Origin of the sequence: Kitasatospora cinereorecta (assembly GCF_024172095.1) — a bacterium.
GTDB classification, from domain to species: domain Bacteria; phylum Actinomycetota; class Actinomycetes; order Streptomycetales; family Streptomycetaceae; genus Kitasatospora; species Kitasatospora cinereorecta.
In genome coordinates, this window is record NZ_JAMZDX010000004.1 from 730,042 (window position 1) to 842,721 (window position 112,680).

The 112,680-nt window shown below is 72.8% G+C and carries 103 protein-coding genes and 4 pseudogenes (2 of these 107 cut by a window edge); 52 read left to right on the plus strand and 55 right to left on the minus strand.

The window, feature by feature from the left end:
- The 4 genes from FHR36_RS23530 to FHR36_RS23545 form a co-directional block, all read right to left on the minus strand.
- Window positions 1–829: the beginning of a beta propeller repeat protein gene (locus FHR36_RS23530; protein ID WP_253800703.1), read on the minus strand. 1,826 nt of this gene lie to the left of the window's left edge; the window shows 829 of its 2,655 coding nt (coding positions 1–829); its start codon is at window positions 827–829; the stop codon falls past the left edge of the window.
- A 175-nt stretch (window positions 830–1,004) separates the two neighbouring features.
- Window positions 1,005–1,418 carry a DUF3592 domain-containing protein gene (locus FHR36_RS23535; protein ID WP_253800153.1) on the minus strand — a complete coding sequence of 138 codons (414 nt, stop codon included), beginning with the start codon at window positions 1,416–1,418 and terminating at the stop codon, window positions 1,005–1,007.
- Window positions 1,415–2,206 (minus strand): hypothetical protein, encoded by a 792-nt coding sequence (locus FHR36_RS23540; protein WP_253800154.1) that lies wholly within the window; start codon window positions 2,204–2,206, stop codon window positions 1,415–1,417. Before FHR36_RS23540 ends, FHR36_RS23535 begins: the two co-directional genes overlap by 4 nt.
- Window positions 2,207–2,278: 72 nt before the next feature.
- A complete protein-coding gene (locus tag FHR36_RS23545; RefSeq protein ID WP_253800155.1) occupies window positions 2,279–3,211 on the minus strand; it encodes a DUF8832 domain-containing protein in 933 nt (310 codons plus the stop codon).
- Between the two features lie 169 nt (window positions 3,212–3,380).
- On the opposite strand from FHR36_RS23545, the gene FHR36_RS23550 reads away from it, so the two are divergent.
- The gene (locus FHR36_RS23550) at window positions 3,381–3,767 is read left to right on the plus strand and encodes a DUF4259 domain-containing protein (RefSeq protein ID WP_253800156.1); all 387 of its coding nucleotides are present in this window, start codon (window positions 3,381–3,383) and stop codon (window positions 3,765–3,767) included.
- A gap of 165 nt (window positions 3,768–3,932) precedes the next feature.
- On the opposite strand, the pseudogene FHR36_RS40360 reads toward FHR36_RS23550, so the two are convergent.
- Window positions 3,933–4,274, minus strand: a pseudogene (locus FHR36_RS40360) (DUF4328 domain-containing protein); the annotation flags it as partial.
- On the opposite strand from FHR36_RS40360, the pseudogene FHR36_RS23555 reads away from it, so the two are divergent.
- The 3 genes and pseudogenes from FHR36_RS23555 to FHR36_RS23565 all read left to right on the plus strand — a co-directional run.
- Window positions 4,216–5,037: pseudogene (locus FHR36_RS23555) on the plus strand (5-methyltetrahydropteroyltriglutamate--homocysteine S-methyltransferase); the annotation flags it as partial. The pseudogenes FHR36_RS40360 and FHR36_RS23555 sit on opposite strands and share 59 nt — an antisense overlap.
- The gene (locus tag FHR36_RS23560; RefSeq protein ID WP_253800157.1) at window positions 5,034–5,504 is read left to right on the plus strand and encodes an acyl-CoA thioesterase; all 471 of its coding nucleotides are present in this window, start codon (window positions 5,034–5,036) and stop codon (window positions 5,502–5,504) included. The pseudogene FHR36_RS23555 and the gene FHR36_RS23560, both read left to right, overlap by 4 nt.
- 87 nt (window positions 5,505–5,591) lie before the next feature.
- Window positions 5,592–6,236 (plus strand): endonuclease, encoded by a 645-nt coding sequence (locus tag FHR36_RS23565; RefSeq protein ID WP_253800158.1) that lies wholly within the window; start codon window positions 5,592–5,594, stop codon window positions 6,234–6,236.
- Window positions 6,237–6,254: 18 nt separating this feature from the next.
- On the opposite strand, the pseudogene FHR36_RS23570 reads toward FHR36_RS23565, so the two are convergent.
- A pseudogene (locus tag FHR36_RS23570) lies at window positions 6,255–6,896 on the minus strand (SCO6745 family protein); the annotation flags it as partial.
- A gap of 2 nt (window positions 6,897–6,898) precedes the next feature.
- On the opposite strand from FHR36_RS23570, the pseudogene FHR36_RS23575 reads away from it, so the two are divergent.
- Window positions 6,899–7,401 (plus strand): annotated as a pseudogene (locus FHR36_RS23575) (GntR family transcriptional regulator); the annotation flags it as partial.
- A 92-nt stretch (window positions 7,402–7,493) separates the two neighbouring features.
- On the opposite strand, the gene FHR36_RS23580 reads toward FHR36_RS23575, so the two are convergent.
- Entirely contained in the window at window positions 7,494–7,901 is a 408-nt protein-coding gene (locus FHR36_RS23580; RefSeq protein WP_253800705.1) for a winged helix-turn-helix transcriptional regulator, read from the minus strand.
- 93 nt (window positions 7,902–7,994) lie between these two features.
- Here FHR36_RS23580 and FHR36_RS23585 point away from each other — a divergent pair, with 93 nt between their 5' ends.
- Window positions 7,995–8,744 (plus strand): SDR family oxidoreductase, encoded by a 750-nt coding sequence (locus FHR36_RS23585; protein ID WP_253800159.1) that lies wholly within the window; start codon window positions 7,995–7,997, stop codon window positions 8,742–8,744.
- 93 nt (window positions 8,745–8,837) lie between these two features.
- On the opposite strand, the gene FHR36_RS23590 is transcribed toward FHR36_RS23585, so the two are convergent.
- Complete coding sequence (locus tag FHR36_RS23590; protein ID WP_253800160.1) at window positions 8,838–9,098, minus strand: hypothetical protein; 261 nt, start codon at window positions 9,096–9,098, stop codon at window positions 8,838–8,840.
- Window positions 9,099–9,227: 129 nt separating this feature from the next.
- Here FHR36_RS23590 and FHR36_RS23595 point away from each other — a divergent pair, with 129 nt between their 5' ends.
- The gene (locus FHR36_RS23595) at window positions 9,228–9,638 is read left to right on the plus strand and encodes a hypothetical protein (protein WP_253800161.1); all 411 of its coding nucleotides are present in this window, start codon (window positions 9,228–9,230) and stop codon (window positions 9,636–9,638) included.
- A gap of 106 nt (window positions 9,639–9,744) precedes the next feature.
- Here the strand turns inward: FHR36_RS23595 and FHR36_RS23600 are convergent, their stop codons facing one another.
- Window positions 9,745–10,761, minus strand: coding sequence for a hypothetical protein (locus tag FHR36_RS23600; protein ID WP_253800162.1), 1,017 nt, complete (start codon window positions 10,759–10,761; stop codon window positions 9,745–9,747).
- A gap of 197 nt (window positions 10,762–10,958) precedes the next feature.
- On the opposite strand from FHR36_RS23600, the gene FHR36_RS23605 reads away from it, so the two are divergent.
- On the plus strand, window positions 10,959–12,146 hold the full coding sequence (locus tag FHR36_RS23605; RefSeq protein WP_253800163.1) for a competence protein CoiA family protein: 1,188 nt from the start codon (window positions 10,959–10,961) through the stop codon (window positions 12,144–12,146).
- 438 nt (window positions 12,147–12,584) lie between these two features.
- On the opposite strand, the gene FHR36_RS23610 is transcribed toward FHR36_RS23605, so the two are convergent.
- The 4 genes from FHR36_RS23610 to FHR36_RS23625 all read right to left on the minus strand — a co-directional run bounded on the left by FHR36_RS23610 (window position 12,585) and on the right by FHR36_RS23625 (window position 16,917).
- Complete coding sequence (locus tag FHR36_RS23610) at window positions 12,585–13,211, minus strand: DUF3558 family protein (protein ID WP_253800164.1); 627 nt, start codon at window positions 13,209–13,211, stop codon at window positions 12,585–12,587.
- 1,019 nt (window positions 13,212–14,230) lie between these two features.
- Window positions 14,231–14,611, minus strand: coding sequence for a CBS domain-containing protein (locus FHR36_RS23615; RefSeq protein ID WP_253800165.1), 381 nt, complete (start codon window positions 14,609–14,611; stop codon window positions 14,231–14,233).
- 195 nt (window positions 14,612–14,806) lie between these two features.
- Window positions 14,807–16,339 carry a DEAD/DEAH box helicase gene (locus tag FHR36_RS23620; protein ID WP_253800166.1) on the minus strand — a complete coding sequence of 511 codons (1,533 nt, stop codon included), beginning with the start codon at window positions 16,337–16,339 and terminating at the stop codon, window positions 14,807–14,809.
- A gap of 374 nt (window positions 16,340–16,713) precedes the next feature.
- Complete coding sequence (locus FHR36_RS23625) at window positions 16,714–16,917, minus strand: cold-shock protein (protein WP_030918248.1); 204 nt, start codon at window positions 16,915–16,917, stop codon at window positions 16,714–16,716.
- A 1,359-nt stretch (window positions 16,918–18,276) separates the two neighbouring features.
- Here FHR36_RS23625 and FHR36_RS23630 point away from each other — a divergent pair.
- Window positions 18,277–18,441: a hypothetical protein gene (locus FHR36_RS23630; protein WP_253800167.1), complete on the plus strand. Its 165-nt coding sequence runs from the start codon at window positions 18,277–18,279 to the stop codon at window positions 18,439–18,441.
- 280 nt (window positions 18,442–18,721) lie between these two features.
- Here FHR36_RS23630 and FHR36_RS23635 read toward each other — a convergent pair whose 3' ends face one another.
- The 6 genes from FHR36_RS23635 to FHR36_RS23660 form a co-directional block, all read right to left on the minus strand.
- Entirely contained in the window at window positions 18,722–18,865 is a 144-nt protein-coding gene (locus tag FHR36_RS23635) for a hypothetical protein (protein WP_253800168.1), read from the minus strand.
- Window positions 18,866–18,910: 45 nt separating this feature from the next.
- Entirely contained in the window at window positions 18,911–19,897 is a 987-nt protein-coding gene (gene yjfF / locus FHR36_RS23640; RefSeq protein ID WP_253800169.1) for a galactofuranose ABC transporter, permease protein YjfF, read from the minus strand.
- On the minus strand, window positions 19,894–20,934 hold the full coding sequence (locus FHR36_RS23645) for an ABC transporter permease (protein WP_253800170.1): 1,041 nt from the start codon (window positions 20,932–20,934) through the stop codon (window positions 19,894–19,896). Before FHR36_RS23645 ends, yjfF begins: the two co-directional genes overlap by 4 nt.
- Window positions 20,931–22,466, minus strand: coding sequence for a sugar ABC transporter ATP-binding protein (locus tag FHR36_RS23650; protein WP_253800171.1), 1,536 nt, complete (start codon window positions 22,464–22,466; stop codon window positions 20,931–20,933). Before FHR36_RS23650 ends, FHR36_RS23645 begins: the two co-directional genes overlap by 4 nt.
- A gap of 74 nt (window positions 22,467–22,540) precedes the next feature.
- Window positions 22,541–23,521 (minus strand): ABC transporter substrate-binding protein, encoded by a 981-nt coding sequence (locus tag FHR36_RS23655; RefSeq protein ID WP_253800172.1) that lies wholly within the window; start codon window positions 23,519–23,521, stop codon window positions 22,541–22,543.
- Between the two features lie 243 nt (window positions 23,522–23,764).
- Window positions 23,765–24,385: a substrate-binding domain-containing protein gene (locus FHR36_RS23660; RefSeq protein WP_308199628.1), complete on the minus strand. Its 621-nt coding sequence runs from the start codon at window positions 24,383–24,385 to the stop codon at window positions 23,765–23,767.
- A gap of 84 nt (window positions 24,386–24,469) precedes the next feature.
- Here FHR36_RS23660 and FHR36_RS23665 point away from each other — a divergent pair, with 84 nt between their 5' ends.
- From FHR36_RS23665 to aspA, 4 genes are all read left to right on the plus strand, one after another.
- A complete protein-coding gene (locus FHR36_RS23665; protein ID WP_253800174.1) occupies window positions 24,470–25,147 on the plus strand; it encodes a FadR/GntR family transcriptional regulator in 678 nt (225 codons plus the stop codon).
- A complete protein-coding gene (locus FHR36_RS23670) occupies window positions 25,144–26,622 on the plus strand; it encodes an amino acid permease (RefSeq protein ID WP_253800175.1) in 1,479 nt (492 codons plus the stop codon). Before FHR36_RS23665 ends, FHR36_RS23670 begins: the two co-directional genes overlap by 4 nt.
- 107 nt (window positions 26,623–26,729) lie before the next feature.
- The gene (locus FHR36_RS23675; protein WP_253800176.1) at window positions 26,730–27,746 is read left to right on the plus strand and encodes an asparaginase; all 1,017 of its coding nucleotides are present in this window, start codon (window positions 26,730–26,732) and stop codon (window positions 27,744–27,746) included.
- Window positions 27,747–27,883: 137 nt separating this feature from the next.
- Window positions 27,884–29,293 (plus strand): aspartate ammonia-lyase, encoded by a 1,410-nt coding sequence (gene aspA, locus FHR36_RS23680; protein ID WP_253800177.1) that lies wholly within the window; start codon window positions 27,884–27,886, stop codon window positions 29,291–29,293.
- A gap of 134 nt (window positions 29,294–29,427) precedes the next feature.
- On the opposite strand, the gene FHR36_RS23685 is transcribed toward aspA, so the two are convergent.
- The 3 genes from FHR36_RS23685 to FHR36_RS23695 form a co-directional block, all read right to left on the minus strand.
- Entirely contained in the window at window positions 29,428–30,981 is a 1,554-nt protein-coding gene (locus tag FHR36_RS23685; protein WP_253800178.1) for an alpha-L-arabinofuranosidase B, read from the minus strand.
- A 572-nt stretch (window positions 30,982–31,553) separates the two neighbouring features.
- A complete protein-coding gene (locus FHR36_RS39485) occupies window positions 31,554–31,682 on the minus strand; it encodes a hypothetical protein (RefSeq protein ID WP_301330532.1) in 129 nt (42 codons plus the stop codon).
- Window positions 31,683–31,969: 287 nt separating this feature from the next.
- Window positions 31,970–32,827 (minus strand): alpha/beta fold hydrolase, encoded by an 858-nt coding sequence (locus FHR36_RS23695; protein WP_253800179.1) that lies wholly within the window; start codon window positions 32,825–32,827, stop codon window positions 31,970–31,972.
- A gap of 100 nt (window positions 32,828–32,927) precedes the next feature.
- On the opposite strand from FHR36_RS23695, the gene FHR36_RS23700 reads away from it, so the two are divergent.
- Both FHR36_RS23700 and FHR36_RS23705 read left to right on the plus strand, forming a co-directional pair.
- On the plus strand, window positions 32,928–33,338 hold the full coding sequence (locus FHR36_RS23700) for a winged helix-turn-helix transcriptional regulator (protein ID WP_253800180.1): 411 nt from the start codon (window positions 32,928–32,930) through the stop codon (window positions 33,336–33,338).
- 13 nt (window positions 33,339–33,351) lie between these two features.
- Window positions 33,352–33,525: a DUF2333 family protein gene (locus tag FHR36_RS23705; RefSeq protein WP_253800181.1), complete on the plus strand. Its 174-nt coding sequence runs from the start codon at window positions 33,352–33,354 to the stop codon at window positions 33,523–33,525.
- A 42-nt stretch (window positions 33,526–33,567) separates the two neighbouring features.
- On the opposite strand, the gene FHR36_RS23710 is transcribed toward FHR36_RS23705, so the two are convergent.
- The 12 genes from FHR36_RS23710 to FHR36_RS23765 form a co-directional block, all read right to left on the minus strand.
- A complete protein-coding gene (locus tag FHR36_RS23710; protein ID WP_253800182.1) occupies window positions 33,568–34,140 on the minus strand; it encodes a sigma-70 family RNA polymerase sigma factor in 573 nt (190 codons plus the stop codon).
- A 473-nt stretch (window positions 34,141–34,613) separates the two neighbouring features.
- Window positions 34,614–35,372 carry an anti-sigma factor family protein gene (locus FHR36_RS23715; RefSeq protein ID WP_253800183.1) on the minus strand — a complete coding sequence of 253 codons (759 nt, stop codon included), beginning with the start codon at window positions 35,370–35,372 and terminating at the stop codon, window positions 34,614–34,616.
- Entirely contained in the window at window positions 35,369–35,947 is a 579-nt protein-coding gene (locus FHR36_RS23720) for a sigma factor-like helix-turn-helix DNA-binding protein (protein WP_253800184.1), read from the minus strand. Before FHR36_RS23720 ends, FHR36_RS23715 begins: the two co-directional genes overlap by 4 nt.
- A gap of 279 nt (window positions 35,948–36,226) precedes the next feature.
- Window positions 36,227–37,513: a cation:proton antiporter domain-containing protein gene (locus FHR36_RS23725; RefSeq protein ID WP_253800185.1), complete on the minus strand. Its 1,287-nt coding sequence runs from the start codon at window positions 37,511–37,513 to the stop codon at window positions 36,227–36,229.
- A gap of 28 nt (window positions 37,514–37,541) precedes the next feature.
- The gene (ddaH, locus tag FHR36_RS23730) at window positions 37,542–38,396 is read right to left on the minus strand and encodes a dimethylargininase (RefSeq protein WP_344586027.1); all 855 of its coding nucleotides are present in this window, start codon (window positions 38,394–38,396) and stop codon (window positions 37,542–37,544) included.
- A 41-nt stretch (window positions 38,397–38,437) separates the two neighbouring features.
- Window positions 38,438–40,225 carry a hypothetical protein gene (locus tag FHR36_RS23735; RefSeq protein WP_253800187.1) on the minus strand — a complete coding sequence of 596 codons (1,788 nt, stop codon included), beginning with the start codon at window positions 40,223–40,225 and terminating at the stop codon, window positions 38,438–38,440.
- 35 nt (window positions 40,226–40,260) lie between these two features.
- Complete coding sequence (locus tag FHR36_RS23740; RefSeq protein WP_253800188.1) at window positions 40,261–40,665, minus strand: four-helix bundle copper-binding protein; 405 nt, start codon at window positions 40,663–40,665, stop codon at window positions 40,261–40,263.
- A gap of 23 nt (window positions 40,666–40,688) precedes the next feature.
- Window positions 40,689–42,245: a pyridoxal phosphate-dependent decarboxylase family protein gene (locus tag FHR36_RS23745; RefSeq protein ID WP_253800189.1), complete on the minus strand. Its 1,557-nt coding sequence runs from the start codon at window positions 42,243–42,245 to the stop codon at window positions 40,689–40,691.
- Window positions 42,246–42,273: 28 nt separating this feature from the next.
- Window positions 42,274–43,500, minus strand: a complete 1,227-nt coding sequence (gene gntD / locus FHR36_RS23750) for a guanitoxin biosynthesis L-enduracididine beta-hydroxylase GntD (protein WP_253800190.1) — start codon at window positions 43,498–43,500, stop codon at window positions 42,274–42,276.
- Window positions 43,501–43,666: 166 nt separating this feature from the next.
- Window positions 43,667–46,468 (minus strand): ATP-binding protein, encoded by a 2,802-nt coding sequence (locus FHR36_RS23755; protein ID WP_253800191.1) that lies wholly within the window; start codon window positions 46,466–46,468, stop codon window positions 43,667–43,669.
- 66 nt (window positions 46,469–46,534) lie between these two features.
- Window positions 46,535–49,339, minus strand: coding sequence for a LuxR family transcriptional regulator (locus tag FHR36_RS23760; protein ID WP_253800192.1), 2,805 nt, complete (start codon window positions 49,337–49,339; stop codon window positions 46,535–46,537).
- Window positions 49,340–49,617: 278 nt separating this feature from the next.
- Complete coding sequence (locus FHR36_RS23765) at window positions 49,618–51,579, minus strand: glycoside hydrolase family 9 protein (RefSeq protein WP_253800193.1); 1,962 nt, start codon at window positions 51,577–51,579, stop codon at window positions 49,618–49,620.
- A 153-nt stretch (window positions 51,580–51,732) separates the two neighbouring features.
- On the opposite strand from FHR36_RS23765, the gene FHR36_RS23770 reads away from it, so the two are divergent.
- The 4 genes from FHR36_RS23770 to FHR36_RS23785 all read left to right on the plus strand — a co-directional run bounded on the left by FHR36_RS23770 (window position 51,733) and on the right by FHR36_RS23785 (window position 57,553).
- On the plus strand, window positions 51,733–52,407 hold the full coding sequence (locus FHR36_RS23770; RefSeq protein ID WP_253800194.1) for a winged helix-turn-helix domain-containing protein: 675 nt from the start codon (window positions 51,733–51,735) through the stop codon (window positions 52,405–52,407).
- On the plus strand, window positions 52,404–53,657 hold the full coding sequence (locus tag FHR36_RS23775; protein ID WP_253800195.1) for a sensor histidine kinase: 1,254 nt from the start codon (window positions 52,404–52,406) through the stop codon (window positions 53,655–53,657). Before FHR36_RS23770 ends, FHR36_RS23775 begins: the two co-directional genes overlap by 4 nt.
- A 410-nt stretch (window positions 53,658–54,067) precedes the next feature.
- Window positions 54,068–55,720 carry an FAD-binding oxidoreductase gene (locus tag FHR36_RS23780; RefSeq protein WP_253800196.1) on the plus strand — a complete coding sequence of 551 codons (1,653 nt, stop codon included), beginning with the start codon at window positions 54,068–54,070 and terminating at the stop codon, window positions 55,718–55,720.
- Between the two features lie 288 nt (window positions 55,721–56,008).
- Entirely contained in the window at window positions 56,009–57,553 is a 1,545-nt protein-coding gene (locus FHR36_RS23785; protein ID WP_253800197.1) for an amino acid permease, read from the plus strand.
- A gap of 304 nt (window positions 57,554–57,857) precedes the next feature.
- On the opposite strand, the gene FHR36_RS23790 is transcribed toward FHR36_RS23785, so the two are convergent.
- A complete protein-coding gene (locus FHR36_RS23790) occupies window positions 57,858–58,517 on the minus strand; it encodes a hypothetical protein (RefSeq protein ID WP_253800198.1) in 660 nt (219 codons plus the stop codon).
- A 72-nt stretch (window positions 58,518–58,589) separates the two neighbouring features.
- On the minus strand, window positions 58,590–59,273 hold the full coding sequence (locus FHR36_RS23795; RefSeq protein ID WP_253800199.1) for a TetR/AcrR family transcriptional regulator: 684 nt from the start codon (window positions 59,271–59,273) through the stop codon (window positions 58,590–58,592).
- A 154-nt stretch (window positions 59,274–59,427) separates the two neighbouring features.
- On the opposite strand from FHR36_RS23795, the gene FHR36_RS23800 reads away from it, so the two are divergent.
- The 5 genes from FHR36_RS23800 to FHR36_RS40365 are packed head-to-tail and all read left to right on the plus strand — an operon-like array spanning window position 59,428 to window position 66,483.
- Window positions 59,428–60,270 carry an urea amidolyase associated protein UAAP1 gene (locus FHR36_RS23800; RefSeq protein WP_253800200.1) on the plus strand — a complete coding sequence of 281 codons (843 nt, stop codon included), beginning with the start codon at window positions 59,428–59,430 and terminating at the stop codon, window positions 60,268–60,270.
- Window positions 60,267–60,911: an urea amidolyase associated protein UAAP2 gene (locus tag FHR36_RS23805; RefSeq protein ID WP_253800201.1), complete on the plus strand. Its 645-nt coding sequence runs from the start codon at window positions 60,267–60,269 to the stop codon at window positions 60,909–60,911. Before FHR36_RS23800 ends, FHR36_RS23805 begins: the two co-directional genes overlap by 4 nt.
- A gap of 5 nt (window positions 60,912–60,916) precedes the next feature.
- The gene (gene uca / locus FHR36_RS23810; RefSeq protein WP_253800202.1) at window positions 60,917–64,594 is read left to right on the plus strand and encodes an urea carboxylase; all 3,678 of its coding nucleotides are present in this window, start codon (window positions 60,917–60,919) and stop codon (window positions 64,592–64,594) included.
- Window positions 64,591–66,288, plus strand: a complete 1,698-nt coding sequence (gene atzF, locus FHR36_RS23815; protein ID WP_253800203.1) for an allophanate hydrolase — start codon at window positions 64,591–64,593, stop codon at window positions 66,286–66,288. Before uca ends, atzF begins: the two co-directional genes overlap by 4 nt.
- 33 nt (window positions 66,289–66,321) lie before the next feature.
- Complete coding sequence (locus FHR36_RS40365; protein WP_407660859.1) at window positions 66,322–66,483, plus strand: NucA/NucB deoxyribonuclease domain-containing protein; 162 nt, start codon at window positions 66,322–66,324, stop codon at window positions 66,481–66,483.
- A 374-nt stretch (window positions 66,484–66,857) separates the two neighbouring features.
- Here the strand turns inward: FHR36_RS40365 and FHR36_RS23820 are convergent, their stop codons facing one another.
- The gene (locus tag FHR36_RS23820; protein WP_253800204.1) at window positions 66,858–67,109 is read right to left on the minus strand and encodes a hypothetical protein; all 252 of its coding nucleotides are present in this window, start codon (window positions 67,107–67,109) and stop codon (window positions 66,858–66,860) included.
- 637 nt (window positions 67,110–67,746) lie between these two features.
- Between FHR36_RS23820 and FHR36_RS23825 the strand changes: the two genes are divergently transcribed.
- Together FHR36_RS23825 and FHR36_RS23830 are read left to right on the plus strand one after the other, a co-directional pair.
- Complete coding sequence (locus tag FHR36_RS23825) at window positions 67,747–69,024, plus strand: alpha/beta hydrolase family protein (protein ID WP_253800205.1); 1,278 nt, start codon at window positions 67,747–67,749, stop codon at window positions 69,022–69,024.
- 935 nt (window positions 69,025–69,959) lie between these two features.
- Window positions 69,960–71,516, plus strand: a complete 1,557-nt coding sequence (locus FHR36_RS23830; RefSeq protein WP_253800206.1) for a S53 family peptidase — start codon at window positions 69,960–69,962, stop codon at window positions 71,514–71,516.
- Between the two features lie 808 nt (window positions 71,517–72,324).
- Here the strand turns inward: FHR36_RS23830 and FHR36_RS23835 are convergent.
- Window positions 72,325–75,627: a P-loop domain-containing protein gene (locus FHR36_RS23835; RefSeq protein ID WP_253800207.1), complete on the minus strand. Its 3,303-nt coding sequence runs from the start codon at window positions 75,625–75,627 to the stop codon at window positions 72,325–72,327.
- Between the two features lie 623 nt (window positions 75,628–76,250).
- Between FHR36_RS23835 and FHR36_RS23840 the strand changes: the two genes are divergently transcribed.
- A complete protein-coding gene (locus FHR36_RS23840; protein ID WP_253800208.1) occupies window positions 76,251–76,727 on the plus strand; it encodes a hypothetical protein in 477 nt (158 codons plus the stop codon).
- A 56-nt stretch (window positions 76,728–76,783) separates the two neighbouring features.
- Window positions 76,784–78,928: a tetratricopeptide repeat-containing protein gene (locus FHR36_RS23845; RefSeq protein ID WP_253800209.1), complete on the plus strand. Its 2,145-nt coding sequence runs from the start codon at window positions 76,784–76,786 to the stop codon at window positions 78,926–78,928.
- Between the two features lie 40 nt (window positions 78,929–78,968).
- Here FHR36_RS23845 and FHR36_RS39490 read toward each other — a convergent pair whose 3' ends face one another.
- Window positions 78,969–84,149, minus strand: a complete 5,181-nt coding sequence (locus FHR36_RS39490; protein ID WP_301330533.1) for a tetratricopeptide repeat protein — start codon at window positions 84,147–84,149, stop codon at window positions 78,969–78,971.
- A 329-nt stretch (window positions 84,150–84,478) separates the two neighbouring features.
- Window positions 84,479–85,567 (minus strand): carboxylate-amine ligase, encoded by a 1,089-nt coding sequence (locus tag FHR36_RS23865; RefSeq protein ID WP_253800210.1) that lies wholly within the window; start codon window positions 85,565–85,567, stop codon window positions 84,479–84,481.
- 221 nt (window positions 85,568–85,788) lie between these two features.
- Between FHR36_RS23865 and FHR36_RS23870 the strand changes: the two genes are divergently transcribed.
- From FHR36_RS23870 to FHR36_RS23910, 9 genes are all read left to right on the plus strand, one after another.
- Complete coding sequence (locus FHR36_RS23870) at window positions 85,789–86,745, plus strand: TIGR03557 family F420-dependent LLM class oxidoreductase (protein WP_253800211.1); 957 nt, start codon at window positions 85,789–85,791, stop codon at window positions 86,743–86,745.
- A 70-nt stretch (window positions 86,746–86,815) separates the two neighbouring features.
- Window positions 86,816–87,814 carry an SDR family oxidoreductase gene (locus FHR36_RS23875; protein ID WP_253800212.1) on the plus strand — a complete coding sequence of 333 codons (999 nt, stop codon included), beginning with the start codon at window positions 86,816–86,818 and terminating at the stop codon, window positions 87,812–87,814.
- Window positions 87,815–87,935: 121 nt separating this feature from the next.
- Complete coding sequence (locus FHR36_RS23880) at window positions 87,936–88,340, plus strand: ATP-binding protein (protein WP_253800213.1); 405 nt, start codon at window positions 87,936–87,938, stop codon at window positions 88,338–88,340.
- Window positions 88,341–88,437: 97 nt separating this feature from the next.
- On the plus strand, window positions 88,438–88,896 hold the full coding sequence (locus FHR36_RS23885; RefSeq protein WP_253800214.1) for an SRPBCC family protein: 459 nt from the start codon (window positions 88,438–88,440) through the stop codon (window positions 88,894–88,896).
- 24 nt (window positions 88,897–88,920) lie between these two features.
- Window positions 88,921–89,736 carry a dimethylargininase gene (ddaH, locus tag FHR36_RS23890; protein ID WP_253800215.1) on the plus strand — a complete coding sequence of 272 codons (816 nt, stop codon included), beginning with the start codon at window positions 88,921–88,923 and terminating at the stop codon, window positions 89,734–89,736.
- Window positions 89,737–89,754: 18 nt separating this feature from the next.
- Window positions 89,755–90,816, plus strand: a complete 1,062-nt coding sequence (locus tag FHR36_RS23895) for an iron-containing redox enzyme family protein (protein ID WP_253800216.1) — start codon at window positions 89,755–89,757, stop codon at window positions 90,814–90,816.
- Between the two features lie 23 nt (window positions 90,817–90,839).
- Complete coding sequence (locus FHR36_RS23900; RefSeq protein ID WP_253800217.1) at window positions 90,840–91,322, plus strand: flavin reductase family protein; 483 nt, start codon at window positions 90,840–90,842, stop codon at window positions 91,320–91,322.
- Between the two features lie 29 nt (window positions 91,323–91,351).
- A complete protein-coding gene (locus FHR36_RS23905; protein WP_253800218.1) occupies window positions 91,352–92,002 on the plus strand; it encodes a HemK2/MTQ2 family protein methyltransferase in 651 nt (216 codons plus the stop codon).
- Complete coding sequence (locus tag FHR36_RS23910; RefSeq protein WP_253800219.1) at window positions 91,989–92,186, plus strand: CDGSH iron-sulfur domain-containing protein; 198 nt, start codon at window positions 91,989–91,991, stop codon at window positions 92,184–92,186. Before FHR36_RS23905 ends, FHR36_RS23910 begins: the two co-directional genes overlap by 14 nt.
- Before the next feature lie 227 nt (window positions 92,187–92,413).
- On the opposite strand, the gene FHR36_RS23915 is transcribed toward FHR36_RS23910, so the two are convergent.
- From FHR36_RS23915 to FHR36_RS23925, 3 genes are all read right to left on the minus strand, one after another.
- A complete protein-coding gene (locus tag FHR36_RS23915; protein ID WP_253800220.1) occupies window positions 92,414–92,782 on the minus strand; it encodes a low affinity iron permease family protein in 369 nt (122 codons plus the stop codon).
- A gap of 110 nt (window positions 92,783–92,892) precedes the next feature.
- The gene (locus tag FHR36_RS23920) at window positions 92,893–93,780 is read right to left on the minus strand and encodes a SigB/SigF/SigG family RNA polymerase sigma factor (RefSeq protein ID WP_253800221.1); all 888 of its coding nucleotides are present in this window, start codon (window positions 93,778–93,780) and stop codon (window positions 92,893–92,895) included.
- Window positions 93,781–94,196: 416 nt separating this feature from the next.
- Window positions 94,197–94,646 (minus strand): DoxX family membrane protein, encoded by a 450-nt coding sequence (locus tag FHR36_RS23925; RefSeq protein ID WP_253800222.1) that lies wholly within the window; start codon window positions 94,644–94,646, stop codon window positions 94,197–94,199.
- Between the two features lie 341 nt (window positions 94,647–94,987).
- Between FHR36_RS23925 and FHR36_RS23930 the strand changes: the two genes are divergently transcribed.
- The gene (locus tag FHR36_RS23930; protein ID WP_253800223.1) at window positions 94,988–95,542 is read left to right on the plus strand and encodes a hemerythrin domain-containing protein; all 555 of its coding nucleotides are present in this window, start codon (window positions 94,988–94,990) and stop codon (window positions 95,540–95,542) included.
- A 48-nt stretch (window positions 95,543–95,590) separates the two neighbouring features.
- Here FHR36_RS23930 and FHR36_RS23935 read toward each other — a convergent pair whose 3' ends face one another.
- Together FHR36_RS23935 and FHR36_RS23940 are read right to left on the minus strand one after the other, a co-directional pair.
- Window positions 95,591–96,016 carry a hemerythrin domain-containing protein gene (locus tag FHR36_RS23935; RefSeq protein ID WP_253800224.1) on the minus strand — a complete coding sequence of 142 codons (426 nt, stop codon included), beginning with the start codon at window positions 96,014–96,016 and terminating at the stop codon, window positions 95,591–95,593.
- Window positions 96,017–96,021: 5 nt separating this feature from the next.
- Window positions 96,022–96,906, minus strand: a complete 885-nt coding sequence (locus tag FHR36_RS23940) for a Rieske (2Fe-2S) protein (RefSeq protein ID WP_253800225.1) — start codon at window positions 96,904–96,906, stop codon at window positions 96,022–96,024.
- A gap of 128 nt (window positions 96,907–97,034) precedes the next feature.
- Between FHR36_RS23940 and FHR36_RS23945 the strand changes: the two genes are divergently transcribed.
- The 3 genes from FHR36_RS23945 to FHR36_RS23955 all read left to right on the plus strand — a co-directional run bounded on the left by FHR36_RS23945 (window position 97,035) and on the right by FHR36_RS23955 (window position 98,199).
- Window positions 97,035–97,433 (plus strand): DUF6343 family protein, encoded by a 399-nt coding sequence (locus FHR36_RS23945; RefSeq protein ID WP_253800226.1) that lies wholly within the window; start codon window positions 97,035–97,037, stop codon window positions 97,431–97,433.
- Between the two features lie 171 nt (window positions 97,434–97,604).
- The gene (locus FHR36_RS23950; protein ID WP_253800227.1) at window positions 97,605–97,844 is read left to right on the plus strand and encodes a hypothetical protein; all 240 of its coding nucleotides are present in this window, start codon (window positions 97,605–97,607) and stop codon (window positions 97,842–97,844) included.
- Between the two features lie 10 nt (window positions 97,845–97,854).
- Window positions 97,855–98,199: a hypothetical protein gene (locus FHR36_RS23955; RefSeq protein ID WP_253800228.1), complete on the plus strand. Its 345-nt coding sequence runs from the start codon at window positions 97,855–97,857 to the stop codon at window positions 98,197–98,199.
- Between the two features lie 11 nt (window positions 98,200–98,210).
- Here FHR36_RS23955 and soxR read toward each other — a convergent pair whose 3' ends face one another.
- On the minus strand, window positions 98,211–98,675 hold the full coding sequence (gene soxR, locus FHR36_RS23960; RefSeq protein WP_253800229.1) for a redox-sensitive transcriptional activator SoxR: 465 nt from the start codon (window positions 98,673–98,675) through the stop codon (window positions 98,211–98,213).
- Between the two features lie 97 nt (window positions 98,676–98,772).
- Here soxR and fdxA point away from each other — a divergent pair, with 97 nt between their 5' ends.
- Window positions 98,773–99,096, plus strand: coding sequence for a ferredoxin (gene fdxA, locus FHR36_RS23965; protein WP_253800230.1), 324 nt, complete (start codon window positions 98,773–98,775; stop codon window positions 99,094–99,096).
- Between the two features lie 19 nt (window positions 99,097–99,115).
- On the opposite strand, the gene FHR36_RS23970 is transcribed toward fdxA, so the two are convergent.
- The 5 genes from FHR36_RS23970 to FHR36_RS23990 all read right to left on the minus strand — a co-directional run bounded on the left by FHR36_RS23970 (window position 99,116) and on the right by FHR36_RS23990 (window position 102,835).
- Entirely contained in the window at window positions 99,116–100,117 is a 1,002-nt protein-coding gene (locus FHR36_RS23970) for an NAD-dependent epimerase/dehydratase family protein (protein WP_253800231.1), read from the minus strand.
- A 103-nt stretch (window positions 100,118–100,220) separates the two neighbouring features.
- Window positions 100,221–100,850 carry an MBL fold metallo-hydrolase gene (locus tag FHR36_RS23975; protein ID WP_253800232.1) on the minus strand — a complete coding sequence of 210 codons (630 nt, stop codon included), beginning with the start codon at window positions 100,848–100,850 and terminating at the stop codon, window positions 100,221–100,223.
- A complete protein-coding gene (locus FHR36_RS23980; protein WP_253800233.1) occupies window positions 100,850–101,935 on the minus strand; it encodes an S-(hydroxymethyl)mycothiol dehydrogenase in 1,086 nt (361 codons plus the stop codon). Before FHR36_RS23980 ends, FHR36_RS23975 begins: the two co-directional genes overlap by 1 nt.
- A gap of 157 nt (window positions 101,936–102,092) precedes the next feature.
- The gene (locus FHR36_RS23985) at window positions 102,093–102,629 is read right to left on the minus strand and encodes a ferritin-like domain-containing protein (protein WP_253800234.1); all 537 of its coding nucleotides are present in this window, start codon (window positions 102,627–102,629) and stop codon (window positions 102,093–102,095) included.
- Between the two features lie 14 nt (window positions 102,630–102,643).
- Window positions 102,644–102,835: a hypothetical protein gene (locus FHR36_RS23990; RefSeq protein ID WP_253800235.1), complete on the minus strand. Its 192-nt coding sequence runs from the start codon at window positions 102,833–102,835 to the stop codon at window positions 102,644–102,646.
- 163 nt (window positions 102,836–102,998) lie between these two features.
- Here FHR36_RS23990 and FHR36_RS23995 point away from each other — a divergent pair, with 163 nt between their 5' ends.
- Window positions 102,999–103,208 carry a hypothetical protein gene (locus FHR36_RS23995; protein ID WP_253800236.1) on the plus strand — a complete coding sequence of 70 codons (210 nt, stop codon included), beginning with the start codon at window positions 102,999–103,001 and terminating at the stop codon, window positions 103,206–103,208.
- 21 nt (window positions 103,209–103,229) lie between these two features.
- Here the strand turns inward: FHR36_RS23995 and FHR36_RS24000 are convergent, their stop codons facing one another.
- Window positions 103,230–103,463, minus strand: coding sequence for a hypothetical protein (locus FHR36_RS24000; RefSeq protein WP_253800237.1), 234 nt, complete (start codon window positions 103,461–103,463; stop codon window positions 103,230–103,232).
- 233 nt (window positions 103,464–103,696) lie between these two features.
- On the opposite strand from FHR36_RS24000, the gene FHR36_RS24005 reads away from it, so the two are divergent.
- The 5 genes from FHR36_RS24005 to FHR36_RS24025 all read left to right on the plus strand — a co-directional run bounded on the left by FHR36_RS24005 (window position 103,697) and on the right by FHR36_RS24025 (window position 106,852).
- Window positions 103,697–103,912 (plus strand): hypothetical protein, encoded by a 216-nt coding sequence (locus FHR36_RS24005; RefSeq protein WP_253800238.1) that lies wholly within the window; start codon window positions 103,697–103,699, stop codon window positions 103,910–103,912.
- 7 nt (window positions 103,913–103,919) lie between these two features.
- Window positions 103,920–104,900, plus strand: coding sequence for a YihY/virulence factor BrkB family protein (locus FHR36_RS24010; protein WP_253800239.1), 981 nt, complete (start codon window positions 103,920–103,922; stop codon window positions 104,898–104,900).
- A gap of 87 nt (window positions 104,901–104,987) precedes the next feature.
- Complete coding sequence (locus tag FHR36_RS24015; protein WP_253800240.1) at window positions 104,988–105,161, plus strand: CsbD family protein; 174 nt, start codon at window positions 104,988–104,990, stop codon at window positions 105,159–105,161.
- A gap of 92 nt (window positions 105,162–105,253) precedes the next feature.
- Window positions 105,254–106,291 (plus strand): cation diffusion facilitator family transporter, encoded by a 1,038-nt coding sequence (locus FHR36_RS24020; protein ID WP_253800241.1) that lies wholly within the window; start codon window positions 105,254–105,256, stop codon window positions 106,289–106,291.
- Window positions 106,292–106,561: 270 nt separating this feature from the next.
- The gene (locus FHR36_RS24025; RefSeq protein WP_253800242.1) at window positions 106,562–106,852 is read left to right on the plus strand and encodes a WhiB family transcriptional regulator; all 291 of its coding nucleotides are present in this window, start codon (window positions 106,562–106,564) and stop codon (window positions 106,850–106,852) included.
- A gap of 93 nt (window positions 106,853–106,945) precedes the next feature.
- Here FHR36_RS24025 and FHR36_RS24030 read toward each other — a convergent pair whose 3' ends face one another.
- Both FHR36_RS24030 and FHR36_RS24035 read right to left on the minus strand, forming a co-directional pair.
- Window positions 106,946–107,596 (minus strand): GNAT family N-acetyltransferase, encoded by a 651-nt coding sequence (locus FHR36_RS24030; RefSeq protein WP_253800243.1) that lies wholly within the window; start codon window positions 107,594–107,596, stop codon window positions 106,946–106,948.
- 100 nt (window positions 107,597–107,696) lie between these two features.
- On the minus strand, window positions 107,697–108,944 hold the full coding sequence (locus FHR36_RS24035) for a carboxylate--amine ligase (protein ID WP_253800244.1): 1,248 nt from the start codon (window positions 108,942–108,944) through the stop codon (window positions 107,697–107,699).
- 840 nt (window positions 108,945–109,784) lie between these two features.
- Here FHR36_RS24035 and FHR36_RS24040 point away from each other — a divergent pair.
- Window positions 109,785–110,267: a DUF5709 domain-containing protein gene (locus FHR36_RS24040; RefSeq protein ID WP_253800245.1), complete on the plus strand. Its 483-nt coding sequence runs from the start codon at window positions 109,785–109,787 to the stop codon at window positions 110,265–110,267.
- A 7-nt stretch (window positions 110,268–110,274) separates the two neighbouring features.
- Here FHR36_RS24040 and FHR36_RS24045 read toward each other — a convergent pair whose 3' ends face one another.
- A complete protein-coding gene (locus tag FHR36_RS24045; RefSeq protein WP_253800246.1) occupies window positions 110,275–110,451 on the minus strand; it encodes a hypothetical protein in 177 nt (58 codons plus the stop codon).
- A gap of 142 nt (window positions 110,452–110,593) precedes the next feature.
- Here FHR36_RS24045 and FHR36_RS24050 point away from each other — a divergent pair, with 142 nt between their 5' ends.
- The 3 genes from FHR36_RS24050 to htpG form a co-directional block, all read left to right on the plus strand.
- The gene (locus FHR36_RS24050) at window positions 110,594–111,358 is read left to right on the plus strand and encodes a nucleotidyltransferase domain-containing protein (protein ID WP_253800247.1); all 765 of its coding nucleotides are present in this window, start codon (window positions 110,594–110,596) and stop codon (window positions 111,356–111,358) included.
- 53 nt (window positions 111,359–111,411) lie between these two features.
- On the plus strand, window positions 111,412–112,509 hold the full coding sequence (locus FHR36_RS24055) for a carboxylate-amine ligase (protein WP_253800248.1): 1,098 nt from the start codon (window positions 111,412–111,414) through the stop codon (window positions 112,507–112,509).
- A gap of 65 nt (window positions 112,510–112,574) precedes the next feature.
- Window positions 112,575–112,680, plus strand: partial view of a molecular chaperone HtpG gene (gene htpG, locus FHR36_RS24060; RefSeq protein WP_253800249.1) — the beginning only. It continues 1,820 nt past the right edge of the window; the window shows 106 of its 1,926 coding nt (coding positions 1–106); it begins with the start codon at window positions 112,575–112,577; the stop codon falls past the right edge of the window.

Genomic DNA, 112,680 nt, shown 5'->3' on the forward strand with positions numbered 1-112,680 from the left:
GCGCGAACTCCAGCGTCCACGGGCCGCTCAGGTCGGCGGTGGAGTGGCTCCACACGCCCCGGCTGGTGGCGGCCCACACCTTGCCGCCGGCGAAGCGCAGGGCGTGGATGGTGGTGGACTCCAGCTCGGCGCCGCCGACCCGGTTGCCGGGCTGGAACTCGCCGTGCTTCGGGTCGGCGAGGACGTACACGCCGGTGCCGACGTAGGAGGTGGCGCCGGTGTTGGACTCGCCGGTGGCGTACCAGAGCCGGCCCGAGCCGTCGAGGTCGAGCGCGCCGGTGGACAGCGACGGCAGCTTGTCCGAGATCGCCTGCCAGTGGCCGCCGCCGGTACGGGAGCGGAACACGCCGCCGTTGGCGCCGCCCGCGTACACGTAGCCGTCGTCGTCGGCGGCGATGCCGGTGATCCGGCCGGTCACCTGGCCGGCGCCGCCGCTGGAGTTGGAGTTGATGTCGCGGTAGCGCGGGTCGTCCGCGTTGTACGGCTTGCCGGTGACGTGGTCCCAGGAGCCGCCGGTGTGCGGCATCGACTGCAACTGGGCCCAGGCGGCGCCGTACGCGCCCGGGGCGACGACGCCGGGGGCGGTACGGGCCTCGGTGAACTGCTCGGTGGCCTCGGCGGAGTTCTCCGCCTCGTCGCTGTCGTCCTCACCGCCGCCCTCGGCCTTGGCGGCGGACAGGGAGGCGGCCTTGCCCGCCGCGGTCTTCTGGGCGTGCTGGTGGCCGATCTCGGCCAGGTGCTGCGCCTGCCAGGGGCGGGCGGCGGGGCCGGGTGCGGCGAGGGCCTGGCTGGTGGTCAGTCCGAGCGCGGTCAGCGTGACAGCGCACATGAGCAGTCGGCGTCGTTGCCTGTTGGGCACGTGCGGTTCCTCCCCAGGATGGCCGGGCGCCGGTCGCGCGCCGCGGCGGGCAGTGGCAGCCTTCCGGTCGGCACGGTCGGCGTGAAGGGAGCTGGCGGTAACGAATCCTCAAAATTGAAAACAGTGAAGAGAGTTGGAGGCGCCGTCAGTGCGAGGTGAGCCCGAGGTACAGGAGCCACGAGCCGAACCCGCCGAATGTGAGGGTGCAGAGGCCGTAGACCCACACATTGGCGATCGTGTCGAAGCCGAAGATGACGATGCTCTCCGGCCGGCTGGGGTGGTACGCGAGCTCCACCGGGTCTCCCGGATCGAGCGTGCAGGAACGCGGCATCCCGGTGGCGCTCTCGGCTTCCACCTCGGTGCCGTCCGGGAGTTCGAAGCGGACCACCGGGAAGTGCTGGAGGTCGCCGTCCCCGTCGGTGTCGGTGCGGACGTGGTCGACCCAGCCGGACGTACGGACGCCGCGGCTGCGGATCACGTGCACCCGATAGGTCTCCCGCGTCATCGGGATCGCCATCAGGCACATGAAGGACCCGAAGATCAGACCGACCGGACTCACCGGCGGGCGTCCTCGCAGCGGACCGAGCACCAGTCGACCAGCAGCAGGTCGAACTCCGCCATCACCGCGGCCAGTCCGGGCACCTCGTCCGTCGACGCCCGCCCGGCCGGGGTCACGCCCAGCACGGTGACCCGGTCGCCCGCGCAGCGGCCGTAGACCGCGACCGGCCCGACCTGGGCGGCGAAGGAGTCGGCCACCCGGCCCTGCCCGTCCCGCAGGGCCACGCCCGCGAACACCCGGTCGGAAGGGAGCAGTTCGAGCAGTCGCTGCCGGGTGAGGGCGCCGGTCAGCGGATCGGCCGGGCCCTGACGGAGGTGCAGGTTGTCGAAGACCCGAATGGCGGTGTCGCCCTCTCCCGCCGACGCGGAGTGGTGCTCGAAGATCTGTCGGATCTCGTGCAGTTCCGTCTCGACGGCAGCGAGTTGGGCCCGCTCCACCAGCTCGGCCTGCCGCCACTCGTCCTCGTGGATCACCAGGTCGTCCTGGGTGCCGTCCGGCGGCGTCAGCGGCGGCAGCTCGGCGCAGAGGGTCGGCAGGGTGTAGGCGATCTCCTGCGGGTCGACCGTCCGCAGGCGGCGGAGCGTCAGCACCAGCTGCCCGGCGGCCAGGTACGCGTCCCGCTCGGCCGGCTGCGCCGCCACGACCTCCCACCGGGAGTCGCCGAGGTCGAGCCGGGTGGCCGGTGCGAAGGACTCGGGAAGGAGCTCGGAGGGCATCTCGGAGCGGCCGAACGGTTGGCCGTCCTCCGCGTCGATCAGCAGGACGTCGATCACACCGTTGCCAGACATGCGCACATGCTAGCGAGCGGCCGCGACGGGCCGTCGGCATTTTTCCGGCCGTCCGAGGGGGACGGACCGGCGTCAGCCGACGTGCAGGGTGAGGGCCGCCGTGTGCAGCTGCCCGGCGGTCTGGAACTGGAGGTACACGCGCCAGTTCCCGGGCTTGCCGAGCAGCGCGTAGAAGGTCAGCGTCGGCCCGCCGTGGTCGCCGTCGAGCCGGGTGATCGGGTGGAGGTGGGCCAGCGCCAGGTCGTCCTGGTGGAAGGCGCTGAGGTGGGCGTAACTGTCCAGGTACGGCTGGAGATCGGTGACCGGTCGCCCGTCCCGGCTGACGGTCACGGTGAGCGGGCCGGCCGTGCCGGCGGTCAGGTCGCCCTGGACGGTGACCGTGTACCCGTCGACGGTGGCGCTGCCGGTGGCGGCGGGCAGCGGCTGCGCCGTGGCCGGGCCGGGGACGGTCACCGTCCGGCTGAGGACGAACTCGCGGTTGCGGCCGGGGCCGCCGCTCGGGGTGAACGAGGCGTACAGCCGCCAGTCGCCCGGCTCCAGGGCGGCCAGGTCGGCGGTCCAGGTGCCGTCGGCGGCCATCACGGGGTGGAGGTGCTGGTAGCCGGTGAGGTCGGATCGGATCGCGTAGAAGTGCAGCTTCCTGGTCTGGGCGTCGGCGAAGTCGGTGACCGGGCGTCCGTCCGGGCCGATGACGGTGAACGGGTAGCCGACCGCCTGCCCGGCGGGGAGGTCGCCGACGCGGGAGTCCAGGCGGTAGCCGTCCCGCTCGGCGGTGAGGCCGTCCCCGACCGCCATGCCGGCCATGCCCGGCATGCCGCCCGGCCCGGGGGACGCCACCCCGGGCGTGGCCGTCCCCCCGTGGTCCATGCCCGCCATGGCGGGCATGGTGTGCTCCGGGTCCGCCGACGAGCTCCGCGTCCCCAGTGCGAGCAGCGCGATCGCGCCGACCGCCACCACGAGCGAGCAGGCGAGCAGGAAGCGGTGCCCCATCCAGCGGTTGGTCACAGTGAGCCCTTTCGACCGTACGAGCGCGCGGAGCCGGTTCCGACCGCGCCACTCAGGAGATCCACCGGACCCGCCCGGATAACCGAAATCAGGGCGGACGCGGACAGCCGTGTCGTAGCGGCCTGGTTCCATGGCCCGTACGCACAGCACCACCGTCGGAGGAGATCCTGTGGGCACCTGGGGCAGCGGAAACTTCGAGAGCGACACGGCATTGGATCACCTGTCGATCGTCGTCGACCGGCTCGTCACCGAGGTCGCCGAGGCGATGGCGGGCGATCCCGTCGACCTCGAGCCCGACGAGTACTGGGGCGTTGCCGTGCCGTGCAACCTGGAGTTGCTGCACGTGCTGGTCCAGGCCGGCTACGGCGCCGAGAGCCTGCCGGAGGCCGGGGTGGTCAAGGAGTGGCAGCGGACGTTCATGGCCGTCTGGGAGCGGACCGTCGACGGTCTGGGTCCCTCGCCGCGCTTCAAGGAGGAACGGCGGTCGGTCCTGAACCGTACGTTCGACCAGCTGGCCGACGCCATCACCCGGCACCTGACGGCCGACCCGAACTGAGACCGCGACTCCGACGGGCCCGCTGGTCGTCATGCCCGCTGGGCGGTGACAGGTCGATCGCCGAGTTCGGAGACCGGGGGGGAGGTCCAGGGCCTCGGCCTGGGCGGCGGTGACCTGGCCGATCACCCGGACGAGGGCTGACGCCCGGACAAGGGTGAGGGCGCAGGCGACGAGGACGGCGCCCAGGTGGACGCCCCGGAACATCGAGGCCGCGCCGGCGAGGAAGGTGAGGACGCCCGCTCCCCACCACAGGTTCACAAGCCGTTCGTCCGTCAAGCCGCTCGCTCGCCCGATGTCCAGCATGATCCGGCGGGGCAGCCAGACGTTCACCAGCGGGACGAACCAGACAGCGCCGGCCCAGCCGCGTCCGCTGCGCTGGCTTCCCGGAGCGAGCACCTCGGCGTTGGTCCAGCACTTCCGGAACCACACGCTGCGCGCGATCCAGTAGGCCACAAGGCTCACCGGGTACCTGGCCACCCGGCACGGCTGGGTGCAGTCGTACGGCACCCGGTACGTGCGGCCGCCGGTCCTGGCCGGTGACGTGCACCGGCCGGCGCCGATGACGGTCGACGAGTACCGCTGCGCCCGGGACCTGACCGAGCGTCCGGTGAAGGGGATGCTCACCGGACCGGTCACCATGCTCGCCTGGTCCTTCGTCCGCGACGACCAGCCCCTCGCCGACACCGCCCGGCAGGTCGCCCTCGCGCTGCGCGACGAGGTCTGCGACCTGGAGGCGGCAGGCGCCGCCGTCGTCCAGGTCGACGAGCCAGCCCTGCGCGAGACCCTGCCGCTGCGCCGCGGCGCCCACGCCGCGTACCTCGCCTGGGCGACCGAGGCGTTCCGGCTGACCACCGGCGGGGTCCGCGCCGACACCCAGATCCACACCCACATGTGCTACGCCGAGTTCGGCGACATCCTCACCGCCATCGAGGAGTTGGACGCCGACGTGATCTCCCTGGAGGCCGCCCGCTCGCGGATGGCCGTCGCGGGCGAGCTCGCCGCCGCCGGGTATCCGCGCGCGGTCGGGCCGGGCGTGTACGACATCCACGCCCCGCAGGTGCCCGGCACCGACGAGATCGCCGAGCTGCTGCGCTCGGCGCTGGGCCGACTGCCGGCCGAACGGCTGTGGGTCAACCCCGACTGCGGGCTGAAGACCCGCCGCTGGGACGAAGTCCGGCCTGCCCTCGAACACCTCACCGCCGCCGCCCGCACCCTCCGCGCGGAGCTGAGCGCCGAACCGGACGCCCATCGACCGGACGCCGACCGGTGACCGCCCCCGCCGAACTCACCCGCACCCCGGCCGACTCCGCCGTCACGCTCGCCCACATCATGAGCGAGCACGACACCAACCTGTACGGCACCGTCCACGGCGGCGTGGTCATGAAGCTCATCGACGACGCGGCGGCGGCCGCGGCCGGCCGGCACGCCGGTGTACCGGCCGTCACGGTCTCGGTCGAGGAGATGACCTTCCTGGCCCCGGTCCGGGCCGGCGACCTGCTCACCGTCCGGGCCCGGGTCGACCACGCCGGGCGGACCTCGATGGACGTCGGTGTGGTCGTCACCGCGGAACGCTGGAACCTCACCGGCCCGGTCACCCGGGTCGCCACCGCCCACCTGGTGTTCGTCGCGGTCGACGCCGACGGGCAACCCCACCGCGTACCCGCCCTCGACCCGGCCACCCCGGCCGACCGGCGCCGGCAGCGCCGGTCCCGCACCGGCCGGCCGGACCGGCGGTAGGAACACCGGGCGGCCATCGGCGTGCACCCGCCGATTCCGGGCAAGTGCCACGTACGGGCCTGCACGCGGAAGCGAGGTGGTACGCCGATGGCCGCCGACACCGACACTCTCACGTCCCGGCTGCTCGCCGACCACGGCCGGACGTACGCCGACGAGGCCGGCATCACGCTGCGCGACCAGCCCGCGCCGCTGTACCGGCTGCTGGTACTCACCGTGCTGTGCTCGATCCGGATCAGGGCCGGGACGGCCACCGCGGCGGCCCGGGAACTGTTCGCGGCGGGGTACCGGACGCCGCGCGCGATGGCCGCCTCCGCCTGGCAGGACCGGGTGGACGCCCTCGGCCGGGCCCACTACGTCCGCTACGACGAGAGCACCGCGACCGCCCTCGGCGAGGGCGCGCAGCTGGTCCTCGACCGCTGGCACGGCGACCTGCGGGCGCTGCGCGAGGAGGCCGGCGGCGACGTGGACGCGCTGCGCGGGCTGCTGCGGGAGGTGCCGCGGATCGGCCCGGTCGGCGCGGGCATCTTCTGCCGCGAGGTCCAGGCGGTGTGGCCGGACCTGCGCCCGTACTTCGACGACCGGGCCCGGGCGACGGCGCAGGATCTCGGCCTGCCGCACACCTCCCGCGGCCTGGGCGAGCTGGTCGCGCCGGAGGACCACGCCCGGCTGGCCGCCGCCCTGGTCCGGGTCGGCCTCGCGCCCGACGCCCTGGAACGCCTCCGGGCCGCCTGAGCAGGCAGGATCGGACCGTCAACGAACAGCCTGAAGCGCCCCCGCTGCGGTGAACGCGTTGGTGATCGGCGCGATGAGCGAGGCGAAGCGCCGGGCACCTGAGGTGCCGATCGGCGCCCACAGCACGGCGCAGTGCTCGTCCGTTTCCACTTCGATGCGTTCGCGTGCCGCGCTGCCGGCGTCGGTGATCACACCGATGGCGTCGAGCCAGCCGCGCGCGACGAGGCGAGCCGTCGCCGCGTTCCACTCCTCGTCGTCCCACTGACGGGTCGCTCGCGCGAGAGCTGTCGGGAGGCGGCCGGTCGCGGCGTGCAGGACGAGGCAGTCGCACGGCCCGAGGCCGTTGTCGGCGAGTACGACGAGGTGGGCGTCACCGCGCCACTCGCGCACCACCGTGATCTGCTGCCAGAGTGCGACGAGCGGATCGGTGGGAAGCTCCACCGAGGCGTTCGCGGCGGCCAGCACCTTTCCGGCGAAGTCGGCATCGGCGACGACCCGGTCGATCAGCGAGCGCGCCTCGGCGCGGTCGTCGTCGGTGAGATGGACGTCGGCGCGCCGCATCGCCCGTCCGGCGGCCAGGAAGCGGGCGGCCTGCCACCGCTCGGGCGGCGCGGCTTCCCACACGCCCGCCATGGCCCGCACCGCCCGCGGGCTGAGGTTTCGGCGAGGGGCTCGCCGACCGGCTGCCCAACCGCGGTTTCGCGGTCCCGTCCTTCTCCGACCGCCGCTGGCAGGAGATCGCGGAGGCCCGCCGAACCATTAAACCGGTCGTACTATGCATGTCGATCGAGGGCGGCGACGTCGACTGGGAGGCCCGGGTGCGCGCCTCCCACCATCGCCTGGTTCGCACTCCGCCGTACGCGCCGGAGGAGGGCGAGCACTACACCGCCCCTGGGCCGAGGCCCACAGGACCTTCCACCGCACCTTGCTGGAGGGGTGCGACAACCGCGCACTGCTGGAGACCTTCGACCGGCTGTGGACCGCGAGTGAGCTGGCCCGCCGCTGGTCGGCGCAGCGCACTTTGGACCGGAACGGCGCCGAGGAACACCGCAGGCTGGAGGAGGCGGCGCTGGCCCGCGACGCCGACACCGCGGCCGAGATCCTGGTCCGGCACCTCACGTTGACCGCGGCCGCTCTGACCGACGATCCGGGTCGGCCCGCCTAGGGTTTTCGCCCCAACGGCGAGATCGGGCCGGGATTCCTGTCGGCCGCCGCCCCGGGCGAGGCGGCTCGGCTGCCGACGGCCGGGTCCGCCTCTTACGCGTGCGGTGACGCCTGCCGGCTGTCGTAGTGCGCCTGGGCGGCGAGGAGTTCGTCCCCGTGCCGGCCGAACCACTGGATGAGTTCGGTCAGCGGGCCGGCCAGGCCGGCACCGAGTTCCGTCAGGCTGTAGGTGACCTGGGGCGGGTTGGTGGGCGCGACGTGGCGGTCGACGAGCCCGGCCCGAACCAGTGCCTTGAGGTTCTGCGACAGCATCTTCTGACTGATGCCACCGACGCGTTGGTGCAGCTGCGCGAAGCGGTGCGGGCCGGCGATGAGGGCGGAGATGATCAGTGTCGCCCAACGGCTTGTCGTCTGGTCCATGATCGGCCTGAGCACGCACTTGCTGTCGAAAGTGTCGTGGGCCAGGAGCCGGGCGGCCGTCTCGACCTGCTGAGTTTCCATCACGGCAGGAGCTTACAAAAAAGTACGTACTTCCCCGGAGAAATGAGGTTTCTTACGGTAACTCCCGCAAGCACCAACGTTCGAGGAGTCACTGTGAGCAGCAGTCATGCACGTACGGCCATCGTCACGGGCGCGTCGAAGGGCCTGGGTGCGGGGATCGCCGCGGCACTGGCCGGGACCGGCGCGGCCGTCGTGGTGAATTACCGGGAGGATGCGGAAGGCGCCGAGCGGGTCGTCGCGGGCATCACCGCCAACGGTGGCCGGGCGATCGCGGTTCGGGCGGACGTCGCCCACGGGGACGACGTGCGCCGGCTGTTCGAGCGGGCGCGGGAGGAGTACGGACCCGTCGACGTGCTCGTGAACAACGCGGCCGTCGCCGCCTTCGCGCCGCTGTCGGGTATCACGGAAGAGGAGTTCCAGCGTGAGATGACCACGAACCTGCTGGGTACGATCCTCACGACGCAGGCCCTGGCCGCGCAGGACGACATCGGCGCCGCGTCGATCATCAACGTCTCGACGGCCGGCACGCTCACCCATCCGCCGTACGCCTCGCTCTATGTCGCGTCCAAGAGCGCTGTCAACGCGTTCACCGTCGTCGCGGCCAAGGAGCTGGGCCCGCGCGGCATCCGGGTCAACGCGATCATGCCGGGGCCGTCGGACACCGAGGGCACCAGGGCCATGGGATTCCCCGGCTCGGCCCAGGAGGCACAGGCGATCGCCGACACCCCGCTGGGCCGAACGGGCACCCCGGACGACTACGGCCCGCTGGTGGCCTTCCTGGCTTCCGACGACGCGCGTTGGATCACCGGGGATGTCATCCTCGCCTCCGGCGGACTGCGCTGACGCCCCGTCCGTTCGGGGGCGCCGGGGGGCAGGAGGTGGGCGGCGATCTCCTCGTGAGCGCATCCGGCGAGGACGGCGCGCGCCGCCGGTCGGTCAGTGCACCTGCTGGTCACCGGGCATCCGGGCGGGGTCGACCTCGGTCGCGGCCGTCGCGCGGTCCAGCCGCCAGCCTTCGTCGTACGCCGCGGCGAAGGCGTCCACGCCCAGTGCGTCCCGCCCGTTGCGGGTAAGGTCGCGCACCTGCGGGTCCGTGCGGTCGTGCGTACCGCGCAGTCGGGAGGCGGCGCCGAGGCGGAACGCGGCCTGGTGGCGCAGTGCGCGTGCGTCGGCGAGCGCGGCCGTGTGCACGGCCACCACGGCCAGGATGGGCAGGTCCCGAGTCCGTAGCGCCGCCGTGTGGGCCGCCGCCAGCGCCCTCCGCGCACCGGGCCGGTCGCCGGTCCGGAGACAGAACGAGGCCCGTGCGGTGCCTGGCTCGACTACGTGATCGACGGTCCGGGCGGCTACCACACCGAGGTGCGGGCGGGCGGCGGCGCGCAGAACTACCCGTACGCCTTCGACACCACGAACCTGACGAACGGCACCTACTCGATCAGCATCATCGCCAACGAGATCGACGGCCAGAACCACACGTACGGGGGCGGCTCGTTCACTGCCAACAACAACGCCGTCCTCGCGAAGAACAGCATCGGCCTCTACGGCTGGACGAAGGAGAGTGACCCGTTGGAGACCGCCCAGGCGACCGGTGGCGGCGTCCAGATGATCCTGGACGACGACGGCGTGGTGTTGGCCAAGAGCAGCATCGGCCTCTACGGCTGGACGAAGGAGAGCGACGCGGGCGTCAAGGCGATCGCGGTCGGCTCCGACGGCACCCAGATGATCCTCGGTCAGTGATCACCTCGGCCGCCCGCTGACGGCCCCCGCGCCCGGACAGCCGACCGCCCCAGCAGCCCCGACGAAGCCGCCACGACAGGCAGCCTCGCCGGGGCTGCGCGCGAGGCTATACGTCCAGTCGCCACTGATAAAGACCACTGGCATCGCCCGTTGCCCACGTGCCGGCGTGGACGGAATGAAATGCCGCGCAGCTGATGCCGGTTGGATACGTGACCTCTCCCAGGTATTCAAGACTGCGGGCATCGAAGACGAGATGGCGCGCGCAGTTCCATTTCCCGTCGACCGTCTCCAGCAGAACAGTTTCTCCGTCGAGATACCGGGCGTGGAGCGGCCACTCTCCACTTTCGAGAAATTCCCTGTTCGGCCGGTGCGCGATGACCGCCCTGCTGGAAAAGTCGTGGATCGTGAGCCCGTCCGAGTCGCGCGGGAGGGTCAGGTAGGCGGAACCGTCGGGATGAACGTCGGCCAGAGCACGCGATACGTCACCCGTGGTGGCCACGTGCAGGGAGCCTTCGTCGAGGCTGCCCCAGTAGATTCGTGAGCCGTCCTGCCCCTCGCCGACACTCAGGCCCATGTGCACCTGGTCCGGATGGCGCAGTGTCGCCGAGCCCGTGGCCTCGCACCCGAGCCACTTACGCCCGATGATCCTCCCGCTCGTGGCGTCCATCACCCACCACTGGTCGCCCCAGCCCTCGGGCGCGCTCCAGCCACCGCTGGACGCCGCAGCCACTTCGTCGTCCTCCCACAGTCCGTCCTCCTCGTCGGAGTCGAGTTCGGTTTCGGGGACAGTGGCCCAGATCGTTTTCCCGTCCGCCGAGAATTCGCAGGATCCCGAATAGGAGTACCCCGTTCCCCAGGGTGCGTGCTGTACGGACCAGAGGACGTTGCCGTGCTCGTCGACGAGGCGTATGTGGTCCTTCCCGCCGACGACGACGCGGGAGAGATCCGGGCTGACGGCGAAGGACGAGATATGCTCTCCGAGGTCGTACTGCCGGACCGGATCGAACTCCGGGTCGAGGATTTCGAGTACGCCTTGCACTTGCCGATACCATCCGCGACCGTTTTCGAGCCGGCTCGGCCCCGGCTGCGCGATCTCGACCTTCGTCACCATTTCCGCTCTCATGGGAGCAGTATTCAGGTCCGCTCAACGCTGGCGCAAAGTCTGCCCGGGCGCCCGCGCGGGAGGTTCGCGGGGCACTCGGTGGACTGCCACAGGATTCGGTGCACCTGCAGCGGGTGGCCGGCTATGCGGGTGGGAAGGTCTTTGCAGGTGAGAGGGAAGGCGGTTCGGGAGGTGTCCGGGCCGATGGGGGGAGAGAGATGGGCTTCACCGCGTTGCACGCCGAGCAGGGTCGGCTGGACGCCAGCCAGGACGATCTCGGGTGCGACTGGGAGTGGCCGGCGATCCACCGCGCACGGCCCCGGGTGCCGCTCGCCTGCCCGGAGTGCGGGCACGGCGTGCACCCGAAGGTCTCCTCCGGCGGGCTGCGGTTCTTCGCCCACGACGCCGGGGCTCCACGGTGTGCCCTGGCGCAGGAGAGCATGGAGCACCACCTGCTGAAACTGGAGCTCGCCCAGGCTGTACGTGCCGGCGGGTGGTTCGCCGAACTGGAGGTCCGTGCCCCGGACGGCGCCTGGCGGGCCGATGTGATGGCCGCCTCCCCGGACGGCGGCCGCCGCATGGCGTGGGAGGCGCAGCTGTCACCGATTACCCCGGACGACATACGGGCACGCACCGGCCGGTTCGCCGAGGACGGCGTGCGAGTGTGCTGGGTGGGGGTCCGCTCCCGGCCGTGGCTGGGTACCGTTCCCTCGGTCCTCGCGGCCCCTCCGGGCACCGATGGCACTCCATGGAAGGTCGTGGGCGGGCTGGCCCGCTTCGACCTGCCGAACTGGCTCCCGGCCAACGCCACGCTGCGGGACTTCGTGGCCTGGGTCCTGGCGGACCGCGTCGTCGGACACCGCTTCGGCCGCCCTCAGCGGCTCGACGGCCGCACGTTATGGCCGGCCGCCTGGACCGCCCCCCGCTACGCCGCGGACGCCGCCGAATGGGAGGGACTTCAGCGAAAACTCGACGGGCAGCGGGTCCAGGCGATGGTGCGCCAGCTCCGGCCGGGCGAGGGCTGGCGCGGCACGACGCAGGCATCGCGCCACCTGCTGCGCGACCCGCACCGGGTCATGGTCCGGTCCTGGCGACTGTCGGTGCCCGCGGACGAGCGCCGACGGATGCGGGAGGCGGCGAGCGCGTGGGTTCTCGCTTCGGGCACGAGGACTACGACCAGCGCTGGGCGGGAGGCATCCCGCTGTGCGCCGGCCACGCTGATGGGCCCGTGGTCGCGCTGCTGCGCCCCAAGCCCTCCCTTCTCCAGTGGGAGCAGCTGGCCGGGATCACCGTCCTGGCTGCGACCGAGTCCGACGGGGAGAAGTTGGCCGCCGGCGCGCCCCGCGGTGCGCGCGTCATCGGCTTGCCGACGCTGCGCTGACCGCTGCAGGCCGGATGGCTGCTGACAGCACCGACGCGGGGCGGACGCGAGAAACGCGCTTCGGACCACAGGCCGGCCAAAGCAGGCCCATCGCTCAACTACGTGACTGTCCCCGGCCCGTAACCCACAGCCGCTCTCGGCCGCCACTGTTCACGTAGCGCCGGACGGCTGGCAAGACTGTCGCCGGCCGCCGCCAACGGCAACCGCTTGTCCCGGGCGCCGGCCACGTCGGCCGGCGCCGTCAGGCTGGAGGTCGAAGGCCACCGGCAGAACGAGGTCACCCGCGCCGACCGCGAACGCATCGAATCCGCCCGAATGGACCGCGGCCTACCAGGCCGGCGTGAACGCCTTCACCCAGCACCCCGATTCCGAGTCCGTGACCTGCACGAACTCCTTGCCATGTCCCGCCTCCTGGGAAACGACCCGTGGCTGATGGTCCGTCGGACGGTTCGAAGCGGCTGCGTCACCCGTGCAGGTTCGCCGCGGCCAGGCGAGCCAGGGCCTGTTCGGCGGCGGACTCGGCCGGCGCGTTGACGGCGCCGGTCTCACTGCGGTCGGCGACGGCCTCGATGCCGTAGTGGGCGGTGCCGAGGGTGAACAGCAGTTCCGGTTGGCTGCCGTTCTCGGCGCGGGTGAGCAGGACGGCGCTGTCGCCGATGCCCGGGACGGGGGCGGCCCTGAGGACCGGATTCGTGGTGAGCTGGGCGAAGGACACGTCGTCGACCGAGCGAAGCGCCACGTAGGAGCGCCGCGAGCCCCAGGTGCAGGCCCAGGGTTGATCCTTCGACGGCCCCTCGGCGAGCAGTGGGGACGTGCCGCCCATCGCTGCCGAGACCTGGGCGTTCGTCAGTACCGAGCAAGGGTCGGTCGGGCGGGCCGCCGCCGCGGGCGCGGACGGGGCGGCGGTGACGGCGAGGGTGGCGGTGGCCGGGGTGGGCGAGGGAACCCGCACCGACGTGCCCACGCTCGGCGACGCGCCGTCCGCGCTCCCGCCGCCTGCGGACGAGCAGCCCGCCAGCGCCAGCACACCCAGTGCCGCCAGACCTGCCAGACCCGCCGTCCGGCTCCGTCGGCCGTCGAAGAACACCATCGCCCCTCCCCGAAATACCTGACGTCCATCGGTCGGCGCCAGCGTAGCCGTGCAGGCGGGCCGGGCGGCCGAGAACGGGGATTACGCTGTTCTGCGGCATAGTTGACGGAACACCAGCTCGCAGGGCCTGGCAGAGGCTGTCCGCCGGACAGGGGAGGACGCGTTCTGCTATCCGCTGCCGTCCGGGTCATCGACTGCCGCGACAGGGCGACAACCGGGCCTCGGGGGGCGGGACGACGACCCGTAGAGCGTGAAATGACCAGTGTCCTGGGATGGCCGTCCTGCAGCGAGTGCTCGCGACCGTCTACGAATGCGGAGCCGGCGGTGGCAGCGCGGCAGTCGAGCTCAGGCGGGCGGAGGACGCCCTCATCGGCCATCCGCTGGACACCCCATAGGCCGAAGCCGCTGCTCGGACCTGGCTCGGGGAGGCGCACCGCCAGCGCGCCCTGGAGCGAGCGCAGGAGACCGGCGCCGCCCCGGAGCAGACCCTGGAGGAGCTGGTGAACACGGACCTGCCCGATCGGCCCGGAGCAGGACGGCACCGCCCGCAGCGGGCCGGCCCACCGACTTTCTCCTGGCCACCGGACCGCGCCCGCGTAACCCGACGCAGCGGCGCCTGCCCGCCAGCTGCTGCGAGAGGGCCGAGTGCAGGGACTGAGCTGCGTGTCCCGGCCGGGCGAACCATGCCGTGGGCCCTGTGTGGTCCGCCGGGCCCACCGGGCGCTACCGCGGGGAGGACACCGGCACCGGGGCGTGCGGAGTGGGAAGTGGCCGTCCCCGCCCAGTCCGCCCCGCCCCCGCCCTCACCGTGCGGCCCAGGCCGGGACCGGACCACAACGTGCTCGACGCCGTGGGCGACCTCGACCAGAACACCGCGGAGAGGAGGAGCGGCTGCTGAAACACGGGTGGAGTGCCGCACTCCCGCGGGTCGCGCCCGACCTCGGTCTTCGCCCGGCCGCCGACGGTAGATGCTCTGCGGGGCGGGTGGGTATCGGCTCGTTGGTGCCTGCGGCCGGTTCCTAGAAGTCGAGGAGGCCGATGGCGTGGCCGTCGTGGTCCACCACCGGCCACGTGTTCAACCCGCGGGCGCGCATGGCGGCGAACGCGTCGGTGGCCGGCATGTCGGCGGTGGCGAACGGGGCGCGGTCGAGGGCGATGTCGCTGACCGGGGTGCGTTCGGTGTACCAGGACCGGGCCTGGAACGGCGCGAGGTGAAGACGGGTCAGCAGCCCGGCGCAGCGGCCGTCGTCGGCGCGGACCAGGACGTGGTCCATGCCGGAGCTGTGCAGGATGTCCATCGCGGTGTCGGCGGTGACGTCGTCGCTGATCTGCAGTTCCGGGTGTTTCATGAGGTCGCCGACCGTGGTGGTGGTCGCGGGGCGTTCGAGGCTGATGGTCATGGGCGTGGTCCTTCGGGTCATTGCCGCCGGTGGTGGCGGCGATCCGGGCACTGGTGGAGGCAGGCTGACGGCGTCCGCCGGGGCCGGCCGACACTGGCTCGCGGATTGCGGTGGGGCTGTGGTTGGTGGGAGCCGGGCGTCGGCGGCCGGGACGTTCGGGTGGGGACCGTGTCGCGGTCCGACCCCTTCGGTGTCCTACGCGGCGAGGGCAGTGCGCTCGGGCGCTGCGTTGCGGGAGCCGGCGACGGTCTGTGTGGCGCGGGCGGTGCGGGGGGCTCGGCGGCGCCGGTTGCGGCTCGTGGAGGGGCTGCGGCGCGGGCGTTCGACGACCGGGTCGGCGATCACGGTGGGGATGCCGGTGGGCACGCGGGCGCCGGTGATGCGGGCCAGGTCCTCGTCGCCGGCGCTGACGCGGGTGGTGACGGGGGTGATGGCGGCGGTGGTCATCATCCGGGCCATCTCGCGGCGCTGTTCGGGCAGGACCAGGGTGACGACCGTGCCGGACTCGCCGGCCCGGGCGGTGCGTCCGCCGCGGTGCAGGTAGTCCTTGTGGTCGGTGGGCGGGTCCAGGTTGACGACCAGGTCGAGGCCGTCGACGTGGATGCCGCGGGCGGCGACGTTGGTGGCGATCAGCGCGGTGACCTGGCCGGTACGGAACTGCTCCAGGGTGCGGGTGCGCTGCGGCTGGGACTTGCCGCCGTGCAGGGCCGCGGCCTTCACCCCGTTGGCGAGCAGGCCCCGTACCAGGCGGTCGGCGCCGGACTTGGTGTCGGTGAACATGATTACTCCGCCCTCGCGGGAGGCGATGTGCGCGATCGTGGCGGCCTTGTCGGAGCTCTGCACATACAGCACGTGGTGCTCCATCGTGCTGACCGCGCCCGCGGACGGGTCCACCGAGTGCGTGACCGGGTCCTTCAGGAAGCGGCGGACCAGGCGGTCGACGTTGCGGTCCAGGGTGGCGGAGAACAGCATCGTCTGGCAGCCTTCGGCGACCTGGTCGAGGAGTGCGATGACCTGCGGCAGGAAACCCACGTCGGCCATCTGGTCGGCCTCGTCCAGCACCGTGACGCCCACCCCGTCCAGCCTGCAGTCACCGCGCTGGACCAGGTCCGCGAGCCGTCCGGGGGTGGCGACCACGACCTCGACGCCGCGGTTCAGCGTCTGGGCCTGGCGGCCGATCGACATCCCGCCGACCACCGTGGCCAGGCGCAGGCGCACCGCGTGGGCGTACGGGGTGAGGGCGTCGGTGACCTGCTGGGCCAGTTCGCGGGTGGGGACCAGGACGAGCGCCAGCGGTCGGCCGGGCTCGGCCTTCCGGCCGACGGTGCGGGCCAGCACGGCGAGGCCGAACGCGAGGGTCTTGCCGGAGCCGGTGCGCCCCCGGCCCAGCACGTCTCGGCCGGCCAGCGAGTTCGGCAGCGTCGCGGCCTGGATCGGGAACGGCGAGGTGACACCCTGCCGGGTCAGGGTCGTCAGCAGCGCCTTCGGCATGTCCAGCTCGCCGAAGGACTCGACGGCCGGCAGCGCCGGGGTTGTGCTCACCGGCATCGCGAACTCGCCCTGCACGGAGGATCCCTGACGGGCGCGGCGGCCGGAGGAGCTCCGGCCGCCGACGGGCCGGTCACCGTAGAAGGAGCCGCCGCCGGAGCGGGAGCCGCCGCCGGAGCGGGAGCCCGCGGCGGAGCGGGAGTTGGAGCTCTGGAGCGCGAGGCGACTGGAGCGGTTCATGCGGGAAACCTTCCTCAGGGCGGCACGTCACGAGGAAGGCTCCGCAGCGCGGGGGCGCCGGGCGGAGACCGCAAGGGAACGGGCCGGAAGTGTGACAGGCGGGGCGTGGACGGTGGAACCGTGCGGCACGTCACCTGCGGTCGACGCTCACCGGCAAGGGGCGGAAGCGAAGAACCTCGAACCGTGGGATGTCACGGCAGGGCGGCGATCCGGACGCGGCGCCGGGCGTCTCGCGTGGGAATGGCCGCCGGTGGCGGAGCCAGGGGGCCTGAACGGCCGGGGACGTGCGTCGTGGCACAAGGCCGAGGGGCCCGCACCGAGCGTGTACGCGGTGCGGGCCCCTCGCTGCTGGGCGGGTGCCGTGGCAGCGGGAACTACAGCGGACGAATGTTCTCGGCCTGCGGGCCCTTCTGGCCCTGCGTGACGTCGAACTCGACCTTCTGGCCCTCGAGCAGCTCGCGGAAGCCGTTGGCGTTGATGTTCGAGTAGTGGGCGAAGACGTCGGGGCCGCCACCCTCCTGCTCGATGAAGCCGAAGCCCTTTTCCGCGTTGAACCACTTCACAGTGCCATTAGCCATAAGTAAATCTCCTTCAAGGGGCTGTCCGAAGCCCGGACCGTGCGGGCTTCGAGTGCCGCGATGATGACCCATTCGGGGAAGAGCCGGGAAGCAAAATGCGCCCGCGACACATCAGCAGGCGCACACAAAGTTCATGGGAACCACTACTGCAACTACGTGCAACTCTAGCAGGCCGATGCGTTCCGCGGCGGATATTTCCATCCCGCTTCCCGGAAACCTCGCCCTTCGCCCCGCCGCCCCGCAGGCGCCCCGCGGTCAACACGCCACCCCACCAGGCACATTGATGACATCGAGCAACACTCCGCGGTCAGCAACCGGCGCGACCCCTCGTCGGCTCGATATCCCTCGACCGGCCGCCGCGTCCACCCTGAAAGCTCCACTGGCAGATGCGATGCAGACGGAACCGGAGCGGCTGCGCACGGGCTCGCCCGCGGCAGCCCCGGTCGCTGGCTGGCGCGCCAACCGTATCCGGCACCGGCGCAGACGGCGAACAACGTCACTCCAATTCCGGCAGGTCGGAACACTGAGCTGCCCAGCGGACCCGCTCCGGCGGTCTTCGGGGCACGCTGCACGGAACGACGAAATCAGCGGCACTCCACCGCCCCGCCCATCAGCCCCTCAGAATCCGGGTACAGGAACCGCTCAAGTGGCGCGCCATGGGAAACCGAGTCATCCACCACCGCCGTGGCCGCCCGTCCCCAGGATCAGGACCGGCGCATGGTCTGGCTCGGTGGGCAGGGTGCGGAGGGCCGCGGGGACCGTGCGGGGCAGGACGCCTTGCACGGCGGCGAACGCGGCCTCAACCCGGGTCGGGTCGGGTCGGGTCGTACGGATGCCACAGCCGCCAGCCGGCAGTGGCAAGCGGCTGAACGGCCTGCCAACACGCACGGGTCTTGCTCGTCGAGGAGGACCCGACCAGGACCAGCATCGGGCTCTGACCTCCGGTCGCCTCGCGGACCGCATCGGCGAGGACGCGGTCGCGGGCGTGGGACACGTAGCCGGACAGCACCCGCCCGACCCGGCAGTGACGCCCCCGGCGGGATGGACCTCCAGAGGTGCGGGTCCCACTCGCGGATCGGCCTGCCCAGGCCTGGCTCCGGCACCACCAGCGGGCCGGGCACTGCGGTCCGCAGCAGCGCCACCAGCTCGTCCTCCGGCAGGCGCAGCGCGCGGGCCGGCTTCACGATCGTCGCGGCCGACGGAGGTGGCCCACTGTGCTGGAAGGCTGCCTGGACGCCGGCCCGGGACAGTCCCGTCCGGGCCGCGAGTTGGGTCTTGGTCAGCCCCTCGCGAGCCAGGGAGTCGGCCGGCCGCGGGAGATCACTGTGACCCATCGCCGCCGTCCTGCTCACCATCGGCGTGGTCGTAGTGTTGGCGCTCCTGGCCTCGGCGGCCGCGGGCGTGCTTGCCCGCCTCGACGGCGCCACCCACCCCGCGGCTCTCATGCGCGCCGCCACCACGTTCGCCGCCGTCCTTACCCTCACCGCCGCCGTCGCTGGCGCCTTGGCCCGGTACCTCTCGTAGGGTGCCTCCCGCGGCACCACGGCGGGTGTCCTCCCGCACGGCCGCGGGACGGCAGCCGCGAACCGCCACCGGCAGCGGGCCGGCCCGGGCTCCTGGCCGCGGACAGCAGCCAGGCCCGACCAGCCACACCGCGGCAGCGGGCTGTCCACCGCGCGGTCAGCCTGCCGGGCGGGTCGTCTTCCCGACCGCGGCCGGGCCGATGACGAAGATCAGAGTCGGCGCTGTGCTCTCAGACATCGCGCCAGAATAGGACCAGTACACGATCTTCGTCGACCACCCGTCAGCAGGGCTGCCACGTGCATCGCCTCTCGATGATCTGCTGCAGCGGCGGCCACACGTAGGTCACAGCGATCCGGTCCCGGGCCCGGGCGGCAGGGGTGCGCAGCAGTTGGGTGAGGTCGACGTGGGCGCCGTTGCCTGTCAAGACCAGCGGGAGCGCCCGAACCTTCAGTCTGCCGGGAGCGGCCCCTCACACCTTCCGGCGCCCGACGATCAGGCGCTGGAGCAGGATGAAGACGAACAGCAGGCCGCCGATCACGATCCTGGTCCACCAGGAGCTGAGGGTGCCCTGGAAGCTGATGAGGGTCTGGATCAGGCCCAGCACCAGCACTCCCAGCACGGTCCCCAGCAGGTAGCCGGAACCGCCCGTCAACAGCGTCCCGCCGATCACCACCGCGGCGATCGCGTCCAGTTCGAGGCCCACGGCGTGCAATCCGTAGCCCGAGAGCATGTAGAAGGTCAGCAGCACACCGCCGAGCGACGAGCAGAATCCGCTGACCGCGTAGACCGCGATCTTCGTCCGGGCGACGGGAAGCCCCATCAGCAGCGCGGACTGCTCACTGCCGCCGAGCGCGTAGACGTTCCGCCCGAGCCGGGTGTGGTGCAGCACCACGAAGGCGACCGCCACCACTCCCACCGCGACCAGCACGCTCGGCGAGACGAACAGGTCTCCGGGCAGCGGGATCCGCGTCTGCGCGAAGGCGGTGTAGGTCGGGTCGGTGATCGAGATCGAGTCGATGCTGATGGTGTAGCAGAGCCCCCGGGCCAGGAACATGCCGGCGAGCGTCACGATGAACGGCTGGATCTCGAAGGAGTGGATCACCCACCCCATCACGAAACCGGCCACCGTTCCGACCACCAGTACCAGCGGGATCACCAGCAACGGCGGCCAGCCGTGCCGCTCCACCAGCCAGGCCGAGAGCATGGTGGACAGTGCCACCACCGCGCCGACCGACAGGTCGATCCCCCCGGTCAGCACCACGAAGGTCATCCCGACCGCGACCACGAGCAGGAAGGCGTTGTCGATCAGCAGGTTGAGCAGCACCTGCCCGGAGAGGAAGCCGTCGTACTGGACCGAGCCGACGCTGAACATCAGGACCAGCAGGACCGACGTGACCAGCAGCGGGACGTACTGACGCCCGCGCCGGACGGCGCCGGCCATGGGGTTCGAGGTCATGCCTCCGCCTCCTCGGTCTTCAGCGGTCGGGGCCGCGCGGAGCGCGTGGCCGACGACCTACGGCGGACGGCCTTCGCGCGGAAGGCGGGCGACTGGATGAGGCACACCGTGATCACCACGAAGGCCTTGAAGACCAGGGTGGTCTCCGGCGGGATGCCGATGGTGTAGATGGTCGTGGACAGGGCCTGGATGATCAGCGCGCCGAGCACCGTACCGCCGAGCGAGAACCGCCCGCCGGTCAGCGAGGTGCCGCCGACCACCACCGCCAGGATGGCGTCCAGCTCGATCCAGAGCCCGGCGTTGTTGCCGTCCGCACTGGAGACGTTGGAGCTGATCATCAGCCCGGCGACGGCCGCGCAGAGCGCGCTGAAGACGTAGACCAGGGCGATCAGACCCGACGCGCGGATGCCGACCAGCCGACTGGCCACCGGGTTCCCGCCCACCGATTCCAACAGCAGCCCGAGGGCCGTCCGCCGGGTCAGCAGCGCGGTCAGCAGGACGACCACGACGGCGAGCAGGACCGCGAACGGCACGGCGAGCCAGTAACCGCCGCCGATCAGCCGGTACGGACCGCTCGTGACGGTGATGATCTGGCCGCCCGTCACCAGTTGGGCGACGCCCCGACCGGCCACCATGAGGATCAGGGTGGCGATGATCGGCTGGACGCCGACCCTGGCCACCAGCACGCCGTTGGCCACACCCAGCACCAGGGCCACGGCCAGCGCGATCGCGACCGAGGCGACGACGGTGCCCGGACTCGCCGGGTCCGCCGCCTCGCTGATGTGCAGGCAGGCCAGTGCGCCGGCGATGGCGACGGTCGAGCCGACCGACAGGTCGATGCCGCCGGTGGCGATCACCAGGGTCATGCCCAGGGCGACCAGGACGAGCGGCGCACCGAAGTGCAGGATGTCGATCAGGCTCCCGTACAGGTGCCCGTCCTTGATCCGGATCGCGAAGAAGTCCGGGGTGAACGCCAGGTTGGCCAGCAGGAGGACCGCGAGGACGACGGCCGGCCAGAAAAGGCGGTGCTTGGTCATGACTGGGCTCCGCTTGCGATCGTCGCCATGATGCTCTCGGGAGTGAGTGAGCCGTCGTTGGGCAGCTCGGCCACCAGCCGCCGGTCCCGAAGCACACCGACCCGGTGGCACAGCCGCAGCACCTCCTCCAGCTCGGCCGAGATGAACAGCACCGACATGCCGTCACCGGCCAGGTCGGCGACCAGCTTCTGGATCTCGGCCTTGGCACCGACATCGATGCCGCGGGTCGGCTCGTCCAGGATCAGCAGCTTGGGGTCGGTGATCAACCAGCGGGCCAGGAGCACCTTCTGCTGGTTTCCGCCGCTGAGGTTGCGCACCAGGGCCTCGGGATTGCCGGGACGGATGCCCAGGGCCCGGATCCAATGCAGGGCGATCTCGTCCTGCCGGGTACCGGAGAGCGGCCGTGTCCATCCCCGGGCGGCCTGGAGGGCGAGGACGATGTTCTCCCGCACCGTCAGCTCGCCGATCAGGCCCTCGGTCTTTCGGTCCTCCGGGCAGAAGGCGATACCGTGGGAGATCGCGGTCCGCGGGGTGCGCAGCGAAACCTCCGCGCCCTCGATCCGCACCGAACCCCGGGTGCTGTGGTCGGCGCCGAACAGCAGCCGGGCGGCTTCCGTCCGCCCCGACCCCAGCAGGCCGGCCAGTCCGACGACTTCGCCCGACCGGATGGTCAGGTCGTACGGCTCGATCGCGCCGCTGCGGGCCAGGCCGTCGGCGCGCAGGAACGGCGGGGCGTCGGCGCCTTCGGCGGGCTCGCGCCGGGCGCTGTCCGACGGCTCCCCCGGATCGGACGGTTCGCCGCCGATCATGCGGGCGACCAGGTCGACCTGGCGGAGTTCGCCGGTCAGGTACTCCCCCTCCAGGCGGCCGCCCAGCAGGACGGTCATCCGGTCGCAGATCTCGTAGACCTGGTCCAGGAAGTGCGAGACGAACAGGATCGCCACGCCCTGGTCCCGCAGGCGCCGCATCACGGCGAACAGCTGCCGCACCTCTTCCCGGTCCAGACTGGAGGTCGGCTCGTCCAGGATCAGCACCTTGGCCGATACCTCCACCGCCCGCACGATTGCGACCAGCTGCTGGACGGCGGTCGAGTAGCTGTCGAGCGGGGCCGAGACGTCGATGTCCAGGTCCAGGTCGGCCACCGACTCGGCCGCACGGCGCCGCAGTTCGGACCAGTGGACGAGACCGAACCGGCGCGGCTCGCGGCCGATGAGGATGTTCTCCGCGACCGACAGGTTCGGGCAGAGGTTCACCTCCTGGTAGACCGTGCTGATCCCGGCCAGCTGCGCCTGCAGCGGGCCGGCGATCCGCACGGGCCGTCCGTCCAGGACGACCTCGCCGCCGTCCGACGGGTGGACGCCGGTGAGGACCTTGATCAGGGTGGACTTCCCCGCGCCGTTCTCGCCCATCAGCGCGTGCACCTCACCGGGGAAGAGTCGGAAGTCGACTCCGTCCAGTGCCACCACGCCCGGGAACTCCTTGCGGATCCCGCGTACTTCCAGGACCGGTTGCTGTGCGCTCTGCGCCGGCATCCGCGCCTCCTCTCATGGTCGGCAGCCCGGGGCGCCCGGCTCGGGGAGCCCGGCGCCGCCGGTCACCGGTCCGGTCAGTACTGGCGGGTCGGCAGAGCGGCCGCGGCCTGGTCCTGGGTGAAGACACCCTCCTGGGTCTTGATCCGGCGCGGCACCTGCTCGCCGGCCTTGACCTTCTTGACCAGGTCCATCAGCTGGTCGCCGAGGAGCGGGTTGCACTCGACATCGACGTTGATCTTGCCCTGGCTCATCGCGGTGAAGGCGTCCTTGACCCCGTCCACCGAGATGATCTTGATGTCGACGCCCGGCTTCTTGCCCGCTTCCTCGATGGCCTGGATGGCACCGAGGGCCATGTCGTCATTGTGCGCGTAGAGCACGTCGATCTTCGGCTGCGACTTCAGGAACGCCTGCATGACCTCCTTGCCCTTGGCGCGGGTGAAGTCACCGGTCTGGGACGCCACGATCTTGAACTTGGCGTCCGCCTTGATGACGTCGGTGAACCCCGACTTGCGGTCGTTGGCCGGTGCGGACCCGGTCGTGCCCTGCAGTTCCACGATGTTCACGGGGTCGGTCCTGCCCTGGTACTCCTTCACCAGCCAGTCGCCGGCCCTCTTGCCCTCCTCGACGAAGTCCGAGCCCAGGAAGGAGACGTAGAGTGAGTCGTCCTTGGAGTCCACCGCGCGGTCGGTGAGGACCACCGGGATGTGGGCATCCTTGGCCTCCTTGAGGACGGTGTCCCAGCCGGACTCGACCACCGGCGAGAAGGCGATGACGTCCACCTTCTGCTGGATGAACGAGCGGATCGCCTTGATCTGGTTCTCCTGCTTCTGCTGGGCGTCGGAGAACTTCAGGGTGATGCCGGCCTTCTTCGCCGCGTCCTGCACGGACTTGGTGTTGGCGGTGCGCCAACCACTCTCCGCACCGACCTGCGAGAAACCCACGGTGAGCTTGTGACCGGAGTCCTTGCCGTCGGCCGAGCCGCCGCCGGAACCGCAGGCGGACAGGGCGACGACCATCGCGCCGGCGACCAGGGACGCCGCGACTCTCTTGGACATCTTGGGACTTCCTCTCGGGTGGGGGCGCCGTTCCGCGGGGCGGCAGCACCCGGTTCGGCGTGGTCCGGGGCGCCGCCGCCCGCATCGGACGGACGGGAGGTAGTGCCACCGCTTCGCTCTGGAGAGATTGTTAGCGCTCACAATTCGCCGGACAAGATGCCGGTTGCGCCGTTACCCAATCTTGATCTCCGGTGGCCGGCCCGTGGCCGCCGGAGCGAATCGCTTGGCAGCGCGCCGAGTTGACTACCGGCGGACGGACGGACCGGTGCTGCGGCGCAGCACCGTCTCCAGCGGGACCAGCCCCCGGCTACGGGCGTGGCCGACCCCGGCCGGCTCCTCCACCAGCAGCTCCGGGGCCCGGCGACCGAGCTCGCCGAAGTTCTGGCGCACCGTGGTCAGGGGCGGAGCGAAGTACGCGGCCTCGGGAATGTCGTCGAACCCGGCCACGCCGATGTCGCGCGGGATCGACCGGCCCGCCTCGTGGAGGACGCGCAGCAGCCCCGGCGCCATGTGGTCGTTGGCGCAGAACACGGCGGTGACGTCGCGGTCCTCGGCGATCCGCAGGCCCGCCTCGCATCCGGAGCGGGCGCTCCAGTCACCGCTCCGGACCTGGGACACCCGCGCGCCGTCCGCCTCCAGCGCCTTGCGCCGGCCCTGCTCGCGGGTCCTGGTCCCCAGCCGGCCCGACGGTCGGCCACATGGTGCACCGCGGCATGGACCCGACCGCCACCAGCGACACCGCGCTGGAGAGCGTATTTGTTCGCGATCACATGACAAGGCTCCGGTGGGGTCGGGCACGGCGCCGGCTCCGGGGCGGCGCGGTTTCCCGGCCTCCTGCCGTTCATCTCCCCGTGGTCTTGACACTACTCTCCGGTAGCCACCAGGATCACACTCGTGAACCTGTCAGACAGCCAGACAGGTGGCCCCGCTCCCCGGCGCGTCAGCGCCATGGAAGCGGTGTTCAGCCACCTCCGCGGCGCCATCGAGCGCGGCGAGTACGCCGTCGGCGACAAGCTCCCCTCCGAGGCCGAGCTGTGTCGCACCCTGGAGGTCAGCCGACCCGTCCTGCGCGAGGCCCTCCGGGCCCTGCAGACCATGGGCCTGACGGTCTCCAGGACCGGCAAGGGCACCTTCGTCCTCGCCTCCACCGTCGAGGATCCGACCTTCGGCGACTACGCGGCCAGCCACCTCCTGGAGGTGCGACGGCACATCGAGATCCCGGTTGCCGGGTACGCGGCCCTGCGCCGCACCCCGGAGGACCTCGACCACCTGGCCCACCTCCTCGACCGGATGGAACGGGAGACCGACACCACGGCGTGGGTCGCGATGGACTCTCTCTTCCACCTGACCCTGGCCGAGGCCGCCCAGAACCCGGTCTTCCGCCGGATCATCGAGGAGATCCGCGACGCGCTCGCCCGCCAGTCGACCTTCCTCAACGAACTCGGCGGCCGGCGCGAGCAGTCCAACTGCGAGCACCGCGCGATCCTCGAGGCCCTGGTGGACGGGTCCGAGCAGGACGCCATGGAGGCCATGTCCCACCACCTCCAGGTGGTCGAGACGACCCTCACCGACATCGTGCGCCCCAAGCGCACGGACACCCCCACGGAAGGCAGAGTCGAGGCGTGAGCGAACAGCTCCTCAAGGACGGGACGCACCAGCCGTCCCCCGGCCACACCGACGCCGGGGACGCGGGCTACAGCAAGTCGCTGAAGGCCCGGCACGTGAACATGATCGCCATCGGCGGCGCCATCGGCACCGGCCTCTTCCTCGGCGCCGGCGGCCGTCTCGCCGACGCCGGACCCTCACTTTTCGTGGCGTACGCCGTCTGCGGCGTCTTCGCGTTCCTGGTGGTTCGCGCGCTCGGTGAGCTCGTGCTGTACCGGCCCTCCTCCGGCGCCTTCGTGTCGTACGCCCGGGAGTTCCTGGGCGAGAAGGGCGCGTACACCGCGGGCTGGATGTACTTCCTCAACTGGGCCACCACCGGCATCGCCGACATCACCGCGGTGGCCACCTACACCCACTACTGGAGCATGTTCTCCCACGTCCCGCAGTGGGTGATCGCCCTGGTCGCCCTCGCGGTGGTGCTCACCGTCAACCTCATCTCGGTGCGGATCTTCGGCGAACTGGAGTTCTGGTTCGCCATCGTCAAGGTCGGTGCGCTGCTGGCCTTCATGGGCATCGGCGTCTTCCTGCTGGCCACCCGGCACCCGATCGACGGCGCCGTGCCCGGACCGTCCCTGATCACCGACAACGGCGGCGTCTTCCCCAACGGCCTGCTGCCGATGCTGCTGATCATCCAGGGCGTGGTCTTCGCCTACGCCTCCGTGGAGCTGGTCGGCGTCACGGCCGGTGAGACCGAGCACCCCGAGAAGGTCGTGCCCAAGGCGATCAACTCGATCATGTGGCGGGTGGGCCTGTTCTACGTCGGCTCGGTCGTCCTGCTGTCGATGCTGCTGCCGTGGAACCGGTACAGCGCGGGCCAGAGCCCGTTCGTGACGGTGCTGTCCCAGATCGGCGTTCCGGCGGCCGGCGACGTGATGAACCTGGTCGTCCTCACCGCCGCGATGTCCTCCCTCAACTCCGGCCTCTACGCGACCGGGCGCATCCTGCGCTCGATGGCCGTCAACGGCTCGGCGCCCCGGTTCACCGCCAGGATGAGCCGCACCCAGGTCCCGTACGGCGGCATCCTGCTCACCAGCGGCATCTGCGTCCTCGGCGTCGGCCTCAACTTCGTGGTCCCGGCCGACGCGTTCGAGATCGTGCTGAACTTCGCGGCGATCGGCATCCTCGCGACCTGGGGCATGATCATGGTCTGCCACCTGCTGTTCTGGCGCCGGACCCGCGCGGGCGAACTGACCCGGCCCTCCTACCGCCTGCCCGGCTCGCCCTGGACCGAACTGGTGACGCTGGCCTTCCTCGCCACCGTCCTGGTCCTCATGTACGCCGACGGCGGCGCCGGACGCACCACCGTGCTGTGCCTGCCGCTGATCGCCGGTGTGCTGGTCGCCGGCTGGTACGCGATCCGCGGCCGCCTGGCGCACGCCGCGGCTTCGCCCGTGGCCGACCCCGCCGCCGGCTCCGCGACCGAGTCCGACCGCTGAACCCGGCCGCGGCGGGCGGCACTTCGCCGGGTCGTGCGCCGTCCCCTCCGGACGGGCGGGGCACGACCGGCCGCCTCTCCCAGCGAGCCCTTACCGATCGAGGCAGTATGCGCAGCAGTCTCCTGGCGGACGCGCCCGCCGTCCGCGAACCCCTGCACTCCCCCGTCGCCCACGTGGTCCGCGAGGGACTGGTCGAGGGCGTCCACTACGGCTCCGCCGTCGTCCTCGGCGACGAGGGCGAGGTCCGGTTCCAGCTCGGCGACATCGAGGCGGCCTGCTACCCGCGCTCGGCCCTCAAGCCCGTTCAGGCCGTCGCCATGGTGCGGTGCGGACTGCCCCTCGACGGCGACCTGCTCTCCCTCGCCATGGGCAGCCACTCCGGCGAGGAACACCACCTCGCCGGGGCCCGCCGGATCCTGGAGTCGGCCGGCCTCACCGAGGACGACCTGCGCAACACCCCGGACCTGCCGTACGACCCGGCCGTCCGCGACACCTGGGTCCGTGCGGGCCGCCCGCCCTCCCGGCTCGCCCAGAACTGCTCCGGCAAGCACGCCGCGATGCTGTACCTGTGCGCGCTCAACAGCTGGCCGTTGCACACCTACCTCGACCCCGCGCACCCGCTCCAGGTCGCGATCGCCGAGACGGTCGAGGAGCTCACCGGCCAGCGGGTCGCCCGGACCACCGCGGACGGCTGCGGCGCCCCGCTGTTCGCCGTCTCCCTGCACGGCCTCGCCCGGGCCGCCGCCCGGATCGCCACCGGCGCGCCGGGCACGCCCGAGCGGCGGGTCGCCGAAGCGCTGCGCGGCCATCCGGAGATGGCTTCCGGCACGGGCCGCGACGTCGCCGCACTGATGCGTGCGGTGCCCGGCCTGATCGCCAAGGACGGCTTCGAAGGCGTCCAGACCGCCGCGCTGCCCGACGGGCGCGCCGTCGCCGTCAAGATCGCCGACGGCGCGAACCGCGCGCGCGTCCCGGTCGCGGCAGCCGCCCTGGCCCGGGCCGGTGTCGATCCCGTGCTGCTCGGCCCTTTCACGGGCGAGCCCGTCCTCGGCGGCGGCCGGCCCGTCGGGAGCATCCGACCGGTGGACGCGCTGGCCCGTCCGGCCGTTCTCCCCGCGGCCTGACGCGCCGCCGGCACCGCCCGTCCCCCACCGCCCCGTCGCCCGCACGTCCCGGCGCGGCACCGACCGTCCTGCCCCCTCCCAGCTGCCCGGGCCGCCGCAGCCCGGACCACCCCCGTCAGGAAGAGGACCCGCACACGATGACCACCGCCACCCGCAGCGAACACGACCTGCTCGGCGACCGGGACGTCCCCGCCGACGCCTACTGGGGCGTCCACACCCTGCGTGCCACCGAGAACTTCCCCATCACCGGCACGCCGATCTCCGCCTACCCGCACCTCATCGACGCCCTGGCCGCCGTCAAGGAGGCCGCCGCCCTCGCCAACGAGGAACTCGGCCTGCTGACCCCCGAGAAGGCGGCCGCGATCACCGCCGCCTGCCAGGAGATCCGATCCGGCCGACTGCACGAGCAGTTCGTGGTCGACGTCATCCAGGGCGGCGCCGGCACCTCGACCAACATGAACGCCAACGAGGTGATCGCCAACCGGGCGCTGGAGCTACTGGGCCACGCCAAGGGCGAGTACCGACACCTGCACCCCAACGAGGACGTCAACCTCGGTCAGTCCACCAACGACGTCTACCCGACCGCGGTCAGGGTCGCGACCGTCCTCGCGGTCCGCGGCCTGCTCGACGCAATGGCCGTCCTCCAGGAGGCCTTCGCCCGCAAGGCCGTCGAGTTCCGCGACGTGCTGAAGATGGGCCGCACCCAGCTGCAGGACGCCGTGCCGATGACGCTCGGCCAGGAGTTCTCCGCGTTCGCCGTCATGCTGGACGAGGACCGCAGCCGCCTCGCGGAGGCCGTCGAGCTGATCCACGAGATCAACCTCGGCGCGACCGCGATCGGCACCGGTCTCAACGCCCCCGCCGGATACGCCGAGTCCGCCCGTCGCCACCTCTCCGCCATCACCGGCCTGCCCCTGGTCACCGCCGCCAACCTGGTGGAGGCCACCCAGGACTGCGGCGCCTTCGTCCAGATGTCCGGCGTGCTCAAGCGGATCGCCGTCAAGCTGTCCAAGACCTGCAACGACCTGCGCCTGCTCTCCTCCGGGCCCCGGGCCGGTCTCGGAGAGATCAACCTGCCGCCGGTGCAGGCGGGTTCGAGCATCATGCCGGGCAAGGTCAACCCGGTGATCCCCGAAGTGGTCAACCAGGTCGCCTTCGAGGTGATCGGCAACGACATCGCCGTCACCATGGCCGCAGAGGCCGGGCAGCTCCAGCTCAACGCCTTCGAGCCGATCATCCTGCACTCCCTGTCGGAGTCGGTCACGCACCTTCGGGCGGCCTGCCTCACCCTCGCCGAACGCTGCGTGGCCGGCATCACCGCCAATACCGAGGTGCTGCGCGCCACAGTGGAGAACTCCATCGGCCTGGTGACCGCACTCAACCCGCACATCGGGTACACGGCCGCCACCGACATCGCCAAGGAGGCCCTGGTCAGCGGCCGCGGCGTGGCCGAACTGGTCCTGGAGCGCGGTCTGCTGCCGGCCGAGCGGCTCGCGGCGTTGCTGCGTCCCGAGGTCATTGCCGGCAGCGGCGTGCCGGTGGCCTGACGGCGCCGCGACGGGCCACCAGGACGGTGCCCCGCCGCGGGCCCGGAGCTTCACCGCCACCACCCGCGGTGGGGGCGGAACCCGCCGGTTCCGCCCCCACCTGCCTCATGGCCCGGGCTGCCGGACGGGTCGGGTCATCCCCAGGGCTGGGCCACCAGCCAGCTGCTGTCGGCAGCCCAACTCGTGCTGGTGTCCCAGGCGTTGGAGCCGCCGTTGGAGGCGATGTAGGTCCCGAAGTTGTAATGGCGCAGGTACTTCGAGGGGTAGTTGATCGACTGGAAGGAGGTGCCCGTCCCGCTGTTGCCGGCGGTCGGGCAGAAGGTGGCGTCCTGGGCGAACAGGCTTCCTCCGTCGTCCACGCCGAGGCGGAGCTCGAAGTTGTAGTGCCGGAGGAACCGGCCCGGCTTGTCGACTGATTCGAAGGTGAGGCAGGAGCTGTTCGCCAGCCCGGCGCGGACGGTCCAGGTGGCGTCGGCCTTGAGGGCTGACGGGCTGGAGGAGGTGACGGCCGAGATGCCGACCTTGTCGTCCGCGTCGTCGTGGGTGAGGTAGTCGCCGGTGCAGCAGGGGGTGGTGGCGCGCAGCGACACGTGCGAGCCCGGGGTCAGCGTGCCGGTGCCGGTGGCGGCGCTGCTGTAGCCGGCGGCGGCGATGTTGGCCTGGACGGCGTTCTCGGTGGCGTCCGAGGGGTAGCCGGACGTCATCACGCCCTCGTAGAACGTGCCCATGGCGCCCTTGCTGTTGTCGCCGCCGATGCCGAGGATGATCGCGCCCTCCTTGTGCATCGGGTTGTAGCCGGAGGCGTTGGGCCTGACGCCGTTGTAGTACGTCGACAGACCGTCCGCCTGGGCGTCGCCCGCGCGGATCGCCCACTGGTTCGGCGCGCCTTTGACGATCGCGGTCAGGAAGCGGTTGGAGACGCTCGGGTCGTTGGCGTTGTAGCCCGTGTTCACCCCGGAGAACAGGCCGTTCTCCAGGTCCGCCATCACCCACGGCCCGGGCCCGGAACCGTACCCCCAGACCTTGATGTTGCCGAAGTAGATGGCCTCCATGTGGCCGTTGCCGGTGTCGTTGCTGCTGGTCTCGGCGTTGCCGTAGTCAAAGCAGCAACCGCCGTTGTCGTGCGTGCCGTCCAGGACCGCGTACATGCCCTCGGGCTGGTCCCCGACGGCGATGCCGCTGGTGTGGTTGTTGCGGTAGCCGGTACCGGGGGCGATGTAGACCCCGTACGCCTTGTGGCCGCCCACGGTGACCGGGGCCTCGACCGCGTTGGCGAGGTTGTCGGGGCCGCCGGCCGCCCCGCCGGCGGGCGCCTGGGTGAGGTGGTTGCCCCTGCCCGACTGGTCGTAGATGACCGCGATCAGGCAGCTGGTGCCGGCACAGAAGGCGTCCTGCGCGGCGGCGTTGGCGTATCCGCCGGCGCCGAGGACGCCGATGTCCTTCACGGCGCCGTCCGTGGCGCGCTTGATCTGGTAGAGCGCGCCTGCGTAGGCGCCGTAGAGGGCGCGCGTAGTGCTGTGCGCAGCCACGCAGGGCGTGCCGCCCGAGGCGTAGATGTCGCACGGCCCCTGGGTGGCCGCCTGCGAGGTGGCGGCCGTACCGGTGAGTACACCGGCGGTGAGGGCGGCCGTCGTCCCGACCGCAAGAACGGTCCGCCGGGCACGGCGGATCAACCGATGGAAGGTCATGGAAGCTCCTGCACGGGTGGGGGAGAGAGCTATGTGAGCGCTAACAATCTGCGGAGCGAGCCTGGGCAGGGCAAGGCCTTGCGAGAGGCGACCAGCTCACGTCAACCGGCACTCACTATCGCCACTCCCCTGACGTGGCGTCAAGACGTCGGGATCCTCAACTACGGCCTGGCGTCAGGCCACTGGACACCCGCGAGGCGTCGGGTCCGGGACCGGACCTGGTGCAACCCGCGCTTCATCGAGGTCGACCGCCTGCTGCACGACTTCCGCGCGAACCACCGTGGGGACGACAACGCCACACCCAACCACCTCTGGCACGTCCTCTGCCCGGGTGGCCGACGGATCGCCCGCGCCGAAACTCCGAACTCGACGGCAACCTTTTCGCCCTCGGCGGCCACTGGGCACTCGGGCCGACAACGAGCTCGCACGGGGAGACCGGCCGAAGGCGGTCACGGCCTGGCACGAAGCGGAGACCATGCTCACCCGGCTGGGCCACCCGGACAAGGACCACGTGCGACGGCGTCTCGCCTCCGCCGAGACGGGGAACGACCGCTGACCATCACGCGACGCGTTCACCGGTGCTCCGGATTCTCGACGTCGAAGCGGCAGCCGGCGTCCCACTCGGAGCGCTGGTTGCCGTACGCCCGGATGCCGCCGGCGTCCTTGAGCATGCGCGCCGGGTGAAGCTGGTTCCAGGTCATGCCGATCGGTTCGGACGCCCCACTCGGCCGACATCGGCGCGCCTTACCAGGGCAGCGGCCCGCCAACCCGGAAGAAGCCTCCGGTGGAGCCGGAGTCCGGCAGTGTCGCGGCCCAGAGCACGTTGGCGGCGCCCGCCTCGACCGGTCCGCCGCCCGGGCGCCCATGTCGGTGGCGACCCACCCGCGGCAGACGGCGTTGACAACCTGGAGTTGTCCCGGGTCCTGGACAACTCACCGCTGGGACGAACGCCCGAACCGCCGACCGTGATTCTTCGACCCCCTTCCGGTCACTTCGGCAGATCGGCGGACAGGAAGGGAGCAAGGAGCGCGAACAATGCGTCGGGGCGGTCGAGGGGAATGATGTGGCCGCAGTCCTGGAGATGGTGTCCGACCAGGTCATCGGCGATGGGACGGAGTTGGCGTTCGAGCCCGGTGCCGACCGGGTGAGAGCCGACGGCCATGGTGGGCATGGTCAGCCGAGCCGTCGCGACGGCGTCCTGGATCTGCTGCGCGCTGGTGGGCAGGGCCCGGTAGTAGGAGAACGCGCAGCGAAGGGCCTCGCTCCCGGTGTACGCGTGAACGAAGGCCGCACGGACATCGTCGGGTACTCCTCGTCCGAGCGTCCCCGAGTCGAGAAACCAGTCGACGTACGGGGCCTCGTTGCCGGCCAGGACGGTCTCGGCGAGGCCGGGGACAGCATGGAAGCCGAACCACCACGGGGCGCCGCCCGCGACGACGTGTTCGACTCCGGACAGGCGGCCGAGCAGTGCCTCCATGACGACCAGGCGCCGCACGAAGCCGGGCCGGCGCAGCGCGAGCAGGACAGCGGGGGCGGTGCCCGCATCGATGCCGACCACCGCTGCCGAGGGCTCGCCGAGTGCGTCGAGCAGCCCTTCGGCGTCGGCGGCCAGAGTGCCTGCGTCGTAACCCTCGACGGCACGTGCACTGGCACCGAAGCCTCGCAGGTCAGGGGCGATGACCCGGTACCGTCCGGCCAGTCGGTCCATGAGGCCGCTCCAGAGTTGCCAGGTGTGCGGGAAGCCGTGCAGCAGGAGAACCGCGGGTCCGTCCCCGGCGATTGCGACGTTGAGTTCGACGCCGTTCGTCGCGATGCGGCGCAGTTGGTGTGCGGTGGTGACAGACATGACGGCTCCCCCGACTGGTTACCATTGGTGACCACAGAACGATAGGTAACTGTCCGATCGCTTCCTAGACGGCACTTTCAGGGAAGGTGGTGAGCCACAGGTGACCACCCGAGGAGCCCGGGCCGCCGGTCATGGGGCACGCGGCGATCTGTTCGATCCGCACTGCCCAACGCGGCAGTTGCTTGATCGCATCGGTACGAAGTGGACGTCCATGGCCGTCAAGACGCTCGCCGATGCCGCACCGGACGAGGTGCGCTTCGCAGAGCTGAGACGCCGGATGCCCGGCGTCTCGCAGAAGATGCTGTCCGTGACGCTGCGCAGCCTGACCCGCGACGGGCTGGTGTCGCGTCGGGTCGAACCGACCGTGCCGCCACGGGTCTTCTACCGACTCACCGGACTCGGGCTGTCCCTGGAAGCCGCGCTTGCAGGGCTGCGGACCTGGGCGGAGGAGCACATGGCCGAGATCGACCGCGCCAACGAAGCCATCGGCCAGGAGGTCGACGAGGGATAGGGAAGCCGGTTCCGTGCTCAGTACTGGTTGGCTTGGGTACTCGATGCAGCCGGCGCCGTACCGCGTCGCCCACCGCACCTTCGGCGAGCACTTCACCCCCCCCGACACACACGCCGCCATCACCGCCGCTCTGGCCCGCCATGCCTGCCACACCATCGAAACCCTGCTGGATGAACCCGGCACGTAGAGGGGATGCAGGTCTGGTCGATCTCTTTCGCGCTGCTCTCCGTCAGGGCAGCAGGCCGTGCTCGCTCAACGCCAGGCGCAGCGCCCGGATGGCGTAGAAGCAGCGGGACTTGGCGGTGCCCTCGGGCAGGCCGAGCACCTCGGCGGCCTCGGCGAGCGAACGGTGGTTGAAGTAGACCTCGGTGATCACCGTCCGGTGCGCGTCACTGAGTGAGGACAGTGCCTGGCGGACCGACCAGTTGTTCAGCAGACGGTCGATGTCGCTGCCGAGTTCCGACTCGCGGGCGAACACCGTCAGGTCCGTTGTGCCCACCTCGGCGGGGCGGCTGCTTCGCGCCCGCAGGTGGTCGATGAGCAGGTTCCGGGCCACCCGGTAGAGCCAAGGCAGCGGCGTGCCCTGCTTGGCGGCGAGGATCTCCGGGTGGTGCCAGGCCCGGACGAAGGCCTCCTGGGTGAGGTCCTCGGCCAGCTGGGGGTCGCCGAAGGTGCGCTTGGCGAGGTAGCCGTGCACGGCCCGGTGGTGCGCGGTGACCAGCCGGGTGAAGTCGGCCGTGGTCATTCGTGGCGTGGCCGCGGCCTCGGCCTGGCGAGTGGCATCAGGGGCGAGCTCGGTCATGGCGGTCCTTCGAACAGGGACTGGTCGCCCCGGTCGGGGCTCGACGATCCGAGGTTCGTGGCCCGCCACCGCGGGGACATCCGCCAACTGCCGCCGACGTTCCGGGCACCGGCGGTGCCCGGCCCGCGCCGCGCCGCTCGTCGTGGCATTCGTGGCCGCGAAGTCGACGGCGAACAGTCGAGCAGCCCGTCCGGTGCAGCTGCTCCGCCGTCCCGCTGGCACGCCGCTGACCTGCGATTCCGTGCCAGTTGGCGGAGGTGGGGGTCCGCCGAGCGGGCGCACTGATGCACCCGCCGTTCCCGGAGTTCAGTGGGCCGTGTGAGGCGAAGCACAGGCCTGGGTGGTGAACTGCGAGGCCGGCACGCTCGTCAAGCTCGTCGCCCGGGTCCCCGCCGAGCGGATCGAGGCGTCGGACCGTTGTGAGCGGCGACGGCGCAGGCCCACTCGGAATGACCGGGCCCGCTCCGGGACTCTCACCGGACGGGGATCGACAGCAGCTGCCGCCCGTTCGCCGTCCGCACCTCGAAGTGGTCGAGCTGCCCGTGGCTCCACGAGGTTCCGCCGTGCACCACGAGGGTGTCCGGGTGGCCGGGCACGCCGTAGCCGGAGGGAGGCACGGACCAGCTGGTCACCGTCTCCCGCCCGCCGTCCTTCGACACCGCGACCAGCGAGCAGGTGAGCGGGCCGCCGACCCCGCCCAGCCCGAGGGCGACATGCGTGCCCCAGGCCTTGTCCTCCAGCCCCACCGAACCGGAAACCCCTGTGGAGGGGTCGGCGGCCCGATGCAGCTCACCGGTCGTCATCAGCATCACTGCGGGACTCGGGGTGGAACCGGTCGCGGGCAAGGCTTCCACGCTGCCGGTTCCCGCGCGCAGTACGACCACCGGCAGTGCGAAGACCAACGCGGCAGTTGCGGCGATCACCGCCGCGACCCGCCAGGCGCGGCGGTGCCGCTCCCGGGCCAGGTCGGCCAGCAACTCGGTGAGCAGGTCATCGTCGGGGACCGCGGGCGATGCCGTGGGCAGGGCCGACGCGTCGTCGCGATCTTTCCCGGGCTCGACCGGCTGCCCGACCAGCGGGAGCAGCAGGTCCCGGACCTTCTTGAATGCGTCGGCCTCGCCCAGGCAGTAGTCGCAGGTCAGCAGGTGCTCCTCGAACCGGTCCGTCTCCGCGGCGTCCAGTCCGCCGAGCACGTAGACGCCGAGCTCGGCGCAGGCGGCATTCCGGTTCACGCCGACTCCTGTTCTTCGAGGGCGAGCACGAGACGGTGGAGCCCGTAGAAGACGCGGGTCTTCACCGCCTGCGGTGGCAGGCCGAGCAGCTCCGCGGCCTGGTGAGCGGTCCGGCCCCTCAGGAACGACTCGGTGATCGCCTCCCGGTGCTCCGCGGGCAACGCGGCCAGGGCCTCGGCGATGAGCTCCGGCCGCGGCGTTCGGGTGAGGGGCACGGTCGGCCCGGCGGCGAGACCCGGACGGGACGACGTCGACGCCGTGCGGCCGGTCTCGAGGGGTTCGGCCCGAGCGGCCGGGGCCGCGGGCGGGCGGCGCCGCCGCCGCCGCGGAAGCTTCCACCGCGAGTCGACGGCCGGGACCGCCAGCCGGCCGACCTCCGCGGCCAGCAGGTCGCCGACCTCGCGGTCCTGCGCCATCGCGGGGCGGCGGACGACCGCCAACAGCGCGCGGCGCAGCAGTTCCGCCGCCCGCGACGGGTCGCCGGCGGCCGCAGCCAGGGCATGTGGGTAGACGGTACCGGCGTGTCGGGCGTACAGCACCTGCGCCAGCCGGCGCTCGTTCGGACGGTTCGTCAATCTGCTGGTCCTCATGCTCGCGGGCCCGGCCGCCGTCGGCAGCGGCCGGGCACTGGTGCATGACGGACGAGGACGGCGGCCGGTTCATCGGCAGCCGGGGATTTCGGAGCGCTGTCAACGCCTCGATCATCGGTGCGCCGTCGTGGGAGCTGGTGCCGCGTCGATCAGGCCGGACGCGGCGTCGCAACCGCAGTGCGAGGCTCCGGTCGGCGGCGACCCGGCAAGGTCACTCCGTCCACCGGAGCCTCGGTGCGGCGGCAACGGGTCGGTCCCTCGGGATCACCGGGACCGCGACATCGCGCGCCGGCTGCTCGACGCCCTGCCCGGGATTCCGTCGACCCGTTTCGGCAGGAGCGGACCGGCCATCATGGTGGTGACCAGCGCCATCACCACCATGATCGTGAACATCCGGCCGTCCAGCACCTCGAGTTCCACGCCGACCTTGAGGATGACGAGTTCGGTGAGTCCGCGGGTATTCATCAGCACCCCCACCAGGCGCGCGTCCCGCCAGCCCAGGCCCGTCATCCGCGCCGGAACGGCCGCCCCGAACAGCTTGCCGACGCACGCCACGGAGACGACGGCCGACAGTTCCAGCAATCCTCCGGCGCCCAGGTGCCTGAGGTCCACCGACAGGCCGGTGACGACGAAGAAGACCGGCAACAGCAGCGAGCCGGCTCTCTCCAGCGGCTCCCGCAGCTGCCGCATCAGGTACTCCTGCGGCTGCCTGGGCGTGATGACCCCGAAGGCGAAGGCGCCGAAGATGGCGTCGACACCGACCCACGAGGTGGCCCAGCCGCTGAGCAGGATCCCCGCGCAGATGACGGCCGGCAGTGCGGGAGCCCGCCGACCGCCGGCGGTGCTGGACACCATCCACCGGTGCAGCAGCGGACGCGCCACCAGTCCCAGGAGGGCCAGGAAGACGGCGAACCCTCCCACCGCGGACAGCAGCTCCCGCGGCTCGCTCGTGGTGGCAACGGTCGTGACCACCGCGAGCATCGACCAGGCCAGAACATCGCCGACCGCCGCGCTGGTCATGGCCAGCAGGCCCGGGCCGGTGAACTGCAGCCGGTGCTCCACCAGGATGCGCGCCAACACCGGAAAAGCGGTGATGGACATCGCGGTCCCGATGAACAGCACGAAGGGCAGTCGGCCGACCTGATGCCCGTTCACCTGGCTGTGCCCGCCGTACAGGGCTGTCGCCAGGGCCGCACCCAGCAGGAACGGCACGGCCAGCGACGACAGCGACACCGCGGCGACCGAGGTGCGCCGGGACCGGAGCGAGGGGAGGTCCAGCTCCCAGCCGACCAGGAACATGAACAGCAGCAGGCCCACTTCGGCGATGGCCGACAGCAGCGGGCGACCCGGAGCGGGGAAGATCCGCTGCGGCAGGTCACCGGGCAACAGCCCGAGCACGCTCGGGCCGAGCGCGATCCCCGCCGTGATCTCCGCGACCACCGGCGGCTGGCGCAGGCGGCGCAGCGGCCGGGCCAGGATCAGCCCGGCCGCCAGGACGAGCGCGATGTCCGCCATGACGACGGCGAGGGAGAAGTCCGGTGCATGCCTCACTGTGGCGCTCCGTTCCTCCGAAGCGCCGTCAGCGCTGATCCCGCACGTCGAGCGTGCAGCACTTCACGCTGCCACCACCCTTGAGCAGCTCGGACAGGTCCACCCCGATCGGTTCGAATCCGCGCCGCCGCAGCTGGTCCGCCAGACCGACGGCGGCCTGCGGCAGCACCACGTTCCGGCCGTCGCTGACCGCGTTCAGGCCGAAGACCTCGGCATCGGCCGCGCTCGCGAGCACGGCGGTGGGGAAGAGCCGCTCCAGGACGGCCCGGCTGCCCGGCGAGAACGCCGCCGGGTTGTACATGACCTCGTTGTCGTCGAGCACGGCCAGGGCGGTGTCCAGGTGGTAGTACCGGGGATCGACCAACTCGAGGCCGATCACCGGGCGCCCGAAGAATTCCTGTGCCTCCGCGTGTCCTTGGGGACTGGTGCGGAACCCGGTGCCGGCCAGGATCCAGACGCCGGTGACCAGGAAGTCTCCTTCGCCCTCGTTGACATGGCGCGGGTCGAGAACGTCGGTGTAGCCGTGGGCACGGAACCACTCCTGGTAGGCGGGTCCCTCGGCGGCCCGCTCCTGGTTCCGGAATCGTGCTCCGAGGACCTTCCCGTCGATCACGGTGGCGCCGTTGGCCGCGTAGACCATGTCCGGCGTCCCCGGCAGCGGCTCGATCAGGTCCACCTGGTGGCCGAGGCCCAGGTACACCTCGCGCAGCCGCTCCCACTGGGCGACGGCGAGGTCGCGATCCACCGGTTTGGCGGGATCCATCCACGGGTTGATCCGGTAGCTGACTTCGAAGTACGTCGGGCGACACATGAGATACCGACGGGTACGCGCTTCACGGGCGGGCGTCCGGTACTGGACCGGGGCAGTGGCGGAATGGCTCACTTTGTCTCCGTTGCGGGTGGGAGGCGGGGCGGTGCGGGTTGTCAGACGGCGGTCTCACGCAGGGCGGGATGCATCGGCTGCAGCTTCGGCAGCGGCGCCGACAGCACCTTGCCGTTGCGCAGCGTGCGCTTGCGCCAGTCCGACGCGTCCAGCGGGAGGAGGGAGTGCCGCTTCCTCCGGGAGGCGTCGATGCCGTGGGCCCGATCGCTGATGTCGATGCCGCTCGCCGCGGTGATCTGCTGGATGCGTTCCGCGCCGAAGTTGATCGGCACGGCCTGGCTGTACTCCTGGGCGCTGACGTCCAGCCAGGCCTCGGTGTCCTCCTTGATGCGGTCCGCGAGCCACCGGATCGCATCGGTCCGGGAGGTACCGGCGTCGCGTGACTGCCAGTACTGCAGGATCCGGGCACTGTGGCCGATCATGCCGGTCATGGCGCCGCCGCTGGTCAGGAAGTGGCCGTTGCCGAAGGAGTCGCCGGCGACCACGCCGTTGGGCGCGATGAGTGCGTCGTCGCCGATCCGCTCGATCAGGCTGAAGAGCTTCGGCCCGTAGGCCATCTGCACCTTGGTCAGCTCCGACTTCGGGATCTCGAGGACCTCTGCGGCCTGCTCGACGTAGAAGTCGAAGATCAGGTGCTGGTAGGCGGCGAAGTACTCGGGCGACTCCGGGTCGGTCCCGGCCGGGATCAGTCCCGCCTCGACGGGATCGAACGACATGTAGTCGGGCACCTGGACCAGGACCCAGCCCACTTCCGGATCGTTCTCATGGCCCACCGCGATCTGCCGGACCCAGTACTCCCTTCCGTCGGCGTCGAACATCGAGGAGATCCGCCGGCGTAGTCGTCCGTCGATCAGCACCTCCATCAGCCCCGCCACGAAGTCCGCCTGGGCCACCACCGGCCCGCGGCCGTCCTGGTGGTCCACCTCCACGTCGTGCTGCCGGAATCCCAGGCGCTTCGCGTCGCTGCTGTGGAAGCCCTGGGCGATCACGAACAGCTCCGGGACGCCGATCTCGATGGTTTCGCTGCCCGGTTCGCGCACCCGGACGAACCTGCCCTTGAAGTCGTACTCCTGGAGCGGCTCGATGCGGATCCGCAGCCGGCCGTCCGGAAGGCGGAGGAACCCGTCGCCCTCCGTGGTGACCACCCGGTGCCGCGAGAAGATCCGGACCCGGGGTTCGCCGCCGTGGGCCAGGTCCTGCTCCTCGATCCGTTCCAGGTACCGGCGCATCAGGGTCAGCGTCGCCGCGGCCTCCGCCTGGAAGGTGGACGCACCGTTGAGCATGTCGGCGACGTCACCGCGGATCATGTTGCTGTCGGGCCGCTCCGGCGGCTGCGGGGGTGAGAGCACGGTGATCTCACGGTTCGGGAGGCCGCCCCGGAAGCGGTCGTCGATGAACTCGACGTGGTGGATGCTGCCGGAGATGTGCTGGTCCCTGTCGAAGCCGTCGATGATCTCGTCCGCGACGATGTCCCCGGCGCAGGTGTCGGCGCTGCGGAAGCACTCGGCGAGGCGGAACAGCCGGCCGTCGGCCCGGCGTGGCACACCCTCCGCCCCGTACCGCTCCAGCATCAACTGGTCGATCAGGCCGAACTGGTGGTACAGATCCTCGCGGATGTTCCAGTGCACGCCGAGGAACGGGTCGCCGCGCATCTCGACGCCCACCGCCCGCCGGCCCATGGCAACGCTCCACAGCATCGCCATCATGTTGGTGCCGCCGAGGCCGAGGGCCAGGAAGTCGGGGTCGAGGACGCCCGGCAGCTCGGCCTCGCTCTCGTGGGAGGGCGTGGTCACCGCGGCCTCCCGCGGGGTGTCAGGAGAGTGAAGCATGGTTGTTTCCTTCCGGGTTACGCGGGGAGAACCCGTCACGAGCTGAGCTCTCCGAGGAGACGGCGGCACGTCTCGATGCCGCGGACGGTCGCGTTCGAGCAGGTGCGGGCCTGCGGGTAGTCCTCGGCGTGGCTGCTGCACAGTTCGTGGCTCAGCCGCAGTGCCACCAGGCATGCCGCGAGCTGGGCGCGGAGCAGCTCCGGGTCGGGGTCGCTCCGGCGGGTCAGCACGCGTCGGGTCACCGCCAGGACGTCGGCGCAGTCCATGTCCCGACACACCTCCGACAGGAGCTCGATCGGCTCGGGCTCGTCGAAGACGGCGGAGGCGCATCCGGTCACGGCCTCCTCGCACTGCTGCAGGACGGCTGCGGCGGAGACGAGCGCGTCCCTGTCCGGTAGGACGAAGGCGGTGTGGCCGGGGATGTCGATGGTCTGGTTCACGACAGGTTTCTCCTCACGTGTGGTCAGTTGCTCCGGTTGTCCGTTGCGTTGGCGCACCGGGCCTCCTCCTCGGCCACCCCGGCCGCGATCACGGACGCGATCAGTCCGCGCACGTCGGCCTCCGTGGTCCTCGGGTTGAGGGTGGTGAACTTGAGACGGATCCCCCCTGCTTCACCGGTCAGGTCGGTACGGCCGATCACCGCGGTGCCACCGCGCAGGAGGCGGCGGCGCAGGCCGGCGTTGATCCGGTCCGAGGACACCGGGTCGTCCTGGGCCGGCCGGTAGCGGAAGACCACGGTGGACAGGGTCGGTTCGGCGACGAGTTCCAGTCGCGGCTCCGCCCGGACGCGGTCGGCGGCGTAGCGGGCGCGCTCGCAGCAGGTGTCGACCAGGGCGCCCAGCCCGGAGCGGCCCAGCGCCCGCAGGGTCACCGCGATCTTGAACACGTCGCCGCGGCGGGTGGTGAGCAGCGACCGGCCCAGGTTGCTGGTGTAGCCCGCCTCCTCGTCGTCCTCCGGGTTGAGGTAGGCCGCCCGGACCGCCAGCGGGTCGAAGGTCTCCGCCCGCCGGGCGAGGAACACCCCCGCGCCGACCGGCTGCCAACCGAACTTGTGCAGGTCCAGCGAGACGCTGTCGACGGCCTCGATGTGGTCCAGCAGGCCGGACAGCCGGTCGGAGAACAGCACACCACCGCCGTACGCGGCGTCCACGTGCACCGAGGCGCCCCAGGCGCGGGCGATCGGCACGATCTCGCGCAGCGGATCTATCGAGCCGAAGTCGGTGGTGCCCGCGGTGGCGACCACCAGGAGGGGCGCGTCGCCCGCGGCCGCGGCCCGCTCCATCGCCGCGTGCAGCGCCCGGGGGTCCATCCGGTAGTTCTCGTCCACGTCGACCGGCACCACGGCGGAGGTGCCGAGGCCGAGCAGCGCGGCGTTGCGTCGGACGGAGACGTGGGCCACCCGCGACGCGAAGATCCTCGGCCGTCCGCCGCCCGGACCGGGCGCGTCCGCCGCGCCGGGGTGTCGCGGTCGCACCGCGTCACGTGCCAGCAGCAGCCCCATGAAGTTGGACTCGGTACCGCCCGAGGTGACGACACCGGCCGCGGTGGCGGGGTCGAAGCCGACCAACTCGGCCAGGGCGGCGATGACCTCGCCTTCGAGCACGATCCCGGCCGGCGTCTGGTCCCAGGAGGCCAGATCGGCGTTGAGGGCCGTGGCCGCCACATCGGCGGCGACCGAGAGGGCCAGCGGCGGGCAGAGCAGGTGCGCCGACCAGGCTGGGTCGGCCAGGTCGGAGGCACCCCACGCGAACATCCGGGCCAGCGGTCCGAGCACGTCCGGCCCGGCGCCCTCCTCCGGCAGCACCTCGCCGAGCGAGGACAGCACCTCGCGCTTCAGCTCGGACGGATCGCCGGCCGGAAGCGGGCCGCCGCGCGCGGCGGCGCCGTCGACGAGTGAGGTCAGGACGATGTCGATGAGCCGGCGCAGCTCGGCCGGTCCGCCCGGCCCGCCGGCCAGCGGCGGCCCGGAGTACCGTTCGGAGGTGGTCGGCCGGGCGGCCCGTTCAACCGTGTCGGTCATGGGAATCCTGCCTTTCCTGTTCTGACGGTCAGTGGACGATTCGGTCGTCGGTCGAGACCCTGGCGTCACGCGATCGACGCAGGTCACGAGTGATGTTGACGCGCTTGAGCCAGCGGTCGCGGCCGTCGTAGTTGGCGGCGAACGGCTGCCGCCCGTGGACCGCACGGAAGTTGTCGACGAACAGCAGGTCGCCGGGTTCCAGGACGACGCCGTTCAACTGCTTGTCCACGGCTGCCGACAGCCGGTCGAGCGCCGCCATGGCGTCGAGGTCGTCGGTTCGTTCCACCTCGGCGGAGTCGAGCCTCAGACAGGGCGAGGCCGGATCGCCGAAGAGGATGGCGACCTTCTGCGGATGGCTCAGCATCTGTTCGATGCGGGCACGGCCGCGTGCGATCACCTCGGAGTGCCTCGCGCTCGTCGGCCGGTTGGGGTCGCCGTTCCTGGGCAGGTGGGCCTCGTCCGGGCGCAGGACGAACCGCGGCTCGAAGAGGATCTCGGCGGCCTCGCGATCGAGTTCGACGTCCTCGATGCACGCCACCGTGGTCTCGGCCCGCTGTGGGTTGCGCAGGCACATCAGTCCGACGTAGTCGGCCCGGTAAGGATGGAATGCGTCCTCCGTATGCCACAGCAGGGTCGAACTGCTCCCGGAGTTGATCTGCAGCCCTTCGTGTCCCGGGATCGGAACGACCTCGTGCACCACCCGGCCCGCCTGCTGGCTCGCCCAGCCGAACACGTCACCGAGCAACGAGGAGCACAGGACGAAGAAGAACTCCTCACGCAGGGTCGGTCCGGGCCGACCGGCGGTGTCGGCCCAGTGGCGCGGCGTCTCGCCGATCCGGTCGTCGCTCACCCGGAATCCGGATATTCGGCACGCGCCGGCCGGTTCCTCCAGTCGGAACGAGTTGAGCGACCTGCGAAGCCGTTGCGGAAGCTGCTGTGCGAAGACCGTGGATTCCCTGAGGAATTCGGGGTCGTCGGCCGATGGGTGGCGTCCGGCGACGGTGGAGACGAGTTCGTCGATCGCCTCGACATCGGACCGGGTGAGCTGGATGTGGAGCATGCTGAAATCGCCCTTCGAAGGCGGGAACCGGCGTGCACGACGGGGATCTGGGCGACGGGCATGACCCGGCGAGCGCCACACCCCGAGCGACGGCGATGTGGCGTCACAGCTGTGCGCCCAGGGAGCGAACGCGAAGGCCGGCCGGGTGCCACCGATCCGACGTGCTTCAGCGCGGCGGCGACCGACGTTCGACACTCATGACGGCGGCAGCACCGGTGGGTTTCAATCGACCATCCGACTGTGGCGCGCATCACATCTCGGGCCGCCGTCCGCCGGCTTGGCGGAGGGCGCGACCTCGCCGCGGCTCGCCCCCGGGCCACACCCGGTCGGCGCGTTCACCCCTCTTCGATCCCGTCGGCGCTCATGCGCCGCGGCGGGCCGCCTCCCGCGCGATGTCGACGCGCGAACGTACCGTCAACTTCGCCAGGATGTGCGAGACATGGGTCTGCACGGTGCGCGGGGACAGCAGCAGCTCGGCTGCGATGTCCGGATTCGAGAGGCCGGCGGCGACCCGCTCGGCCACCAGCAGCTCGGTGGGCGTCAGGCTCTCCCAGCCCGAGGTCACCCTCGCCCGAGGGCCGCGCACACCCTGACGAATCCCGCAGGCGCGCAGCCTGGTCTCCGCCCGCCGGATGTCCCACCGCGCCCCCAGCCGGGTGTACACCTCCACGGCCTGGTTCAGGCGACGTTTCGCCTGCGCCGACTCCCCCTGCCGGGCCAGGAGTTCGGCCGCGTCCTCGAGCGCCATCCCCTGGCGCAGCGGACGGCCCAGCGCGGCGTAGAACTCGGCGGCCGCCAGCACCGGCTCGGGGTCGGCTGCCAGCAGTCCGCGGCCGTAGGCGGCGGCCTGGCGCCACCGTTCGGTCGACTGCTCCTGCGGACCGGGCGGCCGGAAGCCGGCCGCCGCCTCGGCCGCGCCCCGGTCGTTGACGGCGAGCGCCAGGCGGACCACGACCGGCATCCACTCCGGGCCCTCGGTGACGTGGTCGGCGAGCTCGGGTATCAGCGCCTTCTGGAGGGCGGCGAGGGCCTCCTCCGTCCGTCCACCCTGTTCGGCGACGACGGCCCGGGCCATGAGGAGCCAGTCGGCCGCGCCGATGTCCACCACCTCGTCGAGCTTCTGGTCCCGGGTCGCCCGTAGATGCTCCTCGCAGCGGGCGCGATCATCCTGATGCGCCCTCACCAGGGCGGCCAACCCGTGCCAGGAGACCGCGATGACCTGGTAGGCGTCCTCGGACAGGAACTCGATCTCGGCCAGGGCGTCGTCCCAGTCCCCCGCCATGAAGCGGTGGTCCGCGATGGCGACGGAGGAGGACGCGTGGATGCCGGGCAGCCGGTCCCGGACCTGCTGGAGCCGCAGCACCTCCGCCTTCGCCTCGCCGGATCGGCCGAGGGACGTCAGCATCTTGAGCCGTTGGACGCGCAGATTCGCCTCGTCCCGGGTCCGCGCGCCATCGGCGCAGTGCTCGAGGCCCAGGTCGACAGCGGCCATGGCTCGGGTGTAGTCACCGAGGCTCCGGCTCATCTGGGCCGTCACCCAGCTGGCGGCCGCGACGGCGTGGTCGTCGCCCGTCCGCCCCCCGAGGGTCATGCCCGCCGCCGCGGCCGCGGCCGCCTCGTCCTCGTGTCCGGCCCAGTGCAGGTGGAAGGCGCTCTGCGCGGCCAGTCGGGCCGCGGCCCGCTCGCTGACTCCCTCCAATCCCATCGCAGCGCGCAGGACCTCGACGGACTCGGTGAACCCGTCGCTCAGCGACCGCGTGCGATTGAGTGCCTCGGCGAGCAGCCAGGACGCCTCGGCCACGGCGTCGGGGTCGGTGCCGAGTCCGCCGATGACGGCGCGGGCCGAGGTCTCGGCCTCCGGGCCGCGCCCCGAACCCAGCAGAGCCTCGATCAGCCGCAGGGTGAGCGCGGTCGGCGCCGGAGGTGCCGGAGCCCGTAGCGCCTGCTCCAGCAGCCGGGCCGCCACCTGCGGGGACCGGTCGACCAGCTCGCGGGCGTGGTCGGCGATCCAGGTGACCGCCCAGTCGTCCGCTTCCAGCCCGTCGGCCCGCATCAGCTGCGTGGCCACCTCGTCGTCCGCGGCGCCGACCCGGTCCAGCGTCCGGGCGACGTGTCGGTGCATGGCGCCGCGCAGCGCGCCGGGGATGGTCTCGGTGAGCGCCTCCCAGATGAGATGGTGCCGGAATGCCAGCCGGTCAGCCGTGGCCACCAGGATCTCCGCGGACGCAGCCTCCTCGATCAGCGGGAGCATGACGACGAGCGATCGGTCCAGGACCGCGGCGAGGTCGCCCGGCCGGAATTCCATTCCCAGGACGGTGGCCGCCCGCAGCACCTCGCGTGCCCCGGAGGACAACCGCTGCGTGCGGTCGGAGATCGCCGCCGCGGGCGCGATCACCTCATGGCCCGGCAGGAGGTCCACGCCGTCGGGCCCGACGCTCATGGCGTTCTTGCGACGCAGGAGGGCGAGCACCTCGGCGGCGTAGAGCGGGTTGCCCCCGGTCCGCGCGAGTTCCCGGCGCAGCGACGGCCCGGCCGGGGCGGCCAACAGGACGGCGGCGAGCGCGGCGAGGTCGCCCTCGTCCAGCGGCGGTAGCGGCAGCACGAGGCCGTCGCTGCGTTCGAGGACGTTCAGTACCGGTTCCAGCACGGCCCGGTCCGCGCCGGACCTGGCGGCCCCGGCCACCACGAGCGGGAGCTGTTCCGCGTGCCGGACCAGCCGGCCCCACAGGGCGGCTGATGCATCGTCCGCCCACTGCAGGTCGTCCATCACCAGCAGGACCGGCGTGGCGGCGCACCGCTGCTCGACGATCTGGAACAGTCGCTCGGCCGCCGCGTGGACCGGACTGGTCGCCCCACCACCGGTGGACCGCAGCAGGGACGTCACCGCGGCCCGGTCGTCCTCGGAAGTACCGAGGAGATCGAGGAAGGGCCAGAGCGGAAACTCCCGCTCCCATTCGTCGGCCGCTCCCCGCAGCACGGCGAAACCGCGCGCCCGGGCCTTGGCGGCGCAGTCGGCCAGCAGCGCCGACTTCCCGATCCCCGCCTCGCCCAGCAGCAGCACGCCCCGGCCGGTACCGGCGGCGGCCGCGGACAGGACGTCCTCGAGCATGCGGGTCTGCGCCTCCCGGCCGAGCAGAGGCGTGGACGCGTTGCGCTGTTCCATGGCCAGGAACCATACCGGCGGTGCCTCGCCCGGCCGTCGGAGTCGACACCGGCGCCGGGGCGGTCCTCAGCGGTCGGCCCGTTCCGCCGCGAGCACCGCCAGTTCCACACGTGACGATTTGTCGAGTTTGGCCAGGATTCTGGAGATGTGGGTCTGCACGGTCCTGCGGGCCAGCCGCATCCGGTCGGCGATCTCGGGGTTGGAGCATCCCTCGGCGACCATCGCGATGACCGTGTGCTCGGTCTCGGTCAGCGAGTCCCACCCGGTGGCGGTGCGCTTGGTCGACCGTCCACGAGGCGCTCTGACGCCTTCCGCCATCAGCCCTTCCGCGACGCGGCGGGCAGGCCATTCGGCGCCGAGCACGCGGTAGGCCTCGACCGCCCGGGTCAGTTCCTCGCGGGCCTCCCGGCGGCGGGCCGACCGCGCCAGCATCAATGCGGCGACCTCATGGGCGAGTGCCGCGAACAGCGGACGGGAGGCCGTGCGGTACAGCGCGGCAGCCTCGACCAACCGGCCCGGCTCGTGTTCGGCCAGCCCGGAGCAGAGCTCTGCGGTGGCCCGCAGGGTCGGCGTGGGCAGCGTGGCGGCAGCCTCGTGCGCCGTCGCCGCCAGGGCGATCAGCCGGTCGGTCCGTCCGAGGGTGAAGGCCAGCCGGGCCGTGTCCGGCACCATGAAGTCGGCGAGCGCGGAGCCGCCGGACTGCTCCGGACCCGGCCGACAGGACTCGACCAGCAGCCGCAGCGCCTGCTCCGGTTCCCCCTCGGACTCGCACAACAGGGCGTACCCCCACCGGTGGACGCCACCGACGGCGATGGGCTCCCGCGAGCCGGAACCGAGGCCGCGTACGAACCGGGTGTGCTCGCAGCGTCGGCCTCGCTGGACCTGGACGAGTGCGGCCACAGCATGCAGTTCCGGCTCGATCTGCCGGACGTCGGCTGACGCCAGACCGGTCCGTACCTCGGCGAGCGCGGCCTCCCACTCCCCACTCAGGAATCCCACTTTCCCCAAGGCGCAGCGGTACCGGGCGTGGAACCTGCCCTCCGGGTCGAACTCGACGCCGGCCCGGAATGCGTCGTACGCGTCCGCCGGGCGGTCGAGGACGAGCAGGCAGTGACCCCGGACGAGTTGCGGGGTCGTCGGGATGTCGAACCCGGTCCGGCGGTCTCCGAGGACGGCGAGCGCCTCGTCGGCCAGCGCGAGCGCTCCCTCGGCGCGCCGGCCGACCAACAGCACGGCTGCCTGTACGCACAGACCGTGGGCCGTCGCGTCGGCGTCGCCGACGTCCCGCCCGATCCCGACTGCGTGGGCAGCCTCCTGCTCGGCTGCGGCATGGTCGGCGCGCAGGTGGCGGCAGTGCGCCAGGAGCCCGTGGAAGCGCGCCGACTGACTTTCGGTCAGGGCGCCGCCGCGCAGAGCGGCACGACAGAGGTCCGTGCACTCGGACAGTCGTCCTTGGCGGAGGAGCGCCTGGGCAAGCCACCACTGTGTCGTCCCCTGCCACGGCGCCGGCAGCCCGCCCGACAGCAGCCGCCCGGCGGCCTGTTCGGCCTCGGTGAACCGACCCGCGCACACCAGTGCCCCGACCAGTTCGGCCTCCAGGTCGGGGGTTTCCGGTCCCATCGCCCGCCGCAACAGGTCCACCGCCAGTCCGGGTGCCCGAGCGATCAGGCGGTCGAGGGCGGACCGGAGCCACGGCAGGTCCGGTCCGCCCACATCCGGCGCCTTCAGCAGATGCTCGGCCACCCGGTCGGGTGGCACGTGCGAGTCGGCGAGCGACCGGCCGATCTGCTGGTGCAGGGCGGCCCGGATGGCCGGGGCGTGGCTCTCCTCCAGGACCCGCCGGACCAGGTCGTGGCGGAACGCCAGGCCGTCCGGGTGCTCCCGCAGCAGCCCTGCCGCGATCGCCTCGGACACCGGTTCCATCAGCTCGAAGGCCGACCGCTGCAGCACGGCTGTCATCTCGGCTGCGGTGAACGCCGGGCCCAGCAGCGCGAGCACGCGCAGCAGCTCACGGGTGGCACCGCTCAGCGCGTCGATCCGACGCAGGACCGTCCGCCTCAACGAGGCGGGGACCGGCGGCGGGTCGTCGACGAGCTCCGCCCCCGACTCGCGCACGCGAATCTGCCCGGCCTCGACCAGCGCGCGGACCAGCCCCTGGACGTAGTACGGGTTTCCGGCTGCGCCTGCCACCAGTTCCAGTAGCGCCTCGTCGGGCGCGCCGCCGACCTGCGCGGCCACGAGCCTCGCGACGTCCCGCCCACCCAGCGGCTGGATCTCCACCACCGGCACGCCGCGACCGGCCAGTGAGCGCAGCGCCCGGCCCGGCGCACCGCCGTCGCCGAACGGCCGACTGGTGAGCACGACGAGCAGCGGCAGGTGTTCGAGCGCCCTGCTGAGGCGGTGCAGGACGACCAGGCTCGCGGCGTCGGCCCAGTGCAGGTCATCCAGCAGCAGTGCCACCGGAGTGCTCGCGCACCAGTCCTCGAGCAGCACCAGCAGGGCTTCGGCGACCACCGAACCGGGCCCGGGCCCGCCGGCCGTCGGCACGGCGGGCTGCTCCGCCCGAAGCAGCTCACGAAGGCGCGCCACGTCCGGCCGTGCCGTCGGCTCACCCGTGGTGAGGCAGGCCAGCACGGCGGCAAAAGGCCGTCGCTCCTCGAGTTCGCTCGCGGCCCCGCGCAGGACGGTGATCCCCGCGTCACGGCACAGCTGCCCGGCCAGGTCCAGCACGGCGGTCTTCCCGATTCCCGGCTCGCCGGTGAACACCACCACCCCACCGCGCCCGTCGGCCACCTGCTGGACGAGCCCGCCGAGCCGCTCGCGCTCGCCCTCCCGACCGATCACCGCGCTCGACGTCGACGTCTCCGGCATTCACTCCCCTTCCGCCCCCACCACCTGCCGATCCACGGGCTGAGGAGCGACAACCGACCCAGGTGCCTCAATCGTCGGGAATCTCCCGGAAAGTCAACCACGGTCGACCGGCCGCCGTAAGCGCGGTCCTCAGCCGCGGGCACAGGCCGACCGCCGGGACGTCGACGAGCAGTACGGCCGCGCACCTCGTGTTCGCCTCGGCGGCGGGCCTGCCCCGCTTCCGGTCGGCTCCGCCCGCCTACGGACATACGACCGACTCGGCCAGGGCGTTTGTGTTGTCAGTTGGTGTTGGTGCCCGCGTCCTGGGGTGCGGTGGCGAGGGTGAAGGCGAGCAGCGCGGTGGCGGTGAAGTCGTCGGCGGATTCGACGGTCTGCCAGGCGCCGACGTGGTCCATGAAACCGGCGCCGCGGCCGTCGAAGGCGGCGAAGGGGTTGCCCTGGCCGGTCGGGCAGGTGCGCATGGTGGGGAAGGAGTTGAGGTCCTTGAGCTTGTCTGCCGCGTTGGGGCCGTTGACGACGCCGCCGAGGAGGATGTCGCCGTCCCCGTTGAGGTCGCCGGCCAGGTTGGCGGCCTGGTGTTCGGGGCAGTGCGGGAAGGTCGTTCCGGCGCCGATGACGAAGGAGGAACCCCACGCGTTGGCGCCCAGGGCCCAGTTGCGCTGCTGGGTGGCGAACGCGGCGTAGCGGGGGTCCCCGGTGGCCTGGTGGTAGAGCTGGGCGGTGGCGGCGAGGCCGAAGGTGTGGGGCACGGAGTCGAAGTCGGTGTAGACGGCGCCGGCCCCGAAGGGGTCGCGGGCCGCGCGGGCGCTGCCGTCGTCGAGCTGGCGCTTGAGGTCGGCGACGAGCTGTTCGCGTGTCACTTCGGTGCGGGTGGTGCCGTCGTCGAGCAGGTGGGCGAGGTCGGCGTGGGCGAGGGCACTGACGTCGCCGAGCCCGAGGGTGCCGAGGCTGTCCGAGGTGATGTACTGCTTGGCCCAGTGTCCGGCCTGCCTGGTCCAGTCGCTCGTGCGCTCGTCCCGCAGGGCCTTGGCGGCGAGGGCGAGCTCGGTGGCGCCGAATTCCATGTCGTCCTGCCAGGACGCCTCGGGGTAGAAGCCGTGGGGGAAGGCGGTGACCAGTCGGTCGCCAGGGTTGGTGTCTGCGAGGGCGTAGATGTGTGCGGCCTTTTCGAGTTCCCCGTGGGCCCGCTCGGGCTCCTCGGCGGCGTCGAGCTGGGCGGCCAGGGCGAAGGTGGCGGCAACGCGCCCCGCGAGGTTCGGGCTGATCGGCTTGCCGGGCGGTGCCGCGCGGAAGACCGGCCGGTGCTTGATCAGGTAGTCGGGGTCGCCGGGCTTGACGTCGAGGGCGTCGTCGGCCTCCGGCAGGCGCCACACGTCGTGGTCGGAGCGGATCTTGCCACTGCCGTCGTCGGTGTCGCCCTTGCCGAGCCCGACCTGGACGTAGAGGGTGCGCGACGTGTCGTCCCACATCTTGTCCAGCCAGTCCAGCCCGTGGCGTGCCTCGGCGGCGAGCTCCGGCCCCCCGACGGCGGCCGTGCGGTGCGCGAGCAGGAGACTCGCTGTGGAGTAGGAGGCGGTGTGGGTGAACTTGAGGAAGTCGCCGGCGTCGTTCCAGCCGCCCGAGACGTCGATCGGGCCCGCGACGCGCTTGAGGGGCGCGGTCAGCACCGTCTCGTCGTCGGCATAGGCGGGGGTGTCATAGACCGTGGCCTGGCGGTCCGCCAGATGGGACGGCTTGCGGCGAAGTTCCGTGGGGACCACGTCGGCGCCGTCGCGCTGGGCCTGGAAGAAACGGACGTTGTCCTGGATGAGCTTGCCGAAGAGGTCGTCCGCCGCGGCGATGCGGAACGTCGGGGAGACGGCGGCGACGGGCCCGGACACCTCGATCCGGTAGTCGCCCGGCTCGGTCAGCGGCGACAGGTCGAGCGTGTGGACGGCCTTGTACGTGCCGTTCCAGCCTCCGGTGGAGGAGCCGACCTTGCCCTTGAGGACCTCCTTCCCGGAGGAGTCGAGGACTCGGAAGGAGGCCTTGGACGCGGAGACGGAGGTCATCAGGTGGGCCTGCTTGGCCTCGCCGGGTGTGTAGCCGACCTGGTCGACGCGCACCACCGCCTGTGGAGCACCCGCAGCCCGGGAGTCCGCGCCCTGCGCGGACTGGACACAGTGGACCGCGGCAACGGTGGCTGCCAGGCCGGCAGCGGTCATGCCGATGACGCGCTTACGCATACGGATCTTTGCCATGCCCGCAGACTGTCAGCGGGTCCATGAAACGAACATGAGGCAGGTACGAAACCCCAGCGCTGCCTACGCGACGTCTCGCCACCGCACCCATACCGCGCCAATCACGACTACCCCGGCTTTCGCGCTCTTTTCGATCCGTTAGGCTCGCCCGCCATGCGCGTACTTGTCGTCGAGGACGACCCCGAACTCGGCCCCGTGATCACCCGCGGTCTACGTGAGACCGGCTTCGCCGTCGACTTCGCCACCGATCTCGCCGACGCCGACTTCAAACTCGCGGTCAACACCTACGACTGCCTGGTCGCCGACCGCACCCTGCCCGACGGGGACGCGCTCACCCTCGTGTCCGCCCAGCGCAAGGCCGGCTCCACCCTGCCGGTCCTCCTGCTCACCGCCCTCGACGCGGTCAGCGACCGCGTGGCCGGATTCGAGCACGGCGCCGACGACTACCTCGTCAAACCCTTCGCCTTCGCCGAACTCAACGCCCGCGTCCGCACCCTGTGCCGCCGCAGCCGGCCCGCACGGCTGCCGGAACTACGCGTAGGCACCCTGGAACTCGACCTGCCGCGCCGCAGGGTCCGGCGCGACGGCGTACTGCTCACCCTCACCGCGAAGGAGTTCTCGGTCCTCGAGGTCCTGATGCTGCGCGCCGACGAGGTGGTCACCCGCACCGAACTCATCGAACGCTGCTGGGACGAGCAGACCGAACCGCTCTCCAACGTCGTCGACGTCCTCATCGGCCAGCTGCGCCGCAAACTGGGCCCACCCGAGCTCATCTCGACCGTGCGCGGCGTCGGCTACCGGCTCGCCGACCCCGCCACTGATCGGTGATCCCGTCCAGTCCCGCCGTCGCACGCCTCCACCGGGTCCGGTGGGCGACGACCCTGCTCTTCGCCGCGACGACCGCTCTGTGTCTGCTGGTCCTCTCCGTCCTGGCCGTGCGCACCGATGACCGGTCCCGCACGAACGATCTCGACAACGGCGTCAGCCGGCGGGCCGACGGCCTCGCCCGCGCCCTCTACTACGACGCCGGAGTCCTCCACCTCGACGCCCTGGCGGAGGACGACCTCGCTCTGAGCGCGGAGCGGCTCGCCGTCATCCAGGCGCCCGCGCCCGGCCGGCCCCAGATCCGTCACGCGCCCACCGCGCCTGCCGCTCTTCCCGACCAGGCCGGGCTGGACGAGATCTGGAAACAGGTCGAGCACGACCAGGAGACCGTTTTCATCGCCCTGGAGGCCGGCGGCCGGGAGATCCGGTGGGCCGCCGCCCCCGTCTGGGACGGCGACCGGATCGGCGCCGCCGTGCTGGTCGGAGCCGACCCCGCCCAGAGCCGGGCCGCCCACGACCGCCTCGTCCGCCGGCTCGCCCTGGGCTGCGCCGCCCTGGTGCTGGCCGCCGCCGCCGTCGGGCACCTCCTGTCCGGACGGGCCATGCGGCCCGCGCTGCGCGGGCTCGACCAGCAGGAACAGTTTCTCGCGGAAGCCGCGCACGAACTCCGCACCCCGCTGGCCACCCTGCGCCTGGTGGTCGAAAGCGGCAGCGCCTCCCCCACCCGTGCGCCCGCCGCCCTCGACGAAGCGGTCCGTCTCGTCGACCGCCTGGGCCGGCTGGTCACCGGGCTCCTGGCCCGGGCCCGCGTCGAGGCCGGCACCCAGGAGGTCGAGCTCACCCCGCTGCGACTCGACCAGGTGGTCGAGCAGACCGTCGAGGAACTGCCGGACTGCAGCGGCGTCACCGTCACCACCGAAGCCGTCATCGTCAACGGCGACCCCGAACTGCTCGCCCAGGCCGTCCGCAACCTCGTCGAGAACGCGCTGCGACACGGCGGCGGAACCCCGGTCGAGGTGAGCGTCACCGCCGACCGCATCACAGTACGGGACCACGGCCCCGGCGTACCGGCCAAGGATCGGAAACGGGTCTTCGAACGCCACGTCACCGGAACCACCAGCAGCGGGACCGGAACCGGCCTCGCCATCGTCACATGGGTCGCCGAACTCCACGGCGGCACCGCTCGACTCCTCCCCGCCCCCGGCGGGGGCCTGCTCGCAGAACTTCTCCTCCCCCCACCCACCAGTGGCTGACACACCGCGGCAAGGCTCCTCGCCGGGTCGTCCCACACAACGCAAGCAGCATGCCGAGCTCCCTGAGGCAGATCAGCGGCCCGCGCACAGCGGAGGAAGAAACAGGAGCGGCGCCACCAGGAGTCCGCGCTCCTCGCCCTGACCGCCTCGGCATCGGCGGCGGCGAGCCGGGACGGCTTCCGGTCGGACTCCTTCGTTCTGGCAGGACGTGCACACCAGCTCGCCCCCACACGGGCTACCGCTGGGTGGTCTCAGCGATCACGGCTGGAGTGCGGCCCACACCCGGCCCGATGAACCGCAACCCACCACAGCGCCCCGGCCGCCGGCCAAGTCCCTGCACACGAGAATCGGTGAGGCTGGAGACAGCCCCCGATCCCACGGCACAGCGGACCGAGAAGCGGAGCACGACGATGGCCGACAGCACCACTCCCCCGCCGGCGACGCGCCCACCCACGCCGGACCGACGGGCCGTGCTGCGCCTGGCAGCAGGCGCAGCCGCAACAGCAGCCCTGGCGGCCTGCACCGGAACCGGCACCGGTAGGAACGCCCAGTCGATCAGCAGCCCGCCGGCGCCGTCCCCCTCCGGATCGGCAACCGGATCCCCTTCCCCGTCCGCCGCCTCGGCGAGCCCCGCCGACTGGACGGCCCTGACCAAGGACGTGCAGGGCACGGTCATCCTGCCCGGAGACGTCCGGTACACCCCGGCCAGTCGCCAGTACCAGCCGCAGTTCGACACGGTCCGGCCTGCCGGCGTCGTCTACGTGGCGAACGCCCAGGACGTCGTCACCTGCCTGGCATTCGCCCGCCGCTACGCCGTTACCGTGGCGCTGCGCAGCGGCGGCCACAGTTACGGGGGCTGGTCCGCGGGACCGGGACTGGTGCTGGACGTGGGGCGGCTGAACACCGTGACGGCATCCGGGGGCGGCGCCACGGTGGGGGCGGGGACACGACTGATCGATATGTACACAGACCTGTCCGGGCAGGGCGTCACCGTCCCGGCCGGCACCTGCCCGAGCGTCGGTGTGGCCGGTCTGACGATGGGTGGCGGGGTGGGGGTGACCTGCCGAGCGTACGGACTGACCTGCGACAACCTGACGGGCGCCCAGGTGGTGACCGCTGACGGGCGGACGCTTCGGGTGGATGCCGGGGCGGACCCGGACCTCTTCTGGGCCCTGCGCGGCGGGGGCGGGGGCAACTTCGGGGTGGTCACCTCGCTGGAATTCCGCACCCACCCGGCGGTGGACTGCGCGTACGCGACGCTGTCCTGGCCGTGGTCCTCGGCGGCGGCGGTGGTGCGGGCCTGGCAGGCCTGGGCACCGTCCGCCCCCGACCAGCTGTGGGCCAACCTGCACCTGGACGCCTGGCCGGACGGACGGACGGCGATCGGCAGCACCGTCAACTACCTCGGTTCGAAGAGTGAACTGGGCAAGCTGATCGACCGGTTGGACGTTCAGCCGTCCTCGGTGAGTCTCCACGCGAAGCCCTATCTGGACACCATGCAGGTGATGGGCGGGGTGTCGGGGTGGTCGCAGGCCGCCGCCCACCTGGCGGGCACGCTGCCGGGTCAGGACCCGCAGGGGCGGCTGACCCGCGTGTCGTACGCCTCCCGGTCCGACTTCTACACCCGCTCCATCAGCGACACCGGCATCGCGACGCTGGTCGCCGGGCTGGGGCGCTACGCGCGGACCGCACCGCAGGGCGGCAGCGCGACCGTGGCGTTCGACGCGCTCGGCGGAGCCGTCAACCGCATCCCACCCGGGGACACCGCCTTCGTGCACCGCAGCGCGCTGTTCCTGGCCCAGTACAGCGCCTACTTCCCGGAGGCGGGCCCGACGTACACCAGCGGGGTGGACCAGTCACGGGTGTGGCTGGACGACGTGTGGTCGGCGATGCGGCCGTACGCCGGCGGAGAGGCCTACCAGAACTACCTCGACCCGCAGTTGAGCACCTGGGAGCAGGCCTACTACGGAGCGAACGCGGCACGGCTGCGGCAGGTCAAGCGGAGCTACGATCCCACCGGACTCTTCCGGTTCCCCCAGGGAGTGCCGGTCGGAACCGATTGACGAGCCACCCCTCCACGTCACCCCCGCCCGAGCTGACCTCCGTCCTGCTCGTCGAACCAGCCGCTCCGAGAAGCGATCTCCGCGGCGGTAGCGCAGCCGGCCGACTCCTGCGGCACCGAGGAGCACCCGGCCTGAGACCCGCCACCGGGGAATCACGGCCGCTGCCGCCGAGAGAGGAGTCACTAACGGTCGGGACACGGCGGCGACATGCGGGGGAAACGGGCCATCCCTAATTTCTGTCGAACGACAGGAATAGGCGGTACCTCGCCTCTGCGACAGGGGAATGCCATGACCGTTGCCACCGACCGGACCCCGTCCGCCGCTCCTCCGCCCGGCAACGCCGCCGACGCCTCCCTCGCCGGGTTCGGCTACCGGCAGGAGCTGCGGCGACGGATGGGGCGGTACGCCTCCTTCGCTGCCGGATTCTCCTTCATCTCCGTGCTGACGACGGTGTTCCAGTTCTTCTCGCTCGGCTACTCCTTCGGGGGAGCGCTGTTCCTCTGGACCTGGCCGGCCGTCCTCGCCGGTCAGCTGCTGGTCGCCGCCTGCTTCGCCGAACTCGCCGCCCGCTACCCGATCTCCGGCGCGATCTACCAGTGGTCGACCCGGCTGAGCAGCCCGGCGTTCGGCTGGTTCACCGGCTGGATCATGGTGGTCGGCCAGGTGGTCGTGGTCGCCGCGGCGGCGCTCGCGCTGCAGGTCGTCCTGCCGACCGTCTGGTCCGGCTTCCAGCTGGTCGGCGGCGATCCCGCTCCCACCACCGTGACCGGCGCGGCCAACGCCGCCGTCCTCGCCCTCGTCCTGCTCGTCCTCACCACCCTCCTCAACGTCCTCGACAACCGCGTCCTGTCCGCCGTCAACCGGGTCGGGGTCACCGCCGAGATCGTCGGCGCGGTCCTGATCGTCCTGCTCCTGCTCACCCACGCCGAGCGCGGTCCCGCCGTCGTCCTGCGGACGGGCGGTCAGGGCGGGTCGTTCGCCGCGCTGCTGGTCGGCTCGTTCGCCGCCGCGTACGTCCTGATCGGCTTCGACAGCGCCGGCGAGATGAGCGAGGAGACCGTCGACCCGCGCCGCACCACGCCCAGGACCGTCGTCACCTCCCTCGCGGTCGCCGGTGTCCTCGCCGGGCTGCTGGTTCTCGGCGGACTGCTCGCCGCGCCGAGCCTCACCGACGGGCGCCTCGCCACCGAGGGACTCGGCTACGTCCTCACCAGCAGCCTTCCCGCCGGGGTCGGCAAGGCCCTGCTGGTGGATGTCGCGGTGGCGATCGCCGTGGCCACGCTCGCGATCCAGACGGCCGGCACCCGGATGCTGTTCTCGATGGCCCGCGACGGCGTACTCCCCTGGTCGGCGCGGCTGTCCACGGTCTCCCCGCGCACCGGGATGCCCTACGTTCCCGCGCTGGTGGTCGGCGCCCTGGCCGCGGCGCTCGTGCTGCTCGACCTGGCCTCTCCGGCGGCGATCCTGGCCATCGGCACCACCTGCATCGCGATGCTCTACCTCGCCTACGCGATGGTCACCGGGCCGATGCTGCTCCGACGCCTGCGCGGCACCTGGCCCGGCCCGGACGGCGGCGAGCGCGACGAACGCGGCGACCCGCTCTTCTCGCTCGGCCGCTGGGGGCTGCCGGTCAACGCCCTCGCCCTCTGCTACGGCCTCCTCATGACGGTCAACCTGGCCTGGCCCCGCGCCGTGGTGTACGACCCCGAGGGCGGCCACTGGTACTTCCAGTGGTTCACCGTCCTCTTCCTCGCCGCCACCCTCGCCGCCGGAGCCGTCTACCGCACGGTCGGCTCCCGCCGCCGGTCCGCGGCAGGTCTGCCCGGGAGTTGATCGCGGCGGGGGAGATTCGTTCCACGACGGAGGAGTGGCGGGAGGACCGGATCGGCAGTGCGCCGCGGGGTGCGAACCACGGTGCTGCGCAGGATCGATGCGGGGTTCGCCGTGATCGGGGACGTCAAGTTCCTTTCCGGATGCTCGGCGCTGCCGACCGACGAGCCCGCGGGTGGTGCGGCTGTCGGAGCTGCCCCGGTCGCGGCGGCCGGCGTCCCTCGCCGATGGACCGGCAACGGGACCGGCCGGCCCAGGAGATCGCGCAGCCGTCGAGCCGACGCGGGATCCCCGCCGACCCCGACCGTCAGGACTCGTCGATGCGGAACCCGATCCTGCGGGCCCGATCCGCGACGGTGGCGAAGTCCGCCGAGGCGGAGAGCGCCGCGACCGAGCGCCGGGTCAACGGGGTACCGGCCAGGACCGCCGCCACCGCGTCGCGGTCCACGGAGAGTTCGTAGTAGTCCGCGGCGTGGCGCAGGTACGCGTCCGGGCTCCGGTCGACGAGAAGGTCGAACAGCCAGTCGGAGCCGTCCGTCTCGCCGTCCTCGAACTCCACCGGACCGCTGCGCCATTCGCCGTCGCCGGTCTCCCGCCACAGGCACACCGTCGCGTCGAAGAAGTCCTCGCACTGGAACAGCGGCGCCGACGGGTACGCGGACAGCGCGGCCGGTAGGCCATCCAGCAGTCCGGGCCAGTGCACGCGGTCGTCCTCCCGCCAGGGCGTGGCGTCGCTCTCGTGGTCGAACCCGTAGAGGAACACCCCGGCCGGGTCGAACACCACCGCGTACTCGTCGCCCGAGCCGTTCACCATGCGGGCCAGATCCGCCCCCTCCCGCCAGTCGGGAACGAAGGTGTGCAGGGGGTCGCGCGGGTCGAGCACGGCGTCGAGCAGCGCGACCGCCCGGCAGTGGGCGCGCAGCGTGGTGGGGTCGGGCAGCGAGGACAGCAGTTCACGAACGGTCACGGTGCCCAGTCAACACGGCCGCACCGACACCGTCGGTCGCGGAACGGACCCGACGGTCGCGGCGGGACGCCGCTACGCCCGGGCGAGGAGTCCCCGCCCCTCGTCCGCGAACCGCGCCAGCTGCTGCGGCTCCACGCCCACGACCCGCAGGGCCGCGTCGGCCGTCGCCTCCGCCAGGGCTTGCGCGTCGCGGCCCGGATCGGCGCGGCGGATGAGGATGACACTCTCGGTGAGGCCGAAGAGCAGGTCGGTCCGGCACGACAGGTCGGCGGCGCCGAGGGCCGCACCCGGGCCGGTCGCGGCGAGCAGCTCGCCGTACGCGGACTTGAGCTGGTCGCGGACACGGTGGAACTCCGCGAACCGCTCCAGTCGCACCTCGGGCAGCAGGTAGAGCTCGCCGAGGTTGTGCGGACCACCGCACAGCAGGGCCACGTCGGAGCGGCACAGCGCCCACAGCCGGGCCTCCGGCGATGCGCCGGCCCGGGCGACCAGGCCTTGGGCGATGTCCAGGGACGGGCGGACGGTCCCTTCCAGGAGCGTGGCGAGGATCTCCTCCTTGCCGGCGAACCAGTGGTACAGGGACGCCTGCCGCAGCCCGGCGCGTTCGGCGACGGCTCGGGTGGAGGTCGCGGTGTAGCCGCCGGTCGTGAAGAGTTCGGCGGCCGCGGCGAGGACCTCCTCGCGGGGCTCCAGTCCACTGGTGGGCCGGGTCTGGGCGCGCGGGCGGCCGACGCGTCGGCTGGGGGGCGGGCTCACCCTGCGATCCTCGCACACGCCCGGCACCCTCCTGACGTTCCGGCGCGTCGGTGAGCGTCCGGTAACTGCACTGCAACGCAAGGGCAATGACGGTGACTCCGCCCCACCCTAATTTCTGTCGAGCGATAGAAATATGGACCCGGAGGTCGAATCCATGGCGACACTGTCAGCGACGGCATCGACGCGGGGCGCCCGCGACCACGCCCACGCCCAGGGGGGCAGGGCGGTCGACGCCATGCCGGTGCTGCCCGCCCGCGCGTGGCCCGCGCCGCCCGAGGGCGTCGCCCCCGAGGCCCTGGTGTGGGCGGAGACGGTGGCGGGCGGCAACTACACCCACCGGGTCCTCGCCCGGGGCACCGAACTGCGCCTGACCGACCTCGACGGCGACGCCTGCGCGCACCTCCTGCTGTTCTGCGCCGACCGGCCGTGGGAGCGGCTCAACACCGCCGACACCGTCAAGGTGCTCTGGAACGCCTACCTCGGCCCGGGCCACCTGCTGCTCTCCGACCAGGGCCGGGTGCTGGCGTCCGTCGTCGCCGACACCTCCGGCCGGCACGACGCCCTCACCGGCACCTCCACCCTGGCGCGCAACACCGCCCGGTACGGCGACGGCACCGCGCAGTCCCCCTCCCCCGCCGGACGCGAGCTGTTCAAGCTCGCCGCGCTCAAGAACGGCCTCTCACCGCGCGACCTGCCGCCGTCGGTCTCCTTCTTCCAGGGCGTACGGATCGCCCCGGACGGCAGCACCGTCTTCACCGGATCGGCGGGCCCCGGCGCGGGCGTGACGCTCCGCGCCGAACAGGACGTCACCGTCCTGCTGGCCAACGTCCCCCACCCGCTCGACCCGCGACCCGCCTACACCTGCGGACGCCTCGAGGTGCTCGCCCACCGCGCCGCGCCCACCGCCCCCGGCGACCCGCTCTGGGAGGCCACCCCGGAGGGCCGCCGCGCCTTCCTCAATACCGTCGACCACCTCACCGCCCGGGGAATCGCATGACCACCACCGCCGCCCGTGCCCGCGTCGTCCACGACGACACCGTCCCGGCCCGCGCCGCCTGGTCCGCCGTCGTCCGCGAGGGTCAGCTGCTGACCGTCACCGACCTGCACGGCAACCAGGCCGCCGACTTCCTGCTCTACGACGCGCACGACACCTCCGTGCGCTACAGCGCGCCCGACACCGTCCAGGCGCAGGGCAACATCTTCCTGACCACCGGCTCGGTGCTGCTCTCCAACGAGCACACCCCGCTGATGACCGTGGTCGAGGATACCTGCGGCCGGCACGACACCCTCGGCGGCGCCTGCTCCAAGGAGTCAAACACCCTCCGCTACGGGCACCACACCTGGTCGCAGCATGCCTGCGTGGAGAACTTCCTCGCCGAGGGCGCCCGGCACGGCCTCGGCAAGCGCGACCTGGTCTCCAACATCAACTGGTTCATGAACGTGCCGGTCGAACCGGACGGCGCCCTCGGCATCGTCGACGGCATCTCGGCGCCGGGCCTGAAGGTCGTGCTGCACGCCGAGACGGACCTCCTGGTCCTGCTGTCCAACTGCCCGCAGGTCAACAACCCCTGCAACGGCTTCGACCCGACGGCCGTCCGCATGACCGTCACCGAACCGCCCGAGAGCGACGAGGGCTGACCGCCATGACCTCAGACACCGTCCACACCTTCGACACCCTGCTGGTCGCCAACCGCGGCGAGATCGCGGCGCGCATCATCCGCACCGCCCGCCGCCTCGGCCTGCACACCGTCGCCGTCTACTCCGACCCCGACCGCGACACCGAACACGTCCGCCTCGCCGACACCGCGGTCCGGCTCGGCCCGGCGCCGGCCAAGGATTCCTACCTGGACCCCGACCTGGTGCTGAAGGCGGCCGAGAACACCGGTGCGGGCGCCGTCCACCCTGGGTACGGGTTCCTCTCCGAGGACGCCGCGTTTGCCCGCCGCTGCGCCGACGCCGGGATCGTCTTCGTCGGGCCCACCCCGGAGCAGCTGGAGCTGTTCGGCGCCAAGCACACCGCCCGCGCGGCCGCCGAGGCGGCCGGCGTGCCGCTCGCCCCCGGCACCGGCCTGCTGCCCGACCTGCCCGCGGCCCTCGCGGCGGCCGAGCGGATCGGCTACCCGGTGATGCTCAAGGCGACCGGCGGCGGTGGCGGCATCGGCATGCGTGCCTGCCGCTCCGCCGACGAACTCCTCGACGCCTGGGAGCGGGTACAGCGGGTGGCCGCCGCCTCCTTCTCCTCCGCCGGGGTGTTCCTGGAGCGCCTGGTGGAGCGGGCCCGCCACGTCGAGGTGCAGGTCTTCGGCGACGGGCAGGGCCGGGTGGTCACCCTCGGCGACCGCGACTGCTCCCTCCAGCGCCGCCATCAGAAGGTGCTGGAGGAGGCGCCCGCCCCCGGCCTGCCCGACCGCGTCCGCCGCCGGCTCGCCGGCTCCGCCCGCGACCTGTGCGCCTCGGTGGGCTACCGCTCCGCCGGCACCGTCGAGTTCGTCTACGACGCCGCCCGCGAGGAGGCGTACTTCCTGGAGGTCAACACCCGGCTCCAGGTGGAGCACCCGGTCACCGAGGCGGTCCACGGCATCGATCTGGTGGAGTGGATGCTGCGCCTCGCCCAGGGCGACACCGCCGTGGTCGCCGAGCCGCCCCCGCCCGTGGGCCACGCCGTCGAGGCGCGCCTCTACGCCGAGGACCCCTCCCACGACCACCGGCCCAGCGCGGGTCTGCTGACCCGGGTCGCCTTCCCCGAAGGCGTCCGGGTGGACACCTGGGTGGAGGCCGGCACCGAGGTCACCACCTCCTACGACCCCATGCTGGCCAAGGTGATCGCCCACGGCGCCGACCGCGCCGAGGCGCTCGACCGGCTGGACGCCGCGCTCGCGGCGACCCGCGTCGACGGCATCGAGACCAATCTCGGGCTGGTCCGGGCTGCCCTCCGCGACCCCGCCGTACGGGACGCGACGCACTCCACTGCTTCGCTGGCCGCCGTCACCGACCCGACCCCGCGGATCGAGGTCCTCGCGCCGGGCACCCTGACGACTGTTCAGGACTGGCCGGGCCGCACCGGCCACTGGCAGGTCGGCGTCCCGCCGTGCGGGCCGATGGACGACCTCTCCTTCCGGCTGGGCAACACAGCGCTCGGCAACGACCCGGGCGCGCCCGGCCTGGAGTGCACCCTGCACGGCCCGTCGCTGCGCTTCACCCACCCGACGACGGTCTGCGTCACCGGCGCTCCGGCGCCGGTGACCCTGGACGGCGCCGCCGTGCCGCAGTGGGAGCCGGTCACGGTCGGTGCCGGGCAGACCCTGGCCGTCGGAGCCCCCGAGGAGCACGGGCTGCGCACCTACGTGCTGGTCGCGGGCGGCCTGGACGTGCCGACCTTCCTGGGCAGCGCGGCCACCTTCACCCTCGGCCGGTTCGGCGGCCACGGCGGTCGCGCGCTGCGTACCGGGGACGTCCTGCACGGCGGCGAGGCCCGTAGCCGGACCGCGCCCGTGCCGAGTGGCGAGCGTCCGGCGTTCGGCGCCGAGTGGAGCATCGGCGCGGTCGAAGGGCCGCACGCGGCGCCGGAGTTCTTCACCGAGGACGACATCCGCGAGTTCTACGCAGCCGACTGGAAGGTGCACTTCAACTCGGCCCGCACCGGCGTCCGCCTGGTCGGCCCCAAACCGCGCTGGGCCCGACAGGACGGCGGCGAGGCAGGCCTGCACCCGTCCAACATCCACGACACCCCGTACTCGGTCGGCGCTGTCGACTACACCGGCGACATGCCGGTGCTGCTCGGCCCGGACGGCCCCTCCCTCGGAGGCTTCGTCTGCCCGGCGACCGTCGTCACCGGCCAGCGCTGGAAGCTCGGGCAGCTGCGGCCCGGCGACACCGTGCGCTTCGTACCCGTGACGGCGCGGGCCGCCCGCGAGCTGCGCCGCCGCCCGGCCGCTCCCGCGCAGGCCGACCGCGACGCGATCGTGGACGGCGGAGTCCTCACCCGCCTGGCGGAGACCGCCGACCGACCCTGCGTCACCTACCGGCGAAGCGGCGACGACAACCTGCTCGTCGAGTACGGGCCGATGCAACTCGACCTGGCGCTGCGGATGCGGGTGCACGCCCTGGCGGAGGCGCTCGCCGGACTCGAGCTCGACGGCGTCCTCGACCTGACCCCGGGCATCCGCTCGCTCCAGATCCGGATCGACCCGGACGTCCTCGCGCAGGACCGCCTGCTCGATGCCGTCCTGCGGCTGGAGGACGAACTGCCGGCCACCGACGACCTGGTGGTGCCCAGCCGGATGGTCCACCTGCCGCTGTCCTGGGACGACCCGGCCACCCGCGAGGCCATCGAGCGCTACATGGCGGGAGTCCGCGAGGACGCGCCGTGGTGCCCGTGGAACATCGAGTTCATCCGCCGGGTCAACGGCCTGGACACGGTCGAGGACGTGTACCGGACCGTCTTCGACGCCGAGTACCTGGTCCTGGGCCTCGGCGACGTGTACCTGGGCGCGCCGGTCGCCACCCCGCTGGACCCGCGCCACCGGCTGGTCACCACCAAGTACAACCCCGCTCGCACCTGGACCGCCGAGAACTCGGTCGGCATCGGCGGCGCGTACCTGTGCGTCTATGGCATGGAGGGCCCGGGCGGCTACCAGTTCGTCGGCCGCACCACCCAGGTGTGGTCGGGCTGGCAGCAGCGCGGCGCGTTCGAAGCCGGCCGGCCCTGGATGCTGCGCTTCTTCGACCGGATCAAGTGGTACCCGGTCGACGCCGAGGAACTGCTGGAGCTGCGTGCGGACCTCACCTCCGGCCGGTTCGCGCCGAGGATCGAGCCGGGCACCTTCTCGCTCGCCGAGTACCGGCATTTCCTCGACGCCGACGCCGACTCGATCGCCGCCTTCCGGGCCCGGCAGGGCGAGGCGTTCGCCGCCGAGCGCGCGGCCTGGGCGGAGGCGGGCGAGTTCGCCCGCGCGGAGGCCCAGGCCGAGGTCGCCCCGCCGGTCACCGACATCGCGGTGCCTGCCGGTGGCAGCCTGGTCGAGGCCGAGTTCACCGCCTGCGTCTGGCAGGTCAACGTCGAGCCCGGCGACCGGGTGACGGCCGGTCAGCAGCTGCTCGCGCTGGAGGCCATGAAGATGGAGTCACCTGTCCTCGCTCCCGCCGACGGCGTCGTCGAAGCCGTGCTGGCCGGCCCGGGCAGCCAGGTCGAGGCGGGTACCGCTCTGCTCGTCCTCGCTCCCGTCGAGACCGCCGCGCCCGCTCCCCGGACCGCCGCCGTCGCCGCACCTTGGACTGCCGCCGTCGCCGAACCCGCCGAGGTCGCCGAGGTCGCCGTATGAACCGATCGACTCCGCCTGCCGCTGTCGCCACCGCCGTCCACCGGGTGCGGGCCGCCTACGCGCGCATCGCGCAGGTCGACCGGCCCGAGGTGTGGATCGACCTGCGCCCGCAGGCCGAGGCGGAAGCCGACGCCGCCACCGTCGACGCCCGGCTCGCCGCCGGTGCCCGACTCCCCCTGGCGGGGACGGTGTTCGCCGTCAAGGGCAACATCGACGTGGCCCGCCTGCCCACCACCGCCGGCTGCCCCTCCTACGCCTACCACCCCGAGGCCGACGCCCCGGCTGTCGCCCGGCTGAAGGCCGCCGGCGCCGTGCTCCTGGGCACCACCAACATGGACCAGTTCGCCACCGGCCTGGTCGGCACCCGCAGCCCGTACGGCGCCGTCCGCAACGCGGTCGACCCGCGCTACGTCTCCGGCGGCTCCTCCTCCGGGTCGGCGGTCGCAGTCGCCCTCGGCATCGCGGACCTGGCGCTGGGCACCGACACCGCCGGCTCCGGCCGGGTGCCCGCCGCGTTCAACGGCATCGTCGGCCTCAAGCCCACGGTCGGGCTGGTCCCGACCGAGGGCGTCGTCCCGGCGTGCGCCTCGCTCGACTGCGTGACCGTGTTCGCCCGCACCCTCCCGGAGGCCGAACGGGCGCTCGCCCACCTGGTCTCCCCACCCGGCCGCGCACTGCCGTCCCTCCCCCAACGCCGCCCGGGCCCCTGGCGGATCGCCGTCCCCGATGCCGAGCAGCTCGGCGAGCTGGACCCGGGCTGGGCCGACGCTTTCGCCGCGGCCGCCACCCGGCTCGCCGACGCGGGTGCGCAGCTCCTGCCCGTCGACCCGACTCCGTTCGTCGAGGCGGCGGCGATGCTGTACGAGGGTGCGTTCGTCGCCGAGCGCTACGCCGCCGTCGGCGCATTCCTCGACGCGCACGCGGGCTCCGCCGACCTCGACCCCACCGTGGCCGGGATCATCGCCCGGGCCGGCGGCATCCCCGCCCACCGGCTCTTCGCCGACCGGGCGAGGCTCGACGCACTCCGCGCGAGAGCGCTCGCCTCCCTCGCCGACGCGGACGCCCTGCTGCTGCCCACCACCCCCGGCCACCCCACCCTCGCCGACGTCGCCGCCGACCCGCTGGGCGCCAACGCCCGACTCGGCCGCTTCACCAACTCCACCAACCTCTTCGACCTGGCGGCGGTCGCCGTCCCGGCGGGCGAGGTGAGGGGGTTGCCGTTCGGCGTGATGCTGATCGGCGCGGCCTTCACCGACCGGACGCTCGCCAGGATCGCGGCACTCCTCACCGCCCCACCGCTGCCCCTGGCGGTGGTCGGCGCCCACCTCACCGGTCAGCCGCTGAACGGCCAACTCCGCGCCCTCGGCGGCCGGTTCGTGCGCACCACCACGACGTCCGCCGCCTACCGCCTGTACGCGCTGGACACCGTGCCGCCGAAACCCGGCCTGGTCCGCACTCCCGACGGCGGCGCCGCGGTGGAGGCCGAGGTGTGGCAGCTCCCCGCTTCCGGCCTCGGCGCCCTGCTCGCCGCCCTTCCCCGCCCGATGGCGCTCGGACCCGTGGAACTCGCCGACGGCAGCCACGTCACCGGCTTCCTCTGCGAGCCGGCAGCGCTCCGGGGCGCCCGGGAGATCACCCGGTTCGGCGGCTGGCGGGCGTACCTCACCGCCGGTACCCCGACGACACGTTCGTGACGCCGCTCCACGGCCATCGGCACATGCGACGACATCTGGGGCGACTACGCCGGCGCCGGACCGGAGTGCGACGAATACCCCTTCTCGTCCACCTACGAGGGCGCGTCGCTCGGCGACAGGCGGTACTCCGCCCGCTTGATCGAGGCGGCCGACAACAAGGCCGAGGCACCGAGATCCAGGCGGTGTACACCGTAAACCGGATACGTCCACCACGCCCGCGCTCAGGTCCGGCCGAGGGTTCGGGTGACGCCTGCCGGGGCCGCGGTGGTGAGCGCCCAGCCGGTGACGACCAGGAGACAGCCGACCACCGGCAGGTGGACCGGGCTATTCGGTGCTGTTCGAGGAGCTGCGGGCCTGCTGCATGCGACCGGCGGGCAGGGCCGTGCGGAGCTGATCCTGCCGCCGCGGGCGCCGGAGCAACTGCCGGTGCTGGTGGAGTACGACCGGACGTTGTCCGGGATGTAGGCATCTGAGTCGTACACCTGGATGAGGCCGTGGTCGGACAACGACCCGTTCTACGTCAGGATTTGCTCAGTAACCCGGCCGGCACCAGGGAGCGTTGATGCAGGTCAGGGCCAGCCGGGTGGCTTCGCGGATGCGGTGGCCTCGGCGCGGGCGATCGCGTCGCAGGAGGCCCGGGCCTGGACGGCGGCCCAGCCGGACGGGAGTTGCGCCTCCGATGCAGCGGCCGTCGCACGCGAACGCAGGGCACGCAGGGCCTGTGCCTCCGCGGCAGAGAGGCCCATCTCCTGGTAGTCCCCGAGGTCGGTGCTGGCATCGCCGGCCAGGAAGCCCTGAAGGTAGAAGGTGAGCTGTCGCACGCACGGCTCCGTCGGATCGACTGAGCCCGACGGAGAGACGGCCGGAGCATCCGGTCGGGAGGCGGACGACGCCGACCGGTCCGCGGGTGCGGCGCACCCGGCCGTCACGGCGGCTGTCACGGCCAGCCCTGCCGCCCATCGCCTCAGCATCCGGTCATTCTGCCAGCCACGGGTCCGGATCGGCCAGAGTCCGGTGCCGCCCGGCAGTGGGCTGTCGAGGGTGCGGCGGGACGGGCCGGCGGGGCAGCGGCGTGGACGGCAGTGCCGGACGCGGCGGTGGCGGAGCTGGACGCTGCACCCGCCCCCCCGCAGGGGCCAACCACACCCGCGAAAGCCGCGCGGCGGGCAGGGCCGTGACGGCCCACCAGAACCTGGCCCCCACGCGTCCCACCCTTGGCCGGGGCCGGCAGCAACCGGCCCACCCCGAGCACACCGGCCCCCGGCCGAAGACGGCGGACCCAGGGGCCGGCAGGGCGCACCAGCGGGCAGCCGGGAAGAAGTAGCTGCAGCGCCGAACGCCGTCATACCGGGGTCCTACAGAGGACTTGGCACCCCGGTACGACGGTTTCCGTTTCCCCTTGCCCGTACCGTCGCCCGTGTCCGAGGCGAACACGGAACCGAACGAGGGGGAACGGCGATGAACAGGCGAGGACGGGCCGCGGTGGCGGCACTGCTGGCGGCGACGGCGACACTGGGCGTGATCGGCGCACCGGTCGCGGCGGCGGCGGCGGAGCCGAGACGGGGCACCGAGCAGCAGGCCAGGGCCTGGCTGCCGCAGCCCACCGGCCCGTACCCGATCGGCACGACGTCCCTGCAGCTCACCGACGACCACCGGGACGACCCCTGGACACCCGGGCAGCACCGCACGCTGATGGTCAGCCTCTGGTACCCGACCACCCGGCCCGCCACCGGCAATGACCGCGCGCCGTACATGCTTCCCGCCGCCGCCGACCACTTCGGCAGCGCCGACAGCGTCGCCCAGAGCGAGAACCGCTTCGAGCCCGGCCGCACCGACTGGGCAGGCATCCGCACCCACGCCCGCGCCGACGCGCCCGCCCTCCCCGGCGGCAGACGACCCGTCGTGCTGTACTCGGCGGGCTTCGGCGACCCCCGCACCTGGGGCACCGCCCTGGTGGAGGACCTCGCCTCGCGCGGCTACGTCGTCGTCACCGTCGACCACACCTACGACGCCTCCGAGGTCGCCTTCCCCGACGGGGACCTCGCCACCTCCGTCCTCCTCGCGCAGATGGCCCGGCCCGGCATCGACATGGGCGCCTTCCTGCGCAAGATCCTGCAGACCCGGGTCGACGACACCCGCTTCGTCCTGGACCGGCTCGCCGGGCTGCGCCACGACGCGCAACTGCCGGCCGGCCTCGCCGCCTCCCTCGACCTCGACCGGATCGGCATGGTCGGCCACTCCGGGGGCGGCTCCACGGCCCTGCAGACCATGCACGACGATCCGCGCCTCAAGGCCGGCGTCAACCTCGACGGCCAACTGCACTTCCCCGGCCCGGACGGCACCGGGGTCCACCTGTCCACCGTCGCCGAGGACGGCCTGACCCGGCCCTTCCTGCTCATGGGCACCCAGGAGTCCGACTCCGGCAGCTACCACCAACAGCCCGGCTGGGACGCCCTGTGGCAGCACAGCACCGGCTGGCACGCCGACGTCACCCTCGCCGGCTCCCGCCACGGCTCCTACACCGACGCCCAGTCCCTGCTGCCCCAGCTCGCCCACCAGGGCGCGATCAGCGGGGAAGCCCTGACCCGCGACGTCGGCGACGTCCGCCCCGACCGCGCGGTCCTGTCCACCCGCTCCTACGTCGCGTCGTTCCTCGACCGCTGGCTGCGCGGCCACGACGACCACCTCCTCGACGGCCCGTCGCCGCGCTTCCCCGAGATGGTCTACGAGCGGTAACGCGCAACGGGAGCCGTGTGCGCGCACCCGCTCGGCCAGCACCAGGGCCGCGGTGCGCACCTGCTCCACCAGCGATCTGGAGTGCCAGGACTGCAGTTCCTCGTTGGAGCGCTGTGCCAGCTCTCGCAGGTCCTCGTCCGTCACCAAAGGACATCGCCGGGTACCGAGAAGCCCCCGTGCGCCTCGCTACGGAGGCGGGTGGTCGGCACGGCGGCGGCGGACAGCGCCGTCGACAAAGGATCGATCACGATCAGTTAAGAATACCGATAAAAGTAGCTGCACGTAGTATTCGTATAGCGGCCCTGCACCCCCTTGAAGAAGCACCGTAGGGGTGCGAGACTGACGGCAAGGCAGATCGAATGCAATATACCGCCATCGCGCGCCATCGACCCGAGGAGTGATGTCATGGCGTACGCGAGTTGGATTCACGGGAACGCCGTCGCAGTGGAGTCGCCGGAGAGCCTCGCACGGGTGGGACACTTCGGGTGGCGTGCCGACATGTCCATCAACCCCGGGATGTCCAACTGCTTTCACATCACCGTCCCGACACCGGCGATCGCGTTCGAAGGGGAGCATTGAACCGGGTTTGACGGGCAGAACGAATTCGTTCCGGACCAGCCGCACGCAGCGGTCGCCGGCATCGGAATTTCTTTCCTCTGTGTCGCGGTGGGCGGCGACTTCACCGCCTGAAATATCTGAATGACCCGAACTGCCTCAATTGCCCCTGACGACCGCGCGCTGCCGGCTGTCGGTCACGTCCGACGTGCCATCCGGCGTCGGGCCGGACAGCAATCGACAGGACGGACAGCGGTCGCCGGTGCGAAGTCCGGAGGCGGCAGGGATCGGCGACACGCGGGACATCATCGAGTGGTCAAGGCCGGCCGTACGTGCGACGCCAGGGGCTGTCGAGTGCGGGTCGGCCCAAGGAGACGACGATGACTGAGCAACATGTGGTGCTGGAAGGAAGCAAGCGGCCCTCCATGGCCGATGCGACCCGAGTGGCGGACGCGGACGCCCAGGCTCCGGTGAGCGTGACCGTCACCCTTCGCGGGAAGGTGGTCATCGACGACCGGATCCCCACCGAGCGGCGCGAGGACGCCGAGAAGACCAAGGCCGTCCTGGAACGCTACGGCCTCACGGTCGACGAAGTCCGGCTCCAGCCGGGCAGTGTGGTGGCCAGCGGTCCGGTGAGCGCCATGAACGCCGCCTTCCAGACGGACCTCGGCATCTACCGCACTGCCGAGCAAGGCGAGCTCCGCGGCCGCGAGGGCCAGTTGAAGATCCCGTCCGAGCTGGCGGGGGTCGTGACCGGGGTCTTCGGTCTCGATGAGCGGCGGGTGGCGCGGCGGGCCGCCGCACAAGGCGCGGGCACGGGCGTCCACGGATCGTTCACGCCGGCAGACCTCGAGCGCCACTACGACTTCCCCGACGGCCTCGGGGAGGGCCAGAAGATCGGGATCGCCGAGTTCGCCCCGTGCGGGTACTTCGGCAGCGATCTGCAGGCCTTCTGTGCCAGCCACACACTCCCCACCCCGCACGTCGATGTCGTGCCCCTCGGCTTCCACCCGCCCCGAACCCTTCACGCAGCCCGGCAGCTGTCGCCGCAGGCCGAAGACGGCGCGGGCGAGGTGATGATGGACGTGGAGATCATTGCCGGTCTCTGCCCGGCGGCTCGGATCCCGGTCTACTTCGTCCCGTGGACCCAGAAGGGGTGGATCGATCTGATCGACCAGGCCATCGCGGACCGGCCGGTGGCTCTCTCGGTCAGCTACGGGCTTCCGGAGGAGGATCCCCAACTCTCCTCCGCCGCCCGTGACGAGGTCTACAAGCGCCTTGAGGGTGCGGCGGGCCTCGGGGTCACGGTCTGTGTCGCCTCCGGTGACGACGGAGCCGGGGCTCAGCTCGAAGACGGCGCCGCCCATGTCAGCTTCCCGTCCACCAGCGACTCCGTCCTCGCCGTCGGCGGCAGCGAGATCGCGTCCGCCGGCCAGGAAGTGTCCTGGTGGGAGGCGCCGGGGCGCCGAAACGCCGGCGGCGGCGCGAGCGGGGGCGGCGTCAGTGCCGTCGTCGACCGCCCGCAGTGGCAGGACAACATCGACGTCGACTCCCTGAACCCGGGCGCCCCCAAAGGGCGGGTCGTACCGGACGTGGCCGCGCTCGCCGGCGCCCCCGGCTACGACGTGACCTTCGAGGGTCAGCCCCAGGCCCTCGGCGGCACCAGCGCCGCCACCCCGGTGTGGGCCGCACTGATCGCCCGCGTCGACGCCGCACTGCCTGCAGGCAAACGGCAGCGCTTCCTCACTCCCCTGCTCTACAAGAGCATCAACGGGCAGACAGTCGGCCAAGCAGTCTGCCGCGACATCTCGACCGGCCACGACAACCGATCCAACCCCCCGTCGCCGGGCTACCCGGTCAATACCGGCTACGACGCCGTCACTGGCTGGGGCATCCCGGACGGCACCGCACTGGTGAAGGAACTCCAGGGCGTCTGACCCCACGTCAGGACACGCCCGTCGTGCCCCAGTGCCGCCCCGCTGCCGAAGGACGCGTTCTCGTCGACTCCTGGCAGCCCGCCAAGAAGACCCCCGCCGGCATTCGACGGGGGTCTTCGGCATGCCCTCCCCGGTCTTGCCGGCCACCCGGCGGCGGACCCGGCTGGGCCGTCGCGCCTCCTGCGACGATGCGCATTCGCCGCGAGATGCGTCCGCTCTCCGTGGGGACGAAGGTGGGCGGATGTACAGGACGCGGAGGGAGAAGGTCATGCGGTTCGACGACTCCGGCACGGAATCCGTCTGGGACTATCCCCGCCCGCCGGTGGCGGTGCCCTCCCGAATCCGCGGCCCGTTCAAAGGCGCACCCGGGACGGGCGGCTGGTGAAACAACCGGCAGAGCGTCGTGGCTCATCGCGTGGGGCCGGCGATGCCGGTTCGGGTAGCCGGGGAGGCGAGTGCTCGCATCGTGCCGGGGCCACCGATTCGGGGTGGCGGTGGTGCCGGCCGGCCCCGTCACCGTCGGCTCCGGGATCGTGCTGCTGGTCCTCCGCCTCGGCCGATCACTGCGAGCCGGAAGCGCCACCTGACCCGCTCGACTCCACCGGCTCCGACGAAGCCGCAGCCCAGGGCAGAACACCTGGTGAACGCCACCGGGTGAGCTCAACCGCCGGCTCCGTCACCGCCCGCAGCGGCGGCCTACCCGGGCGGTACGGTGCGGGCGCGGCGCCTGGCGTCGCTCCACGCCGGAGCGGGCAGCTGGGGTGCTGGACAGCCACGCGACGACGACCCGCCCCACCCGACGACCGCTTCATGCGTCGACGAGGCTGTCGAGCAGGTCTTCGGCGGCCGCGAGGAGCGCCTCGTGATCGACGATCGCGAGCGTGGGAACGGCGGCGGTCCACGGGCCGGCCGCCAGGAGCTGGGCCGCGAGATCGGCTGCCTGTTCGTGATCGCCGCGCGCAGCGAGGTCGTACGCCTGCTCGGCCAGAAGCCGGACCTGGGGACTGACGCCGACGAGAGCCGACTTCATGGGATCGGGCGCCGCGATCTTGGGCCGATTCGTCGGCCGCGCGAGGTGCGCGAGGGCGGCGCGTCGGCTCGGGAAGTGGCTGATCGCACGGGCGATGCTCGTGGCCTGGGTGGGGTGACCGACGTCGGCCAGGTCATCGGCGAGGGTCGTCAGCAGCTGGGCCTGCAAGTGATGCCATTGCTGGGCAGCGCGGGCCACCACGTAGGCCTGGTCGACCGCCTGATCGGCCAGACGCGCTGCGCGGCCGGGCGATCCCGCCGAGTTCAGCGCGCCGATCAGGGCGATGCTCGCCCTGGCCTGTTCCAACGGGTCGGCGATGCGCGCCGCCACCGCCTCAGCGTTCGCGATCACCCGCCCGGCCTGTTCCGGTCGCGCCGCCTCGGCGAGCAGCCGCGCCATCTCGACAAGGACCTGTACGCAGGGCTCCGGGTCGCCGACCGATTCGGCCATGACGGCGGTGAGTTCGACCGCCGCGGTGGCGGCGCGGTCGGCCCGCTCGTCGAATCCTGCGTCGGTGAGTGCCTGCGCCAACGCAACGACAGCGTAGGCCAGTTGGTCCGGGCGGCTGGCCGAACGGGCGGCGGTCCCCGCGAGTTCGGCTGCCTTCACCCCCCATCGGCGATCACCGGTGAGCACGTACGTCCAGGCCAGCGTGGTGAACGCCTGCGCCCGACGCGACAGGGGTGTCGCGTGATCGGCGGCGACCTCTGCCTCGGCTGCCACTCGGTGGGCGTCGCCCCGGCGGCCGGCGACGGCGAGTGCGTGTGCCAGGGTGGCCAGCGCGAGCGCCTGGGCGTTGTACGCGGTTGCTCGGGTCAGCTCCGCATCCTGGTCGGCCGCTCGGGCGGTCCGCCGAAGCTCGTCCGGCGGGCGCACCCGGTAGTGCGTCCGCGCCAGCAGCGAATCCACGACGTCGGCGTACGCGCGGCCCGGGGCCTCCAGGGCTTCGGCCGCCTCCCGCAGGGTGCCGGCGATGCGTACCGCCCGGTCGAGGTCGCCGGTCCTGGCGCAGACGTCGAGCACCAGGGCCAGGGCCTCCACGCGCTCATTCGCCGTGGCGATCGAGCCGGCCTCGGTTTCGACCTTGTCCATCAGGGCTTTCGTGGAGTCGCCGCTCCCGCGGGACGCCGGTCCGACTGCCTGGGCCGCCCACTGCCGCACCGGCTTCAAGGCGGCGCCCGACTCCTGGGCCAGTTCGGCCGCACGTGCCAGCTCGTCGGGCCATCGGCTGTCCGGGATGTGCTGGGAGAGGACGTCGCAGAGCGCGAACAGGGCCAGCGCGCGGTCATCCCGCGCGGGTACCGCGTCGGCCACCGGCTCCGGCCGTCCCGGCTTCCCGGACGGCTGCGGCGCGGCTGGTGACGGTCCCGATCCGCCGGGCGCGGCACCATCGGCCCGCTCCTGATCGCCCTCAGCGGCGAGAACCGCCTCCACCTCCGTCAGCGCCTGCGCCCTGCTGACCGGATCAGTGATGCTGTTCGCCATGGACTCCGCCCTGACCGTGTGACCCAGCGCCGCCCAGGCGGCCGGCAACCCGACCGGGACGTCCGGGTCCCGGTGCTCAAGGGCGGAGCGACAGACGGCGAGCCGGGCCAGCACCGGCAGATTGCGGCGGTTCTCCCGCCCGACCAGATCAAGGGCGGCCTGGACCTCGGCGAACGCGGCGGCAGCGCCACCCGTCAGCCCGAGCAGCCGGTCATGGCGTGCCCGGTCCATGGCCAACACCACCAGCCGAGGCCAGTCCGCGGTGGCGAACAGCAACTGCGGATACCCGCGCACCAGGTATCCGGGGGTGTGCTGCGGCCACCGCTGGTGCCGGTACAGGTCGGCCCACGTGTGGAAACGGTCGCGATACCGGTCCAGCACGAGGTCGCCGAATCGGTCGGTCGCCTCCGCCCGCAGCGTCTCGTGGGTGAACGTCACCACGCGTCGCGGCTCGACGGTGACATGGTCCGCCCGCTCGGCGACGGTTCGCCCCAACACGCTGTCCAGCGGTTGATCGATCTCGAACCTTGCGCGCCCGGTGAGTTCCTCCAGCTCGGTCAGGGTCAGGCCGCTCCCGGACGCAGTCAGCAGGCCGAGGAGTTCGCAGTGGACCGGATCACTGGCGAGCAACTGGTTGAGTTCGTTGCGTGCCAGGCGCTCCAGTTGGGTCGCGTACCGCGATACCGCCAGGTGCCGGACCCGGCAACGAAGCAGTGGATGGTCCTGGTCGAGATCCGCCGCGACCGCCGGAGCCGGCCGGCTGGTGACGATCACCTTCAGGCCGTCGATGGAGGTCTTCGGCAGCAGCGATGCGATGCTCGGTAGCCCTGACCCGGGCCGGGCCCCCTGATCCTCGTCCAGCCCGTCGACCACCAGGACCAGACGACGGCCGGCGGCCCGGCACCTCGCGGCGGAATCCCGCAGCAGTCGGCGGCGGTACGCGTCCCGGGCGCCGAGGCCGGGCGGCGCCGTGACCGCTTGGTCCGTGAAGGCGGCCAACTGCTCCAGCAGAGCATGGGTGAACGCACCCGCGTCGGCGGCGTGCGCCGCGAGGAAGAACCCGACCGTGTCCACGCCGGTCGGCGGATCCAGCACGAACGACGACAGCAGTGCGGACTTGCCCGCCCACGGGGGCGCCTGCCACCACACGTACGGCTCGTCACCCGCACAGAACTCGGCGAGCTCCGCCAGTTCCGTCTCCCGTCCCACCAGACCTCCGGCAGGAGCGATGTCCCGCACCTGCTCAAGCCAGCCCGACCTGCTCTGCCGACGCGCCGACTGCGTCGCGGCGGCCTCCTCGCTCCTGGCCGCAGTGGCCGGCGCGTACAGCCTTCGCGCGCGTACGACGTCCTCGTCTCCCCCGCCCAGAGCCCGGACGAGACTGTCGAGTTGGGGCTCGTCGGCCGGCAGGCCCGCGCCGCGCAGCAAGTGGCTGACCCTCGTCGGCGAGGACAGACCCATCCTCCGGGCAACAGTCCGCAGGCCCGTCATGCCGTTCTCGGCACGCACCTTGTCGAGGAGTTCCAGCAGCTTCCTGGTCGGACCCTCGTCGGGCCACGCCGACCGGTCGACCCGCTCGCCCCTGCCGGCTCCCATCGGCCCCCGCCTCTCCCCTCGGTGTCCACCCGCCGTCCCGTGTCCCGCGCGGTCCTGCTGACGATGCAACAGCTCACACGCCTCGGCTGTGCCGGATGACGCAGACAGCACACGACAGCACACAAATCGTACGCAGCCGGGAGGCAGTCTGGGCCTAGTCCAGAGCCAAGGAGCAGACATGGAAACCTGGTTGGTGCTCGCCGGCGATGTCCTGGCGTTCCTCGCCGCCGTCCTCGCACTCGTCACGGAGGTAGTACGCCGGATCCCTCGCCGCAGTCGGCCACACCCCGCAATCCTTCGACGCGAACCGCTCAGGCCGCGGCCCGAGGAATCGCGCTCGGACCAGCCGCCGGCGCCGATGCCGTAGCTGCGCGAGCTGCACCCATCGGCGTGCCGGGATTCGGTGCCCGTTGCTCTGTGTGCCGTACGCGCCCGCCCGCTCGGTCGGGGCCCTGGCGTTCTGCGCCTTCCGCCTCCCGCTGCCATCAGCGCTCAGGGTGACCACTCGGCCGACCGAGCTGACGAGGAGTCACATCATTTTGCCCGCAGGAATTTCCGCCTGCGCACGACGCCCGGCTCGCGGTACGGTCGGGGTCACGGTTGTCGACGAGGGGGGATCGCGCATGCTGTCCGAGGCGCTGACCGCGCTGGCCATGTCCGGTGGGACGGCGGTGATGACGGCGGCCGGGACCCAGGCCTGGGAGGGGTTCCGAGGCCGGGTGGCCGCCTGGTTCGGGCGAGGGAACTCCCAGCGTGAGAGTGCCGAGCTGGAGCGGCTGAGCCGCACTGCCACCGAGCTTGCGGCGGCCGAGGGCGGGCAGCTGGAGCGGCTCCGGATCCGCCAGGAGGCCTCCTGGCAGGCCCGGTTCGAGGCGTTCCTGGAGGACCTGCCGGAGGACGAGCGCGAGCGCGCCGGCGAGGCGCTGCGCGAGCTGCTGGCCGAGAGCGCGACCCAGGCCCGGGTGTCGGCCGGGGACGGCGGGATGGCGGTCGGCGGAAACGTGCACATCAGCGCCCAGGAAGGCTCGGTCGCCGCCGGTGTGATCCACGGGGGCGTGCAGATCGGCCACCCTCAGGCGCCGGATCCGTCCAAGGGCTGAACGGACCGGCCGAGCCAAGCCCGTCACAAACCTCGCCACCGCCGCCGCTCACAGGGGTGCGGGCGAGCAACCACAGCTTCGCCGTCGGCCACGCCGACCAGGTGGCCTATTACGCCGGCCGGCATGCCCCGGCCACCTGGCCGCACCAGGTCGGGGCGGTCCCGAACACCGCACACTGCTTCCAGCACCGGGCCGTTCTCGATACTCCCGACATTCCTGCGCGCTGCCGGATCCTGGTCGGCACCGCCGGCGCCGGCAAGACCCAGCTGGCCGCGAGCGAGGCCCGCACCGCCTGGCAGGCCGGGCAACTCGACCTGCTGGTCTGGATCACCGCCGACAGCCGCGCAGCGATCCTGACCGCCTACGCCCGGGCCATCACCGAGATCACCGGTCGTGACCTGGCCGATCCGGAGCAGGGCGCGCGGGAGTTCCTCGCCTGGCTCCGGCCGGGCGGGGCCGGGGAGACGGTTCGCCGGCTGATCGTCCTGGACGGCCTGGTCGACCCCGACGATCTGCGCGGACTCTGGCCGCCGGACCACCCCGTGGGGCGGACCCTGGTCACCACCTGGCGCCGGGACGCGGCTCGCGAGGGGCTTGGCCGACAGGTGGTCACCGTGCCGTCGTTCAGCTCCGCCGAGGCCTTCGGCTACCTCACAGCGGTGCTCGCCGCCTCCGGCCGAGTCGAGGCGCCCGAGCAACTGGAGGCGTTCGCCCGCGAGCTGGGACACCTGCCGCTCGCGCTCGCGCAGGCGGCCGCCTGCCTGGCCAGTACCGGTCTGAGCTGCGCCGACTACCTCCGCCTGCTCGGCGACGACAGTCGGCGGCTGACCGACCTCGTGCCGGACCCGGGCGGGCTGCCGGACGAGCAGAGCCTGCCGCTGCCATACGCCTGGGACCTCGCGCTGGAGCGCGCCGACGCCATGGAGCCGGTCGGGACGGCGCGGATGCTGCTGGAACTGACGGCGCCGTTGGCTTCCGACGGCATTCCGGCTGCGATGCTGATCGCTGCGGTCAGGTCCCTCGACTGGCAGCGGACCGACCGACCGGCAGAGGATGCGGAGCCGGACAAGCGCGCCGACGAGACGCTCGCGCTGCTGCACCGGTGGAGCCTGCTCGACTACGATCCGGCGGACCAGGACCGGTCGGTGCGGGTCCATCCGGTGGTGCAGCGAGCCATCCGCGAGGGCGTGTCCGCGAGCCGGGCCGCAGAGCTGGCCGACCTGGCCGCCAACCTGCTCTTCGTCGCGTCCCGGAAGTCGGCGGACGAGGCGAACTTGATGACGTTCTTCCTGGTTCACCCGCGGGATCAGGCGCCGCACCTGCGTTCGCGCACCCTCGATTTCCCTCCGAACGTGCTGCGCTCCAACGTCGAGGCGCTGACCCGCAATGCCCCGGCCATGATGCTGGGCTCCGGCGACCCCGGACTCCGGCACGGGTGGAGCACCGGCCATCAGCTGCACGACCTCGTGCTCCGGGTGGGCGACACGCTGGCGGACGACGGCCGGCCACAGGCCGCACTGGACTACTTCGAGACGCTGCTGCCGACGACGGCCGACCGGCTGGGAGCACGGCACGAGTCCGTGACGAAGCTGCGCGGCCGGATCGCCCGGCTGCGGGCCGAATCGGGTGACCCGGCCTCCGCGATCGCCGAGTACCGCTGCGTGATCGACGAGCACCTGGCGCTGCTGGGACCGGAGTACGGGCTGTACCCTTCCGAGCGGGTCCGTCTGGTCAAGGAGGTCAGCGAGCTGCGCTACCGCCTGGCCTACTGGCTCGAACAGGCCGGCGACCTGCCGGGCGTCGCACGCGTCTATCGCGATCTGCTCGCCGATGACGGCTACATCGCGGCCGTCGACGGACGGACGGGCCCGCCCGATTCCGAGCTGCGCCGCAAAGCCGCCGAGTGGCAGGGGAGGGCGGGAGACCCGGCCGGGGCAGTGGCGATTTATCGCCAGCTCGTCAACGAGCAGTTCCGCCCGTATGGGCGGCAGGACCCGGGCACCTTCGACACCCGTTTCCGCTTCGGCCACTGGCTGGGCGAGTCGGGCGACGCACGAGGCGCCGTGACCGTTCTGACCGATCTGTTGAACGAGCAACTGCGTGTCCTCCGCCCGGACCATCCCGACGTTGCCACCACCCGGCAGGCACTCACGTACTGGCAGGGACAATCCCGAGGCAGGAGGTGGCGACGAGGGAGGTAGCCCTTGGCCGGCACCAGCGGCCGCCGGCAGCACGGCCGAATCACCGGTATGGGGTCTGGGTCGGCTCCGGCGGCTCCCACCCGAGCGCCTGCAGGTACTCCGGGTGCCGCTCCCCGAGGGCCCCGGCCAGCGCCGCGCGCGCCTCGGCGACCCCCGATCCGGCAGCGACGGCGGCGAGGTGACGGAGCGTCAAGGTATCGGGGTGGTGCGGTCCGATGGTCTCCGGCGCGACGGCGAGCGCGGGCCCGGCGACCTCGGCCACCTGCTCGGGCCGCCCGCTCGCGAGGGCGACCCGGGCCAGCACGGTGGCTGCCTGGACAGCCCTCGGATGCCCCGGACTGCCCGCCGCCACGCCGGCGTCCCGGACAGCTCCGGCGAGTTCGGCCGCCTCGCCGGGATGTCCGTCGCCGAGCAGGGCGGCGGCGAGGCCGACGGTGACGGCCTCGGCGTCGGGGTGGGCGGCGCCATGGACGACGAGCGCGTCCTCGTGGGCACGCCGCAGGTGCCGGACGGCGTCGGCGAACCGGCCGGCCCGGCGGCAACTGGCGCCGAGGTTGCCACGGGCCCAGATGGTGGTGGGGTGGTGCGGCCCGCCGAGGCGTTCCAGCCGCGCCAGGACGTCCTCCTCCACCGGGATGGCCGATTCCGCCAGGCCCGCCCGCGAGCGCATGCCGGCGAGGTTCCCGGTGAGCATCAGCACCCGGGGATCGTTGGGTCCCAGCGCCGCGGCCCGTGCCGCCTGGACCGGCGCCAACAAGGCTGCGGCGTCGGCGAACCGGCCGGCCCGGTAGGTCGCCACGGCGAGTTCGGCGCGGGCGGCCTGGCTTTCGGGATGGTCGGGCCCCCACACCCGCTCGCGGATCTCCAGCAGTTCCTGTTGGAGGGCGAGCGCCTCGACGGTCCGGCCGAGCCGTCCGAGCATCGACGCGACGTTGGTGCGGGCGGTCAGGGTGCCCCGGGCCTCCGCTCCGAGCCGCTCCACGCGTTCGGCCGCGACCTGCCGCATCAGCGTCAGGGCCTCCTCGTCACGCCCGGCCTCGCCGAGGGTCAGGGCGAGGAAGAGCCGGAGGTCGGATCGCGGCGCCGCGTCCGCGACAGCCGCATCGGCCCGGGCCACCACGTCCTCGAGTTCGACCACCGCCTCGGCGTGCCGCCCGGCCGAGCTGAGTTCACGGGCGCGCGCGGAGCGGCTCGTCAGCGCGGACAGGTGGTTCGCGCCGAGCAGCTCGACAGCGAAGTCGGCATTGCTGCGGTGCAGTTCGGCCGCAGTCGCGTTGTCACCGAGGGCGGACAGGGTGTGCGCGAGGTTGTTGCGGATCATTCTGGTGTCCGGGTGCCCGGGGCCGAGCGCCGCCTCGCGCATCCGCAGCACGTGCCGCTCCAAGTCGATCGACTCGTCCACCAGGTCCGCGTCCCAGAGGTGGTTCGCGAGGCCGACCTCGGCATTGAGGGTGGCGGGATGCTCCGGTCCGAGCAGTTCGCGCCGCACGTCGACGACCTCGCGGCCGAGGGCGAGGGCCTCCTCGAACTCGCCCGCGGCGCGCAGTGCCGCCGCCAGGTTGGCCTGGGCGACGAGCGCGTCGGGGCTCCGCGGCCCGCCCAGCTGCTGGTAGCGGGCCAGCACCTCGCGGCCGTTCCCGATCGCCTCGGCGGTCCGGCCGAGCTCGGCCGACACGACCGTCAGGTTGTTGCGCGCGTTGAGCGTGGCGGGCGACAGCGGACCGTGGACCCGCTCGTGGGCCTCCGCGACCGCCGCGGTGACCGCGGCCGCCTGCTCGACGAGCCCGACCTGGTAGAGCGCCGCCCCGAGGTTGACGGCGGCCGTCAGGCTCTCCGGGTGGTCCTCCCCATAGCGCTCCACGGCCCCCAGCAGTGTGGTGCGGGCGAGTTCGACCGCCCGCTCCGGCTCGCCCGCGTCGACCAGCATGTTGCCCAGGTCGCTGCGTGCGATCAGCGTGGTGCGGTGGTCGGGGCCGAACGCCGACTCGGCGGCCGCGAGCGACTCCTCCTGCACCGCGACCGCCTCGGCCGCCCGGCCGGCCGCCTTCAGCGCACGGGCCAGCCCGGTGCGCAGCAGCGACATTGCGGGGTCGCCCGGCGCCGCCTGCTCCACCAGCGCCCGGGCCGATGCCACGGCCTCCTCGTGCCGACCGAGGTCGGACAGGCACGCCGCCAGGTTCGACCGGGCGGTCACGGAGGTCGGATGGCCCGCACCGAGGGTCTCGGCGGCGTCGGCCGCGACCCCGCGGAGCTCTTCCACCGCCTCGGCGACGTGTCCGCCGGCCTGGACGGCGTGGGCCGCGTTGAGGCGACTGAGCAAGGTGCCGGGATGGGCGAAGCCCAGCGTCCGGGCCTGGATCTCCACCACGGCGCGGTTCTCGTCGAGGCCGTCCTGCACCCGCCCGACGCTCGCCCAGGCGACGGCCAGGGACTGACGTGCCGTCATGGTGTGCGGATGCGCGGGGCCGAGCTGCTCCGCCCGCAGGCGGACGACCTCGGCCAGTTCGACCGCGGCTTCCGCGTCCCGGCCCTGGCCCGAGGCGATCTGCGCCAGATTGTGCCGGATGGTGAGGGAGTCCGGGTGCGTGGCACCCCGCTCCGCCACGTACACCTCGTACACCTCGCGCAGGATCTCCTCCGCCTCGGCCGAGCGGCCCACGAGGTTTCTGGCGGCGGCGAGTTCGGCCCGGGAGACCTGAGTGTCCAGGTGGCGCGGACCGAGGACGCGGGCCCGCAGCTCCGCGGTCCGCTCCAGGACCGGAAGGGCCTCGGCATGCCGACCGGCGGCGGTCAGGGCACCCGCCAGGACGGCTGCGCAGTGCAGCGCGATCGGGTGCTCCGCACCGAGGCCGACGGTGGCGGACGCCGCCAGCTCGGTCGCCGCGGTCACGGCCTCGGCCGGGCGTCCGAGTGCGACCAGGGCCGACGCGGCGACCATCCCGGCCGTGTGCACCACGTCGCTGCGGTCTCCGAGGGCGGCGGCCAACGCGGCGGCCGACGCCGCCCCCTGTTCCAGGGCCTCGGCCGACCGGCCGGCCCGCAGCGCGGCGAGGGCGACCGCGAGCCGCGCCGCCGAGGTCTCCGGATGGTCCGGGCCGTACAACTGGGTCCGCCGCTTCAGCAGGCCGACAGCCGCCTGGTGGGCGGCCCGGGCGTCGCCGGTGCGCAGGAAGCCGGTGATCAGCGCCGCTCCCTCCAGGTGGAGTTCGTCGCGCCGGGTGAGGAGACCCGAGAGGCTCAACCGGTCCAGGATCGCCTGCTCGTGCTCGGCCGCCGCCGTCAGCCGCCCGCACGCGCGTTCCGCATCGGCGGCGGCCATCCGGGCTGCCAGGGCCACCTCGTGGTCCGCACCCAGGGCGGAGGCGGTGTCCGCGACCAGGCCGCCCGCCAGCGCCGCGGCCTGCTCGTAGCGGCCCGCCGCGGTGTGGGCCTGGGCCAGCACCAGCCGGGCGGACAGGTACGACTCGGAGTCCGGACCCGAAATGCGCAGCGCCCGCGCGACGGCGTCCTCCGCGCAGAGCAACGCGGCCCGGTGGTCACCGGCCACGACCCGGCTCCCGGCCCGGCCGGTGAGGGCCGCCACGGTCTCCGGATCGTCCGGTCCCAGCAGCCGCTCGGCAGTCTCGGCGTGCCGCTCCCACAGGTCCGCCGCGTCGCGGAACAGTCCGGCGGAGCCGGTGCTGCGGGCGTGGCGGGTGAGCAGCCGGGGGCCGTCGGGGGCGTCGTACAGCCGGTCGCCGAGGTGGCGATGCAGGGCGCGCGTGTTGGCTCGCAGGACCTCCTCCAACTCGGCGTCGGCGTAGTCGGATTCGGGCCACAGGCCGAGCAGCGCGGTGGTCGCGCAGGCGGTCTGGGCGGCGAGCTCGGCGGGGAGCGTGAGGTCGCGGGCGGCGCGCGCGGTGAGCGCGTGCAGTTGGACGGCCCGGTGCCCGGCGCGCCGGTCGTGGGTGATCAGCCCGTACTCGTGCAGCGCCCGCAGCGCCGCGTCACCGAGGCGGTGCCGACGGGACGCGCGAGGCTCGACGACCCCGTGACGGATCAGCAGTTCCCCCACCTCCGACGCCTGCCACAGGCGATCGGGGTGCCCGGCCGGGTCGTAGCAGGCGGCGAGCCGCAGGGCCGGGTCTGCGGCGCCCTCAGGGTGGTGGCGGTTCGCCGCCTCCAGGGAGAGCCGGAGGGCGGCGGTGACACCGGGTCGGTCGGGCACCGGACTGGGGAGCACCTCGTCCAGACGCTCGGCGTACTCCCGCAGCTCGTCCAGGTACTCCTCGGCGGTCAGTTGGTCACGGGCCATCAGCGCCGAGGCGTAGCCCAGGGCCAGCGGAAGGTGCCCGAGTTCGTCGGCGAGCGCCGCCAGGTGGGCGGTGTGCTCGTCGTCGGCCAGGTACGCCGTCCGCTCTCGGGCGCGCAGGCGCCCGCGCAGGAAGGCGAGCGACTCTCCGGCCTCGAAGGTGCCGAGTTCCGTCACCGCGCCGAACACCCCGTCGGCATCGGCGGCGCGACGCCTCGAGGTGGCGACGACGTGCCGGTCCGCGGCGGCGCTGTGCGGCACCCGGTCGGCGTGGGCGGCCGGGTCGGCGAGGTCGTCGAGGACGACCAGGGCGGACGGGCCGGGCGTGCGGAACCACTCCAGGAAGGCGTCGGCCTGCCGGTCGCGATCATCGTCCTTCGGGTCGCACAGCTGCAGCTTCCGCGCGGCGTTCGCGTACGCGGTGGTGAGCGAGGCCCCGTCCGTCGCGTCCGCCCAGAGCACGAACCGACTGGCACCGCTGTCCAGCGCCCGCTGCGCGTACGCCGCGACCAACTGCGATTTGCCGACCCCGCCGGGGCCGCTGAGCAGCACGGTGCGGTGCGCCGTCAGCGCCTCCGCGAGTTCCCGCGCGGCGGCGGTGCGCGGCTGCGCGGCCGCGTCCGGAGCGGGGACCATGCCGACGGTGAGCGGCCAGGAGACGGGCGGGAGCGGCGCGGCCTGCACGGTGAGGTTCTGGACCGAGCCGACGGCGATGCCGCCGATGGCGGTGACCACGGTCGCCCCGTCGCCCCGCGGACCGTCGGCCACGGACAGCGGCCCGGCAGCCGCCGGAGCGGCGACCGCCGTCACCTCGTCCACGTGCAGCGCGGCGACCGAGCCGTCCGACGCCGTGACCGTGACGTCGCCGGTGACGACCACCCTCGCGCCCGGCCGGAGCTCCCCCGCCGGTTCCTCACCCTCGCCCGTCATCGGCCCCCCTCACAGCGATGTGACCATGCGTCAGACCCTAGACGAGTAGGTCCGAAGTCAGGGTGTCTTTGGTCGTTCGGCTCCGGACATGAAGGGAGACCACTTGCCCCGAACGCGCTGGTTGGGTCGCCCACCGCGGCTGACGGACTCCGAGCCGGTGTACCTGCCAAGGGCCATCCGTACACTCCGCGAGGCCGACCGGAGCCGTATGAACACGGCTACCTCGCCGCATTCACGCCGCCGGCCGAACCAACGAGATGCCGGCCTGCGGGGTGGCCGCCACTGTCCGTGAGATGCAGTCTGCCCGGGCACCGGCGCGGGGCCGCGGGTCAGGTGCCCACGGTCTGGTCGGCGATCATCCGGACCAGGGCGGTGCGCCCGTGGCGGCGCAGCGTGCGGCGCTGGCGCATGGCGCCGTTGCCGTGGTGGTGGAGGCGGTCGAGGAGGGTGGCGAGGCGGTCGCGTTCGCCGTTGGCGCGCAGTTCGGCGTCGACGTGGGTGAGCAGGCCGGCGGCGACCTCACGGGACGGGGCGAGGCGGCCGGTGCGGGGGTCGTGGAGAAGGCCGGAGGCGCCGTTGCGGGCGGCGTGCCAGGAGGCGGCCCGCAAGTATTCGGGCGGGTAGCCGCGCAGCGGTTCGCCGCCGTCGAGGGTGCGGGCGGCGAGGGCCCGGATCAGGCCGGTGAGCAGGACGGCCTCGTCGACCTGGAGCTGGACGTCCATGGCGCGGACCTCGACGGTGGGGAAGCGCTCGGAGAGGCGGGCGTGCCAGTAGAGCTGGCCGCGGTCGCCGATGAAGCCGGTGTCGACGAGGTCCTGGATGCGCTGGTCGTAGTCCTTGGCGCCGTCGAACTCGGGCGGGAGCCCGATCACGGGCAGCCCCTGGAAGACCAGGGTGCGCCAGCTGGCGAAGCCGGAGTCGCGGCCGCGCCACATCGGGGAGTTGGCGCCGAGGCCGGTGAGAACGGGCAGCCAGGGCCGCAGGGCGTTGAGGACCCGGACGCCGGCCTCCCGGTCGGGTACGCCGACGTGCACGTGCATGCCGTTGATCAGCAGTTCGTCGGCGACGCCGGGGGCGGAGCGGCGCAGCTTGCGGTAGCGGGGTTTGGTCGTGATGGGGACGGTCAGCCGGTCGGTGAAGGGCGCGGAGCCGGTGGCGGCGAGTCGGCAGCCGCTCGCCTCGGCGGCTTCGGCGAGGGCGTGCCGCATCCGCAGCAGGTGACCGCCGACCTCGTCGAGGCTCTCGCAGACGGGGGTGGCGACTTCCAGCTGGGCCTGCATGAGTTCGCGCTGCACCTCGCCCTCGGTGAGCGCGGCCTGGGCGTCGGCGAGGGCGTGCACCTTGCCGGCCCGGGCGGCCGGCACTCCGGTCACCGGGGCGAGGAGCAGGTACTCCTCCTCCACGCCGATCGTGAGCACATCTTCCCCGTACCCGCCGGGCCGCCCGGGTATCCGCGGATTCGGACCATTCGGGAAAAGCTGCTGCGGGCGTCGCGGCGGGTACGCGCGGGTTTCACCGGCGGTGGGGCGGTCAGCCGCCCGGTAGGACCGTGACCCTTCCGCTGCACAGGTGGGAGTCCGCCCCGGGCCGGAGCGCCCGGGTAGCCGCGCCGCGGGGCCGACCGAAGGAGATGAGATCCATGACCGAGTACGGCTACTTCCTGTCCTGCGAGGAGTTCACCCCGGCCGAGCTGCTCGACCAGGCGCGGCGCGCCGAACGGGCGGGCTTCACCCGGCTGGCGATCTCCGACCACTTCCACCCGTGGAACGACGCCCAGGGCAACAGTCCGTTCGTCTGGTCGATGATCGGTGCCCTCTCCCGCGCCGTCGACCTGCCCGTCACCACCCTGGTCACCTGTCCCACCATGCGCCTGCACCCGGCGGTCACCGCGCAGGCGGCGGCGACCTCCAGTGTGCTGCTGGGCGGCCGCTTCGCCCTCGGCGTGGGCACCGGCGAGGCGCTGAACGAGCACATCCTCGGCGACCGCTGGCCGTCCTACGAGGAACGCGCACAGATGCTGGAGGAGGCGGTGGCGGTGATGCGCGAGCTGTTCACCGGCCGCCTGGTCAGTCACCAGGGCGTGCACTACACGGTGGACAACGCCCGCCTGTACACGCCGCCGGACGGCCCGCTGCCGGTGTACGTCTCCGCCTTCGGCCCCAAGGCTGCCGAGGTGGCCGGCCGGATCGGCGACGGCTTCGTCACCATGAACCCCGACACCGACCTCGTCGGTGCCTTCCGGGAGGCGGGCGGCCCAGGGAAGCCGGTGATCGGCGGGGTCAAGGTCTGCTGGGGCGCCGACCGGGACAAGGCCGTCGACACCGTCCACCGCCGCTGGCCGACCGAACTGCTGCCGGGCGAGCTCGCCCAGCTGCTCCCCACGCCCGCCCACTTCGAGCAGGCGAGCGAGCTGGTCACCCGCGAGACGGTCGGCCGGGCGGTCACCTGCGGCGACGACGCCGAGCGCCACGTCGAGACGGTCCGGGCGTACGCCTCGGCCGGCTTCGACGAGGTGTACGTCGGCCAGATCGGACCCGACCAGGAGGAGTTCTTCGACGCGTACGCCTCCCGCGTGCTGCCCGCGCTGCGCGGCTGACCGGCTGCGCAGCTGACCGGCAGACCCGCGATCGGTTTGTCGATCGCGCGTTCGGGACAGACGCCGCGTCATGACGAACTCCCCCGCCGTCACCCGCACCGTGGTGGTCACCGGGGCGAGCGCCGGCATCGGACGGGCCGCCGCGCTGGCCTTCGCCGCCCGCGGCGACCGGCTGGCGCTGATCGCCCGCGGTCACGCAGGTCTGGCAGCCGCCGCCCGCGAGGCCGAGGACGCCGGCGCCGCCAAGGTGGTGACCTTCGAGGTGGACGTCTCCGACCCCGACGCGGTGGAGGCGACGGCGACCCGCGTCGAGGACGAGCTCGGCCCGATCGACGTGTGGGTCAACGACGCCTTCACCTCCGTCTTCGCCAGGTTCACCGAGATCAGCCCGACGGAGTTCCGGCGGGTCACCGAGGTCTCCTACCTCGGCTTCGTGTACGGCACCGGCGCGGCGCTGCGGCGGATGCTGCCGCGCGACCGCGGCGTTGTCGTCCAGGTCGGCTCGGCGATCGCCTACCGGGGCATCCCACTGCAGACCGCGTACAGCGGGGCCAAGCATGCCATCCAGGGCTTCCACGAGGCGCTGCGGTGCGAACTGCTCGCCTCCGGCACCGGGGTGCGGGTGACCATGGTGCAGATGCCGGCGGTCAACACACCGCAGTTCGGCTGGGTCCGCTCCCGGCTGCCCCGGCGGGCCCAGCCGGTGCCGCCGATCTACCAGCCGGGGGTGGCGGGGCGGGCCGTGCTGTACGCGGCCGACCACCCGAGGCGCCGCGAGTACTGGGTCGGGGCCAGCACGGCCGCCACCCTGATCGCCAACGCGGTGGTGCCCGGTCTGCTGGACCGCTACCTGGCCCGGACCGGCTTCGACTCCCAGCAGACCGACGAGCGGCAGCCCGCCGCCGAGCCGGACAACCTGGAGCGGCCGCTCGACGAGCGGCGGGACGTCGGCACCTGCGGGCGGTTCGACGAGAGGTCCCACGGCCGCAGCGCACAGCAGTGGGCCTCGCACCGGCTCGCCGACGCCTTGCGCGGCGTGGCCCGGCTGGCGACGCACTCGGCCGGCTGACGCCGGTGCGGGTCGCGGGACGAAACGGTCGCGAGGCCCGAAGGAAACGGCCGCCATCGGGTTGCCATGGCCGCATCCGGACAGGCGCATGGATACCGGGCGAGCCGAAGGGATTCGGGCCATGGCAGAGACCGCGCACCACTGGCACCTGCCGCTCGGCGTGGTCGACAGGCCCGACCCGCAGGACAGGAGGAAGCTCGTCCGCCGGCTGCTCGGGGAGACCGCGGACGCCGGCGGGATGGACCGGCGCCGGACCGAGGACCTGTTGCTGGTCACGGGCGAGCTGCTCGCCAACGCGTACGCACACACGCCCGGCCCGACCGCGATCGACGTCGACCTGCTGCCGGGGCGGATCGTGGTGGCGGTCACCGACAGCAGCGACCGGCCGCCGGCCGTCCTCCCCTACCGGCCGGCCCGCCCGCGCGGGCACGGCATGCACATCGTCGACCGCCTGGCGGTCCGCTGGGGCGTCACGCCCGCGCCCGATGGCAAGACCGTGTGGGCCGTACTGGTCGTCGCCCCGTGACCTCCGCCGGGGCTGACCGATCGCGGTGCCGGTGTCGGTGTGGGTCCGGCACCGCGGGGTAGGCGCGGCGCGCACCCGAGACGGAGGAGAGACCGCCATGAGCATGGTGCAGGAAAGTGTCGAGGTGGACGTGCCGCTGCACACCGCCTACAACCAGTGGACGCAGTTCGAGGAGTTCCCCCGCTTCATGGAGGGTGTGGAGGAGGTCACCCAGATCAGCGACCGGCACAACCACTGGCGGACGAAGGTCGGCGGGGTCGCCCGCGAGTTCGACACCGAGATCGTCGACCAGCTGCCGGACGAGCGGATCGCCTGGCGCACCATCGACGGCGACGTCCGGCAGATGGGCGTGGTGACGTTCGAGCGCATGGACCAGGACCACACCCGGATCCGGCTGGCGATGGACTTCGAGCCGGAGGGCGTCGCCGAGAAGGCCGCGGACATGATGGGGATGGTCGACCGGCGGGTCAAGGGCGACCTGCGGCGCTTCAAGGCCTACATCGAGGACAAGGGCCTCGAGTCGGGCAGCTGGCGCGGCCGGATCAGCCCGAGCTGACCGGGCCCCGGGCGTGAGCGCACGATGACGTCGCAAAACCCGAGCCGCCGCCGCTATCTGCTGTGCCCGCCGACCTACTTCTCGGTCGACTACGCCATCAACCCGTGGATGGACCCCGATCGGCCGGTCGACCGGCCGGCGGCACAGGCCCAGTGGCGCTTGCTGCGGGACACCCTGGCCCGGCTCGGCCACCGCACCGAGGTGATCGAGCCGGTGCCGGGGCTGCCCGACATGGTGTTCACCGCCAACGGAGCCACCGTGGTGGACGGCCGGGTCCTGGTGGCCCGGTTCCGCCACCCCGAACGGGCGGGCGAGTCCGGGCCGCACCGCCGCTGGTTCGCCGCCGCCGGCTTCCGGCCGGTGTTCGCCGCCGGCGCGGTCAACGAGGGCGAGGGCGACCTGCTGGTCGCGGGCCGCCGGATCCTCGCCGCGACCGGCTTCCGCACCAGCCGGGCGGCGCACCGCGAGGCCGCCCGGCTGCTCGGACGTCCCGTGATCACCCTGCACCTGGTCGATCCGCGCTTCTACCACCTGGACACCGCGCTGGCCGTGCTGGACGACGACCGGATCATGTACTACCCGCCTGCGTTCTCGCTCCCCAGCCGCCGCCTGCTGCACACGCTCTACCCCGACGCGATCCTCGCGGACGAGGCGGACGCCGCGGTGTTCGGTCTGAACGCCGTCAGCGACGGACGCCACGTCGTCCTCCCCGCCGCCGCCCGGTCCCTGGCCCACCGTCTGCACGCCGCCGGGTTCACCCCCGTACCGGTCGCCGTCCCCGAGCTGATGAAGGCCGGCGGCGGGCCCAAGTGCTGCACCCTCGAACTGCGTTCCCGCTGAGCCCCTGGACGAGCCGCCATGACCGCCACCGCCTCACCCGTGTCGCCCCTGCTCCCGCCGCACCTGCCGCCCACGCTGCCCCACCCCCGGGGCCCGCTCTCGGCCCACGTCCTGGACCGCCTGCACGGCCCGCCGGGGCAGCCACCCGCCGGCCCGCTGCCCGCGCCGGCCCCCGACCACGCCCCGCCGACCGCCTGGGACGACGACCTCCAACTCGCCCTCTACCTCTGCTACGAGCTGCACTACCGCGGCTTCGCCGGAGTCGACCCGGGCTGGGAGTGGGATCCTGACCTGCTCCGCCTGCGCGGCCACCTGGAGCGGTGCTTCCTCACCGAGCTGCGCCGCGTCACCGATCCGCTGCCGTTGCCGGACGAGGCGCTGGCCGGTCTGCTGGCCGCCGATCCGGGCGGCCCCGACAGCCCGTCCCACCACCTGCTCACCGCCGGCGAGCGCCGGCAGGCAGCCGAGTACCTGGTGCACCGCTCGCTCTACCACCTCAAGGAGGCCGACCCGCAGATGTGGGTGGTGCCGCGGCTGCCCCACCCGGCGAAGGCGGCGCTGGTGGCGGTGCAGTACGACGAGTACGGCTCCGGGCACCCCGAGCGCGCCCACGCCCTGCTGTTCGCCCGGATGATGGCCGACTTCGGCCTGGACCCGGCGTACGGGCGCTACCTGGACGCCGTCCCCGCCCCGGCGCTGGCCGTGGTCAACCTGATGTCGATGTTCGGCCTGCACCGGGCCCTGCGGGGCGCGCTGGTGGGCCAGTTCGCCGCGGTCGAGATCACCTCGCCGCCCGGGGCGGCCCGACTCGCCGAGGCGTTCGAGCGGCTCGGCGCCGGCCCGGACGGCACGCTGTTCTACCGCGAGCATGTGGTGGCCGACGCCGTCCACGAGCAGCAGGTCCGACTGACCGTCATCGACCCGCTGCTGGCCGAGGAGCCGGAGCTGGCCGGGGACGTCGCCTTCGGCATCGCCGCCACCGGAGCGGTCGAGGACCGCCTCGCCCGGCACCTGCTGACCGCCTGGCGGGCCGGGCGCAGTTCACTGCGGACCGCACCGCGGCCCGCAGCGGCCGCCTGACCCCGGATCGGAAGGAGCCCGCCGTGGACCCGGACGGCTTCGACGCCTTCACCGCGCTGCTGGACTACCCGGTGTACCTCGTCACCACCGCCTCGCACGGCGAACGGGCCGGCTGTCTGGTCGGCTTCGCCGGGCAGTGCTCGATCGACCCGCCGCGCTTCACCGCGTGGATCTCACGGACCAACCGCACCCACCGGATCGCCGCCGAGGCCGAGTTCGCCGCCGTCCACCTGGTCGCCGACCGCCGCCTGGCCGAGCTGTTCGGCGCCCGGACCGGCGACGAGGTCGACAAGTTCGCCGATGTGCCGTGGACCCCCGGCGCGGGCGGCGTACCCGTCCTCGGCGGGGCCCCGGCCTGGTTCGTCGGCCGGATCCTGGACCGCGCCGCCTGGGGCGACCACACCGCCCACCTGCTCGAGCCGACCGACGCCCACCGCTCCCCCGGCCGCCACCGGGTGCTGTCCCTCCGGGACGTCAGCACCCTGGACCCCGGACATCCGGCGTGAACCGCACCGGGACGGGCAGACGCGCGACCATGATGCTGCTCCGACCACCGGGCGTCTACCACGCCCAGGGCGACACCGGCCTCCTGGTCGAGGCCCTGCGCCGCGAACGCGTACCGGCCGGGGCGCGCTGCCTCGACCTCGGCACAGGCAGCGGCGCGGTCGCCCTGGCCGCCGCCGACCTGGGCGCCGAGGTGACCGCCGTGGACGTCTCCCGGCTCGCCCTCGCCACCGCCTGGCTCAATGCCCGACTGCACCGCCGCACCCTCCACCTGCGGCGCGGCGACCTCACCGCGCCGGTCGCGGGCGCGCGCTTCGACCTGATCGTCTCCAACCCGCCGTACGTGCCCGCCGAGGCCCCGGTGGCGCCCCGCCGCGGCCCGGCCCGGGCCTGGGACGCCGGGCCGAACGGACGCTGCCTGCTCGACCGGATCGGCCGGCAGGCACCGCGGCTGCTCGCCCCGCACGGCGTGCTGCTGATCGTCCAGTCGTCCCTGGCGGATCCCGCGGCCACCGTCGCCGCGCTGCGCCGGGCGGGTCTGCGGACCTCCGTCGCGGCCCGCCGCGCCCAGGAGTTCGGCCCGGTGATGTCCGGGCGTGCCGCCTGGTTCGAGCAGCAGGGGCTGATCCCGCCGGGCGTACGTGAGGAGGAGTTGGTGGTGGTCCGCGGTGTCCGCGACTGAGCCCCGAATACCCCGGGTCCGCCTCACCGAGCGCGGCCCGGTGCTGGTCGACGGGCCGGTGGAGGTGGTCCTGCCGGACGGTACCGCGATGCACTGCGACCGGCCCGTGGTGGCACTCTGCACCTGCCGCCGCAGCCGCCGCTTCCCGTTCTGCGACACCAGCCACCGACGGCGGCGGCCGTGACCGGTCGGCGCGGAGTGGTGCGCCGGGCCGCGAGGCGACCGACGGCCCGCGCCGGCCGCGCCAGGCGGTAGTAGAGCATCGTCGCCGGCGCGCGGGCCGGCAACCCGTCGGCGGCCCGCAGGTCCTCCTCGATCTCCGCGAGGATCCGACGCCCGCGACCGGAGAGGGTGGGCCCGTCCATCGCCGACACCTCCGACCTGGGGATACCTGGCGGCGCCCGAGGGGTGTCAGATCTCCTCGTCCATGCCGATGGCCGCCTCGAGGTCCTTGCGCGCGTCGCGGTCGTCGCCCTGCTTCTGTTCCAGCAGGGCGTTCGCGATGGCGTCCAGCTTGCGTTGGACGGCGTGCTCGGCGCGCCGCTCGGAGTTCTTCAGCAGCGCGATCAGCAGCAGGGTGACGGCCGTCATGGCGTCTCCCAGGGCCATCCGCCACGCCAGCGGCAGGCCCAGCGCCGAGACCGTCACGTACCCGGCCACCAGCAGCACGCACAGGGCGTAGAACAGCCCGGACGCGGTGAAGTTGGAGGCGGCCTCGGCGAGCCGCCCGAACCGGGCCCGGCCCGGTCCGCCGCGCTCCGACGGGTGCCTGATCCGCACGTGGGACTCAATTCCTCGTGGGGGCGCCCGGCGGCCGTTGAGGACCGTCGGGCGCCGTCGGTCGGTCGCGCGTATGACCGTTTGCCGCTGTCCGAAACCGTTCCTTGCGTTCAGTCGTCGCCGTCGCAGTCGGCGTCGACGTCGGCGTCCGCCTCTTCGCGCAGCCAGGTCAGGGTGGCGGACAGGATGCGCGAGACGTGCATCTGCGACACCCCGATCCGGCTCGCGATCTGGGACTGCGTCTGGTGTCCCCAGAAGCGCAGCAGCAGCACGCGGCGCTCCCGCTCCGGAAGCTTGCCCAGCAGCGGCCGGACGGCCTCGCGGAGGTCGACCAGCTCAAGCCGGGGATCACAACTGCCGATCCGGTCGAGCAGCGCCCCGCCCGGCTCGTCCGCGTCGCGGTCGCGCAGCGCGTCCAGCGAGTCAGCGCGGTACATCCGTCCGGCGCGCAGGCCGGCGGCGGCCTGCTCCTCGCTGAGGTCGAGTTCCTCGGCCAGCTCGACGGTGGTGGGCAGCCGGCCGAGGTCCTGCTCCAGCCGGTCGGAGGCCCGGGCGACCAGCAGGTAGAGCTCCTGGACGCTGCGCGGCACCCGGACCGGCCACGAGGTGTCGCGGAAGAACCGCTTGATCTCGCCGCTGATGGTGGGGATCGCGTAGGTGACGAACTCGACGTCGCGGTCCAGGTCGTAGCCGTCGACCGCCTTGATCAGGCCGACCGTGCCGACCTGGAGGATGTCCTCCAGCTCCTCGCTGCGGTGACGGAACCGGCCGGCCACGAAGCGGACCAGGGGCATGTTGAGTTCGATGATGGTTCCCCGCACGTAGCTGTACGTGCGGGTGCCGGGCTCCAGCCCGGCGAGGCGGCGGAACAGCGCGTCGCTCAGCGCCCGGGCCTCGGTCTTGCCCATCGTCCGCAGTTCCTGCGGGGTGGGCCGGTACATGGGGTCTACATCGGGCACGGCGAGGGCGAGGTCGACCTGATCGGTGGGGGCGGACACGGGGTCATCTCCCAGAGCGTTCCGGGGTGGCCGCACCGGCACGGTGGCACTCCAGGGTGCACCGCTGCGTCGGACGTGCGGGCCGTGGGACGCCGCTCCGCCCGGCTGCTTCAGACGACGGCTTCCCGGCACGGGGACCGTGCCGTGGCACGGGGGCTCGATGGCCTCCCGCGCCACGAAGCGGGATCAATCCCTCCGCTTCGTCCTGTGGTCCTACCCACCCTTGCGCAAATCAATCCTCCAACCAACACTCGAGTCCACCCCGGGGCGGATTGCCGCAGGTCGGCGCAGGTGACGGCAGCGAGTCGGGCGTCACCAGCCGGGTCGACCCCCTCACGTACGGTCATCGCAGGCCCACCCCCTGCGGTCGGTTCGACAGGGAGCCGCGTGGTCGGGGCACGGACCCGAGGCGTCGTTCACCCGGGAAGGTGGTCGCGCAGCTGAGCGAGGGCCACGGTTCCGCGGCGTGCGGGCCGGCGGGTCGGTTCGCCCGCCGCGATGAGCAGTCCGCCGAGCATGGAGAGGTTCTTCAGGAAGTGGATCCGCTGCTGGCGCCGGTCGTCGCCCTCGGCCTCCCAGAACCGGTGACCGGCCGCGGTGACCGGCACCAGGGTGGCGGCCAGCACGGCCGCCGCGAGGCGGGGCATTCGGCCGAACGCGAGCATCAGCGCCGCGACGGTCTGCACCCCGCCGTTGAGGCGGACCGCGGTGGCGACGCGATCGGGCACCACCGGAAGCTCGTCCAGCGACTCGACCACCGGGCGGGCCGCGGGCACCAGCGGTTCCGGATGCCGGACCGCGTCCGCTCCGCCGACCAGGAACATCGACGCCAGCAGGGGACGTGCACAGATTCTGACGATAGCCATGGCAGTCGCCTATCCGCTCGGGCGGCGCTGAATCACGAGGACGCGCGGTCGGTCCGGGCGTAGCGGGCCCGGTCCTGGGCGCAGAGCGGAGCCGGGTACCGTCGACGCCGTCCGAACGGGCCGAGCGGGGTCCGGCGGCCCGTCCGGTGGTGGGCGGGGCGGGGAACGACGGGGGTGGATCGACGCGGCCGCACGGTTCCTCCAGGGGCTCGGGGGTCGTGCCGGGCGGCTACCCCGGCGCCGCCGGAGCACACCGGTCCCCAGCCGGGCAGGGGCGGGTTTTCCGGTCGGGGCACCGGGCAGACGCGCGGGTGACTGCCCCCCGACGGGAGGTCGGAGCGATGACCACCCACGACGACCGCGACCTGCTGGAACAGCTGACGGCCGATCACACGGCCCTCCGGGCCCGCTTCGGCGAGCTGGCGGGAACCCCTCTCGACGATCACGCCCGGCGCCGGGAACGGGCCGACGCCGCCTCGGCCGCCCTGGTCGAGCACCTCGCCGCCGAGGAGGAGCACCTCTACCCGCTGGTCCGCCGCAGCCGCCCGCGCGGCGACACCGCGGTGGACGACGCGCTCGCCGCACACGCCGCCCTCCAGGCACTGGTGCGGGAGCTGTCGCGGGCCCGGGCGGGCTCCACCGACTTCGACCGCCTGCTGACGGTGCTGGCGAAGGAAGCGACCCGCCACTTCGCCCAGGAGGAGGCGCTGCTCTTCGAGGCGGTCCGCGGGGACCTCTCCGACCACACGCTGGACGCCCTGGGCGACAGCGCCCGCAGGACGGAGGCCGCGACGTCGTCGACTCCGCCCCGAAGCAGCCGGTCGGGCGCCCTTCCGCCGGACCGGCCGCTTCGGGACGGGATCCTCGGATCCGGGCCGTCGTCCCCCGGGACCTGACCCGGAGCAGCCGGTCCGGCCCGCCCCGGGCGGGCCACCGGTCTCGCGCTACCGGTCCCGCGCCAGCCCGTACAGCTCGCCGAGCGACGCCAGTCGCTCCGGGGCGAGCGCGCCGCGCAGGTGCGGCAGGACCTCCGCCTCCTCGAAGCGGACGTGCTCGGTGACCGCGTCGACCATCCGGTCGGCCACCGCCTCGTACTCCGACCCTGGCGCGGAGCGGGCGAGCCGGTCGAGCAGGGTCTCCATCCGGCGGTCGAGGGCCCGGGTCCGCTCGTCGACCGGCTGCCCGACCGCGAGTTCGCGGGTGACCAGCGGGTGCACGTGCCGTTCCACGGCCCGGACGTGCCCGCGCACCAGGGCGTCCAGCCGCATCCGAGCGGCGGCGCGGCGCTCCGGGTCGGCGCGCAGCCGGCCGCCGAGGCGCAGCATCTCCCGGTGGTCGCGGGTGATCCGGTCGATGACGTCCTCGGCCATCGTCCTCAGCCGCCCTGCGGCCGGACTTCCAGTCGATCGGTGAGCATCCGGGTCTCGAACCGCGGCTGCGGCGCGGTCGCCGGACCGTGCACCGGACGGCCGTCCGCCAGGCGGAACCGGGAGCCGTGCAGCGGGCAGCGGATGCAGCCGTCCGCCACCTCGCCCTCGGACAGCGAGCCCGCCATGTGGGTGCAGCGGTCCGCGAGCACGTCGAAGCGGTCGCCGGAGCGGATTACCACCACCGGGACCTCGCCGAGCATCCGCCGGACCGGGACGCCGACCGGGAACTCCGCCACCGCGCCGACCGAGTGCCACCCCGGCGGCGCCAGCCGCGGCGCCGCCTCGGCGTGCGCCGCACCGGCGGCCTGACGGTACGCCAGGTGGGCGCCGAGGGCCGCCACCGCGGACACCACGGCGGTGCCGCACAGGCCGTAGCGACGCCCGGCGGCCTGGTCGCCGCGCCGGCGGGCACGCAGCGAGAGGACGTGCAGGCCCGCGGCGGTCACCGCGCCGAGCGCGTGCACCAGGCCGGTTCGGCGGTGGGTCGGCGGCAGGTCGGCCCAGTCCACCCAGCCGGCCCAGAGCGTGGGCAGGACGGCGGCCAGTCCGGCCGCGGTCAGCCGGCCGGCGGCCTCCGGCGGTGCGCCGGCGAGGTCGAGCAGGCTCGCCGACAGCCAGCAGCCGATCGGGACCTGCGCCAGCGCCGGGTGCAGCGGGTGGCCGAGCGGCACGCCGTGCAGCACGTCGCGGGCCGGTCCGAGCGGCAGCCCGGCCACGGCGTGCTGGAGCGCGTCCGACACCGGGTCCAGGGCCTGCCATCGGGACGGCGCGTCCAGCCAGCTGGGCAGGTCGACGCCGCGGAGCGGGGTGTGGAGTGTGGATCCGTCCATGACCTGCGGCTTTCCGATCGGCCCGGGGCCAAACCGCGCGAGTGGGCAGGAGTGCGCCGTGTACCGGGCGGGTGGCGGGGTAGGTGCCGTACGAAGCCACTGCCCTCGATGCCGTGCGAGGAGTCGCCATGGCAGTCCACCGCAAACCCGGGTCCGAGCCGGGACCCGACGTCCGCCGGGCGGGCGAGCGGCACGACTTCCCGCACGCCCCGGAGGGCCCCGGGCGGACCATGCCCGAGCTGCGGCCCCAGGACGGCGTCCGCCGGGGCACCGAGCCGGTCACCGCCCGCAGCGACCTGGAGCTGCGCCGCCTGCTCGCGGCCGTCTTCCTCGCCCTCTTCCTGGTCGGAACTGTCGCCTTCGCCGTGCTCGCCGCCCTTTCCGGCACCGGCCCCACGCCCGACCGGACCACCTGGGCCGTCTTCGCGGCGGTCTGCGCGGGCTTCGCCGGGATCACCGCGGTCGACCTGCTGATCGTCCGCCGCCGCTTGGCGGCCGGCCAGGGACGCGACCGTACGCCCGACTGAGCCACCAGCGGACCGTCCACCACCGCCCGCACGAGCGGTCCGGGGTCGCGCATGTCCGGGTCGGTCTACGCCCGCGGCCCACCGGCCAGACGCCCCGGGCGGAGGGCCGGCGACCGCCCCCGCGCGGGCCGGCCGAGTTCCGGACCCCCGAAGCCCCGTAGGCCGGGACCGATGTCCGCCGCCGCCCTCGGCTCACCGCCGCCCAGCCTGTGGTTCGCGATCGTCCCGCTGCTCGCGGTCCTCCCCGCCGTCCTGTGCATGCTCGACATCTCGCACCACCCGCGTACCCGACGGTTCCCGCCCCTGACCTGGCCGGCCGTCTGCGTCTTCGGCAGCGTTCTCGGGCTGCTCGCCCACCTCGCCTACGGCTGCAGCGAGACCGCCGGCGGGCCGGGCCCGGTTCGGCCGTAGGGTCGGAGCCATGCACCGCACGCTGACCGAGCACGCCCGATGCCTCTACGGCGACGAGTTCCGGCCCACGCCGGAGTGCGACGAGCCGCACCACGAGCACCACTTCGTCCAGGAGCTGACGTTCGCCGACGCGGAGTCGATCATGGCGATGATCCACGAGTTGTGCCCGCCGCCGGTCAACGGGTACCTGCCGGTCTGGGTCCGCAACCTGGCGTACCGGCTGGTGCTCCTGCAGCGGCCGGACGAGCCGGCGCTGATGCGCGAGGCCGCCGAGAGCCTGTGGCTGTTCGGTCCGGACTGGGACGACATCGCGGACGACCTGATGCGGCGGGCGGACGCACTGGAGGCCGACTGAAGCCGGGCCCCTCACAGCCGCCGGGGGCCGACTCCGTCCTCGGCGAGGGCGTCGCCCGGGTTCAGCAGGGCGCAGGCCTTCATCGAGAGGCACCCGCAGCCGATGCATCCGGTGAGTTCGGCCTCCAGCCGCTCGATGGTCTGCCGGCGCTCCTCCAGCCGCCGCTTCCAGCCGCGCGAGGCGCGCTGCCACTCCTGGTGGCTCGGCGGCCGGTCGAGCGGTACGTCGGCGAACGCCTCCCGGAGGTCCTGCAGCGGGATGCCGATCCGTTTCGCCACCGAGATCAGGGCGATCCGGCGCAGCATGTGCCGCGGGTAGCGGCGCTGGTTGCGCTCGTCGCGTTCGGAGGCGATCAGGCCGAGTTCCTCGTAGAACCGGAGGGCGGACACCGCCGCGCCGGTCCGCGCGCTGACCTCGCCGATGCCCAGCCAGTCGTCCGGGGTGGCCCTGACCTCGCCGGATGGGTAGCTCGCCATGCGCCGCCTCCTGTTTGACCTCAAGCTTACTTGAGGCCGTACGGTCGGCTGCGTCGGAACAGCGAGTACGACCCGATCCGGAGAGGAGGGCGGTCCGTTGACCTTTGTCATCGCCATGCCCTGTGTGGACGTCAAGGACAAGGCCTGCCTGGACGAGTGCCCGGTCGACTGCATCTACGAGGGTGAGCGGATGCTCTACATCCACCCCGACGAGTGCATCGACTGCGGCGCCTGTGAGCCGGTGTGCCCCGTCGAAGCGATCTTCTTCGAGGACGACACCCCGGAGGAGTGGGCGGAGTTCAACGCCGTGAACGCCGAGTTCTTCGACGACCTCGGCTCCCCCGGCGGGAGCGCGAAACTCGGTCTGATCCCGCGGGACCATCCGGTCGTGGCAGCGCTCCCGGCCCAGGACCCGGTCTGAGTCCGGGAGTCGTGGAGCCTCAGTCCGCGTGACGGCCGAGGCTGCGCAGGATCTCGGCCTCCTTCTCCGGGGCGAGGCCGACCGGCGCATGGTCGGTGCGCAGGGGCGGCCGTCCGGAGAGCGACCGCAGCCAGGTCCAGGTGTCGGCCACGGTCTCGGCCACCGGGCGGCAGCGCAGGCCGGTGGCGAGGGCCTTGGTGACGTCGGTCCCGTGCAGTGCCGCGTGCAGGTCGCCGGGCGGGAGCCAGAGCGGGAGGTCGTTCCACGGCTGGATGCCGGCGGCGAGGATCGTGTCCGGTTCGGCCCAGCACAGTTCGGCCGGGGCGCCGGTGACGCCGACGCAGGTGTCGAGCAGGTCCCGCATGGTGGTGTGGCCGGGCGGGCCGACCAGGTTGTACGGGCCGCCGAGTCCGCGGTCGACGGCGCCGAGGATCCAGTCCGCCAGGTCGCGGACGTCGATGTACTGCAGCGGGAGGTCGCGGGGGCCGGGTGCCAGGACGGGGCCACCGCGGGCGATCCGCGTCAGCCACCACGGCAGGCGTCCGACGTTCTCCCGGGGGCCGAGGATCAGGCCCGCCCGTACCAGCAGCGCCCGGTCGCCGAAGGCGCCCGTGGCGGCCAGCTCTCCGCCGCGCTTGGCCTGCGGGTAGGCGACCTCGCCGGCGTCCGGCGAGCCGTCGACCACGGGGGCGGCCTCGGTGAGGCCGGCGGGCGCGGGGTGGGCGTAGACCGACCGGCTGGAGACGTAGACGTAGTGACCGGCCCGCCCGGCCAGCAGCCGGGCGGCGTCGCGTACGGCGGTGGGTGCGCCGGCCCAGGTGTCGACCACGACGTCCCACGCGCCGACTCCGAGGGCCGCCAGACCGTCGGAGTCGGCGCGGTCGCCCAGCAGGGAGACCGCGCCCGCCGGCGGGTCGTGGCGTCCGCGGTGGAACACGGTGACCTGCCACCCGCGCGCCGGCGCCGCGTCGGCGACGGCGCGGCCGACGAACTCCGTTCCGCCCAGGACGAGAAGTCTCATGGCAACCACTCTGCCCGCCCCGGACGGCCGCCCTCAACGGTGCTCGCTCGGAGCGGAACGGCCGCCGGGCGCCCTCGGCAGGGCGGCCCGGACGACCCGTCGGTCAGTGTCCTCGGGCGACCCACTCGGCCAGGTGCGGCGCCTCGGCGCCGATCGTGGTGGAGTCGCCGTGTCCGGTCCGCACCACGGTGTCCGGGTCGAGGACGAGCAGCCGCTCGCGGATCGACCGGATGATGGTGGGGAAGTCGGAGAAGGACCGGCCGGTGGCTCCCGGGCCGCCGGAGAACAGCGTGTCCCCGCTGAAGAGGGTGGTGAGGTCCGGGGCGTGCAGGCAGACCGCGCCGGGGCTGTGCCCGGGGGTGTGGAGCACGGCCAGGTCCGTCCCGGCCACCGTCAGGCGCAGACCGTCGGCGAGGTCTGCGTCGGGCTTGCGCTCGGGGTGGGTCTGCTGCCAGAGCACCGCGTCGTCGGGGTGGAGCAGGATCGGCGCGCCGGTGCGGTCGGCCAGCTCGGGGGCGGCGTTGACGTGGTCGTTGTGCCCGTGGGTGCAGACGATGGCGACCAGTCGGCGGTCGCCGACCGCGGCCGCGACGGCCTCGGCGTCGTGCGCGGGGTCGATCACCAGGACCTCGTGGTCGTCGCCGACCAGCCAGACGTTGTTGTCGACCTGCCAGGTACCGCCGTCGAGGGTGAACTCGCCGGAGGTGACGAGGTGTTCGATGCGCGCCGCCATCAGAACAGCACCACCGATCGCAGCACCTCGCCCTTGTGCATCCGCTCGAACGCCTGCTCCACGCCGTCCAGCGGGATGGTCTCGCTGACGAACGCGTCCAGGTCGAGCCGGCCCTGCAGGTACAGATCGATCAGCATCGGGAAGTCCCGGCTGGGCAGGCAGTCGCCGTACCAGGAGGACTTGAGGGAGCCGCCGCGGCCGAAGACGTCGAGCAGCGGCAGTTCCAGCTGCATCTCGGGGGTGGGCACGCCGACCAGCACGACCGTGCCGGCCAGGTCGCGGGCGTAGAACGCCTGCCGGTACGTCTCTGGGCGGCCCACCGCGTCGATGACGACGTCCGCCCCATGGCCGCCGGTGAGGGCGCGGATCGCCTCGACCACGTCCGCCGAACCGGCGTCGACGGTGTCGGTCGCACCCAGCTCGCGGGCCTTGGCGAGCTTGCGGGCGTCCAGGTCGACGGCGATGATCCGGGCCGCGCCGGCCAGCCGGGCGCCCAGGACGGCCGCGTTGCCGACGCCGCCGCAGCCGATGACGGCGACCGAGTCGCCGCGGCCGACGGCGCCGGTGTTCACCGCGGCGCCGAGGCCCGCCATCACGCCGCAGCCGAGCAGGCCCGCGGCGGCCGGGGAGGCGGCCGGGTCGACCTTGGTGCACTGGCCGGCCGCGACCAGCGTCTTCTCGGCGAAGGCGCCGATGCCGAGCGCCGGGGACAGCTCGGTGCCGTCGGTCAGCGTCATCTTCTGCTTGGCGTTGTGGGTGTCGAAGCAGTACCACGGCCGGCCGCGCCGACAGGCCCGGCACCGCCCGCACACCGCACGCCAGTTGAGGATCACGAAGTCGCCCGGCGCGACCTCGGTGACGCCCTCGCCGACCGACTCGACCACGCCCGCGGCCTCGTGGCCGAGCAGGAACGGGAAGTCGTCGTTGATGCCGCCCTCACGGTAGTGCAGGTCGGTGTGGCAGACCCCGCACGCCTGGACCTTCACCACCGCCTCGCCGGGGCCGGGGTCGGGGACCACCACCGTCACCATCTCGACGGGCGCCCCCTTGGACCGTGCGATCACACCCCGCACCTGCTGCGCCATCGCGCTCTCCTGCCTTCCGTGGTTCCGGTTCTGCCGTACAGCTTTCGCCGTACGGCACCCAACCTACGTCGATTGTGACGGCGGGACAGGCGCATGCGCGGGAGCCACGGGAGCCGGGGCGGACCGGGCCGGCGGTGGCGGGGACCCACCGGGGCACTCAGCGGGCCAACAGGTCGAGGATGTCGTCGGCGTGCTCCTCCTCCTCGGCCAGGATGGACTCGATCATCCGCCGGGTCGTCGGGTCGCGGTCGCCCAGCCAGCGGGCGATCTCCTGGTAGGTGGAGATGACGATCCGTTCGGCGATCAGGTTGTGCTCCAGCATCGCCTTGAGGTCGTCGTCGGCCGTGGTGGTGTAGTCGGTGTGGGCCCGCCGGGCCAGGGTCGCCGGGTCGAAGTCGGGCTCGCCGCCCAGTTGGGAGATGCGTTCGGCGGCGCGCAGGCCGTGCTGCATCTCCTGTCCGGCGTGCTCGGTGAACTCGGCGGCGACCTGGGCGCGGTCCATGCCGGTGGCGGAGATGGCGTGTCGCGTGTAGCGCAGCCAGCAGACCACCTCGGTGGCCACCACGTCGTTGAGGACCGCGATCACCTCCTGCGGGTCCAGGCCGTACGTACTGGTGACCGGACCGGCGTCCATCTTCTGCCGGGCCTCGTCGCGGATGCGGCTGACGTCGAGGACGAAGTCGTCGGTTGTCATCGGTGCACCCCCGCTCAGTCCTCGCCGAGGACGGCGTACAGTTCGGCGTCGCCCAGCCGGGCGGCGGTGTCGGGCTCGTCGCGGCCGCCGGCGCGCCGGTCCACGCCGCCCCGGGCGGATCGGGTCTGCGGGCGGCGGCGCAGGCGGTACCCGGGCAGCTCCTGAGTGCTGGTGCGGACGACGTCGCGCTCCTCGCGCTCGGCCATGGCGGGCCTCCTTCGGTGGTTCGAAAACGGTCGGGAAGTCGCCGACGCGCCTACCCGCCCGAAGCCTCCGGAATCGGACCGTCCGCCGGTCGGTCGTTTGCCGGTCGGTCGTTTGCCGGCCGGGAGCGGGGGCACACGCCGCGGCGATCAGGAAGGAGCGGAGATGAATCGCCAGGACGACCCGCCTCACGGCACCCTCGGCATCCCGGAGACGGGGGGCGGCGGCGCGCCCGACCCCGCGGGCCGGCGTCCGCCCGGGAGCACGCCCGCTGCCGACCCCGGACGGCGTACGCACGGCGTCGAGCGGCGCGCCCGTCGCTTCCGCAGGATCGAGCAGCTGGAGCTGCCGCCGTACGAACCGGTCCGTGAGTGACCGGGGGCGCGACGGGCCGGCTCAGTGCTCGCTCTCGGAGGCGAGGGCGATGCACTCGGTGTCCACCTGGTCGGCGAGGTCGACGAGCAGGTGCTCGAACACCCGGGCCGTCTCCGGGTCCAGGTCGGACAGGTCCGCCTCCGGCCCCTGCGACAACTCGCTCGCCAGCTGCCGCAGCAGGTCGGTGACCTGCTCGGCCGGGATCAACAGACGGTCGTCGGGCGTCGTGATCACGGTCACGGATACCTGGATCATGGATGTCGCCCTTCTCGTCCGCGTCACCGAGTGGTCTCCCTTGGCGTACCCGGTCCCGGCCCGCCGATGCGGGACGGGCCGGTTTTCCTTGCCCGGGCCCGCCCGCCCGGCCCCGGCCCGGCCGTTTGCCCGGCCCGTACGCGAGCACACGTCCCGGCGCGGACGGCACCGCGCTGTCCCCGCTCACCGCGCCGCGGACCTGCGGCGCGACCGCACCCGACCGAGGAGTGATCATGAACGACCTCCCCCAGGGCGGCGCCGGCGGCGTCCCGCTCGACCACGACGAGCCCGACCCGCGCCACCCCCGCCACGGCGAGGCCGACCACACCGGGGCCCACGCGCCGGACCGGCCGCACACCGTCAGGACCGTCCGGGGCGGAACGACGGTCGGCGAGCAGCAGGCCGAACCGGCGGACGACACCCGCGACGACGAGCACCCCGGGCGGTGACCCCGCCGTGTCCGCGGTGGAGGACTTCCTGCAACGCGTCGACCGCGCGCAACAGCGCCATTCGCCGGCCGCGCTGGTCGTGGGCGTGGTCAAGAAGTTCGGCGACGACCGCGGCGGCCAGCTCGCCGCGCTGATCACCTACTACGGCTTCGTCGCCCTCATCCCACTGCTCCTGCTGCTCAGCACGGCCCTGGGCTTCGCGCTGCACGGGCACCCCGAGGCGCAGCGCCGGGTGGTCGACTCGGCGCTGGCCGACTTCCCGGTGATCGGCGGCCAGCTGCGGGAGAACGTCCACTCGCTGTCCGGCAGCGCGCTGGCCGTCACCATCGGCGTGCTCGGGCTGCTGTACGGCGCGCTCGGCATCGCCCAGATCCTGCAGCACGCGATGGCCCAGGTGTGGAACATCCCGGGCGTACGGCGTCCCGGCTACTTCCCGCGGCTGCTGCGCAGCCTGCTGCTGTTCGCCGTGCTCGGCACCGGCCTGGTGCTGGCCACCGGCGCCGCCACGCTGGTGGGCACCACGCTCGGCGGGGACGCGGCCCGGGCCGGCGCCCTGGTCCTCTCCCTGGTGGTCAACACGGCCCTGTGCCTGGCCTGCTTCCGCGTCCTCACCCCGCCGGACGTCCCCACCCGGTCCCTGCTGCCCGGCTGCCTGCTCGCGGGTCCGATGTTCACGGTGCTCCAGACCTTCGGAGCCCTGCTGGTCTCGCACCAGTTGCGGCACACGTCCCAGGTCTACGGCTTCTTCGCCACCGTCATCGGCCTGCTGTCCTGGCTGTACCTGGCCTCGCAGATCACGCTGTACGCGGCCGAGACCAACGTCGTGCTGGCCCGCGGCCTGTGGCCCCGCAGCCTGCTGCAGCGGCCGCTGACCATGCCCGACCAGGAGGTGCTGGAGTCCCTGGCCCGCCAGGAGGAGCGGCGGCCGGAGCAGCACGTCGACGTCGTGTTCACGGACGAGCAGGACGACCGACCTCGCCACGATTGACCCCGGCGCGATCGACCTCAGCACGATTGGCCGCGGCGCGACCGGGCAGACGCACGACCGGCCCGGAACTCCGACCCGAGGAGCGTCATGAGCACCAAGAAGAAGATGGAACACACCGCCGAGACGGCGAAGGGCAAGGTCAAGGAGGCCACCGGCAAGGCCGTCGGCAACGAGCGTCTGGTCGCCAAAGGCAAGGCCGAGCAGATGAAGGGCGATGTCGCCCAGGCCGGCCAGAAGCTCAAGGACGCCGCCAAGCGCTGACCACCGCGTCAGACGGCCCCGACCGCCTCCGGCTGAGCACACCTGGCCGGAGGCGGTCGGCGTCCGCGCACTCCCCGACCTCACCGATCACGATGGGCCACGACGAGAAACCCCTGCCCCCGCAGGCCGCACCGAAGCACCACCGGGCCGACCGGGAGACCCGGCTGACGGTCGTGGTGGCGCTGGTGGCCGACCTGGTGATCGCTGCGGCCAAGGCGGTCGCCGGGGCGCTGGCGCCCTCCCCCGCGCTGCTCGCCGAGGCGGCGCACTCGCTCGCCGACAGCCTCAACCAGGTGTTCCTGCTGATGTCGCTGAGCCGCAGCCGCCGCCGACCGGACGCGCGCCACCCGTTCGGCTACGGCAAGGAACGGTTCTTCTGGTCGCTGCTGGCCGCGGTCGGCATCTTCGTCACCGGCGGCTGCTTCTCCTTCTACCAGGGCCTGCACGCCTGGGTCTCCCCGCCGACCCGGCCCGAGGACTTCCTGCCGGTGTACGTCGTGCTGGCTGTGGCGCTGGTCGCCGACGGCATCTCGCTCACCCGGGTGGTCGTCCAGCTGCGCGGCGAAGCGCGAACCCGTGGATCCCGGCGGCTCTGGCGGACCAGCGATCCCACCGCCCGCACCGTGCTCGCCGAGGACTCCACCGCCGTCCTCGGCGTTCTGGTGGCCGCCGGCGGCGTCGCCGCCCACCAGATCACCGGCGATTCGGTCTGGGAGGCCGCCGCCGCAGTGGCCATCGGTGCGCTCCTCATCGGCGTTGCCTACCGGCTCGGCCACGAGGCCCAGAGCCTGCTGGTCGGACAGGCGGTCGACCCGCACCTGCAGCGCGAGGCCCACACCCTGCTCGCCGGTCAGCCGGAGATCGACACCGTCACCGCGCTGCTCACCATGCGGCTCGGCACCGACTCCGCCATGCTCGCCGCCCGGGTGGACCTGCGGGAGGGCCTGGACAGCGAGGAGGTCGAGGAGGTGTGCGTACGGATCAAGCGCGACCTGCGCGAGGCGCACCCGGCTTTCGACCAGATCTTCCTCGACATCATCGACGCCGACGCGGACGGCCGCGCCCGGGCCCGCGCGCTGAAGCGCGACCTCGACGGCATCGCCACCGAGCACGACGAACCCCCGAACTGAGCTGTCCCCGGACATGCGCCTACCTGACAGCTCGTCGGATCTTCGAGCGGCAGCGCATATCCCTGCCCACCCAGGGCAGGCGGCCACTCGCCGCACACCCGCGCGCCCTGCCCCCGACTGGGCACCCCTCTCGGGCCCGTCCTGGACCGATCCCGGACGCCGTGGCCGGACCGGCATGCGGTGGGTGCCGAACCGCACCCGTCGGCAAGAACGTAGCGACATCCGTGCCGTCGACCCGACGAGGGCCGACATGGTCGAGAGGAGCAGTTCGTGACGGTGACATCGCGTCTCCCGGAGCCGGTCCACCAGGCGTGGGACTGGCAGTTGCAAGCGGCGTGCCGGGGTGCCGACGAGCGGTTGTTCTTCCACCCGGCCGGAGAACGCGGGCAGGCCCACGACGAGCGCGAAGCGGCGGCCAAGCGGATCTGCGCTTCCTGCCCCGTCCGCAAGCGCTGCCTCGACCACTCCCTCGCGGTGCGCGAGCCCTACGGCGTGTGGGGCGGCCTCAGCGAGGACGAACGCTCCGCCCTCCTCGGCCCCGTCACCCACCGCGGCCGATAGCCCTGCGCCGAACGCCGACCGCTCGACAGCCGCCCTCTCTCCATGGCTCAGCGTCCCGGCAGCCTTCCGAAAGGGCCATGGGGCCGGTGCGCGCTAGCCGTTCGTCGGCTCGAGCACCAGGCTCGCCATCGTGGCGTGGGTGGTCCAGCCGAGCGTGGCGTAGAGCGCCTGCCCCTCGGCGCTGCCGACGAGGACGCCGGTGCGTGCGCCCCGCTCGTACGCGGCCGACTGCAGCGTCCGCATCACCACGGAGCCCAGGCCGCGGCGGCGGTGGTCGGCCGAGGTGACGATCTGGTCCGGTACGGCCACCGGGCCGGCCAGGCCCGCCTGGCCGCGCGCGGCCTGGTGCCCGGCCTCGTCCCGCACCAGCGTCCGAAGCACCCCGCCACGCTCCCAAGTCGTCACGGTGTAGCCGTCCGGGACCGTCGGCCGTTCGGGGGTGAGTTCGACGGTCATCAGGAAGGCCGCCGCATCCTGCCGCCACTGCGGGCCCAGCCAGGGGCGCACGCTGTCCCCGGCGGCGAAGAGCTTCAGCCAGGTGTGCGGGGCAGTGATCGTCTCGGCGAGCTTGCGGACATCGGCCTCGGTCGGCGCGGGCAGCACGTGCCGGGCCACCTCGCCGGCCGGCGCGCCGACATCGATGCTCCAGCCCCAGGGCCGGTCCACCGGCTCGGCGGAGCCACGCGAAACAGTCCAGCCCGCGATCCACATCCGGACGAGTTCCGTGATGTCCGACTCCGGCATGAGGCAACCCCTGGCGTAATAGTCTCTACTGAAACTCACACCTTACGGACACTTCAAGGGTCTGCCCAGGGTGATTCCTCGCGCTCCCGGCCGGCGGTTGTCAGCCGCGGGCTCCGGTCAGGGGACGCCGGGCCAGGCCGGCCAGGCGACGGATCGCCTGCCCGCCGAAGCGAACAGCCATGGCGGCTGCGGGCACCACGTCGTCGCGGCAGAGCCAGGCGCGTTCGGTGGAGCGACGCGGTCGGAGGTCGGACGGTACGTGGCGATCCTGCCAGGTCGCCGTCGCGGCGGACAGCAGGTCCAGCTGGCCGGCAGCGAAGTAGCGCTCCAGCTGCGGCCCCTGGGGCACCGCACGACCGGTGAGGGACAGGTGGAGGGCACGGGCCACGTCAACGCCGTGCACGGTCTCGTACAGGCGGAACTGGGCGCCGGTGCGGGGGTTGAAGTCGACCAGCTTGTACCGGCCGTCGCGCCGGTCCAGCCTCCAGTCGAGATCGGCGACACCGCTGTAGCCGAGCTGCTTGCACAGGCGGGCGGCCAGATCGGCCAGCTCGGGGTTCGGCACCGAACAGGCCCGGGTGGCGGACCCTTCGGCGGGTGGGTAGGAACGCAGCTTCCGCCCGGTGAACACGGCGAGCGGTTCGCCACCGGGACCGCAGCACAGATGGGTGGACCAGCTCTCCGAACTCTCGCGCGGCAGGTACTCCTCGACCAGGACCGACAGGTTGCCGTCGGCTCGGCACAAGGCCAGCAGCTGGTGTTCGTCCTGCACGACCGTGGTGTGCGGGACCACCGGGCGGTACAGCCGGGTGAACGGCTCCAGGTTCTTCAGCACCAGCGGGTAGCCGATGATCCGGGCGGCCCGCGCCGCCTCCATGCGGGTGCCGCGGACCGCGACGCCACGGGGCACGGGGACGAACTGTCCGCAGAGCTCACGCATGGAGCCCTTGTCGGCCAGCCGCCGCGGGAGCGCGGCGGGGACCGGAGGAAGCAGGAACGTCGGGGCGAGGTCCGCTGCGTGCTCGGCGAGCAGGACCGCCGCCTCGTCGTCGGTGGGCAGCGCGATGCACCGGCGACCGATCGCCCGGCCGATGTCCCGGACGATCGCCAGCACATGCTCGGGGGATTCCCGGCCGCTGGTGGGGCGGACGAAGGCACGGGTCAGATAGCGGGACATCGCGGTCGGCGTCCACCGGTCCTCGACCATCGCGTACACCGGCACCCCGAGCCGGCCCAGCGACCGGACCGCACCGAGCGTCCCGTAGCCCAGTGGATAGCCGCCCACCTTGACCAGCAGCACCGGCACCTCGCCGGCCAGATCGAGTCGGCTCTGCTCCACAGCGGTCACTCGTCCCTTTCCGGCGCGTACGGTCCCCGACCATCCCCGACAGCTGTGCAGACACCCACCCCGTACCCGGACCGCCCGGGGTGGGGCAGGCAGGCAGGGCCGGGACGTGCGAGGGTCGGTCGCGCTCGGGGGTCCGCGACCGGCCCATCCACCAGCGTCACCAGCCGGGGCCATCACGTCCACCAGGCACCACCGCCGACACGGCCACCCGAGCACAGCAGCACCCACCCGGACCAGCCGGCCCACGCCACACCGGACCGGCGGCAGACCCCGAGCTGCGCCGGACCCTGGCCGACCGCAGGCCGCACAGCCGACTGACGGCCCGACGGCGCACGAGCCGAGCGCATTGGCGCCCCCGTACGCTTCCTCCGGACCGCACAGTCACTGCTCGCATGGCTGCTCGTCCTCCGTCTCAGGGTGCGGCGGTGTCAGCCGCGGGTGGGGCCGGCCGCGCCTCGTCGGTGTGTCCGACCGCAGCGGGAGGTCTGCGACCGTCCCACCCGACCGGGGCGCATCACCGGGCGGGGCCGGCCGGGTGTCGGGGTCCGGCCGCTGAGTCCTGGGCGTCGGGGCGAGTGCGTTGACAGCGGCCCGTGCCCGCCGGCGGATGCTCATCTCGATCGTCTCCTCCTCCCGGCCGCTCCCGTCAGGTCGACGCGAGGAGTCGACCCACTCGCCTGCCGTGGGGCGGCCTCGCGAGGCGTCTGCACCGGTCGGCCCGGTCGAAACAAGATCGGTGCCGCCGTACGCGCCGCGCGACCGATTGCCCGGCGATCGGGCGGGTACGCGCCGGAGCGCACGGTCCCGGACGGCGACGGAGAGGGTGAGGGTGAGGAGAGCATGAGCACCGACCGCATGCGCGACGACGTCCACCAGCCGACCGGGGACATGGAGGAGCAGGCCGACGCGGCACCCCTCGACCTGCAGAACGCCCTGGACAAGCGCGACTACGACGATGTCCTGGACGAGGGCTGGTCACCGCCCGAGCGACCACTCGGCGTCGAGCGCACCGGGGTGACGGCCGCCGAGCAGCGCGCCGGGGAGCCGCTGGGCGAACGGCTGGCACGGGAGGAACCCGAGGTGGCGCCCGCCGAGGGAGACGGGATCGGCGACCTGCCCGGCGGGGAGGGCGAACCGCTCGACCCGGAGGTCGGCGACCGGCGGGCCGGGCGTCTGGTTGCCCCGGACGAGGGCGCCCATGCCGACACCGAGAAGGATCTCGTCGCGTCGGACGTCGGCATCGATGCCGGCGCCGCGGGCGCGGAGGAGGCCGCGGTCCACGTCATCCCGGACGAGGACGCGGGGCGTGACGTACCCCGGTGACCTGCGGCTACTCCGCTGTCGGGGCGAGGCCGAGCAGGGCCAGCAGCAGCCGCTGGTCGTCCCCGTCGCGTGCGTGGGCGGCCACCACCGCGCGCGCCCGCACCGCGATGGCCTCGTCGACCGTCTGCGGGGCCGGTTCGATGGTCTCCGACAGTGTGGACAGGTCCCGATTCTTTCCCTGCACGGCCACCACGTTCCTCTCGCTCGCATGTTCGTCAGCGAACCTCCAAGGCTACTGCGGCCCGGCGGCCGACGGGCCGACGGCCTCGGGCCCGCGTGGGGACATTTCAGCCGTGGCCGCCGCCGCGCGGGTCCATACTGACCGCATGCCCGACGAAGCGACCGAGCAGCTCCTCACCCGGTTCGTCGACGCCCTCGGGTCGGCCGTCCCGCTGGTCGCGCTGTGGGCCCACGGTTCGCTCGCCGGTGGCGACTACCGGCCGGGCCGCAGCGACCTCGACCTGATCGCCGTCCTCGCCCGTCCGTGCACCCCTGCCGAGCAGGAACGCCTGAGCGGCCTGCACGAGCGGCTGGTCCGAACCGACCCGCTCGGCGCCCAACTGCACTGCGGCTACCCGGCGGTGGCGGAGCTGGACGACCCGGCCCGGCCCCACCCGGCCTGGGCGCACCAGGAGCTGCTGCGCCGCCCGATCACCCCGGTGACCCGGCGCGAGCTGCACGAGTTCGGACGCGTCCGGTACGGGCAGCCGCCCGCCGGGCTCCTGCCACCGGTGACCGCGGACCAGCTGGCCGCCTTCGTCGTCGAGGACCTGGCCTGCTTCTGGCGTCCCGCCCTCGACCACCCGGAGTGGTGGCTGCGCGAGATCTGGATCGACCTCGGCCTGCTGACCCTGGCCCGGGCGGGCACCACGCTGCGGACCGGGCGTCTGATCACCAAGGCCGAGGCGCTGGACGTGCTGACCGGGGCGGGCGCGCCGGCCGAACTGGTCGAGGACATCCGGCAGCGCCGCTACGGCGATCCACGACCAGCCTCCGACGCGTGGCGCCGGCGCCGCGCCGAGCTGACCCGCGGCTACCTCGGCCCCGCCATCGACAAACTCGTCGCCGAGCACCGCGCCGGCGGCAGCTGAACGGCTCGCCCGGACGCCGATTGGCGCCGGGAGCACCGGGGTAGCCGCCGGGCGTGCTCACCATCGGCGTGGAGGAGGAGTACCTCCTCATCGATCCGGCCACCGGTGTGCCCGTCACTCGCGCCGCCCGGGTGCAGGCCGCGGCAGGGTTCCAGCCCGCCCCCGGCGACGAGGAGGTCCAGCGCGAGATCAGCCAGGCCCAACTGGAGGTCGCCACCCCGGTCTGCCACTCGCTGGACGAGGTCGGCGGCCACCTGCTGCGGCTGCGCCACACCCTGGCCCAGGCCGCCGAGGCGTGCGGCTGCCGGCTGGCCGCCACCGGGTCCGCGCCGTTCACCGACCGGCTGCCGGTACCGGTCACCCCGACGCCGCGCTTCCGGCGGATGCGCCGGCAGGCCGCCGTGCTCGCCGACGAGCAGCTGATCGACGGCATGCACGTCCACGTCGGCGTCCCGGACCGCGGGGCGGGCGTCGCGGTGCTCGACGGGCTGCGCCCGTGGCTTCCGGTCCTCACCGCGCTGTCCGCCGACTCGCCGCTCTGGCGCGGCCGCGACACGGGCTTCGCCAGCTGGCGCACGGTCGTCTTCGACCGCTGGCCGGTGGCCGGGCTGCCGCCGCACTTCGCGGACGCTGCGGACTACGACCGGCGCGTCCGGCGGCTGGTGGAGACCGGCCTGATCGACGACTCCGGCCAGGTGTACTGGCACGCGCGCCTGTCCGAGCGGTACCCGACGGTCGAGGTGCGGGCGATGGACGTCCAACTGCGGGTGGACGAGGCGGTGCTGCTGGTCGGCCCGGTCCGCGCCCTGGCCACTCGCACCCTCGAGCAGCCGCCGTCCGCCGAGGGCGACCCGCCCGAGTTCCTGCGTGCCACCGCCTGGCACGCCGCCCGCCACGGCGCGGCCGGGCGGCTGCACGACCCGCTCACCGGCCGGCTCCGCTCCGCCCGTGAGGTGACCGACGGACTGCTGACCCATCTCGACGCGCCCCTGCGCGCCACGGGCGACGATCGGTCGACGGCGCGGCTGCTGGAGCGTCTGCACACCGAGGGCAACGGCGCGGTCCGCCAGCGGCGGGAGGTGCGGCGCCGCGGACGGTCCGGGCTGATCGGGCTGATCACCGGCGAGGCCGTGGGGATCCAATCCGCCTGAGCGCGGCACTCCGCGTCCTACCATGTCCTGGACCGGATGATCCGCACGGACAAGGGGACGCCTCAGTGAGCGGCAGTGTCGAGACGTTGGAATTCCAGGCCGAGACCAGGCAGTTGCTCCGGCTGGTGATCCACTCGATCTACTCGAACAAGGACATCTTCCTGCGCGAGC

Excerpts from the sequence above, each read along its gene's own strand:
- FHR36_RS23540 (WP_253800154.1), bottom strand. The coding sequence starts at position 2,206 with ATGTCTGGCAACGGTGTGATCGACGTCCTGCTGATCGACGCGGAGGAC.
- FHR36_RS23565 (WP_253800158.1), top strand. The coding sequence starts at position 5,592 with ATGGCCGCCGACACCGACACTCTCACGTCCCGGCTGCTCGCCGACCAC.
- FHR36_RS23580 (WP_253800705.1), bottom strand. The coding sequence starts at position 7,901 with ATGGAAACTCAGCAGGTCGAGACGGCCGCCCGGCTCCTGGCCCACGAC.
- FHR36_RS23600 (WP_253800162.1), bottom strand. The coding sequence starts at position 10,761 with ATGAGAGCGGAAATGGTGACGAAGGTCGAGATCGCGCAGCCGGGGCCG.
- FHR36_RS23605 (WP_253800163.1), top strand. The coding sequence starts at position 10,959 with ATGGGCTTCACCGCGTTGCACGCCGAGCAGGGTCGGCTGGACGCCAGC.
- FHR36_RS23610 (WP_253800164.1), bottom strand. The coding sequence starts at position 13,211 with ATGGTGTTCTTCGACGGCCGACGGAGCCGGACGGCGGGTCTGGCAGGT.
- FHR36_RS23615 (WP_253800165.1), bottom strand. The coding sequence starts at position 14,611 with ATGACCATCAGCCTCGAACGCCCCGCGACCACCACCACGGTCGGCGAC.
- FHR36_RS23620 (WP_253800166.1), bottom strand. The coding sequence starts at position 16,339 with ATGAACCGCTCCAGTCGCCTCGCGCTCCAGAGCTCCAACTCCCGCTCC.
- FHR36_RS23625 (WP_030918248.1), bottom strand. The coding sequence starts at position 16,917 with ATGGCTAATGGCACTGTGAAGTGGTTCAACGCGGAAAAGGGCTTCGGC.
- yjfF (WP_253800169.1), bottom strand. The coding sequence starts at position 19,897 with ATGACCTCGAACCCCATGGCCGGCGCCGTCCGGCGCGGGCGTCAGTAC.
- FHR36_RS23645 (WP_253800170.1), bottom strand. The coding sequence starts at position 20,934 with ATGACCAAGCACCGCCTTTTCTGGCCGGCCGTCGTCCTCGCGGTCCTC.
- FHR36_RS23650 (WP_253800171.1), bottom strand. The coding sequence starts at position 22,466 with ATGCCGGCGCAGAGCGCACAGCAACCGGTCCTGGAAGTACGCGGGATC.
- FHR36_RS23655 (WP_253800172.1), bottom strand. The coding sequence starts at position 23,521 with ATGTCCAAGAGAGTCGCGGCGTCCCTGGTCGCCGGCGCGATGGTCGTC.
- FHR36_RS23665 (WP_253800174.1), top strand. The coding sequence starts at position 24,470 with ATGGAAGCGGTGTTCAGCCACCTCCGCGGCGCCATCGAGCGCGGCGAG.
- FHR36_RS23675 (WP_253800176.1), top strand. The coding sequence starts at position 26,730 with ATGCGCAGCAGTCTCCTGGCGGACGCGCCCGCCGTCCGCGAACCCCTG.
- aspA (WP_253800177.1), top strand. The coding sequence starts at position 27,884 with ATGACCACCGCCACCCGCAGCGAACACGACCTGCTCGGCGACCGGGAC.
- FHR36_RS23685 (WP_253800178.1), bottom strand. The coding sequence starts at position 30,981 with ATGACCTTCCATCGGTTGATCCGCCGTGCCCGGCGGACCGTTCTTGCG.
- FHR36_RS39485 (WP_301330532.1), bottom strand. The coding sequence starts at position 31,682 with ATGACCTGGAACCAGCTTCACCCGGCGCGCATGCTCAAGGACGCCGGC.
- FHR36_RS23695 (WP_253800179.1), bottom strand. The coding sequence starts at position 32,827 with ATGTCTGTCACCACCGCACACCAACTGCGCCGCATCGCGACGAACGGC.
- FHR36_RS23710 (WP_253800182.1), bottom strand. The coding sequence starts at position 34,140 with ATGACCGAGCTCGCCCCTGATGCCACTCGCCAGGCCGAGGCCGCGGCC.
- FHR36_RS23735 (WP_253800187.1), bottom strand. The coding sequence starts at position 40,225 with ATGCTTCACTCTCCTGACACCCCGCGGGAGGCCGCGGTGACCACGCCC.
- FHR36_RS23745 (WP_253800189.1), bottom strand. The coding sequence starts at position 42,245 with ATGACCGACACGGTTGAACGGGCCGCCCGGCCGACCACCTCCGAACGG.
- FHR36_RS23755 (WP_253800191.1), bottom strand. The coding sequence starts at position 46,468 with ATGGAACAGCGCAACGCGTCCACGCCTCTGCTCGGCCGGGAGGCGCAG.
- FHR36_RS23760 (WP_253800192.1), bottom strand. The coding sequence starts at position 49,339 with ATGCCGGAGACGTCGACGTCGAGCGCGGTGATCGGTCGGGAGGGCGAG.
- FHR36_RS23765 (WP_253800193.1), bottom strand. The coding sequence starts at position 51,579 with ATGGCAAAGATCCGTATGCGTAAGCGCGTCATCGGCATGACCGCTGCC.
- FHR36_RS23770 (WP_253800194.1), top strand. The coding sequence starts at position 51,733 with ATGCGCGTACTTGTCGTCGAGGACGACCCCGAACTCGGCCCCGTGATC.
- FHR36_RS23780 (WP_253800196.1), top strand. The coding sequence starts at position 54,068 with ATGGCCGACAGCACCACTCCCCCGCCGGCGACGCGCCCACCCACGCCG.
- FHR36_RS23785 (WP_253800197.1), top strand. The coding sequence starts at position 56,009 with ATGACCGTTGCCACCGACCGGACCCCGTCCGCCGCTCCTCCGCCCGGC.
- FHR36_RS23800 (WP_253800200.1), top strand. The coding sequence starts at position 59,428 with ATGGCGACACTGTCAGCGACGGCATCGACGCGGGGCGCCCGCGACCAC.
- FHR36_RS23805 (WP_253800201.1), top strand. The coding sequence starts at position 60,267 with ATGACCACCACCGCCGCCCGTGCCCGCGTCGTCCACGACGACACCGTC.
- uca (WP_253800202.1), top strand. The coding sequence starts at position 60,917 with ATGACCTCAGACACCGTCCACACCTTCGACACCCTGCTGGTCGCCAAC.
- atzF (WP_253800203.1), top strand. The coding sequence starts at position 64,591 with ATGAACCGATCGACTCCGCCTGCCGCTGTCGCCACCGCCGTCCACCGG.
- FHR36_RS23825 (WP_253800205.1), top strand. The coding sequence starts at position 67,747 with ATGAACAGGCGAGGACGGGCCGCGGTGGCGGCACTGCTGGCGGCGACG.
- FHR36_RS23830 (WP_253800206.1), top strand. The coding sequence starts at position 69,960 with ATGACTGAGCAACATGTGGTGCTGGAAGGAAGCAAGCGGCCCTCCATG.
- FHR36_RS23835 (WP_253800207.1), bottom strand. The coding sequence starts at position 75,627 with ATGGGAGCCGGCAGGGGCGAGCGGGTCGACCGGTCGGCGTGGCCCGAC.
- FHR36_RS23840 (WP_253800208.1), top strand. The coding sequence starts at position 76,251 with ATGCTGTCCGAGGCGCTGACCGCGCTGGCCATGTCCGGTGGGACGGCG.
- FHR36_RS39490 (WP_301330533.1), bottom strand. The coding sequence starts at position 84,149 with ATGACGGGCGAGGGTGAGGAACCGGCGGGGGAGCTCCGGCCGGGCGCG.
- FHR36_RS23870 (WP_253800211.1), top strand. The coding sequence starts at position 85,789 with ATGACCGAGTACGGCTACTTCCTGTCCTGCGAGGAGTTCACCCCGGCC.
- FHR36_RS23875 (WP_253800212.1), top strand. The coding sequence starts at position 86,816 with ATGACGAACTCCCCCGCCGTCACCCGCACCGTGGTGGTCACCGGGGCG.
- FHR36_RS23880 (WP_253800213.1), top strand. The coding sequence starts at position 87,936 with ATGGCAGAGACCGCGCACCACTGGCACCTGCCGCTCGGCGTGGTCGAC.
- FHR36_RS23885 (WP_253800214.1), top strand. The coding sequence starts at position 88,438 with ATGAGCATGGTGCAGGAAAGTGTCGAGGTGGACGTGCCGCTGCACACC.
- ddaH (WP_253800215.1), top strand. The coding sequence starts at position 88,921 with ATGACGTCGCAAAACCCGAGCCGCCGCCGCTATCTGCTGTGCCCGCCG.
- FHR36_RS23895 (WP_253800216.1), top strand. The coding sequence starts at position 89,755 with ATGACCGCCACCGCCTCACCCGTGTCGCCCCTGCTCCCGCCGCACCTG.
- FHR36_RS23905 (WP_253800218.1), top strand. The coding sequence starts at position 91,352 with ATGATGCTGCTCCGACCACCGGGCGTCTACCACGCCCAGGGCGACACC.
- FHR36_RS23925 (WP_253800222.1), bottom strand. The coding sequence starts at position 94,646 with ATGGCTATCGTCAGAATCTGTGCACGTCCCCTGCTGGCGTCGATGTTC.
- FHR36_RS23930 (WP_253800223.1), top strand. The coding sequence starts at position 94,988 with ATGACCACCCACGACGACCGCGACCTGCTGGAACAGCTGACGGCCGAT.
- FHR36_RS23935 (WP_253800224.1), bottom strand. The coding sequence starts at position 96,016 with ATGGCCGAGGACGTCATCGACCGGATCACCCGCGACCACCGGGAGATG.
- FHR36_RS23940 (WP_253800225.1), bottom strand. The coding sequence starts at position 96,906 with ATGGACGGATCCACACTCCACACCCCGCTCCGCGGCGTCGACCTGCCC.
- FHR36_RS23945 (WP_253800226.1), top strand. The coding sequence starts at position 97,035 with ATGGCAGTCCACCGCAAACCCGGGTCCGAGCCGGGACCCGACGTCCGC.
- FHR36_RS23950 (WP_253800227.1), top strand. The coding sequence starts at position 97,605 with ATGTCCGCCGCCGCCCTCGGCTCACCGCCGCCCAGCCTGTGGTTCGCG.
- FHR36_RS23955 (WP_253800228.1), top strand. The coding sequence starts at position 97,855 with ATGCACCGCACGCTGACCGAGCACGCCCGATGCCTCTACGGCGACGAG.
- soxR (WP_253800229.1), bottom strand. The coding sequence starts at position 98,675 with ATGGCGAGCTACCCATCCGGCGAGGTCAGGGCCACCCCGGACGACTGG.
- FHR36_RS23970 (WP_253800231.1), bottom strand. The coding sequence starts at position 100,117 with ATGAGACTTCTCGTCCTGGGCGGAACGGAGTTCGTCGGCCGCGCCGTC.
- FHR36_RS23975 (WP_253800232.1), bottom strand. The coding sequence starts at position 100,850 with ATGGCGGCGCGCATCGAACACCTCGTCACCTCCGGCGAGTTCACCCTC.
- FHR36_RS23980 (WP_253800233.1), bottom strand. The coding sequence starts at position 101,935 with ATGGCGCAGCAGGTGCGGGGTGTGATCGCACGGTCCAAGGGGGCGCCC.
- FHR36_RS23985 (WP_253800234.1), bottom strand. The coding sequence starts at position 102,629 with ATGACAACCGACGACTTCGTCCTCGACGTCAGCCGCATCCGCGACGAG.
- FHR36_RS23990 (WP_253800235.1), bottom strand. The coding sequence starts at position 102,835 with ATGGCCGAGCGCGAGGAGCGCGACGTCGTCCGCACCAGCACTCAGGAG.
- FHR36_RS23995 (WP_253800236.1), top strand. The coding sequence starts at position 102,999 with ATGAATCGCCAGGACGACCCGCCTCACGGCACCCTCGGCATCCCGGAG.
- FHR36_RS24000 (WP_253800237.1), bottom strand. The coding sequence starts at position 103,463 with ATGATCCAGGTATCCGTGACCGTGATCACGACGCCCGACGACCGTCTG.
- FHR36_RS24005 (WP_253800238.1), top strand. The coding sequence starts at position 103,697 with ATGAACGACCTCCCCCAGGGCGGCGCCGGCGGCGTCCCGCTCGACCAC.
- FHR36_RS24015 (WP_253800240.1), top strand. The coding sequence starts at position 104,988 with ATGAGCACCAAGAAGAAGATGGAACACACCGCCGAGACGGCGAAGGGC.
- FHR36_RS24020 (WP_253800241.1), top strand. The coding sequence starts at position 105,254 with ATGGGCCACGACGAGAAACCCCTGCCCCCGCAGGCCGCACCGAAGCAC.
- FHR36_RS24030 (WP_253800243.1), bottom strand. The coding sequence starts at position 107,596 with ATGCCGGAGTCGGACATCACGGAACTCGTCCGGATGTGGATCGCGGGC.
- FHR36_RS24040 (WP_253800245.1), top strand. The coding sequence starts at position 109,785 with ATGAGCACCGACCGCATGCGCGACGACGTCCACCAGCCGACCGGGGAC.
- FHR36_RS24050 (WP_253800247.1), top strand. The coding sequence starts at position 110,594 with ATGCCCGACGAAGCGACCGAGCAGCTCCTCACCCGGTTCGTCGACGCC.